Source organism: Streptomyces smyrnaeus (genome assembly GCF_017676345.1).
GTDB classification, from domain to species: domain Bacteria; phylum Actinomycetota; class Actinomycetes; order Streptomycetales; family Streptomycetaceae; genus Streptomyces; species Streptomyces smyrnaeus.
On record NZ_JAFFZM010000007.1, the window covers coordinates 56,212 to 170,064 of the forward strand.

The 113,853-nt window shown below is 69.8% G+C and carries 95 protein-coding genes and 1 pseudogene (2 of these 96 cut by a window edge); 32 read left to right on the forward strand and 64 right to left on the reverse strand.

Going from position 1 to position 113,853, the window contains the following annotated elements:
* Window positions 1-985 carry the 3' portion of an MFS transporter gene (locus JW613_RS13330; protein ID WP_209211017.1) on the forward strand. Its footprint begins 167 nt before the window's first position, so the window shows 985 of its 1,152 coding nt (coding positions 168-1,152); its start codon lies beyond the left edge, outside the window; its stop codon occupies window positions 983-985.
* A 114-nt stretch (window positions 986-1,099) separates the two neighbouring features.
* Window positions 1,100-1,330, forward strand: a complete 231-nt coding sequence (locus JW613_RS13335; RefSeq protein WP_209211018.1) for a hypothetical protein — start codon at window positions 1,100-1,102, stop codon at window positions 1,328-1,330.
* 42 nt (window positions 1,331-1,372) lie between these two features.
* On the opposite strand, the gene JW613_RS13340 is transcribed toward JW613_RS13335, so the two are convergent.
* The gene (locus tag JW613_RS13340; RefSeq protein WP_307865880.1) at window positions 1,373-2,770 is read right to left on the reverse strand and encodes a serine hydrolase domain-containing protein; all 1,398 of its coding nucleotides are present in this window, start codon (window positions 2,768-2,770) and stop codon (window positions 1,373-1,375) included.
* Between the two features lie 295 nt (window positions 2,771-3,065).
* On the opposite strand from JW613_RS13340, the gene JW613_RS36575 reads away from it, so the two are divergent.
* The gene (locus tag JW613_RS36575) at window positions 3,066-3,722 is read left to right on the forward strand and encodes a TetR/AcrR family transcriptional regulator (RefSeq protein ID WP_209211019.1); all 657 of its coding nucleotides are present in this window, start codon (window positions 3,066-3,068) and stop codon (window positions 3,720-3,722) included.
* Between the two features lie 618 nt (window positions 3,723-4,340).
* Here the strand turns inward: JW613_RS36575 and cydC are convergent.
* Genes cydC through JW613_RS13365 form a run of 4 tightly spaced genes read right to left on the reverse strand, consistent with a single transcriptional unit; the run spans window position 4,341 to window position 10,357 of the window.
* Window positions 4,341-6,209 (reverse strand): thiol reductant ABC exporter subunit CydC, encoded by a 1,869-nt coding sequence (gene cydC / locus JW613_RS13350; RefSeq protein ID WP_209211020.1) that lies wholly within the window; start codon window positions 6,207-6,209, stop codon window positions 4,341-4,343.
* Window positions 6,206-7,894: a thiol reductant ABC exporter subunit CydD gene (gene cydD, locus JW613_RS13355; protein WP_209211021.1), complete on the reverse strand. Its 1,689-nt coding sequence runs from the start codon at window positions 7,892-7,894 to the stop codon at window positions 6,206-6,208. Before cydD ends, cydC begins: the two co-directional genes overlap by 4 nt.
* Before the next feature lie 59 nt (window positions 7,895-7,953).
* Entirely contained in the window at window positions 7,954-9,039 is a 1,086-nt protein-coding gene (locus JW613_RS13360; RefSeq protein ID WP_209211022.1) for a cytochrome d ubiquinol oxidase subunit II, read from the reverse strand.
* A gap of 16 nt (window positions 9,040-9,055) precedes the next feature.
* Window positions 9,056-10,357, reverse strand: coding sequence for a cytochrome ubiquinol oxidase subunit I (locus tag JW613_RS13365; protein ID WP_209211023.1), 1,302 nt, complete (start codon window positions 10,355-10,357; stop codon window positions 9,056-9,058).
* Between the two features lie 294 nt (window positions 10,358-10,651).
* On the opposite strand from JW613_RS13365, the gene JW613_RS13370 reads away from it, so the two are divergent.
* Window positions 10,652-11,581, forward strand: a complete 930-nt coding sequence (locus JW613_RS13370) for a LysR family transcriptional regulator (RefSeq protein WP_209211024.1) — start codon at window positions 10,652-10,654, stop codon at window positions 11,579-11,581.
* Window positions 11,582-11,945: 364 nt separating this feature from the next.
* Here JW613_RS13370 and JW613_RS13375 read toward each other — a convergent pair whose 3' ends face one another.
* The 5 genes from JW613_RS13375 to JW613_RS13395 all read right to left on the reverse strand — a co-directional run bounded on the left by JW613_RS13375 (window position 11,946) and on the right by JW613_RS13395 (window position 15,631).
* Window positions 11,946-12,122 carry a hypothetical protein gene (locus JW613_RS13375; RefSeq protein WP_209211025.1) on the reverse strand — a complete coding sequence of 59 codons (177 nt, stop codon included), beginning with the start codon at window positions 12,120-12,122 and terminating at the stop codon, window positions 11,946-11,948.
* A 287-nt stretch (window positions 12,123-12,409) separates the two neighbouring features.
* Window positions 12,410-12,856 (reverse strand): hypothetical protein, encoded by a 447-nt coding sequence (locus JW613_RS13380; RefSeq protein ID WP_209211026.1) that lies wholly within the window; start codon window positions 12,854-12,856, stop codon window positions 12,410-12,412.
* Between the two features lie 59 nt (window positions 12,857-12,915).
* A complete protein-coding gene (locus JW613_RS13385) occupies window positions 12,916-14,505 on the reverse strand; it encodes an endonuclease/exonuclease/phosphatase family protein (RefSeq protein WP_209211027.1) in 1,590 nt (529 codons plus the stop codon).
* 13 nt (window positions 14,506-14,518) lie between these two features.
* Window positions 14,519-14,671, reverse strand: a complete 153-nt coding sequence (locus JW613_RS13390) for a hypothetical protein (RefSeq protein ID WP_209211028.1) — start codon at window positions 14,669-14,671, stop codon at window positions 14,519-14,521.
* Between the two features lie 102 nt (window positions 14,672-14,773).
* Complete coding sequence (locus JW613_RS13395) at window positions 14,774-15,631, reverse strand: hypothetical protein (protein WP_209211029.1); 858 nt, start codon at window positions 15,629-15,631, stop codon at window positions 14,774-14,776.
* Window positions 15,632-16,143: 512 nt separating this feature from the next.
* On the opposite strand from JW613_RS13395, the gene JW613_RS36360 reads away from it, so the two are divergent.
* Window positions 16,144-16,275 (forward strand): hypothetical protein, encoded by a 132-nt coding sequence (locus JW613_RS36360; protein WP_280635157.1) that lies wholly within the window; start codon window positions 16,144-16,146, stop codon window positions 16,273-16,275.
* 474 nt (window positions 16,276-16,749) lie between these two features.
* On the opposite strand, the gene JW613_RS13400 is transcribed toward JW613_RS36360, so the two are convergent.
* Both JW613_RS13400 and JW613_RS13405 read right to left on the reverse strand, forming a co-directional pair.
* On the reverse strand, window positions 16,750-18,072 hold the full coding sequence (locus JW613_RS13400; protein WP_209211030.1) for an MFS transporter: 1,323 nt from the start codon (window positions 18,070-18,072) through the stop codon (window positions 16,750-16,752).
* On the reverse strand, window positions 18,069-19,766 hold the full coding sequence (locus tag JW613_RS13405; protein WP_209211031.1) for an amidohydrolase: 1,698 nt from the start codon (window positions 19,764-19,766) through the stop codon (window positions 18,069-18,071). Before JW613_RS13405 ends, JW613_RS13400 begins: the two co-directional genes overlap by 4 nt.
* 225 nt (window positions 19,767-19,991) lie before the next feature.
* Between JW613_RS13405 and JW613_RS13410 the strand changes: the two genes are divergently transcribed.
* The gene (locus JW613_RS13410; protein WP_209211032.1) at window positions 19,992-20,897 is read left to right on the forward strand and encodes an Lrp/AsnC family transcriptional regulator; all 906 of its coding nucleotides are present in this window, start codon (window positions 19,992-19,994) and stop codon (window positions 20,895-20,897) included.
* A gap of 123 nt (window positions 20,898-21,020) precedes the next feature.
* Here the strand turns inward: JW613_RS13410 and JW613_RS13415 are convergent, their stop codons facing one another.
* The 4 genes from JW613_RS13415 to JW613_RS13430 all read right to left on the reverse strand — a co-directional run bounded on the left by JW613_RS13415 (window position 21,021) and on the right by JW613_RS13430 (window position 25,988).
* Window positions 21,021-21,854 (reverse strand): PIG-L family deacetylase, encoded by an 834-nt coding sequence (locus JW613_RS13415; RefSeq protein ID WP_209211033.1) that lies wholly within the window; start codon window positions 21,852-21,854, stop codon window positions 21,021-21,023.
* Between the two features lie 336 nt (window positions 21,855-22,190).
* The gene (locus JW613_RS13420) at window positions 22,191-24,641 is read right to left on the reverse strand and encodes an FtsX-like permease family protein (RefSeq protein ID WP_209211034.1); all 2,451 of its coding nucleotides are present in this window, start codon (window positions 24,639-24,641) and stop codon (window positions 22,191-22,193) included.
* A 13-nt stretch (window positions 24,642-24,654) separates the two neighbouring features.
* Window positions 24,655-25,467 carry an ABC transporter ATP-binding protein gene (locus tag JW613_RS13425; protein ID WP_209211035.1) on the reverse strand — a complete coding sequence of 271 codons (813 nt, stop codon included), beginning with the start codon at window positions 25,465-25,467 and terminating at the stop codon, window positions 24,655-24,657.
* Window positions 25,464-25,988 (reverse strand): PadR family transcriptional regulator, encoded by a 525-nt coding sequence (locus JW613_RS13430; RefSeq protein ID WP_209211036.1) that lies wholly within the window; start codon window positions 25,986-25,988, stop codon window positions 25,464-25,466. Before JW613_RS13430 ends, JW613_RS13425 begins: the two co-directional genes overlap by 4 nt.
* A gap of 175 nt (window positions 25,989-26,163) precedes the next feature.
* Between JW613_RS13430 and JW613_RS13435 the strand changes: the two genes are divergently transcribed.
* From JW613_RS13435 to JW613_RS13455, 5 genes are all read left to right on the forward strand, one after another.
* A complete protein-coding gene (locus JW613_RS13435) occupies window positions 26,164-27,459 on the forward strand; it encodes an ABC transporter substrate-binding protein (protein WP_209211037.1) in 1,296 nt (431 codons plus the stop codon).
* A 210-nt stretch (window positions 27,460-27,669) separates the two neighbouring features.
* Window positions 27,670-29,328 (forward strand): glycoside hydrolase family 13 protein, encoded by a 1,659-nt coding sequence (locus JW613_RS13440; RefSeq protein ID WP_245225574.1) that lies wholly within the window; start codon window positions 27,670-27,672, stop codon window positions 29,326-29,328.
* Entirely contained in the window at window positions 29,325-30,662 is a 1,338-nt protein-coding gene (locus JW613_RS13445) for an ABC transporter substrate-binding protein (RefSeq protein ID WP_209211039.1), read from the forward strand. Before JW613_RS13440 ends, JW613_RS13445 begins: the two co-directional genes overlap by 4 nt.
* Before the next feature lie 11 nt (window positions 30,663-30,673).
* A complete protein-coding gene (locus tag JW613_RS13450) occupies window positions 30,674-32,068 on the forward strand; it encodes an ABC transporter permease (RefSeq protein WP_209211040.1) in 1,395 nt (464 codons plus the stop codon).
* Window positions 32,069-32,115: 47 nt separating this feature from the next.
* A complete protein-coding gene (locus tag JW613_RS13455) occupies window positions 32,116-32,955 on the forward strand; it encodes a carbohydrate ABC transporter permease (RefSeq protein ID WP_099877049.1) in 840 nt (279 codons plus the stop codon).
* 308 nt (window positions 32,956-33,263) lie between these two features.
* On the opposite strand, the gene JW613_RS13460 is transcribed toward JW613_RS13455, so the two are convergent.
* Window positions 33,264-34,544, reverse strand: coding sequence for a glycoside hydrolase family 18 protein (locus tag JW613_RS13460; protein WP_209211041.1), 1,281 nt, complete (start codon window positions 34,542-34,544; stop codon window positions 33,264-33,266).
* Between the two features lie 308 nt (window positions 34,545-34,852).
* Entirely contained in the window at window positions 34,853-35,719 is an 867-nt protein-coding gene (locus JW613_RS13465; RefSeq protein WP_209211042.1) for a helix-turn-helix transcriptional regulator, read from the reverse strand.
* Window positions 35,720-35,867: 148 nt separating this feature from the next.
* Between JW613_RS13465 and JW613_RS13470 the strand changes: the two genes are divergently transcribed.
* Both JW613_RS13470 and JW613_RS13475 read left to right on the forward strand, forming a co-directional pair.
* Window positions 35,868-36,833 carry an SDR family NAD(P)-dependent oxidoreductase gene (locus JW613_RS13470; protein WP_209211043.1) on the forward strand — a complete coding sequence of 322 codons (966 nt, stop codon included), beginning with the start codon at window positions 35,868-35,870 and terminating at the stop codon, window positions 36,831-36,833.
* Window positions 36,834-36,941: 108 nt separating this feature from the next.
* On the forward strand, window positions 36,942-37,223 hold the full coding sequence (locus JW613_RS13475; RefSeq protein ID WP_209211044.1) for a hypothetical protein: 282 nt from the start codon (window positions 36,942-36,944) through the stop codon (window positions 37,221-37,223).
* Window positions 37,224-37,610: 387 nt separating this feature from the next.
* Here JW613_RS13475 and JW613_RS13480 read toward each other — a convergent pair whose 3' ends face one another.
* Entirely contained in the window at window positions 37,611-38,057 is a 447-nt protein-coding gene (locus JW613_RS13480) for a TIGR03618 family F420-dependent PPOX class oxidoreductase (protein ID WP_099877055.1), read from the reverse strand.
* A gap of 162 nt (window positions 38,058-38,219) precedes the next feature.
* Window positions 38,220-39,329 carry a TetR family transcriptional regulator gene (locus JW613_RS13485; RefSeq protein ID WP_209211045.1) on the reverse strand — a complete coding sequence of 370 codons (1,110 nt, stop codon included), beginning with the start codon at window positions 39,327-39,329 and terminating at the stop codon, window positions 38,220-38,222.
* An 86-nt stretch (window positions 39,330-39,415) separates the two neighbouring features.
* On the opposite strand from JW613_RS13485, the gene JW613_RS13490 reads away from it, so the two are divergent.
* Genes JW613_RS13490 through JW613_RS13505 form a run of 4 tightly spaced genes read left to right on the forward strand, consistent with a single transcriptional unit; the run spans window position 39,416 to window position 43,420 of the window.
* Complete coding sequence (locus JW613_RS13490; RefSeq protein ID WP_307865881.1) at window positions 39,416-40,378, forward strand: ATP-binding cassette domain-containing protein; 963 nt, start codon at window positions 39,416-39,418, stop codon at window positions 40,376-40,378.
* Window positions 40,375-41,172 (forward strand): ABC transporter permease, encoded by a 798-nt coding sequence (locus tag JW613_RS13495; protein ID WP_209211047.1) that lies wholly within the window; start codon window positions 40,375-40,377, stop codon window positions 41,170-41,172. Before JW613_RS13490 ends, JW613_RS13495 begins: the two co-directional genes overlap by 4 nt.
* A 26-nt stretch (window positions 41,173-41,198) precedes the next feature.
* A complete protein-coding gene (locus JW613_RS13500; RefSeq protein WP_209211048.1) occupies window positions 41,199-41,825 on the forward strand; it encodes a transcriptional regulator in 627 nt (208 codons plus the stop codon).
* Entirely contained in the window at window positions 41,822-43,420 is a 1,599-nt protein-coding gene (locus JW613_RS13505) for a pyruvate, phosphate dikinase (protein WP_209211049.1), read from the forward strand. Before JW613_RS13500 ends, JW613_RS13505 begins: the two co-directional genes overlap by 4 nt.
* A gap of 188 nt (window positions 43,421-43,608) precedes the next feature.
* Here the strand turns inward: JW613_RS13505 and JW613_RS13510 are convergent, their stop codons facing one another.
* The gene (locus tag JW613_RS13510) at window positions 43,609-43,908 is read right to left on the reverse strand and encodes a hypothetical protein (RefSeq protein ID WP_209211050.1); all 300 of its coding nucleotides are present in this window, start codon (window positions 43,906-43,908) and stop codon (window positions 43,609-43,611) included.
* Window positions 43,909-44,200: 292 nt separating this feature from the next.
* The gene (locus JW613_RS13515; protein ID WP_209211051.1) at window positions 44,201-44,923 is read right to left on the reverse strand and encodes a YqeB family protein; all 723 of its coding nucleotides are present in this window, start codon (window positions 44,921-44,923) and stop codon (window positions 44,201-44,203) included.
* A gap of 424 nt (window positions 44,924-45,347) precedes the next feature.
* Between JW613_RS13515 and JW613_RS13520 the strand changes: the two genes are divergently transcribed.
* Window positions 45,348-46,625, forward strand: coding sequence for a glycoside hydrolase family 10 protein (locus JW613_RS13520; protein WP_245225575.1), 1,278 nt, complete (start codon window positions 45,348-45,350; stop codon window positions 46,623-46,625).
* Window positions 46,626-46,715: 90 nt separating this feature from the next.
* Here the strand turns inward: JW613_RS13520 and JW613_RS13525 are convergent, their stop codons facing one another.
* The 4 genes from JW613_RS13525 to JW613_RS13540 are packed head-to-tail and all read right to left on the reverse strand — an operon-like array spanning window position 46,716 to window position 52,268.
* Window positions 46,716-49,100, reverse strand: coding sequence for a beta-xylosidase/alpha-l-arabinosidase (locus JW613_RS13525; RefSeq protein WP_443742841.1), 2,385 nt, complete (start codon window positions 49,098-49,100; stop codon window positions 46,716-46,718).
* A 50-nt stretch (window positions 49,101-49,150) separates the two neighbouring features.
* A complete protein-coding gene (locus tag JW613_RS13530; RefSeq protein WP_209211229.1) occupies window positions 49,151-49,978 on the reverse strand; it encodes a carbohydrate ABC transporter permease in 828 nt (275 codons plus the stop codon).
* Complete coding sequence (locus JW613_RS13535; RefSeq protein ID WP_209211053.1) at window positions 49,978-50,931, reverse strand: carbohydrate ABC transporter permease; 954 nt, start codon at window positions 50,929-50,931, stop codon at window positions 49,978-49,980. The genes JW613_RS13530 and JW613_RS13535 overlap by 1 nt, the downstream gene beginning before the upstream one ends.
* Before the next feature lie 32 nt (window positions 50,932-50,963).
* Complete coding sequence (locus JW613_RS13540) at window positions 50,964-52,268, reverse strand: ABC transporter substrate-binding protein (protein ID WP_209211054.1); 1,305 nt, start codon at window positions 52,266-52,268, stop codon at window positions 50,964-50,966.
* Between the two features lie 139 nt (window positions 52,269-52,407).
* Between JW613_RS13540 and JW613_RS13545 the strand changes: the two genes are divergently transcribed.
* Complete coding sequence (locus tag JW613_RS13545; protein ID WP_209211055.1) at window positions 52,408-53,436, forward strand: LacI family DNA-binding transcriptional regulator; 1,029 nt, start codon at window positions 52,408-52,410, stop codon at window positions 53,434-53,436.
* A gap of 159 nt (window positions 53,437-53,595) precedes the next feature.
* On the opposite strand, the gene JW613_RS13550 is transcribed toward JW613_RS13545, so the two are convergent.
* Together JW613_RS13550 and JW613_RS13555 are read right to left on the reverse strand one after the other, a co-directional pair.
* Window positions 53,596-54,345: an SDR family oxidoreductase gene (locus JW613_RS13550; protein WP_209211230.1), complete on the reverse strand. Its 750-nt coding sequence runs from the start codon at window positions 54,343-54,345 to the stop codon at window positions 53,596-53,598.
* Window positions 54,346-54,445: 100 nt separating this feature from the next.
* Window positions 54,446-55,195, reverse strand: coding sequence for an SDR family NAD(P)-dependent oxidoreductase (locus JW613_RS13555; RefSeq protein ID WP_209211231.1), 750 nt, complete (start codon window positions 55,193-55,195; stop codon window positions 54,446-54,448).
* A gap of 119 nt (window positions 55,196-55,314) precedes the next feature.
* On the opposite strand from JW613_RS13555, the gene JW613_RS13560 reads away from it, so the two are divergent.
* A complete protein-coding gene (locus tag JW613_RS13560) occupies window positions 55,315-55,914 on the forward strand; it encodes a TetR/AcrR family transcriptional regulator (protein ID WP_185015959.1) in 600 nt (199 codons plus the stop codon).
* Between the two features lie 107 nt (window positions 55,915-56,021).
* On the opposite strand, the gene JW613_RS13565 is transcribed toward JW613_RS13560, so the two are convergent.
* Together JW613_RS13565 and JW613_RS13570 are read right to left on the reverse strand one after the other, a co-directional pair.
* Window positions 56,022-57,275, reverse strand: coding sequence for an amidohydrolase family protein (locus JW613_RS13565; protein ID WP_209211056.1), 1,254 nt, complete (start codon window positions 57,273-57,275; stop codon window positions 56,022-56,024).
* 200 nt (window positions 57,276-57,475) lie between these two features.
* Window positions 57,476-57,919, reverse strand: a complete 444-nt coding sequence (locus tag JW613_RS13570) for an RrF2 family transcriptional regulator (protein ID WP_209211057.1) — start codon at window positions 57,917-57,919, stop codon at window positions 57,476-57,478.
* A gap of 726 nt (window positions 57,920-58,645) precedes the next feature.
* On the opposite strand from JW613_RS13570, the gene JW613_RS13575 reads away from it, so the two are divergent.
* The gene (locus JW613_RS13575; protein WP_209211058.1) at window positions 58,646-59,050 is read left to right on the forward strand and encodes a RidA family protein; all 405 of its coding nucleotides are present in this window, start codon (window positions 58,646-58,648) and stop codon (window positions 59,048-59,050) included.
* A 92-nt stretch (window positions 59,051-59,142) separates the two neighbouring features.
* Here the strand turns inward: JW613_RS13575 and betT are convergent, their stop codons facing one another.
* From betT to JW613_RS13625, 10 genes are all read right to left on the reverse strand, one after another.
* A complete protein-coding gene (betT, locus tag JW613_RS13580) occupies window positions 59,143-61,290 on the reverse strand; it encodes a choline BCCT transporter BetT (protein ID WP_280635158.1) in 2,148 nt (715 codons plus the stop codon).
* 4 nt (window positions 61,291-61,294) lie between these two features.
* On the reverse strand, window positions 61,295-61,480 hold the full coding sequence (locus JW613_RS13585) for a hypothetical protein (protein WP_209211059.1): 186 nt from the start codon (window positions 61,478-61,480) through the stop codon (window positions 61,295-61,297).
* Window positions 61,481-61,732: 252 nt separating this feature from the next.
* On the reverse strand, window positions 61,733-63,049 hold the full coding sequence (locus JW613_RS13590; RefSeq protein WP_209211060.1) for a toxin glutamine deamidase domain-containing protein: 1,317 nt from the start codon (window positions 63,047-63,049) through the stop codon (window positions 61,733-61,735).
* 20 nt (window positions 63,050-63,069) lie between these two features.
* Window positions 63,070-63,369, reverse strand: a complete 300-nt coding sequence (locus JW613_RS13595; RefSeq protein WP_209211061.1) for a YrhB domain-containing protein — start codon at window positions 63,367-63,369, stop codon at window positions 63,070-63,072.
* A gap of 65 nt (window positions 63,370-63,434) precedes the next feature.
* On the reverse strand, window positions 63,435-65,123 hold the full coding sequence (locus JW613_RS13600; RefSeq protein WP_209211062.1) for a putative T7SS-secreted protein: 1,689 nt from the start codon (window positions 65,121-65,123) through the stop codon (window positions 63,435-63,437).
* Window positions 65,123-65,794 (reverse strand): hypothetical protein, encoded by a 672-nt coding sequence (locus JW613_RS13605; protein WP_209211063.1) that lies wholly within the window; start codon window positions 65,792-65,794, stop codon window positions 65,123-65,125. The genes JW613_RS13600 and JW613_RS13605 overlap by 1 nt, the downstream gene beginning before the upstream one ends.
* Entirely contained in the window at window positions 65,791-66,228 is a 438-nt protein-coding gene (locus tag JW613_RS13610; RefSeq protein ID WP_209211064.1) for an SseB family protein, read from the reverse strand. The genes JW613_RS13605 and JW613_RS13610 overlap by 4 nt, the downstream gene beginning before the upstream one ends.
* A gap of 555 nt (window positions 66,229-66,783) precedes the next feature.
* The gene (locus JW613_RS13615; protein ID WP_209211065.1) at window positions 66,784-67,539 is read right to left on the reverse strand and encodes an ATP-binding cassette domain-containing protein; all 756 of its coding nucleotides are present in this window, start codon (window positions 67,537-67,539) and stop codon (window positions 66,784-66,786) included.
* Between the two features lie 45 nt (window positions 67,540-67,584).
* A complete protein-coding gene (locus tag JW613_RS13620) occupies window positions 67,585-68,178 on the reverse strand; it encodes a hypothetical protein (RefSeq protein ID WP_209211066.1) in 594 nt (197 codons plus the stop codon).
* Window positions 68,175-69,527: a hypothetical protein gene (locus JW613_RS13625; protein ID WP_209211067.1), complete on the reverse strand. Its 1,353-nt coding sequence runs from the start codon at window positions 69,525-69,527 to the stop codon at window positions 68,175-68,177. Before JW613_RS13625 ends, JW613_RS13620 begins: the two co-directional genes overlap by 4 nt.
* 262 nt (window positions 69,528-69,789) lie before the next feature.
* Here JW613_RS13625 and JW613_RS13630 point away from each other — a divergent pair, with 262 nt between their 5' ends.
* Entirely contained in the window at window positions 69,790-70,197 is a 408-nt protein-coding gene (locus JW613_RS13630) for a hypothetical protein (protein WP_209211068.1), read from the forward strand.
* Between the two features lie 206 nt (window positions 70,198-70,403).
* Here JW613_RS13630 and JW613_RS13635 read toward each other — a convergent pair whose 3' ends face one another.
* Window positions 70,404-71,129 (reverse strand): SDR family oxidoreductase, encoded by a 726-nt coding sequence (locus tag JW613_RS13635; RefSeq protein WP_209211069.1) that lies wholly within the window; start codon window positions 71,127-71,129, stop codon window positions 70,404-70,406.
* A 77-nt stretch (window positions 71,130-71,206) separates the two neighbouring features.
* Between JW613_RS13635 and JW613_RS13640 the strand changes: the two genes are divergently transcribed.
* Window positions 71,207-71,572, forward strand: coding sequence for a MerR family transcriptional regulator (locus tag JW613_RS13640; protein ID WP_209211233.1), 366 nt, complete (start codon window positions 71,207-71,209; stop codon window positions 71,570-71,572).
* A gap of 205 nt (window positions 71,573-71,777) precedes the next feature.
* Window positions 71,778-72,296 carry a GNAT family N-acetyltransferase gene (locus JW613_RS13645; RefSeq protein WP_209211070.1) on the forward strand — a complete coding sequence of 173 codons (519 nt, stop codon included), beginning with the start codon at window positions 71,778-71,780 and terminating at the stop codon, window positions 72,294-72,296.
* A gap of 136 nt (window positions 72,297-72,432) precedes the next feature.
* Here JW613_RS13645 and JW613_RS13650 read toward each other — a convergent pair whose 3' ends face one another.
* Window positions 72,433-73,293, reverse strand: a complete 861-nt coding sequence (locus tag JW613_RS13650; RefSeq protein ID WP_209211071.1) for a helix-turn-helix transcriptional regulator — start codon at window positions 73,291-73,293, stop codon at window positions 72,433-72,435.
* 127 nt (window positions 73,294-73,420) lie between these two features.
* Between JW613_RS13650 and JW613_RS13655 the strand changes: the two genes are divergently transcribed.
* Together JW613_RS13655 and JW613_RS13660 are read left to right on the forward strand one after the other, a co-directional pair.
* The gene (locus JW613_RS13655) at window positions 73,421-74,416 is read left to right on the forward strand and encodes an aldo/keto reductase (protein WP_209211072.1); all 996 of its coding nucleotides are present in this window, start codon (window positions 73,421-73,423) and stop codon (window positions 74,414-74,416) included.
* A gap of 353 nt (window positions 74,417-74,769) precedes the next feature.
* Window positions 74,770-75,306 carry a hypothetical protein gene (locus JW613_RS13660; RefSeq protein ID WP_307865883.1) on the forward strand — a complete coding sequence of 179 codons (537 nt, stop codon included), beginning with the start codon at window positions 74,770-74,772 and terminating at the stop codon, window positions 75,304-75,306.
* A gap of 71 nt (window positions 75,307-75,377) precedes the next feature.
* On the opposite strand, the gene JW613_RS13665 is transcribed toward JW613_RS13660, so the two are convergent.
* The 4 genes from JW613_RS13665 to JW613_RS13680 form a co-directional block, all read right to left on the reverse strand.
* On the reverse strand, window positions 75,378-76,265 hold the full coding sequence (locus JW613_RS13665) for a gamma carbonic anhydrase family protein (protein ID WP_245225579.1): 888 nt from the start codon (window positions 76,263-76,265) through the stop codon (window positions 75,378-75,380).
* 158 nt (window positions 76,266-76,423) lie between these two features.
* Window positions 76,424-77,659: a cytochrome P450 family protein gene (locus tag JW613_RS13670; RefSeq protein WP_209211236.1), complete on the reverse strand. Its 1,236-nt coding sequence runs from the start codon at window positions 77,657-77,659 to the stop codon at window positions 76,424-76,426.
* A gap of 137 nt (window positions 77,660-77,796) precedes the next feature.
* Window positions 77,797-79,245: a flavin monoamine oxidase family protein gene (locus JW613_RS13675; RefSeq protein ID WP_209211073.1), complete on the reverse strand. Its 1,449-nt coding sequence runs from the start codon at window positions 79,243-79,245 to the stop codon at window positions 77,797-77,799.
* Window positions 79,246-79,419: 174 nt separating this feature from the next.
* Entirely contained in the window at window positions 79,420-81,711 is a 2,292-nt protein-coding gene (locus tag JW613_RS13680) for an excinuclease ABC subunit UvrA (RefSeq protein WP_209211074.1), read from the reverse strand.
* A 129-nt stretch (window positions 81,712-81,840) separates the two neighbouring features.
* Between JW613_RS13680 and JW613_RS13685 the strand changes: the two genes are divergently transcribed.
* Window positions 81,841-82,257 (forward strand): SRPBCC family protein, encoded by a 417-nt coding sequence (locus JW613_RS13685; protein WP_209211075.1) that lies wholly within the window; start codon window positions 81,841-81,843, stop codon window positions 82,255-82,257.
* A gap of 209 nt (window positions 82,258-82,466) precedes the next feature.
* Window positions 82,467-83,135, forward strand: coding sequence for an O-methyltransferase (locus tag JW613_RS13690; protein ID WP_209211076.1), 669 nt, complete (start codon window positions 82,467-82,469; stop codon window positions 83,133-83,135).
* A 75-nt stretch (window positions 83,136-83,210) separates the two neighbouring features.
* Here JW613_RS13690 and JW613_RS13695 read toward each other — a convergent pair whose 3' ends face one another.
* The 5 genes from JW613_RS13695 to JW613_RS13715 all read right to left on the reverse strand — a co-directional run bounded on the left by JW613_RS13695 (window position 83,211) and on the right by JW613_RS13715 (window position 89,954).
* The gene (locus JW613_RS13695) at window positions 83,211-84,521 is read right to left on the reverse strand and encodes an MFS transporter (RefSeq protein WP_209211077.1); all 1,311 of its coding nucleotides are present in this window, start codon (window positions 84,519-84,521) and stop codon (window positions 83,211-83,213) included.
* A gap of 93 nt (window positions 84,522-84,614) precedes the next feature.
* Window positions 84,615-86,168, reverse strand: a complete 1,554-nt coding sequence (locus tag JW613_RS13700; RefSeq protein ID WP_209211078.1) for a 4-hydroxyphenylacetate 3-hydroxylase family protein — start codon at window positions 86,166-86,168, stop codon at window positions 84,615-84,617.
* Window positions 86,165-86,728, reverse strand: coding sequence for a flavin reductase family protein (locus JW613_RS13705; RefSeq protein WP_307865884.1), 564 nt, complete (start codon window positions 86,726-86,728; stop codon window positions 86,165-86,167). The genes JW613_RS13700 and JW613_RS13705 overlap by 4 nt, the downstream gene beginning before the upstream one ends.
* Before the next feature lie 139 nt (window positions 86,729-86,867).
* On the reverse strand, window positions 86,868-88,670 hold the full coding sequence (locus tag JW613_RS13710) for a non-ribosomal peptide synthetase (RefSeq protein WP_209211080.1): 1,803 nt from the start codon (window positions 88,668-88,670) through the stop codon (window positions 86,868-86,870).
* A 129-nt stretch (window positions 88,671-88,799) separates the two neighbouring features.
* The gene (locus tag JW613_RS13715; RefSeq protein ID WP_209211081.1) at window positions 88,800-89,954 is read right to left on the reverse strand and encodes an FAD-dependent monooxygenase; all 1,155 of its coding nucleotides are present in this window, start codon (window positions 89,952-89,954) and stop codon (window positions 88,800-88,802) included.
* 240 nt (window positions 89,955-90,194) lie between these two features.
* Here JW613_RS13715 and JW613_RS13720 point away from each other — a divergent pair, with 240 nt between their 5' ends.
* The gene (locus tag JW613_RS13720) at window positions 90,195-92,240 is read left to right on the forward strand and encodes an anthranilate synthase family protein (RefSeq protein ID WP_209211082.1); all 2,046 of its coding nucleotides are present in this window, start codon (window positions 90,195-90,197) and stop codon (window positions 92,238-92,240) included.
* Window positions 92,241-92,351: 111 nt separating this feature from the next.
* Window positions 92,352-92,879 (forward strand): MarR family winged helix-turn-helix transcriptional regulator, encoded by a 528-nt coding sequence (locus tag JW613_RS13725; protein WP_209211083.1) that lies wholly within the window; start codon window positions 92,352-92,354, stop codon window positions 92,877-92,879.
* Window positions 92,880-92,881: 2 nt separating this feature from the next.
* Here JW613_RS13725 and JW613_RS13730 read toward each other — a convergent pair whose 3' ends face one another.
* The 8 genes and pseudogenes from JW613_RS13730 to JW613_RS13765 form a co-directional block, all read right to left on the reverse strand.
* Complete coding sequence (locus JW613_RS13730) at window positions 92,882-94,117, reverse strand: 3-deoxy-7-phosphoheptulonate synthase (RefSeq protein WP_209211084.1); 1,236 nt, start codon at window positions 94,115-94,117, stop codon at window positions 92,882-92,884.
* The gene (locus JW613_RS13735) at window positions 94,110-98,843 is read right to left on the reverse strand and encodes a non-ribosomal peptide synthetase family protein (protein WP_209211085.1); all 4,734 of its coding nucleotides are present in this window, start codon (window positions 98,841-98,843) and stop codon (window positions 94,110-94,112) included. The genes JW613_RS13730 and JW613_RS13735 overlap by 8 nt, the downstream gene beginning before the upstream one ends.
* Window positions 98,844-99,851: 1,008 nt before the next feature.
* Complete coding sequence (gene mgtE, locus JW613_RS13740) at window positions 99,852-101,219, reverse strand: magnesium transporter (RefSeq protein ID WP_209211086.1); 1,368 nt, start codon at window positions 101,217-101,219, stop codon at window positions 99,852-99,854.
* A 536-nt stretch (window positions 101,220-101,755) separates the two neighbouring features.
* A complete protein-coding gene (locus JW613_RS13745) occupies window positions 101,756-102,397 on the reverse strand; it encodes an NADPH-dependent F420 reductase (RefSeq protein ID WP_209211087.1) in 642 nt (213 codons plus the stop codon).
* 184 nt (window positions 102,398-102,581) lie between these two features.
* Complete coding sequence (gene wrbA, locus JW613_RS13750) at window positions 102,582-103,202, reverse strand: NAD(P)H:quinone oxidoreductase (protein WP_209211088.1); 621 nt, start codon at window positions 103,200-103,202, stop codon at window positions 102,582-102,584.
* A gap of 113 nt (window positions 103,203-103,315) precedes the next feature.
* Complete coding sequence (locus tag JW613_RS13755; protein ID WP_307865885.1) at window positions 103,316-103,852, reverse strand: cupin domain-containing protein; 537 nt, start codon at window positions 103,850-103,852, stop codon at window positions 103,316-103,318.
* A gap of 601 nt (window positions 103,853-104,453) precedes the next feature.
* A pseudogene (locus tag JW613_RS13760) lies at window positions 104,454-104,926 on the reverse strand (MerR family transcriptional regulator); the annotation flags it as partial.
* A 267-nt stretch (window positions 104,927-105,193) separates the two neighbouring features.
* Window positions 105,194-106,072: an alpha/beta fold hydrolase gene (locus JW613_RS13765; RefSeq protein ID WP_209211090.1), complete on the reverse strand. Its 879-nt coding sequence runs from the start codon at window positions 106,070-106,072 to the stop codon at window positions 105,194-105,196.
* Between the two features lie 110 nt (window positions 106,073-106,182).
* Between JW613_RS13765 and JW613_RS13770 the strand changes: the two genes are divergently transcribed.
* Window positions 106,183-108,120 (forward strand): AfsR/SARP family transcriptional regulator, encoded by a 1,938-nt coding sequence (locus tag JW613_RS13770; RefSeq protein WP_209211091.1) that lies wholly within the window; start codon window positions 106,183-106,185, stop codon window positions 108,118-108,120.
* Between the two features lie 248 nt (window positions 108,121-108,368).
* On the opposite strand, the gene JW613_RS13775 is transcribed toward JW613_RS13770, so the two are convergent.
* The gene (locus JW613_RS13775; protein ID WP_307865886.1) at window positions 108,369-109,568 is read right to left on the reverse strand and encodes an alpha/beta hydrolase; all 1,200 of its coding nucleotides are present in this window, start codon (window positions 109,566-109,568) and stop codon (window positions 108,369-108,371) included.
* A 64-nt stretch (window positions 109,569-109,632) separates the two neighbouring features.
* Entirely contained in the window at window positions 109,633-110,544 is a 912-nt protein-coding gene (locus tag JW613_RS13780; protein WP_209211092.1) for an alpha/beta hydrolase family protein, read from the reverse strand.
* A 450-nt stretch (window positions 110,545-110,994) separates the two neighbouring features.
* Between JW613_RS13780 and JW613_RS13785 the strand changes: the two genes are divergently transcribed.
* On the forward strand, window positions 110,995-111,606 hold the full coding sequence (locus tag JW613_RS13785; protein WP_209211093.1) for a SigE family RNA polymerase sigma factor: 612 nt from the start codon (window positions 110,995-110,997) through the stop codon (window positions 111,604-111,606).
* 790 nt (window positions 111,607-112,396) lie between these two features.
* On the opposite strand, the gene JW613_RS13790 is transcribed toward JW613_RS13785, so the two are convergent.
* The 3 genes from JW613_RS13790 to JW613_RS13800 all read right to left on the reverse strand — a co-directional run.
* Complete coding sequence (locus tag JW613_RS13790; protein ID WP_209211094.1) at window positions 112,397-112,540, reverse strand: hypothetical protein; 144 nt, start codon at window positions 112,538-112,540, stop codon at window positions 112,397-112,399.
* Window positions 112,541-112,665: 125 nt separating this feature from the next.
* Window positions 112,666-112,926 carry a hypothetical protein gene (locus JW613_RS13795; protein WP_209211095.1) on the reverse strand — a complete coding sequence of 87 codons (261 nt, stop codon included), beginning with the start codon at window positions 112,924-112,926 and terminating at the stop codon, window positions 112,666-112,668.
* 608 nt (window positions 112,927-113,534) lie between these two features.
* Window positions 113,535-113,853 carry the 3' portion of a GTP-binding protein gene (locus JW613_RS13800; RefSeq protein ID WP_209211096.1) on the reverse strand. 272 nt of this gene lie beyond the right edge of the window, so 319 of the gene's 591 nt are visible here — the last part of the coding sequence; its start codon lies off the right edge, out of view — the gene reads right to left on this strand; the stop codon is at window positions 113,535-113,537.

Sequence of the window (113,853 nt, forward strand, 5' to 3'; positions counted from 1 at the left end):
GGGCCGCCGCGCCGTACTCATCACCGGGCTCGTCGTCTTCGGCTTCGCCAACGCCCTGACCGGGCTCTCCCCCGACTTCGCCGTGCTCTTGGCCGCCCGCGTGCTGGCCGGTCTCGCAGCCTCCGCCGTCACTCCGTCGGTACAGGCGCTGGTCGGCCAGACCGCACCCGCCGAACGGCGCGGCTCCTGGATGGCCGTGGCCACAGCCGGCTTCCTCGTCTCTCTCGCCACCGGGGCACCGACCGGGACAGCGGTGGCATCCCTGTTCAGTTGGCGCGAGACGTTCGTCGGACTGGGCGTTCTGGCAGCCCTGCTGGGCGCGCTCAACGGCTTTGCCTGGCCCAAGGGAGCCGGCTCCGTTCCGCCGGCCGCCGCCGACGGAACCTTGCAGCCGGCCGGTCCCAGTCTTCTCGAGAAGGTACGGGCGGTCTCCGTCACCGGTCTGTGGGCGTTCGCCGTCTACAGCCTCTACACCTACATCGGCACCGGACTCAGCGAGGTCGCGGAGCTGTCCACCGGGTGGGTCGCCACCGCGCTCGTCCTGTACGGCGTCGGCGCGGTGGTCGGCAGCCTCAGCGGCGGACGACTGGCCGACAGGTTCGGCACCTCCAAGGTCGTCATCAGCAGCCTGGTGCTGCTCTCCGCGCTGGAACTCCTCCTCGATCTGGCCTTCCACGCCCCGGACTGGGTGCTCCTCGTGGTCCTCGGTCTCTTCGCGCTGGCCGCCTACCCGTGCCTGCCCGCCTACCAGTCCCGACTCGTCGGGACCTTTCCCCGGCACACCGGCTCGGTGATGGCGTGGAACAGCTGCTTCATGTACCTGGGCACCTCGGCCGGTGCCGCGGCAGGCGGAGCCCTGCTCTCCTCGGCGGGTTTCTCCTGGATCGCACCCGCCGGTGCCGTCGTCGGGCTGATCGGGGCGCTGGTCCACGCCCGCTGGGCGCTGCCCCGCGGTTCGGCCGCGCCCGTCACCGGCACCGCCTGACGCCCTCGGCACCGGCCCGGCGCCGACGGGTCTTGAGGGAAAACCCCGATGTCCTGTGGCTGTCCCGCTTCTAGCGTTGGCCCCACCCAGCAGCCGACGCACGAGGGATACGTGGTGACGCACTCCAGCGCCCAGCGCAACCAGCACGGCATCACCCTTCGGGTCAACGGCGACGAGCACGCCATCGTCGTCACGCCCAGGACAACACTGCTCGACGCGTTGAGGGAGAACATCGGGCACCTCTGCAGGGACGGGAAACCGTTCCGGGGCGTTGGTGATTACCTGTCAGGCAGTGCCGCATCGAGCGCATTCTTCCTGCTGGCTTTTGAGCTGTGTCACTCCTGACGGTGGCCGCCGGTTGACGGGCGTCCAGCCAGTGCCTGGCTGTCATTCAGCAGTCGTGTCCGGGCCCCGTTCCGCTCGTCCCCGCACGATGTCCCGTAGTGCGAGAGCGAGCCGCACGAAAACTGTCAGGGCGCCGGCAGCGGCTGCGGCGCACAGGGCGAGGAAGGAGTCGGGCACCCAGTTCAGGAGTTGGCGGGCGCTCATCGAGCGGGCCAGGGCCAACAGTGCGACGCCCGGCAACGCGCCGGCCGTACACCAGGCCGTGGTCATGACGGCGAGGCGTGTCCGGGATGAGTACACGCGCTGTCGCCGCAGCAGGGCGAGGGAGCGGATCGTGGCTGCGAGCAGTAGCAGGGCCGAGCCTGTGGTGGTCCACACGGCGGTGTGGTAAGGGAGCGCCGTGGCGGCTTCGGCTGGTTCGCTGCCGGCGAGGATTCTGGTGGCTCCGAAGCCGACCTCCATGACTGCCGGGTCGTGGAGGAGTCCGTGCAGGTTCTGTTGGACGACGAGGGCGGTGTTCTGTTCGGGTAGGAGGAACAGCATCGCCGAGTAGCCGGGTGTGGCGCCCGTGTGCCAGATGGCTTTGTCGAGGGGCGCGTCCAGTCCGCCGATGCGCCAGCCGAGGCCGTATCCCGTGCCCTTTCCGCTCGGCCGCAGTCTGCCCTCTTCGCGCATGAGGCGTACGGACTCGGGGGTCAGGACGGCCTTGCCGTCGGCGGTCTTGCCGGCGCGGAGTTGGAACGAGGCGAAGGCCGCCAGATCGTGCAGATCGCCGCCGAGATATCCGTAGCCGGCGCCGTCGTTGTCGATGCCGTCCGCGATCGCGGAGGGGATGCCCCACAGGAGTTGGTGTCCGGGAGGCAGTGCGCGCTCGCGGGCCGAGACGGCGTCGGTGATCGCGCTTTTCATGCCGGCCGGTTGGAGTACGGCACGCCGTAGGTATTGGGCGTAGGGGCGTTTGGTGACTGCTTCGACGAGTGCGGTCAGGACGAGGTAGTTGGCGCTGGCGTACTGGTAGCGCGCGCCGGGTGGGCCGAGTGGCTTGATGCCTTTGAGGTCGGCTATGCGTTGCGCTGGATCGGGGCAGTGGGTGTCGAGGCAGTCGGTGATCTTGGAGGTTTTCGTCTCCGGGAGTCCAGCGGTCTGGTTCAGCAAGTGTTGGACGGTGACCTGTGAGGCGTGTTTTGTGCCGCCGAAGCGGAAGCTTGGGAGGTGGTCGATGACCCGGTCGTCGAGGCGGAGTCGGCCGGATTGGGCGAGTGTCATGACGGCGGTGGCTGTGGCGGGTTTGGCGACCGAGCCCCATAGGAACGGGGTCTTTGCGGTGACGCGTCGGCCGTTTCCGTCGGTGCCCCATGACCGTTGGTGGAGCGGTCCGTCGGGCCCCACGACGGCGTAGGAGAGTCCCGGGGTGTCGGTGGCCATCATGCGGGTGCGCACGAAGTTGTCGAGTTTGTCGTATGTGGCGTGTGCAGCTGGCCGGTCGGCATGGGCTGGTTGTGCTGAGGCTGTTTGTGGGGTGGCGGTCAGCGATGCGAGTAGCAACACGGTGGTGCTGATGGCGGTGGTGCGCAGGTGCAGGGGCTTGGGGCCGGAGGGGGGTGGAGGGGTGGGTCTGAGGTGGAAGAGGGCTCTGGAGAAGGGGGTGGGCATGGGCACGGGTGCTCCTCGCGATAACCGTACGGCTATACCGTATAGCCATACGGTTTTTACCGTACCCTGATACGGTTATCAAGTGCCGAGGACAGCGGATCATGAAGAACGCAGACGTCAGATCGCCGTGGCGGTGTGCGAACTCATCTCCAACAACGGCTTCGACGCGGTGACCGTCGCCCGCACGGCTGCGACGGCGGGCATCTCAGTGGGCTTGGTACAGCACTACTTCCGCACCAAGGACGAGATGCTGTTGCACGCCTTCCACCACGTCAGCACCCACGTCCGGCACCGGATCGACAAACGCATCCAGGCGGGCATCGAGCACCGTCGGCCCATCGCCAGGGTGCTCGCAGCGGGGATGGCCGAACTGCTTCCGCTCGACGCGACCCGGCGCACCGAGTTCCGCGTGATGCGTGCCTTCGCCGGGCGCGCCCTGGATGTTCCTGCGCTCGCTGAGGTCGACATCGAGACTGCCAGGGCGCTGCGCGCGGATATCGCCCGGGCGGTGCGCAACGGCAAGGAGTGTGGCGAAGTCGAACCCGACCTGGACCCATGGCCTGCGGCCGTGCGTCTCGCCGCGGTCACGGACGGGCTGGCGCTCCAGGTGTACCGGGACCCGGATGGCGTGCAGGGCATTCCCGCGAAGGAACTCACCTCCTCGATCCTCGATGCCGAACTCGGCGCCACGTTCACCGGGCAATGCCGGCAGTACGACTCCCGGAAGGACCGCCCGTAGCGGCTGCGCGTTTGCGTACGGCGATGGCCGAGGGCCCTGATGGTGGCAAGGTGTCCGACGACCTCGACACCGATGACGCGCCGCTGAGCTGATGTTGGCCACGGCTCTGGGGCTTACGGGGTGCGGGGACGAGCCGCCCCTGGGGCCTTGCCTCGAGCGTCTGACCGCTGCGATCGAACCCGCGGCCCAGGCCCTGGTAGGCGCGCCCGCGGAAGAGGTCAGCTTCTCCGACCGTCCGCTGGAGCATCCGGGTAGGAGCCTCCGCACCGCGTCCTGCGTGGTCTGCGCGTCGGTGTTTCGGCGCGCCGTCCTATGAGGTTGTGCAGCTGCAGGGCGCGGACATCCCGGCGCTCGTTCAGCGGGCCGGGCTCGATGCGGAGGGGTTCGGTGGGCAGTTGCACACGCTGAAGCTGCGCGTACGGATGGACGTTCTGTGGGCGTCCGGCTGGGAGAGGTACAAGCGCCTGGGGCTACGACAGCGGCCCGAGCCGGACAGGGGCACCTGCAACACCTGCTACACCTGCTCCATGCGGTTGCTCGCCGGTCAGGACGGGCCGGAGGCCCGGCCGCGTGTCCGGATGCCACCGCAGCAGGGGTCGGCGAAGGTGCCGTCGGCTGTCAGGCAAGTGGGGGGTCGGCGGGGCGGATGCGGCCGTCGTCGAGTGTCACGATCCGGTCAGCGGCGGACAGGCCCGCTTGCTCGTGGGTGACCAGCAAGGTGGTGCGGCCCCGGGTGGCGTCGAGGAGGTCGGAGAGCACGGCGGAGGCGGTGTGCGGGTCGAGTCCCTCGGTGGGTTCGTCCAGGACGAGGACGGGCGGGTCGGCCAGCAGCGCGCGGGCCAGCAGCAGCCGACGGCGCTGACCGCCGGACATCGCGGCGCCGTCCTCGCCCAGGACGGTCTCCCAGCCGTCGGGCAGCGACTCGATCCACTCCAGCAGCCGGGCCCTGCGGGCGGCCTCGCACAGGTCGGTGTCGCGGGCGTCGGGGCGGGCGAGGAGGAGGTTGGCGCGGATGGTGGTGTGGAAGACGTGGGCGTCCTGGGTCATACCGGTGATCACCCGACGGACGTCGGTGCCCGCGGCCTCGCGCAGTTCGCGTCCGGCGACCCGCACGCTGCCGGCCTCGTAGTCGACGAACCGCATCAGCGCCGCGATCAGCGTCGACTTGCCGGAACCGCTGGCGCCGAGCAGGACGGTGCGGCGGCCGGGCAGCAGGCGCAGCGTCACCCCGTCCAGCACCGGCGGGACGCCGGGGTGGTGGCGCACCCGCAGGCCGGTGATGTCGACGCCCAGCTGTCCGTCGGCGGGCAGTTGGGCGGGCGCGGCCGGCTCGGTGACCGGCGGGGGCGTGTCGAAGAGGCAGGCCAGCCGCCCGGCGCGGGCCCGGATGTCGGCGTACCGGCGGGCGGCGGCCGGCAGTGCCGTGAGGGTCTCGAAGGACACCAGCGCCAGTACCGCGAGGACGGTGATGTGTACGGCGGGCAGGGTGCCCGCGGCGTGGGCCCGCAGCGCGAGCCAGGTGACGCCGAGGGTGGCCGCACCCTGCAGCAGCAGCACCGCGGCTCCGGCCAGCGAAGTGGTCAGGGCGCCGCGCCGTTCCAGCACGGCGATCCGGCCGGCGGCGTGGTGGGCCCGCGTGGCGGCGGCGTGGCCGGCACCGTAGGCGGCGAGGTCCGCCGCGCCCTGGGTCAGGTCGAGGGTCAGGTCGGCGAGTTCGGCCCGGGCCGCTTTGTGGGCGTGGCCCGCCTGGCGGGAGACGGTGAGCACCAGAAAGGGCACGAGCAGGCCGGCCACCACGAGCAGCGTTCCTTGCAGCAGGCCCGCCTGCGGCAGCAGGGCCGCGGTGACACCGGTGGTGGCGGCGGCGACCGCGGCGGCGGACGCGAGGGGGAACAAGACACGCAGCAGCAGGTCCTGGACGGCGTCGACGTCGTCGAGGAGGCGGGTGAGCAGATCGCCGCTGCGGAAGGCCGGGCTGCCCGCCGGGGCCAGCGGCACCAATGCCTCGTACACCCGGGCGCGGAAGTGGGCGACGGCCCGCAGTACGCCGTCGTGGCCCAGCAGCCGGTCGCTGTAGCGCAGTGCTCCGCGTCCGAGGGCCAGGGCGCGTACGGCGACGATCGCGAGGCTCACCGCAGTGATGGGGGGCTGTTGCGCGGCCCGGGTGATCAGCCAGGCCGCAGTGGCCATCAGCGCGGCTGAGGCCAATTCGCTGCCGGCCGCGGCGAGCGCGGCGGGCAACAACCTGCGCCAGTGCGGCAGCAGGTGCCCAAGGAGGCGAGCCGTGGGGTGTTGCGTACGGGCACCGGCGGCGTACTGGGTACGGGCATCGCCGGGGTGCGGAACACCGGCATCGCCGGGAGCCGCCGGGGCGACGTCGCCGGGAGCAGGAGCGCCAGCATCACCGGCACGCGGAGCGAGGGCATCGCCGCGACGCGGCGGCGGGGCGGATGCGGGTGCCGGACGGGGCGTGGGGGTGGCGGTCATGACCTCACCGGTCCCTCGGCCGGTGCCGGTTGCTGCGGGGCCGGCCGACCGGCCGCGATCGTGATGACGCGGTCTGCGTGCGGCAGCAGGCTGGTGCGGTGGGCGACCACGATCGCGGTACGGCCGTGCATCAGGCGGACCGTGGCGCGGGTGACGGCGGCCTCGCTGTCGGCGTCGAGGTGGGCGGTCGGCTCGTCCAGGAGCAGCACAGGAGCGTCCTTGCAGAAGGCGCGGGCCAGGGCGAGGCGTTGGCGCTGGCCCGCGGAGAGCCCCGTGCCCCGCTCGCCGAGCCGGGTGTCGTAGCCCTGGGGCAGTGCGTCGATGAAGCCGTCGGCGAAGGCGGCGCGGGCGGCGCGGCGCACCTCGGTGTCACTTGCGGCGGGCCGGCCGAGGCGGATGTTGTCGGCGACGGACGCGGCGAACAGATGGGGGTGCTGCGGCACCCACGCCACCTGGGCGCGCCAGGCGTCGGGGTCGAGGAGGGCCAGGTCGGTGCCGCCGACGGTGACCCGGCCCGACTCGGGGGTGACGAAGCCGAGGAGCAGGGCGAGCAGCGTGGACTTGCCCGCGCCACTGGGACCGGTCAAGGCGATGTGCTCGCCGGGGCGCACGTCGAGGCTGAAGCGGTCCACGGCGGGGGCGGCGCGCCCCGGGTGGCGGACGGTGACCTGCGCCAGGCGCAGCGGCGCCGTGCGGGCGTCGGGCGGTGTGCGGCGGTCGGCGGCGCGGAGCGCGGGGGGTGCCTCGTCCAGCAGGGCGAAGACCTTCTCGGCCACTGTGACGCCCTCCGCGCCGTCGTGGAAGGCGGCGCCCGCCGCGCGCAGCGGCAGATACGCCTCGGGGGCGAGGAACAGCACGGTCAGTGCCGTGTGCAGGTCCGTGTGGCCGCCGAGCAGGCGCAGCCCGACCGGCACAGCCACCAGGGCCACGGAAAGGGTGGCGACCGTTTCCAGGACGAAGGAGGAGAGGAACGCCACGCGCAGGGTGCGCATCGTGGCGCGGCGGTGGGCGTCGGCCATCTCGCGGACCACCCGCGTCTGGTGCTCCGCGCGGCCGAAGGCGCGCAGCGTCGGCAGCCCGGCGATCACGTCCGTGAAGTGGCCGCCCAGGCGGGAGAGCAGGGTCCACTGCCGTGCGGTGCGCTGGGCGGTGTGCATGCCGACCAGCGCGCCGAAGACCGGGATCAGCGGCAGCGTCAGCATGATGACCAGGGCCGAGGACCAGTCGGTTCCCAGCAGCCAGGCGACGATGGTCGCGGGTACCACCACAGCGGCCGTCATCGTCGGCAGATAACCGGTGACGTACGGGTCCAGGGCGTCCAGGCCGCGGGTGAGCAGTGTCGCCGTCTCACCGCGCGGACGGCTCGCCAGCTTCAGCGGGCCCGTGTCGCGCAGCCTGCCGGTGATCCGCTCACGCAGCGCGCGCTTGGCATCGGCGGCGGCGCGCTGCGCCAGCATCCCGCGGGCCCAGGCCAGCGCCGCGCGCAAGGCCAGCACTCCGCCCAGCGCGGCCAGTGCCGTGCCGGGCGCAAGATGGCCGTCGAAGCCGTCCGCCAGTAGCGCCGCCAGCAGGCTCGCCTGGGCGACGACGAGCACGGCGCCGAGCAGTGCCAGCACCCCGGAGGAGGCCATATGGCGGCGGAGCGTGGGCAGTTCTTGCAGCAGGCGTCGTTCGGCGGGCTTCATCCCAGTGTCCTTGAGGTGATTCGCAGGCGTTCAGTAACAGCCGGGTAGTTCGCGGACGTTCAGAAGTAGCTGGGGTGGCGGCGTCCCGTGCGTCCGCGGAACGCCCACCAGTTCCACGCCTGGTAGGCGAGGATCATGGGCACCACCAGGACGCCGAACACGCTGAGGATCTTCAGCGTGGCCTCGTCCGTGACGGCGTGTTCGATGTCGAGGCCCTGTCCCGCAGAGCTGGCCAGCAGGTACGGATAGTGGCCCGCCCCCAGCAGCAGCACGGGCAGCGCGGTCGCACAGCAGGTGGCCACGAACGCTCGCACGAGATGTCCTGTTGTGAAGGACCACCAGGCGGCACCGAGCGAGGCGGCCACGGCGGTGGCGACGATCGCCGCCGCCTCCCGGTTGGTCATCGAGGCGCCCGCGCCCAAGAGCGTGAGAAGCAGCGCGAGCAGCGCCGCGGCCGAGGCCGCACGCAGCAGCCTCGCGCCCAGCTCTCCCGCCCTGGCCGCCGTCGCGGGCCGGGCCCGCAGCGCGACGAAGCCCGCGCCGTGTCCTGCGAACAGCAGGGTGGTGGTGAGGCCGCAGGCCATCACGAACGGTGTGAACACATCCCCCGGCCCGATGTGGAAGCTGCCGTCCGCCCGGCGGGGCACACCGTGCAGCAGCAGACCCACGACGAGCCCCCAGCACAGGGCGGGCAGCGCGCCGCCGAACGCGATCAAGGCGCCCCATACCCGGCGGGCGCGGGCGCCCCGGCTGCGGCGGCGCAGCTGCACGGCCGCGTTGCCCAGCACCAGACCGGTGAGGATCGCCACGAACAGCGGGTAGAGGCCGGACAGCAGGGAGCCTTCCAGATGCGGGAAAGCGCCGAACATCACGCCCGCGAAGGCGACCAGCCACACCTCGTTGCCGAGGAAGAACGGCGCGATGGCGTCGAGTGCGGCGTTGCGGTCCGCGGCCCTCCCCGGCCGTACGTCCTCGCCCTCCGGTGGGCCACCGCCCTGCGGCTCGTGGCCCTGTGGTGGATTGCGGTCGTGCCGGTCCCCGAGGAAGGGGTGCAGCATCTGCGCGCCGTAGTCGTATCCGCCGAGCACGAAGTACCCGGCGAGCATCAGGCCCAGAAGGGCCAGCCAGGCGGTCTGGAGACTCATCTCGCTCCACTCTCCTTCAAAGGGCCAAGGCCGGCTGCGTGTCGCCGGCGCCGGCGGAGGGGCCCTCGGGCAGGTCCTCGGCGAGCGGCTCGGTCGCGCCGAGCTGGGTGGCAGCCGGGCCGCGGACGGCGAATCGGGTGATCAGGGTCCAGTTCGTCACCGCCAAAGCGACGAAGACGGTGATGAAGACGGTGCAGGATGTGATCAGCGAGGCCCTGCTGACGTGGGACAGCGCGTCCTCGACCTTCAGTTGGCCGTAGACCATCCAGGGCTGGCGTCCCATCTCGCGCACCACCCAGCCGCCCACCGAGGCCAGGAAGGCGAACGGGATCATCGCGGTCATCAGATACGCCAGCGGGCGCCAACGCACCAGCCGGTCCTTCAGCAGCAGGAACACCGCGACCAGGGTGATGGAAGAGATCGTGTTGCCGATGACCGTCATGCTGGTCATCGAGAGATGGATCCAGCCCTGTGGCGGTACGTAGTCGCCGGGGCCGTACTGCTCGACGAGCTGCCGCTGCAGCTCGGCAACGCCGGAATCTTCCAGCACCGCGTGCTTCATCGGCTGCGTCCGCTCGATCACCGGGCGCTGCATCTCGCCCACGATGACGACGAAGAAGGAGGCGACCATGGCCACCCACGTCCCGAGACGCAAGGAGGAGCGGAACAGCTCCTTCTCCTTGGTGCCGCGGGCGAAGTGCCAGGCGCTGACCCCCGCCACCAGGACACCGCCCGTGGTCAGGGCGGCGAGCGTGATGTGACCGAGGGCGGTCAGCGCGCTGGAGTTGGTGAGCAGTGCCCCGAAATCGGTCAGGTAGGCGACACCGTCGCGGACCTCGTAGCCGACCGGGTGCTGCATGAAGCCGTTGGCAATCATGATCCAGTACCCGGAGGCGTATGCCGTCAGGGCGACCAGCCAGATCAGCGTGACGTGCACGCCCTTGCGCAGCCGCCCCCAGCCGAAGATCCACATGCCGAGGAAGGTTGACTCGGCGAAGAAGGCGATGAGCGTCTCCAGCGCCAGCGGGGCGCCGAAGACGTTGCCCGCGAACGCGCTCAGCCCGCTCCAGCTGAGCCCGAACTGGAACTCCATGACCAGGCCGGTGACGATACCGACCGCGTAGTTGATGACATAGAGCTGTCCCCAAAAGCGGGTCATACGCTCCCGGAGGGCTCTGGTGGCGGGATCACGGGTGCAGACGGCACGGGTGTGCATGAACGCCACGAGAGGGACGAGCCCCATGGTGAGGATCACGAACAGCCAGTGGATGCCGGTAGTGGCCGCGAATTGGAGCCGGGCCAGCTCCGTTGCGCTCATGTGCGACCTTCCTGGGAAACGGGTGGGCAGACGGGACGAGTCGAACCGTTCCGAACGGGGTTCGAGCGGGTCCGAAGGGATCGGAGCAGGTTCGAGCGGATTCGAGCGGGTTCGATGAGACGCGAGGGAAAACGGTGCCGGGGCCCTCGCCTCGCGTATGCAGGTGCCGACGGCGTTGTTGCCCGTCACCTGTGCGATGGCCCTGCCAAGCACCGTAGAGACAACCGCTTATCCAGTTCCAAGACCGTTTTCGCTATGTGTTGATACCTGCGCAGGCATAAGCGAAGGTGAGGTATGGATCTTCAGCAGTTGCGCTACTTCCAGACCGTCGCACGGTACGAGCACATCAGCCGTGCCGCACAGGAACTGCACGTCGCCCAGCCCTCACTCAGCCGCACCGTCGCGCGCCTGGAGGCCGAGATCGGCACCCCGCTCTTCGACCGACGCGGCCGCCGCATCCGGCTCAACCCGTACGGCACGCTGTTCCTGCGCCACGTCGAGCGCGCCCTGAGCGAACTCGACGACGGTCGCAGGGCCGTGCGTGAGGCCCGGGGCCTGGGACTGGGCCGGGTCTGCCTCGCCTCCGAGACGCTACTGACCGTCACCCCGCTCCTGGGCGGCTTCCGCCTCGCCTACCCACGCGCCGACATCCGCCTCTTCCAGGCCAACGCAGAGGAGATGACCCGCCTGCTACGGGCCGGCGAGGTCGACTTCTGCCTCGCCTCGCAGCCGCTGCCAGACACGGAGACGGAGTCGGTCGAACTCGCCCGCGAGGAAGTACTGCTCGCGGTGCCGCCCGGGCATTGGCTCGACGGGCGGGAGAGCGTGACGATCCGCGAGATCGCCGACGAACCCTTCGTCACCACCCGGCGGGGTCACTGGCAACGCACCCTGCTGGAGCGGCTGTTCGCCTCCGAAGGGCTCACCCCGCTGCTGTCCTGCGAGGGCAATGAACCAGGCGCCAGCCAGGACATGATCAGCGTCGGTCTGGGCATCGGCCTGATCCCGGCCGTCTCCCGCCAGGCCGGCACCGAGACGCGTGTCCCGGTCGCCTGGGTGCACCTGGACGCACCCGACTGCCACCGCGTGCTGACACTGGTGTGGAACCGCGACGCCCACCTGTCCGACGCAGCCGTACGCCTGCGGGAGTACGCCACCGAGCGCCCCTTCATGACACACCGTCTACCCGAGCAGCACCCGTCCCGCCCCCAGGAGCACGTCTGAAGCCCCTCGGCGCGGCGCGTTCACCTCCGGTGCGTTCCGACGCCCTGCCACCCAGTCAGCCGAGGATGCCGCGTATCCGAACGGCCCGAGCGCGGCAACGAGCCGGCAAGGGTGCCCGCCTGCCCACCAGCCAACGAACAACGGCTGACTTCGCCCTGGCTCTCCTTCCAGCGGAGCCGCCCCATGCAGCAGTATTCGCATACCGGCCGGAGCAAGAGCCCCCCAGGCGCCCCGCCCGAGGGGGCCGTTCCGGCGCAAGCGGGCGAACATCCAGACCGGTGCGCCGCACACGGCCGGTCATGCCGGGCGGCCTGATCGCCGAGCTCGGTATGCAACGGGCTGCGGCGCCCAGCCGCAGCAGCTTCTACCACTCATCCTTTTTCTTGGTGAACTTCACGCTGTAGAACGTCGATCCGGTACCCAGGGGGGTGTAGTCGTCGTCTTCCATCGTGAGGAAGTACGTCGACGCTTTACACCGTGAGCCGGTGTAGAGGTGCGCGTACAGTCCGGACTGGTTGTTGGCCCAGTTTCCGTTGTTCACAGCAGTGCACTGTCCCGCCTCCGGACTGCCGATCTTTTTCTGGTTTGTCCCGTCCTTGGATGTTGAGAACGCGAAGTAGGAGGAGGGCCCGGCCTGAGCTGCGGGCGGAGCGGCTGCTGTCAGCGTGGCTGAAATGGTCACAGCGCACAGGAGGGGTGTCACTCGACGCACTGTGGGGGCTCCTTTCGACATCGGCGCGACAAAGACAGACGGGAACGGGACCCTCCTGCGTTGCGCATCCCACCAGCGTCACGCAGCCGGTGGCCACATTGAGAAGGGTCACTCATCTAATACCCTCGGTGCATCTTTCCCCGATATTCTTTGCCGTTCTTCTTGACTTTCACGTAGCCGCCGGCGGAAGCCACCAGGCCCTTTTCATTGCAGCTGGGCATACTCATTTCCCATTTCGCCTGTTCATTTTCTCCCCTCACTTCGGGGAAGAGAGTCTTGTCGAGAGTGACGCCTGTCTCCCCCCAGGAGGAGGCGAAGACGCGGATCTCCGCCTTGTCTCCTTTATCGTTGATCACGATGTTGACTTTGATGAGGGAGCCTTCTTTTGGTTTCAGGTTTCCGGTGTAGGCGCTGCCCTTCCAGGGATCGATGGTGTCTGCGCACCAGGCGGCGCGGGAGCCTGTCGGTTGGGCGTCTGCGGGCTGTGCCACGGTGACGGGGGCGGCCAGCAGGAGGGCGGCTGTGATCCCTCGGACCAGATTCTTGACGGGTGTGTGCACCAAGCCGGTCTCCCTTGGGGGTGGTTGCATTCTTCTTCCTCTCGCTCGACCTTTTCTGTTGCTCAGTCATTCCGTCCGTCGATGCTGCTGTCTTGAGGGTGCAGCGAGGGGTGTTGAATTTCGTAGGTGGTGATGAGGGCGGCGTGGTCGGAGGGCCAGGTGTTGTAGCGGTAGCGGGGGTGGTCTTCCCAGGCGGGGTGTTCCTCGGCCGGCGCGGGGTTGCCCGTCACAAGGGTGTGGGAGTCCAGCGGGCGGAGCCGGCTGCCCTTGTGGAAGATGAAGTCGATGCGGTCGAGGGGTTCGACGCGTTGCAGTTCTTGTCGCCACAGGGTGACCGGTGACCAGGTCAGGCCCAGGTTGGCTGAGGGGGCGGGGTGGACGGCGCGGTAGGAGTCGGTGAATGCGGCGTCTTCGAGCAGCTGGGTGGCCGGCCAGTTGAAGGGGGGTGTGGAGACTTCGCTGGTCCAGTCGAGGTGGGAGGGACTGTTGAAGTCTCCGAGGATGAGCACCGGCTGCTCGTCCGCGCGGTCGGTGAAGGGGGTGAGTGGGGCAAGGATGTGGTCTTTCATCTCCTCGGCCCGATCGGAGGCGTCTTCCTGAGCCTGGACGGCGGGTGTGAAGCGGCGGGTGCCGGGTGGGGCCTTGTCGGGGCCGTAGCTGGTGTGGTCGAGGTGGACGGTGCACACCTGGAGGGTGAGTGCGCCGATGGTCACGGCGGTGCGCAGGTAGTGCTCGCCGAGCCCGCTGGCGTCGTGGTCGATCGGGTACCGGGAGAGGAGGCCGACGTCCTTGTCGTCGATCGGGTCGTCGTTCAGGCGGGGGTATTGGTGGTAGTACCAGCCCAGCCGTTCGGCGAGGCGTCGCACCGTTCCGGGCTCCTGGTAGCGGTGGACCTCCTGGAGGGCGACCAGGTCGATGTCTTCTTCCAGCAGGGCGCGGATGACCTTGTCGTCGCCGTTGAGGACGCGGGTGGCGTCGTACCACATGTTCCAGGTGGCCACCCGCAGCCGGTCGGCCACCGGATCGGTCTCGGCCCGCAGGGGGACGGTGACGGCGACGGTGGCCACAGCGGCGTTCAGATCGTCGGCGTCGTGCGCGGTGACCACGATGTGTCCATATCCGCCGTGCGTTGCGCCCGGCGCGACACCTGTCACTTCACCCGCGGGTGAGACGGACAGCCACTCGTCCCCGCTGTCCTTTGCGAAGAGGACCGGCCGGCCGAAGGAGGTCAGCAGCCCGGCCAGCGGAACGCAGACCGGCTGCCCGGTGATCGCATTGGCGGTGGTGAAAGAGCTGGTGACGAAGTACGGGTCACTGGTCAGGTCGAAGGGGAGGGGTTCGGTCAGGTCGGTGACGCTCTCGCGCACCGAGTCGCCCCGGGCCTGGCCGGGCGCGACGGTCCCTTGCAGTTTGAGGAGGTAAGGACCCGGTGAGATGGCGTCGTCCTGGTCGGGATCGGTGGACAGACCGGAGAACCACACGAGGCCGGCCTTGCCCGGCGCGTGCTCGAAGGTGACGCACTCTGCGTCCGCGCCGTCGCCGCGGTAGAGGGCGACACGGTTGTCGCCCTCTGCTTCCACCTCGTAGAAGACGGGAATGTCCGCCCCGGGCCGCAGCGGCTCGCTCGTGTACAGGCTGATCCTGTTCGCCATCATCGGCTCCCTTCTACGTGTCGGTCGGGCAGCCGTTGGCCTTCAGCCCGTCGTTGCGCTGACGTGTCGGCCGGGGCGGCCAGGGCCGGAAGCGGGGCAGTACGAGAGCCAGCGCTGGGGCCGTGCCCAGGGCCGCCACGGCGCGGCATCGCGTGAGGGAGGACATGCGGAGATTCCTTCCGGCACGAACAAGAGGGAGTCGTCGGCCTGCCACTCAGGCGGGTCGGCTGCGCACGGTCGGGCAGTGGCGGAGGGGGCGCAGAAGGGGCTACCAGTCGGTGCAGGCATAGGCCATGCCGAGCCAGGCGCCGGCAATGGCGCCGATACGGCCGCTCTTCCACATCGTCTCCAGCTTCTGGCGTTTGGTCCCGTACGAGCGGGCGAGACGGCGGTAGTTGTCGCAGGCTTCTTGCTTCTTGCTGGGCCGGGAGCCCAGCGCGGGGTAGGTGGTGGTCTCGTATGGCTCGGTGAAGACCATGCCGATGATCGGGGCCATTCCCTTGCCGAAGGTGTCGGCGTTCCAGTGCTTTTCTTTCTGGTTGGTGGACACCGTCTTGCCCTCGTCGTTGATCAGGCCGATGTTCAGCTTGGGCCCGTCGGGAGTACTGTGCCCGGGGCGCTTTTGCTGCCAGGTGACCAGCTTGACCGTGTAGTTGTTCTTCTTCCCGACCCAGTTGTCGAAGTCGAGGCTGGCGAAGTAGGTGTGGTTCTTGTCGTTGTTGACCGCGTAGTAGGTCACGCCGCCGCCGACACCGCCGAGCTTTTTGTTGATCATCTGGATGCGTCCGCCGGCACCCGGCTCGATCTGGACCGGCGGCACCCCGTAGGGGAACTCACCGTCGACGCCATTGCCCGTCGACCACTGCGGCGCCTCCCCCGTCTTGTAACTGGTCGACAGCTTCAGCGTGTGGGAGGTGTTGTTGTAGAGCACCACCGTGGTCGTCGGTGACAGATCCAGACCCCCGGCGATCCCCCCGGCCTCCAACAGCGGAGTGTAGTTGTAGGCACTCCCCCACGACGAGATCGGCGGCGGATCCGCTGCCCGGTCCCGCCCCTCCCCCGCATCGGCCCCCGCCGCGGCAGAACCGCTACCGGCCGCCAGCGGCACCACCATCAACACCGCCAACGCCGCCGCCCACCTACCACGACGGCACCGGACCACCCCCACCACGACCACTCCCCCCGGGATCCGACATCAATGAAATGGGCATGCCCCACTACCCGGGACCTGGTGTGAGCAGGCCGAAAGCTTCCACCGATCGAAGGACGATCTGTGGCGCCAGGACACGCCAGAGGGGGAACCGGACGGGTTCATGACGGAGCTCGTGATGGGACCCGGAAGCGGTGGCCCCACAAACCGCCGCCCCCTGTGGTGGCATCCCACGCTGTGGGGTGTCTGCCAGGAGCGGTGGCGCCAGTGAGACAAGAGCCCGGGCGTGCCAGGGGCTGACCGCAGCGGCCGAGTGAGCTACCGCGGGAGCTCGTCGGACGGGGTTCAACGCCCTGACCCGCCCCTGGCCGGCTCGACGGCACATTGCCTCCTCGCACAGGTGGGCACACCCGAGCATGAAGGCGTCTTCGCAGTTACTGCAGGGCGGTGCATCCCCGCACGGCGCCCCTGCAAAAGAGGACACCCGCATGCCCGAGACCATGGAACAGCTCGACATCGACACTCTGATCGGCAAGCTCGATGTCCCGGAGGCGCGCGGCGAGCTTCCCGCCATGGCAATGGCCAGTGAGCTCTGCAGCCTCATCTGCCCCGACGGCTGACACCCTCGCGATGAGCGACAGGCCCCAGACAAGTGAGGCCTCGTGTGCTCCCTGCGACGGAACACGGCGGGCACGGGAGACCGGTGCACCCGGCTCCGCACGTGTGCGCTGACACGATGGGGCACACGTTCCGACGGTACGGTGGCCGGACCGTCTGCGGCCACAGCCAGGCCCGGCACTCGCAGACCAGAGCGCGCCGCAGGCGCTCCGACACGCACGCCACGATTGCGATCGTGCGCGGACAAGAGAGGGGCTCGCCGGCCGGCGAGCCCCTCTCCTCCGCGTCGGGGCGATGTCGGTGCTGACGCGCGTGGTCGGCGGACACTCGGCTGCCCGGGCTTCAACGGTCTTCTTCCCGTCCTGGTCGACAGCCGGCCTCCGGCAGCTCTTCGTGGCGCCCCGATCGACCAGATAGGAATAGGAGACGTCCTCCGGCTCCGCGAACCCACCCAAGATCGTTTGCCGACCGAAGACCTAAGACGCCGTGCCGGCCGGTGCGGTCGGCGCCGGGGTGTCCGCTGTCGTGGCATCGTCGGTGTGCTGCGGTGCCTTCAGCAGGCATGCGATGCTCAGCGCGCACATGGCGACAAGGAGCACGATGACCGGCACGATGCTGTCGGTCGCCTGGAACATCAGCGTCGAGGCCACGGGTGAGAGCCCGCCGAACAGCGCGCCCGCCACCTGGTACGTCAGCGAGATGCTGGTGTAACGCGCCTGGGGCCGGAACATCTGGGCCAGCACCGTGGCCACGGGTCCGTAGGTCGCTGCCATGACCAGCCGCATCGCGGCGAAGACCAGGAAGATCAGTACAGTGGAGTCCGAGGAGACCACGAGGAACTGAGGGGTGGCAAGGACGGCCACCGCGGCGAGGCCCCAGATGACGACACGGATGCGTCCGACCTTGTCGCCCAGCCACGCGACGCCCAGCGTGGCGACGAGTTCGACGACGGCCGCGACGCTGAGCGCGTTGAGCACCACCGTTTCGGAGAGCCCCACGGAGGGGTCGGTGGCGTACGCGGTGATGAACGTGGTCACCAGGTAGTAGCCGCCCACCGCGATCGGGAGCGTGCCGATGCCCAGCAGGATGGGCTTCCAGTTCGTCTTCAGGGCGTACGTGAGCGGCAGGCCCTCGTCCGGTTCGGGCTCCGCCTCGAACACCGGCGACTCCTCGACCTTGAGCCGGATGAGGACGCCGATGACGATGAGCAGCGCCGACAGCAGGAACGGCACGCGCCACGCCCACTCCTTGAGGGCGTTGTCGCCGAGGGTGGACAGCAGGCTGAACAGGCCGGTGGACAGCAGGGCCCCGGCCGGGTTGCCGAGCTGGGCGAAGCCGCCGTAGAAGGTCTTCTTCCCCTCAGGGGCGTGCTCCACGGCCATCAGGACGGCGCCGCCCCACTCACCGCCGACCGCGATGCCCTGCACGAAGCGGAGCAGGACGAGCAGGATCGGGGCGAGCACGCCGACGCCGGCATACGTGGGCAGCAGGCCGACGAGGAACGTCGCGGCGCCCATCATGGTCAGGGTGATCACAAGGGCGCTGCGCCGGCCGAACCGGTCGCCGATGTGCCCGAAGACGATGCCACCGAGTGGCCGCGCGAAGAACCCGACCGCGTATGTGGCGAAGGCCGCGGCGATGCCGGTGAGCCGGTCGGTCCCCTCAGGGAAGAAGACGCTGCCGAAGACGAGGGACGCGGCGGTGGCGTAGACGTAGAAGTCGTACCACTCGATGGTGGTGCCGACGAACGCGGCGATGCCCGCCTTGCGTGCCTTGCGGGATTGAGCGTGATCGGTCACTGCTGCCCCTCGGTCGATGTGGCGGTGGTGGAGTGCTCGAGGGCGCCGTCGACCCACGTGTGGAGGACGTCGATCGCGGCGATGGACCCGGGGTCGACGGCGAGCGGGTCGGCGCCCAGGACGGTGAAGTCGGCCAGCTTGCCGGGGGTGATGCTGCCGAGTTCGTGTTCGCGGCCCAGGGTGCGGGCCCCGCCGAGCGTGTGCGCGGCGAGCGCGTCGGCCGCCGGGATGCGCAGGGAGGTGTCGCCCAGCCGGTGCCCTCGCCGGGTGACGCGGGTGACGGCCGCCTGGATGGCCTCCAGCGGCTTCGGCTCGGCGACCGGCGCGTCCGAACTGAGCGTCACGGGCACCTGGGCCTCCAGGAACTCGCCGAGCGGGTTGAACCGCTCCCCCGGGGTGCCGATCGCCTCGGTGACGCCTTCCCCCCAGTTGTAGTAGTGCTGGGTCTGATTGACCGGGTGGATGCCCAACTGGTGCATGCGCTTGATCTGCTCGGGGGTCGGCAGCCCGCAGTGCTCGATCCGGTGCCGGGCATCGGGTCGGGGGTGGCGCTCCTGTGCGGCCTCGACGGCGTCGAGCACCATCTCTATCGCGTCGGGCGACTGGGCGTGGGTGGCTGTCTGGAGCCCCACGGCATGGGCCCTGGCGATCAGCTCCCGGTACGCCTCCGGCTCGTGGTAGAGCTGCCCGGTACGGCAAGGGTCGCCGACGTAGCCGTCAGGGAAGTAGGCCGTCCAGCCGCCCAGGGTGCCGTCGGCGTAGAACTTGATGCCCGTGAAGGAGAGCCGGGCGTTGCCGAACGCGCCGTGCATACCCGTGTCGATCACATGGTCCAGCAGGTGGCTCAGCAGATACATGCCGACGCGGGTGCGCAGTCCGCCGCCGTCGGCCAGCCGCAGGTAGGTGTCGAACTCGCGGCGGGTCACCTGGCAGTCACCGATCGTCGTCACGCCGCCGGCGAGGAAACGCTCCTGGGCGGCGCGCAGTTGCCGCAAGTGCTCCTCGGGCTCGTCCCCGAGGTGGAAGTTCGGCCCGTGGCGGCCGATCTTGACGCCGCCGACGCCGGTGAGGATGTTGCAGGCGGCGTCGGAGACCTCGCCGGTCAGCTCCCCGTCGGCGTCACGGAAGAACGTGCCGCCCTCCGGGTCCGGTGTGTCGCGGGTGACGCCGTGCCGGGCCAGCGTGGCGCTGTTGACGACTCCTCCGTGGCCGCTGGCGTTCATCAGGTACACGTCGCGGTCGGTGCTGACCTGGTCGAGCTCCTCCTTGGTGGGATGGCGGCGCTCGGCGAGGTTGCGGTGCTCGTAGCCGTAACCCCGCACCGGCCGCCCGGGCGGCAGGGAGTCGGCCGCCGCGCGCAGCAGGGCGACGATGCCGGGGATGTCGGCCGCCTTGTCGGGACCGCAGTCGACCCAGCTCATCATCTGGCCGTACATCAGCGGGTGGGCGTGCGGGTCGACGAAGCCGGGCACCACAACGGTGCCGCCGAGGTCCACTTCCTCGGCCGTGTGGCCGAGCCGCGCCGCTGCGGCGCGGCACTCCTCGACCGTGCCGACGGCGCCGAACCGGTTGCCGTGTACGAGGAACGCCTCGGCGCCGTCGGTGTGCGGGTCCACGGTCCGCAAAGCGGCGCCGGTGAACAAAGTGGTGGTCGCGTCCAGGACTGACGTCTCCTGGTGGCGCAGTGCGCGCATGTGGTTCCTCGTGCGGTGTGTCGGTGGCGTATCGGTGATCGGCACCGTAGGTCCGCCCACTCTCCGCAGCAATGCCATGTACGCTGCCCCACTGACGTATCGCCGCGTTTTTGTCGCCCCTCTACTCTGATCTGCGGCTGATCAGCTTCCAGAGTTCGCGTCGACCGTGGTCTTGTTCCTTCGGAAGCACGGAATCACTCTGTAAAGATTGGGTCTCGGACGCTCATGAGTGAGGATCTGGACGCAAGGCTCATCGCCGCGCTCCAACAGGACGGCAGGGCGAGCTACAGCGACCTGGCCGCCCGGGTGGGCGCGCCGAGGGCGGCGGTCTCGACCCGGGTGCAGGCACTGCTGGACACGGGCTCCGTGGAGATTGTGGCCGTGGCACATCCCCAGCTGTTCGGGCTCACCTCGCTCGCGCACGTCTCCCTCGCCGTGTCGGGGCCCGCCGACGACGTGGTCGCCGCCCTGTGCGCGACGGACGCGTCGGTCTTCGTCTCCGCGGTCAGCGGCGCCTACGACCTCGTCGCGGAGCTGAGGGTCTCGAGCGACCGGGAGCTGTACGACGCCCTCGCCCACCTCCGTGCGCAGCGCCGGGTGCGGGCGGTCAACACACTCCTCTACACCGACGTCGTCACATCGGTGTTCATGCCGCAGGGTCCGCTCCGCGGCGACGTGCACGTCAACGACACCGATCTACGGCTGATCGAGCTGCTCGAGCGCGACGGTCGCATGTCGTTCGTCGAGCTGGCCCGTCGCGTCGGCATGTCACCGAGCGCGGCCCGCGCCCGGGTCGGTCGCCTCGTCGGCAGTCGCGCCCTGCACATCGCCGCCGTGGTGCGGCGCGGCACGGGCAGCGGAAGGCCGGCGCTCGGCGCGGGGTTGAACCTCGGCGGGGACGACGAGCGTGTCACCGGGTTCCTCGCCGCGCTGCCCGGCGTCGAGTTCGTCGCCCGTACCGTGGGCCGTTTCGACCTGGTCTTCACCCTCGGCGCCGACTCGACCACACGCCTGCACCGCGTCACGGAGCAGATCAAGGCGCTCGACGAGGTGCGCGGCCTGACCACGTGGGCACATCTGGAGGTGTTCAAGGAGCACTATTCGCGGGGCATCGCGAGGACAGGGAGGTAGGGGCGCACCAAGTGTTGAGCCCCTCCACCCCTGCCCTCGCCGACCCGCTTCGTCGCGTCGCGAAGTCGCCTGACCTGGCGGAGACCGCCGTCAGATCGCCATCGGCTCCGCGGAACGGGCGGATCAGCGCAGTCCGGCGAAGAGATCGTTCTCAGGTACGGCCGCGCCCGTGGCGTCCTTGACACGTACGAACGTCTCCATGCCCATCAACTCACCGAACCGCTCCTTGCCCATCTTGAGGAAGAAGATGTTCTCGCCCTGACTGGCGTGTGCGGCCAGCGCATCGAACTTCTGACCGCTGAATGCGGTGGTGTCCACCCAGGTGGTGATCTCGTCGTCGGGGAGGCCGATCTCGGCCATCGCGGCGGTCTCGGCAGGATCCGGCTCCGGCATGTCCTCGCTGAACTCGCGCATGATCTCGCCGAACCGCTGCATCCCCGAGCGGGGCATCGTCGTCCAGTACACCTTCGGTGTCAGCGCGGTCATCTCCAGCGCCGCCATCGTGATGCGGTGGGCCTGGATGTGGTCGGGGTGGCCGTAGAAGCCGTTCTCGTCGTAGGTGACGACCACATCGGGCTGGTAGTGCCGCATGAGTTCGGCGAGTCGGGCGGCGCCTTCCTCCACGGACGTCTGCCAGAACGATCCGGGAGCGTCGTTGCTCGGCCAGCCCATCATCCCGGAGTCGGCGTAGTCCAGCATCTCCAGATCACTGATCTTCAGAGCTTCACAGCTGGCCTCGAGTTCTTGGCGACGCATCAACGCGACGGCCGCCGGATCGTGCCCCGGGTCGCCCGGCTTGACGCCCCCGGGTCCGTCACCGCAACCGCCGTCGGTACACGTCACAAGAACCGTACGGATGCCTTCCGCCGCGTACCGCGCGAGGACCCCTCCGGTTCCGGTGGCCTCGTCGTCGGGGTGGGCGTGCACTGCCATGAGCGTCAAAGGTCGGTCAGTCATGGAAACGTCCTCCTGCAAAAATGGTCTTGATCCGAGTGCGCGGCGGGCGTACCGCGATCCCGAGGTCCGGATTCCGGCAGGCGGACGATCTTGTGGTCTCCATGTTCCCCGCCCGTGCGGCGCCGGTGCCTCGGCAGATGCAACAGCGCCGACCGGACCTGCTGTTCCCGGCGCGGCCGGTGCCCTTCCAGATGTCGGCGTTTCACACGGTGTCGTCCTGCAGCGCCCGGGCCTGCTCCACTCGGAGGCCCACATGCGGCGGCGTGTTCTCGGGGCCGCCGGCCGGCCCGTCCCGCACGGACCCGGCCGCCCGATGATCACCGCAAGCCGCAGGGTTCAGAGCGAGTCGCCGAGTGTGTCCGCGAGCCGCTGCCGTACCGCGCGCGAGGCCGGGAGCATGGAAACGGCGACCGCGCCCACCACCACTGCGGCGACCAGGAGAAGCAGCGCCGCGAGCGGGGGCTGCTGGGCGATCCCGGCGCCGATACCGCTGGACCGGCCCTGCAGGTCGATCAGCCACTGCGATACGAGGGTGCCGACCGCTGTTCCGACGAGGGCGGCGGCCAGGGCGGTGAAGCCGGTCCCGGCCACGATCACCGCCATGATCTGCCGCGGCGTCAGTCCGATGGCTCTGAGGGCGAGCAGATCCCGGCGGCGGTCCCGTACGCCCGCAGCGATCGTCGTCGACAGCTCGGCCAGAGCGATCAGTGCCAGCACGGTGACCAGCCCGCCGAGCACTCCGTGCACGGCGGACAGTTCGCGTACCGGGTTGGGGATCTCCCGTACGTCCGCCCGTCCCCCGATTGCCGAGGAGAGCCCGGCGGCGACGGCAGCTGGGTCGGAGTCCTCGTCCAGGACGAGGTGGTAGAAGCCGGGGCGCGGGGCGATGCCGCCCTCGCGGAGCGTGTCGAGCGTCGTCGAGATCACCCGGCCGTCGTCCTCCGGCTCGATGCTGCGCCCGACTATGTGCAGCACCTGCGGGTTGCCGCCGACCGTGACCCGCACCCAGTCGCCGACCCGCACGTCCAGCAGATCGAGCAGTCCCTGTCCGGCGACCGCCTCGTGGGATCTGTAGGGGGCGCGTCCGTCAGCGATGGTGAGGGGGTAGGGATCCCGGTGCCTACCGAGGCCGCGGAGCGTGATCGTGCCCGTCTGGCCGGGCACCAGCGCCTTGGCCTCGGCCCCTGGGTAGGCCGCGGTCACCTCCGGACGGCCGACGAGCATCCGCCGTACCGCGGCGTCGTCGAGCCCGTCGCCGCGCACGGTGAGCGCGGCGGGGATGCCCACCTTCTCCGGGTGGTGCTCCAGCCGGTCGAGGGTGGTCCATGCGCCGAGGACAACGGTGATCAGCAGCAGGGGCACGGCCAGCCGTGCGACCGCGGCGGAGGATCGCGCACGGGAGTGGAAGGCCCCCCGCCAGCCGAGTACGAGAGCGGGCGGCAGCCGCAGCCCGAGGGCGCGCCGTACCGTGCCGGGCATCCGGCGGACGGCGGGGGTCGCGGGGCGAGCGACCGGTACCGGCGATACGCGGCCCACCCGCCAGGCCGCCAGCGCGGTCGTGCCGGTGATCAGGAGCAGCGCGGCGAGCGGGATCGCGAACGGTACCCAGGCGTGGGCGGGGAGTGCCTGCCACAGCCGCATCGCCTCGCCGAGCCGACCGGGCAGCCGTGGACCGAGTATCTCGGTGAGCAGGGCGCCGCAGGCTACGCCGAGCAGGCCCAGGGCGGCGTGTTCGACGAGGAAGGTGCGGATGAGCTGGGCCGGGGTGAAGCCGACGGCCTTGAGGATGGCGATGTCCCGAAGGTGGCCCCGGATGCGGGTGCTGATGGCTCCGGCCACGGCGAGCGAGGCGGCGAGCAGTGCGCTGAGACCGAAGAGGCCGAGCAGCAGCCCGAGGAGCCGGCCGCCGCCCTCGGCGTCGTCGCGCGCCTGCTGCCAGGTGGAGACGGCGACGATCTGGTCGTCGCCGAGTTCGGTGACCGCCCGCTGGACCGCGAAGTCGGTGTCGTCCCGGTCGTCGAGCCGCAGCCCGATCGCCTGCCCGAGCTGATCGGCCTCTTGTTCGACCTGATGCAGGGCATTCGGCAGCACCCAGCCGACGCCGGGGGTGCGGCCCGGGCTGTACCGCTCCTCGGCTGTTTCGGCGACGCCGATGACGCGGAGGGCGTGGTCGGTGCCGTCGGAGCCGCGGACGTGCAGCAAGTCGCCCGGCTCGGCCCACAGGGCCCGGGCGAGCGAACTCTCCAGCACGACACTGCCGGCGGCTTCCGCCCGGCTCCGGGCGGACGGGGCGGTGCCGGTCGCGTTCGCGGGGCGGGCGGCCGTCCGCCCGGAGCCGCTCTTCCCTCCCGACCGGTGTTCGCCGGAGGCGGCGGTGTAGGCCCGTGCCTGGGGAGCGGCAGCGACTGCCGCGTCGTCCTTGTTCAGCCACCGGCCCTCGGTCATCAGGGGGCGGGCCACCTTCGGGGGCTCGGGGTCCGCGGCGCGGAGTTGGATCTTCGCCCTGGTGCCGCCCAGTTCCGCGGTGGCGGAGGCGGTGCGGTACGGGCGGGAGGCGGACTCGACCCCGTCGAGTCCGGCCAGTGCCCCGGCATCGGCCTTCGCCGTGGTCTGGATCCACACGTGGGCGCCGTTGGACTCGGTGAACACCCGCTGCCAGGGGCTCGCCCCGTACGCGAGGAAAGCACCGGACAGCAGCAGCGAGACGATGATCCCGGCCGTGGCGAGGACCAGGAACAGCGCCTCGCCACGGTGCGCCCGCAGATCGGCCCGCACCCAGCGCGCCATGGCCCGCACTACATCAGCCCTTCAACTCGAGCGTGCCGGACACGCCACCCGCACGCCGGCTCGGCGAGGTTCCGCCGCCGAGTACCGCGTCGTCGACGATGCGGCCGTCGAACAGGCTGATCACCCGGTCCGCTGCGCTGGCCACCCGGGCGTCGTGGGTGACCAGCACAATGGTCTGGCCGCGCTCGTGGTAGCGGGACAGCAGCTTCAGCACCTCGCGTGTGCCCTTGCTGTCCAGGCTGCCGGCGGGCTCGTCGGCCAGCAGCAGGCTGGAGCGGTTGACCAGCGCGCGGGCCAGCGCGACGCGCTGCTGCTCACCGCCCGAGAGTTCACCGGGGGTGCTGTTCTCCTTGCCCTCCAGGCCCAGGTCGGCGAGCAGTTCGGCGCGTCTGGCGCGGGCCTGGCGCGGAGTGCTCCCCGCGAGCAGTGCGGGCAGCTCGACGTTGTCGGCCACGGTCAGGTGGGAGATGAGGTTGAAGAACTGGAAGACGATGCCGATGCGGCGGCGGCGCAGTACGGCCCAGCGTGCCTCGCTGTAGGTGTCGACCCGCTCGCCTTCCAGCCAGATGCGCCCGCTGTCCGGCGGGTGCAGCCCGCCCAGCAGATGCAGCAGGGTGGATTTACCGGCCCCGGACGGGCCGGTGATCGCGACGAACTCTCCGCGCTCGATGCGCAGATCCACCCCTCGTACGGCCTTGACGGGGGTACCGGCCTCGGTGCGGTGCATCTTGACCAGGGCCTCGGCCAGGACAACGGGGTCGGCGGCATCGGCTGATATGCCCCCGCCGCCGTCGGCGGCACGCACCTCACGTACCTCGCGGCTCATTCCAGCTCCTCCAGCTTTTCCAGCTCCTCCTGGCAGCGCTCGAGCCAGTCGAGATCCGCCTGGAGGTGCAGCATTGCTCCCTCGATGAGCAACTGTGCGACCCGGTTGTCCCGGTCCTCGGCCGCGGCCAGCCTGGACAGGTCGCGCATGGCGTTGAGGTAGTGACGACGCTGCTTGTTGATGAGGGCGACCTGGTCGGCCATCCCGGTGCCGGGGGCGACGGCGAGCTTCATGAAGAACTCGTCCCGCACCCGGGGCTCATCTGTCGGCTCGTCGAACCACGCGGCCACCGCTTCCCGACCCGCGTCCGTGAGCTGGTAGGTGCGCTTGTTCGGCCGACTCGACTGTGCGATGTCCTCGCCTTCGATGAGTCCGGCCTTTTCGAGCCTGCCGAGGGTGACGTAGACCTGCCCGATGTTGGGCTGAGGGTACGCGGCGCCCAGGAGCTTCTCAAGAGCCTGCTTGAGTTCGTATCCGTGGGCCGGGCCCCTGGCGAGCAGCGCCAGTAGGGGCAGACGCACGCTCGCCCTCCTCCCTGCTCGCCGTTACCTTCTCGTTAGCTGTCCGCCCCCTGATTGTGAGCCGGATCGCCCCCGTACATGCCCGCAAGATCTAGTATCGCGCATGCCTAACAGGTATACAGGGGCCCGGACGCCGGCGAGGGCAAGCTGGCGCTGGTGTGCCTGGGAGGAACCTATGCGGTGGACGCGGGCCGCGGGTAGGGGGCTCCTGGCGGCGGCGCTGATCCTCGTGGGCTATACGGGTGCGGGCGCCCGGGCCGGCGACCCGGCGGTCGGCACCTCCCGGGCCGGCTCCGGGGAGGGCCGCGGCCCGCTGACCCTGGTGACGGGCGGTGATCTGACCGGCTATCTGCGCGGGGTACTGCGCGACTGGAACCGCGAACGCCCGGCCGAGAAGGTCACCTTGGTCGAGCTGCCGGAGGCCGCGGACGAGGTCCGCGCGCAACTGGCGACCAGTCTGCGATCGGGCAGCGACCGCTACGACGTGCTCAACATCGACGTCGCCTGGACCTCCGAGTTCGCCGCTGCGGGCTGGACAGCCCCGCTCGACTCCGACCGCTTCCCCATCAAACGTTTTCTGTCGCCCGTGGTGGACACCGCCACCTTCGGCGGTCGGCTGCACGCGCTGCCGTACGTCACCAACGCGGGCCTGCTCTACTACCGCAAGGACATACTGGACCGGGAGGGCGAGGCGCCGCCGCGCACCTGGGCCGAACTGGAGCGGCTCGCGAAGACGGTCGCCCCGAAGTACGGACTGGACGGCTACGCGGGGCAGTTCCTTCCGTACGAGGGGCTGACGGTCAACGCGGTGGAGGCCGTGCAGTCCGCGGGCGGCACCTTCCTCGCGGACGAGGGGGCGCGGGTCACTGTGGACTCCCGCGCCGCCCGGGTGGGCATCGGTTTCCTGGCCCGGGGAGTGCGGGAGGGCTGGATCCCGAAGGAAGCGCTCACCTACAAGGAAGAGGAATCCCGCCGGGCCTTCCAGGACGGGAAGCTGCTGTTTCTGCGCAACTGGCCGTATGTGCACGGGACGGCGAGCGGAAGCGACTCGAAGGTCGCGGGGAAGTTCGGAGTGGTGCCGCTGCCCGGACCCGACGGGCCGGCGGCCGGGGTGCTGGGCGGCTCCAACCTCGCCGTCAACGCGCGGTCCAGGCACAAGGAGTCGGCCGCTGACCTGCTCGCCTATCTGACCAGCGAACGGGTGCAGCGCCGAGTGCTCACCAAGGGGGCACTGCCGCCGGTGCGGGCTGATATCTACGCCGATCCGGCGCTGGTGCGCCGGTATCCGTATCTGCCGACGCTCCGGGAGAGTGTGCTCGCGGCCCAGCCGCGGCCCAAGAGCCCCCGGTACGAGCAGGTGAACCTCGCCGTGCAGGCCGTCGTGTACGACGCGCTGGCGCAGCGGGTGACACCGAAGCAGGCGGTGGCTCGGCTGACACGAGAGCTCGAGGCGATCGTCCACCGCGACTGAGCCCTCGCGCGCCGGCGGTCACGCCATCCCTCTCAGGCTACTTACTCGTTAAGTAGCGCACTGCTTCAGTAATCCATGGCAAACCCGGACAAAGGCCCGGGGCTGCTCTGTCATCTCGCGCAAACTCATTGACACTTGTTCGTCACCCGTACATAACATGCATGCATAACGAGTGATCGACGAGAACAGGCACCACGCATGCACATAGCCATGGCCACCACCACCCAGCGTTGGTGGCGCGATGCGGTGATCTACCAGGTCTACGTCCGCAGCTTCCTCGACAGCACCGGGGACGGCGTCGGCGATCTGGCCGGGGTCCGCGCCGGACTGCCGTACCTCAAGAAGCTGGGCGTGGACGGGATCTGGCTCAGCCCCTTCTACCCCTCGCCGCACCACGACCACGGCTACGACGTCGCCGACTACTGCGACGTGGACCCGCTCTTCGGCGACCTGCAGGAGTTCGACCGCCTGGTGGCCGACGCCCACCGGCTCGGCGTGAAGGTCGTCATCGACATCGTCCCGAACCACTGTTCCAGCCAGCACCCGTGGTTCCGCGCCGCGCTGGCGGACCGGCCCGGCGGCCCGGCCCGCTCCCGTTTCCACTTCGCCGACGGGCGCGGGCCGGACGGCGAACTGCCGCCCAACAACTGGCGGGCCATGTTCGGCGGCCCCGCCTGGTCCCGGGTCACCGAGCCGGACGGCAGGCCCGGCCAGTGGTATCTGCACCTGTTCACCCCCGACCAGCCCGACCTCAACTGGCGCGCCCCGGAGGTCGGCCGGGACTTCATCGACGTGCTGCGCTTCTGGCTCGACCGAGGCGTCGACGGCTTCCGCATCGATGTCGCCGCCGGCCTGTTCAAACACCCCGCACTCCCCGACTCCCCCGACCCCGAGGCCGACGAGCGTGCCCGGGACTCGGTCAACCCGCTGGCCTGGAACCAGCCCGAGGTGCACCAGGTGTGGCGCGACTGGCGGGCGGTGTGCGACGAGTACGCCGCCCGCGACGGGATCGAACGGCTGCTGGTCGGCGAGGTGTCCGTGCCCACCGCCCGCGAGCACGCCGAGTACGTACGCGCCGACGAACTGCACCAGGCGTTCTTCTTCGACCTGCTGAGCGCCGAGTGGGACGTGGACGCCTTCCGGAAGACCATCTCCGAGGCGCTCACCGACATCGCAGGCACCGGCTCCACCGTCACCTGGGTGCTCAACAACCACGACCAGGTCAGGACGGTCACCCGGTACGCCGGGGAGAGCACCACCGTGGGGCCCGCCCGTGCCCGGGCCGCAGCGCTGCTGATGCTGGCGCTGCCCGGTGCCGCGTACATCTACCAGGGTGAGGAGCTGGGCCTGCCCGAGGTGGTCGACCTGCCCGACGAGGTACTCACCGACCCCATCTTCCGCAGGACCGGCAGCCGCAAGCGCGTCCGGGACGGCTGCCGGGTGCCGCTGCCCTGGTCCGGGCACGCCTCTCCGTTCGGCTTCACCTCCGCCGACAGCACGGCCCGGCCGTGGCTGCCGCAGCCCGAGTGGTTCGCCGAGCACGCCACCGAGCGGGCGCTGGCCGACACCCGCTCGTTCTGGCACCTCTACCGCGACGGACTGCAACTGCGTCGCAGTCTGCCGCAGCTGGGCGAGGGAGACCTGCGCTGGCTGGAGACCCCGCCCCAGATCCTGGCGTTCGTACGCGGCGACGGTCTGGTCTGTGCGGTCAACTTCGGCCTCGACCCGGCACCGGCACCGGTCGCCGGGACCCCGCTCCTCGCCAGCCGGGACTGCCCGCCGGGCGTCCTCCCCGGATCCACCGCCGCGTGGTGGATCAGCGATCTGCCCATCCACTCCGCCAACTCCCCGAAGGGAAACACACCATGAGCCGCACCCACATCAGACGCCGGACAGCGACGGCCACCACCGCTGTGACGCTCGGTCTCGCCCTCACCGCGACCGCCTGCGGTTCCGGCGACGACACCGCGAGCGCCGGCTCTCAGGAGCTGAAGGGGCAAACGGTCACGGTCGCCGGAGTGTGGACCGGCGTCGAGCAGAAGAACTTCAAGAAGGTGCTGGACGCGTTCTCCGAGAAGACCGGCGCCACCACCAAGTTCATCTCCACCGGCGACAACGTCTCCACCGTCGTCGGCAGCAAGATCGAGGGCGGCAACGCACCCGATGTGGTGATGGTGCCGCAGCCCGGTGTGCTCAAGCAGTTCGCCGACAAGGGCTGGCTGCAGCCGCTGTCCGCCAAGACCAAGGCCGAGGCCAAGAGCAACTTCGCACCGGTGTGGCAGGACTACGGCACCATCGACGGCAAGTACTACGGCCTGTACTTCAAGGCCTCCAACAAGTCGACCGTCTGGTACAGCCCGGATGCCCTCTCCCAGGCCGGGGTCGAGACCCCGCAGAGCTGGGACGCGATGCTGAAGGCCGGCAAGACGGTCTCCGACTCCGGGCTGCCCGCCTTCTCGGTCGCGGGCGAGGACGGCTGGACCCTCACCGACTGGTTCGAGAACATCTACCTGTCGCAGGCCGGGCCCGAGAACTACGACAAGCTCGCCGCACACAAGATCCCCTGGACGCACCCGAGTGTCGTCAAGGCCCTGACCACGCTCTCCGAGCTGTTCAAGGACAAGAAGCTGGTCGCCGGCGGCGGTAAGGGCGCGCTGCGCACCACCTTCCCCGAGTCCGTCGAGCAGGTCTTCGGCAACGACCCCAAGGCCGGAATGGTCTACGAGGGCGACTTCGTGGGCGCCACCATCTCCGGCGACCTGAAGAAGAAGGTCGGCGTGGACGCGAAGTTCTTCCCCTTCCCCGCCGTCGGGGACGGGAAGAAGCCGGTCGTCGGTGGCGGTGACGCGGCCACTGTCCTCAAGGCCGGCAAGCAGCGCAAGGCCGGCATGAAACTGGTCGAGTTCCTCGCGACGCCGGAGGCGGCCGAGATCTGGGCCGGAGCCGGAGGCTTCCTCTCCCCCAACAAGGGCGTGAAGCCGGAGGCGTACCAGGACGACGTCACCCGTAAGACGGCCAAGTCGCTGATCGAGGCCGGTAATTCGGTCCGCTTCGACATGTCCGACCAGGCCCCGGCCGCCTTCGGCGGCACCCAGGGCGCCGGCGAGTGGAAGCTTCTGCAGGACTTCCTGCGTGACCCGTCCGACCCCAAGGCCACGGCCCGCAAGCTCGAGGCCGCCGCCGCCAAGGCGTACAAGGACTGAGGAACGTACGGATGCCAGCCACTTCTGTGCAGGCCCCCGCCCGCCCGGCACCGCTGCCGGGCGGGGCGGGTCCGGGCACCGGCGACCCCGAGCACAGCCCGCGCCGCCGGGCCCTACGCCGCCGACGCCTGATCGCCCTGCTGTTCATGCTGCCCGCGCTGCTGCTGCTCGGCGCGCTCGTCGCTTATCCCATCCTCTTCACCGTCGGGCGAAGCCTCTTCGACGCCTCGGGCACTCGCTTCGTCGGCGTCGAGAACTACGCGGAGATGTTCCGCGACCCGGCGACGCTGAAGGCGATCCGCAACACCACCATCTGGGTGGTGGTCGCGCCGCTGCTGCTGACCGGCCTCGGGCTGATCCTGGCCGTACTGACCGAGAAGATCCGCTGGGCCACCGCGTTCAAGCTGGTGCTGTTCATGCCGATGGCGATCTCCTTTCTCGCCGCGGGCATCATCTTCCGCGTCGTCTACGAGCAGGACCCCGAGCGGGGCGTACTGAACGCGGTCGCCGTCGGAGTGCACGACGCCTTCGAAGAAGGCGCCAGCTACCCGACAGCGCGCCCCAAGGACAGCACTGTGCTGGCCAAGGGCAAGGACGGCTCGTACACGACGAAGGACAAGGCCTCCCCCGGCAACACGGTCAACCTCGGCCTGGTCGGCGTCCCGCCCAAGGATCTGCCGAAGGACGCCGAGCCCGCCCGCGACGCCTCGGCCGCCACCCCCGGCGGCGCCGAGCTGCGCGGTGTGGCCTGGGTGGACTTCACCCTCGGCGGTGGCGGAAAACCCGGACAGGTGGACCCGAAGGAGAGCGGGCTGCCGCGCCTGGCGGTGGAGGCGGTCGACGCGGACGGAAAGGTCGTGGCCGAGACGACCACCGCGTCCGACGGCTCGTACCGCTTCGACAAGCTGGCGGCCGGCGACTACTCCGTACGCCTGCCCGCGCGGAACTTCGCCGAGCCCTACGGTGGTGTGGAGTGGCTCGGTCCCGCCCTCATCACCCCGGCGATCATCGGCGCCTACCTGTGGATCTGGACCGGCTTCGCGCTGGTACTGATCGGAGCCGGGCTCTCGGCCATGCCACGGGATGTGATCGAGGCCGCCCGGATAGACGGCGCGAACGAGTGGCAGATCTTCCGCAGGATCACCGTGCCACTACTGGCTCCAGTGCTCGTGGTGGTCTTCGTGACCCAGGTGATCAATGTGATGAAGGTCTTCGACCTCGTCTTCGTCATCGCACCCGGCCCCGTGCAACAGGACGCCAACGTCCTCGCCCTGCAGATGTGGCTGGTGTCCTTCGGCGGTGGCAACAACCAGGGCCTGGGCAGTGCGCTGGGTGTCCTGCTGCTGCTCTTGGTGGTACCGGCGATGATCTTCAACATCCGACGCTTCCGCAGGAGCCAGTCATGACCGCCCTCCCCACCACGGCTTCCTCCAAGACCGGGAGGCCGCGGCCCATGGCCTGGCTGCTGCGGCAACTGAGCCGCAGCCTGGTGCAGCTCGGTCTCGTGATCGTCGGGCTGCTGTGGCTCACCCCGGCCTTCGGGCTGTTCATCGGCTCCCTGCGGCCGGACGAGGACAACGCGGCCACCGGCTGGTGGAACGCCCTCACCAACCCCGGCAGTCTGTCCTTGGACGGCTACTCGGCACTGCTGGACAACTCGGGCATCGTCGATGCCTTCTGGAACACGGTGCTGATCTCGGTGCCCACCACGGTGACCGTTGTGGTGGTCGCGGCCCTGGCCGGATATGCCTTCGCCTGGCTGGAGTTCCCCGGCCGCGACTGGATCTTCCTGATCGTGGTGGGCATGCTCGTGGTGCCCATCCAGGTCGGCCTGCTGCCCGTGGCCAAGATGTTCGGCGCGGTCGGGCTCTTCGGCACGATCCCCGGAGTGGTCCTCTTCCACGTTGCGTACGGACTGCCGTTCGCCGTCTTCCTGCTGCGGAACTACTTCGCGGAAATCCCCCGCGAAATGCTGGAGGCCGCCCGGATGGACGGCGGCAGCGAGTGGCGGATCTTCCTCCGGCTGGTACTCCCGCTGGGACGTCCGGCGATCGCGTCCCTTGCGATCTTCCAGTTCCTGTGGGTGTGGAACGACATGCTGGTGTCGCTGATCTTCGCAGACAGCCAGTCGCAGCCGCTGACGGTGGCCCTGCAGTCGGAGATGCGGCAGTTCGGCAGCAACATCGGCGTACTGGCGCCCGGAGCCTTCCTGTCCCTGATCGTGCCAGTGGCGATCTTCTTCGCCTTCCAGCGGCACTTCGTCCAAGGCGTGATGGCGGGGTCGGTGAAATGACTCGTAGATGCTCGTAGAGGGAAATGCTCTGTAGGCGAAGTGACCTCGCCGACCGAACAGCAGAGCCATGAGGCGGGGCGCCACCCATACGGTGGCGCCCCGCTTCGGCGACGTAACAGTGACTGCGCCGCTGCCGGTTGGGGCCTGACCAGTCGACAGAGTCACGCCTTGCGGGCGCGGCAGCCCTCCTGCAGTGCTTTTCGCCACCGGGCGCCGACGGGGGCCGCTCGTCTGCCTCACCCCGGTGTCGCTCGGCTTCGCTGTCGAGGTGGAGAGGTCGGGGACGACGCCGTCCAACTGCGCGGCCCCTACCGGATGGACTTGATCAGCTCTCCGTCCCGGGTGTCACCGCTCAACTCCCACAGGAACGTGCCGCCCAGCTTCTGCTTCTTGGCCCAGTCGGTCTTCCCTCCGATGGTCTGCGGAGTGTCGTAGCTCCACCACTCGTTGCCGCAGTGTGCATAGGCCGTACCGCCGACCGTGCCGTTGGCCGGGCAGCGGGTCTTGAGGACCTTGTAGTCCTCGATGCCCTGCTCGTATTTGCCCGGAGCCGGTCCGGTCGCCGTTCCGCCGGGTTCCTTCTGCGTCACACCCGTCCAGCCACGGCCGTAGAAGCCGAGCCCCATCAGGATCTTCTCAGGAGGGACTCCGTTCCATATGAGTGCCGCGATGGACGACTTGGTGTCGAACAGCTTCTTGGGGATCCCGTCGTAGTCTTCCAGTGGCGAGTGCGGCGCTGTCGGTCCCTGTTTGTCGAAAGCGCCGAAGTAGTCGTATGTCATGGGCAGGTACCAGTCGACATACTGTGCGGCCGACTTGTAGTAGTCGGAGGCCTCCATCTTGCCGCCCTTGGTGGCGTCGGCGGAGATGGCCGCTGTCACCAGCTTGTCGCCGAACTTGCCACGCAGCGCCTTCATCACCTCCGTGAAGGCGTGTCGGCCGCTGGTGTCGCAGCTCAGACCGCAGGCGTTCGGGTACTCCCAGTCGATGTCGATGCCGTCGAAGAGCCCCTTCCAGCGGGAGTCGTTGAGCAGGTTGTAGCAGGACTCGGCGAAGGCCTCGGGATTCTTGGCCGCCTCACCGAAGCCGCCGGACCAGGTCCAGCCGCCGAAGGACCACAGCACCTTCAGGTCCGGGTGCTTCTGCTTGAGCTTGAGCAGCTGGTTGAAGTTGCCGCGCAGCGGCTGGTCCCAGGTGTCCGCCTTGCCGTCCACGCTCTGGGCGGCGGTGTAGGCCTTCTCGTAGTCGGCGTAGCTGTCGCCGACCGTGCACTTGCCGCCCTGGACGTTGCCGAAGGCGTAGTTGATGTGGCTGAGTTTGTCGGCCGAGCCCGAGGTCTCGATGTTCTTGACGTGGTAATTGCGCTGGTAGACGCCCCAGTTGGTGAAATACCCAACCGTCTTGTCCGTGGCCTGCGATCTCGCGGCCGAGGTCAGTTCCGGCCGGTCGTCGCTTCCGCCAGAGGTGTTGACCGCGAGCAGGGCCGCGGCCACAGCTGCCGCGCACAACGCGCTTACGACGGCGAAGAGGCCGCGGCGGCGTTGGCCTTTGGCGGGGCCGAGATCCTGTCTTCTGTCCGATCCGAGCATGGTCACCTCGCGAGTAGGGTGCGGGGAGGGGTGCCTGTCATCCGCCCTGGGAACGCTGGAGGGCGTGATCAGTCCGTCGATCGTTCGGACCGATAGCAGCTGTCGGCACCGCCCCCAGCAACGGCCGTGATCACCGTTCGGTTCAGTCCGCCGTCTGGAGTGGCCCGTACGGCGGTGACGGGCGGCGCCCGATCAGGCGCGGCTCAGGCACAACTCGACTCGGCCGCAGTCGCTACCGCTGTTCCCCGACTCTGCCCAGCTGTTCATCACCGGCCGCGGCCCCCTGGCTGATGCCCGGGCAGCCCGGGTCAAGGGAGCGGGGTGGCAGTACGGCTGCCTGTGACGCGAAGAAGGTCCAGCTTCCCCGCCTCGATGCTGCCGCTCGCTGCCGTGTAGGTGACCATGCGCAGGTCTGCGCCGGGGACGACGAGGACGTCGCAGTCGAGCAGGATGTCGCCGATCTGAGGATGCCGGATCGTCTTGCGGTCCGTCGTGTGCTGGGCGGCGGCCGTCTGTGCGGTCCAGAGACGGGCGAAGGCATCGGAGACTTCCCGCAGCTCCTGCACGAGACGACCGAGCTGGGCATCCCTGGGATAGCGGGAAACGGCGTCCTTGAGGTCGGCGACGATCGACTCCGCGAAAGCGTCCGGTCCTCGCTCGGATTGGACGGGAAGCATCGAGGCATGCGCGGCGCCGTTGCCGAAGAGTGCGCGGGCGAGGTTCCGTTCGGCGGTCGGGAGGGTGGCGGGGTCCCCGTGCAGGGCGCTCCATGTGGTGTTCCACCACACCAGGGTCCAGTCGGCGGTGAACACCCCGATCGGTATGTCGCCCAGGCGCGCGGCGAGCCGTTGAATGCCTGGGGGCACATGAGTGCTGACCTTCCCGTCCTGGGGTGGAAGGAGCTCAGCGCTCCGGTACAGCTGGTCGCGCTCCGCGCGGGAGAGCTGAAGTGCCCGGGCGAGGGCGCCGACGACCTGGGCCGAGGGGTTTGTCGCACGCCCTTGTTCCAGGCGCAGGACGTAGTCGACGGAGAGTCCTGCCAGCTGTGCGAGCTCCTCCCGGCGCAGCCCCGGGACACGGCGGCCGTCGGCCATCGAGAAGCCGGCGTCGGCCGGGGACAGTCGGTCACGCCAGGTGCGCAGGAGTGCGGCGAAATCGGAGCGGGAGGAAACCATGGGTTCATTCTCGCTGGTCGGCGCAGGATGAGCCTGGGTACTGCCAGTCCTAGTGACGGGCACGGCACTGGTTGGCGGTGGCGCCACCGTCGAACGTGGAGATGCGCCCGAGCCGGGCGCCATCGGTTGACCAGTTGAGGAGCCTTCCATGAAGCACACCATCGTGATGACGGGCGCGAGCCGCGGGATCGGCCGCGCCGCCGCGGAGCACATCCTGCGCCAGTCGCCGGACGCCCACCTTGTCCTCGTGGCCCGTGGCTCCTCCGGGGCGCAGCTCGCTGCGGAGCTCGGCGCAGGCGGGCACCCGGTCTCGCATGTCTCGGCGGACCTCGGCTCGCTGTCCGGCGTCGGCTCGGCAGCCGACAAGATCCGCGACCGGCTCGACCGCGGTGACCTGCCGCCGCTGCGCGGCTTCGTGGGCAACGCGGGCGTGCAGTACACGAACGCGCTGGCCGAGGGACCCGACGGGTTCGAGGCCACTTTCGCCGTCAACGTGCTCGCCAACCACCTGTTCGTCCGACGGCTCCAGGACCGCTTCGCCGCTCCCGCCCGGATCGTGCTCACCACCAGCGACACCCACTTCGGCGACTTCAAGCACAACATGGGCATGGTGCCCGGTCCGGTCTGGAAGTCCCCGGAGGTCCTCGCCCGCACGGGCGCCTTCCCCAAGCCGGACACCGCGGCGGGCGGGCGCACCGCGTACTCGACGAGCAAGCTGGCCGTGATCTACCTGGTTCACGAGTACGCGCGCCGGCTGCCGGCCGGGATCGACGCCGTCGCCTACAACCCGGGGTTCGTCCCCGGCACCGGCCTCGCCCGCAACGCGGGACCGGTCGCCCGGTTCGCGATGCGCCGCATCATGCCGGTGATGGCCCTCACTCCCTTCGCCACCGGCCCCGGTGTTGCGGGCCGCTACCTCGCCGACGTCGTCCTCGGCACGACCCATGCGCCGACCGGCTCCTACGTCGACCGCAGCCGTGCGGCCCACTCGTCGCAGGAGTCCTACGACCCGCAGCGCGAAGGCGAGCTGTGGGAGGCCGCCGAACGGTTCACCGCGACGTACGCAGCCAAAGCGGAAACGTTCTCAGGCGACGTGACGGGCACGCCCCGATAGCTCGACCAGCGACTGAACGGCCCGGGCGTCCAGCTCCTTGGCAGCCGGGTTTCCGTCGAGGGCGCACCGAACGTCGCTGCGTTCGATCGTGATCGTTAGGCTGTGGACGTGGCGGATGCAGAGGACACTACGGAGACTGTCTGCCGGGTCTGCGGTTTCGAGGGTGAGGTGTTCTGGGAGGGTGGCTGGCCGAATGAGGCTGCTATCTGTCCCTGCTGCGGCAATGAGCCCGATGTCGGGGACGCCAGCGTCACGGGTCTGCGCAGCTACCGCGGATATTGGGTGGGACGCGGTGCCCCGTGGAACAGTTCGCTGGAGGAGCGCAAGCACCGGCGCGAGGGTTGGGACCTGCTGAAACAGATGGAGAACATCCCCCCGCAGTGGCGTTGATCGAGGTGACCGGCAGAGTCACGGCATGAGTCGCCGGTGGCAGATCAGGATGGTTGCGACCCTGAAAAGCCGCCGTCCTCGGGGTGTTCGAGCGCGTCGTCGAAGGCGACGAGGCCGACGACGACCGCCGCGATGATCATCGAGGTGAGCGCCACCGCTGCCCAGAGGAGGACGGTCTTCAGCCAGTGACGGCCCGAACGTGCGCCGGCAGCCGCCCCGGGGTGCGCCTGACCGGCGATCGTCCCCGACGGCGTCTCAGCCGCGACGTTTCCCAGCCGCGCCTCAGCCGGTTCTCTCCGCTCGCCCCCACAGGGTCTGTCCGAGCGCCTCCGACCATCGCCCGCGGCCGAATGGCGGCCCCTCACCACCTCGCCTCCGCTGCCCGAATCAGGGGGCCGGTACGGGACCGCCGGGCCGGAACCGCTCCACCCCGACGATGTGCCGCACCTTGACCGGGCGCACGATGACCGCGACCCGTTCCTCTCCCGGCATGAGCCACTCGAACCGTTCGCTGCCCAGGTACTTCCGGGCCAGCCGGTCCATCCGCTCGTGGGCCTCCTCGCCCTCGATGAAGCGGGTCACCTCGCCGCTGATCTGCACCCGGTCGAAGGGGTCGGCGGCGTCCGCATGCGAGAGGTAGACGCGAGGGTCCCGGCGCAGGTTCTCCTCCTTCACCCGCCCCACCGAGGTGTTGAACGTCAGCTCGCTCTCGCCTTCCAGATCCACCCACATCGGGCTGACCTGCGGTGCTCCGTCGGCGAACACCGTCCCGACATACCAGATGTGGGGGGCGCGCAGTCGGGCGCGGACGGCTTCGGTGAAGGTCGTACTCATGCTCGGAGGCTACCAAGCACCATGATCGACGGGGCGGCTCGGGGCGCTGCGGCATCGTGCGGCACCCGGCGCCCACCGCGGCGCGCCGCCACGCCCCCACCGCACCTTCCGCGGCACCTCCCCGTCCCTGACTGACGGGGTCTCAGGTGGCCTTGGGTCGCTTCAGGTGGTCTTCGGCCGCTTCCGTCGGCCGCGGTCGACGGCGCGGTGGTCGGCCGCGGCATGGCCTGCGCCGCGTCCCTCCGCGCGGGCCACGATCAGTTTGTCGGCCACCCGGACCGCGAACTCGGCGCCGTCGTCGACCGAGTCCCGCCCGAGGGCTGCGGAAACCGCGCCGTTGTCGTCGAACACGACGCGCGTCCGCGGCAGTTCCCCGGCCGCGAACACCCGGCGCAGGCAGCCGATGAGATCGAGGAGTCGGAGTCGGGCCAGTCGGCCGGTCTCGGCCGGGTCGTCGGTCACTACGACGATGGTCACCTCGTCGCCGGGGCGGGCCGCGCGCACCGCCTCCTCGGTCGCGGACAGCCGGGCCACGCCCAGCGTGACGATCACGCCGTCGTCGCCGAGGTCGATCGGGCGGCCGGTGATCTCGTCACGCAGGCCGCCGGGTGCCGCCCACTGGTCCTCCGTCGACCGCGCCGGAGCGACGAAGGGCAGGTGGGGCGGCTCCGCGTCATCCGTGAGGGCGATGTCGGCCAGGTGCTCGGCGGCACCGGCCAGATCGAAGGGGTCACCGACCCCGGGGGCGTTCTCCGCGAGGCCGGCCGCGCCGTGCAGCAGGGTCAGTGCCAGCGCGGCACGGCGCACCATCCGGGCGTGGGCCCCGGGGAGCGATTCCAGGGCCAGGGCGAGCAAGAGGGCTTCGAATCGCACGAGTTCGGCCAGCGCGGCCCTGGTCGGCGCGGTGTCGAGCACGCCGGACAGCGAGCTCAGCTGGAGGTGCCCGCTGCCGGGGGTGTCGCCGGCGAGTGGCAGGCGTTCGAGCCAGACCCGGGCGAATGCGCCGAGCGCCTGCCCGGCGGAGTCGGGTGATTCCATCGGCGGCTCGGCGGCGGCCCTGGCCCGCTCGGCGGTCTCGGTGAGCACCGCGAGGTAGAGCGCGCGCTTGCCGGTGAAGTTGGAGTAGACCGCGCCCCTGGTCAGTTCGGCCCGTTCGGCGATGCGGTCGATCTTGGCGTCCGCGTAGCCGTGCTCGGCGAACTCCTCGCGCGCCGCGACCAGCACCGCGGCCCTTGTCCGCTCCTGCTGTTGGGCCCGGGTCAGCCTCGCCATCGTGTCCCCTTCCGCTCCCGTGGCATGATACAACGGGCATCCAGATGCCAGCATCATCGGAAAACAGCGAGCATTGGAGATCGGGTGTGGATGACGTGGGGCTCGAAGTCGACGGTCTGGTCAGGAGATTCGGACGGACGACGGCGGTCGACGGGGTGAGCCTCGCAGCTCACCGCGGCCACGTGCTGGGACTGCTGGGACCCAACGGCGCCGGCAAGACGACCGTCGTCCGCGTCCTGGCGACCCTGCTGCGCCCGGACGCCGGCCGGGTGCGGGTGGCCGGTCTCGACGTGCTGCGGGATCCCGCCGGGGTCCGCCGACGCATCGCGCTTTCGGGGCAGCACACGAGTGTCGACGAGGAGCTGACCGGGCGGTCCAACCTGGTCATGATCGGCCGACTCCTCGACCTCGGCCGGCAGGACGCCCGCCGACGGGCCGGCGAGCTGCTGTCCCGCTTCGGCCTCGAGGAGGCGGCCGATCGTCCGGTCGCCACCTACTCGGGCGGGATGCGACGCCGCCTGGACCTCGCTGCCGGCCTGGTCGGGCGGCCCGAGGTGCTGCTCCTCGACGAGCCCTCGGCCGGGTTGGACCCCGCAAAGCGCGACCAACTGTGGCGGACGATCCGCGAGCTCGCCGAGGACGGCGTCACGGTCCTGCTCACCACGCAGTACCTGGAGGAGGCCGACGCCCTCGCCGACGAGATCACCGTCGTCGACCACGGGCGGGTGATCGCCTCCGGCATATCCGCCGACCTCAAGCGCCAGGTCGGCGGGCACACCGTCGTCCTGAGACCGGCCGACGTCGGCGATCTCGATGCCGCGGCGGCCGTCGTCGCCCAGGTCACCGGGCGGGAGCCCGGCCGGTCGCACCGCCACGAACTCGTCGCGCCGGTCGCCGACGACGCGGAGTTCTTCCACATCGCGGCGCGACTTCGGGAGCTCGACCTCGACATCAGTGAGTTCGCGTTCCGGCTGCCCAGCCTCGACGAGGTCTTCCTCCACCTGACAGGGGCCACCGCCACCGACCACGCCGCCGAGGAGGCAGCATGACCACGCCCCTCACCCGGGCCACCGGGCCGCGCCCCCTCGCCACCCTCCGGCACAGCGTGGTCCTCGCCCGGCGCAGCCTCGCCAAAACCACCCGCAACCCGGGGCCGGTCGTGAACGGCGTCATCACCCCCGCGCTCTTCATGGTCCTCTTCCTCTATCTCTTCGGCCGCCCGGTCGCCGGCTCCACCGCCGAGTACGCGCAGTATCTCTTCCCCGGGATCCTCGTCATGGGCGCCGGTCTCGCCGGCATGGTCTCCACCGGAACGGCCATCAACCTGGACCTGAGGAACGGCGTCACCGACCGGTTCCGCAGCCTCCCGATCAGCCGCACCGCACCGCTGCTCGGCTCCGTGCTGGCCGACGTCCTCCGCTATCTGATCGCCGTGGTGATCCTCTTCGCCATCGGCACACTGCTGGGCTTCCGGGTCCAGGGCGGCGCCCCCGCCGCGCTGGGCGCGGCAGGTCTCGCGATCCTGTTCGGGTTCTGCCTCAGCTGGCTCACGGTCCTCATCGGCGTCCTCGTCAGGAGCGCCGAGGCCGTCACGGCGTTCAGCTTCATCGCCTTTCTGCCGCTCCAACTGGGCAGCAGCCTGACCGGCCCGACCGACACCCTGCCCGGCTGGCTGCGGGCCTGGGCCGACATCAATCCCGTCACCCACGTCATGGACGCCTGCCGCGCCCTGCTGAACGGGACCCCGGAGGCGGGCAGCGTCGGCCGCGCCCTGCTCTGGTCGGCCGTCCTGTTCGCCACCTGCTGCCCGCTCGCCGTCCGCGCCTACGGGCGCCAGGAGTGAACCTCCCACCGGAGGAAGGAACCAACATGGACACACCGGAGACCAAGGCGCCGGACGCGGTCCTGCCGGCTCTGCACGCCCTGCGCTGTGTCGGCGCCGCCGGCACCGCCCGGCTCCACGAGGTCACGGGCCTCGACGAGTCCGACCTGACATCCGAGCTCATCGACCTCGGGGCCGCCGGCCTCGTCACCCGGTTCCCCGGCAACCCGCCCTGCTGGCTGCTCACCGACGCCGGCCGCGCCGCGGACGCCGAACAGATCGCCCACGAGCTCGACTCGGCCGGCGCCCGCGGTGCCGTCGAGGTGGCGTTCGGCCGGTTCCTCGTCCTCAACCCGGAACTGCTCGACCTCTGTGGAGCCTGGCAACTCCGCGACGTCGGCGGCGTCGTGAGTGCCAACGACCACCGCGACCCCGCCTACGACGCCCGCATCCTCGACCGGTTCGCCGACCTCGACCGGCGCCTCGCCCCCGTCTGCGCCGAACTCTCCGCCGCCCTGTCCCGCTTCGGCCGCTACCGGATCCGGCTCGCCGGCGCCCTCGACCGCGCCGCGGCCGGCGAGCTGGAGTACGTGACCGACGACCTCGCCTCCTATCACACCGTGTGGGCGGAGCTGCACGAAGACCTGCTCGCCACCTTGGGAAAGCAGCGATGAGATGGATCCGCGCGCTCTCCGCCGAGCTCGACGAGGGAGCGGACATGGACGCACTGGGCGGCAAGGCGCTCGGCCTCGCCCTCCTGCACCGCCTCGGGCTTCGGGTGCCGGCCGGTTTCGTCGTCACCACGGAGGCGTGCCGCGCCTTTCTGCGGGACGGCTGCCTGCCCGACGGGCTCCGCGACGAGCTCGCGGCCGCCGTCTCCGGCCTCGAACTCGCCACCGGCCGCTCCTTCGGCGGGCCGCGGCAGCCGCTCGCGGTGTCCGTGCGCTCCGGAGCCGGGGTGTCCATGCCCGGCATGATGAGCACGATCCTCAACCTCGGCCTCACCACAGGGGCCACCGCCGGTCTGGCCGCCGAGACAGGTGACCGGGCGTTCGCCGAGGACTCGCGGCAGCGTCTCCTGTCGAGCCTCGCCGCCACGACCACCGACGACGCGCCGGTCCCGGACGACGCCGACCGACAGCTGGTGCTGGCGATCGAGGCCGTGTTCTCGTCCTGGGACGCGCCGCGCGCCCGCACCTATCGCGCCGTGCACGACATTCCACACGACCTCGGTACGGCCGCGATCGTCCAGTCGATGGTGTTCGGGAACCGGGACGCCCACAGTGGCACCGGGGTCGCGTTCAGCCGCGACCCCAACACCGGCGCGAACATCCCGTACGGCGAGGTCCTGTTCGGACACCAGGGGGAGGATGTCGTCTCCGGCGCCTCGGCGACCAGTCCGCTGCGCGCTCTCGCCGACCGGGAGCCGGCGGTGTGGACGGAGCTGCACGGCGCCCTGCGCCGGATCGAGGGGCACTACCGGGACGCCTGCTACGTCGAGTTCACCTACCAGTCCGGCGAACTGTGGCTCCTCCAGGTCAGGCCCGGCCGGTTCGTCGGCGGCGCAGCCGTCCGCCTCGCCACCGAACTCGTCGACGAGCGGGTCATCAGCCGCCATGAGGCGCTGCGCAGGGTCTCGACCGAGCACCTCAGGCACGTCCGCACGCCGCGCATCGCCTCGTACGAGGAGACCCGCGTCCTCGCCCGGGGGGTCGGCGCCTGCCCGGGCGTCGCGACCGGCCGGGTGGCGACCACCCCCGATCGGGCGGTGCGCATGGCCAGGGACGCCCCGGTCGTCCTGGTGCGCCCGGAGACCTCCCCGCACGACATGCACGGCCTCGCAACCGCCGCCGGAATCGTCACCGCGCGCGGCGGACCGGCCAGCCACGCCGCGGTCGTCGCCCGCGCCATGGGTAAGCCCGCGGTCGTGGGCGCCGCCGGTCTCACCTTCGACCCCGGTACCGGCGCCGTGACGGCCGACGGTCTCTCCCTCGACGACGGCACCTTCGTCACCGTCGACGGGTCCAGCGGTGAGGTCGCCCTCGGCCGCCCCCGCATCGTCGCCGACCCGGCCGGCGACCACCTGAACCGACTGCTCGCCTGGGCCGACGAGGTCTCGGGCGACCACTCGGAACGCAGCGAGTCCCAGCGCCTCGCCGCAGCCCACGCCGCGCTGGCGTCCCGCGGCACGGCGCCGCCGACGCGTGGGGCGAACCGACCGTGGTCCGGGACGCACTCGAAGCGCCGCCGGCCCGCCGGCTCGGCGTGAACTGCGGTAACACGGCGCTGACCGCGATCGAGTACCGCTTCAACGGTGGCTTTCGGAGTACGGGTCCAGTCGTCCGGCGCTGTCGCGTGGGCGGCCGGACCCTGCTCCCGACCTGGCGGAGGAGAACAGTTCCTCCCCGGCTACCGCATCTGTGCTAAGCGGGAGAGAAGGTCCGCACTCCGCACGGATCAGCTGACCTGGGCTCCGATACCTGTGATGGCCTGCGGGAATTTGCAGGAGGCGATCGACCATCCGGAGGTTCGCCATACGCCGTAGTGCGTGGTCCCGTCCGAGCACTTGATCTGGACCCGATAGCTGTCGACTCCGGAGCACTTCGTCGAGCCGGTCACCTTGTTGCTGGAGATCTGGAACTCACATGTGCCCTGTATGGCTTGTCTCTGTTCAGACGCCGCTGTGGCGGTGCCACTTGTGGCGAACACCGCCCCCGCCGCCAGCGCGCAGAACGTCAGGGCCTTGGTCAACTTCATGTCACTCCTCGGTTCGCTGTCCCCCCGTGAGACCGTCAAGGCTGCCCTTGTGCTGCGTGGCGGACAGCTCGACAAGCCACAACGAGAATTCCGAAGAGGGCCGGCCACACGTGGTGCACGTATGGCTGCCCCCGTCGAAGAGCATGACAGCTTGTGCGGTTAACTGTCCGATTCTTTTCGGACAAGAGTGATTGATGTTGAATTCTGATCTCTGCGTCAGTCGTGGCGGCGGCTTTCAAGGCATTTGTGACACTGGGCGCACATCAGTCGCGGGACCGGGCTCGACGGCGCACTACCGCTCGTCCGACGCCGGACCTTCGTCGGTCCCATCCGGCGCGTGGCCTGCGACGGCTCGCCACCACTGCCGCTTGTTCTCGACCCGTACGACGATTCCGAGGGCCGCCAGCTCCTCCCGCAGCTCCCGCAGGTCGTCCTCCTCACCGCCCTTGCGCAGCAGCTGGGCACGGGCCCGGAGCACGGCATCCGCACCCGGGGGCAGGCCGGTGGCGCCGGGTACCCAGCGGCGGAAGTCGCTGTGGAAGGGGTCCGTGTCCAGCCAGGTGTATCCGTGCCGGGTGAAGGCGGCGGACACCCGGTCGGCGTCGAGGTCGCACTTCTCCCGGGCCAGTTCCGTGCCGTCGGTGCTCAGTACGACGAGTTCCTTACCGTCCAGGAAGGCCGCCCGGACCCGGTCCCGCCCCAACTCCCACGTAGCGTCCTTGACGCTCAGCTCCACCCGGGACCCTGACACCCGCAGGGCGAGCGACTCGTGCAGACCGATCAGTCCGACGACCAGTCCTGCGACCGTCCCGACTGCCACGGCACACAGGCTCTGCCAGGGTTCGGGGGTTCCCACGAGCATCCTCAGCGGTCCTTCGAAAGGCACCCAGGGCCATTCCACGACCCACCCGGCGGCCAACTTCGCCAGGAATCCGGCGATCATGCCCGCCGCGGCGAATCCGGGCACCAGCCAGCGCGGTTGGGCGACCGTGGTCTCCTTCTCCTGTACTTCCATGCTTTTGAGCCTCCCGGCCGGCGGGCACCGCGTCGTCAGCCGAAGGTCTATGGCTCCTCGACGGAAGTAGCCGAATCCGGGCCGCAAGTCAGCGGGACAAGGAACCGTGCAGCGCGTATCACCCGTCACTCCCGAACCGAAAACTTTTCGGCTGTATCTCGCCATTGTTTCGGCGGCGCGTCATGCACCAGGATCTGTCCCACCATCGCGAACCCGGGCCCATGCGGTCCGGCGTGGGCGAGTTGGCAGGTACATGTCCGAGGCATGGATCCACCACGCCCGTCCCCTCACTGACGAAGAGAGGCAGCCGATGATCAGTACAGCCTCAGGCGCGAGAAGCAGATCGCGCCTCTCCCCACGCGCCACGGTCCGCCGCAACAGCTTCCGCCGCCTTCTGGCCCTGGGCGTCGGCGGGCTCCTCAGCATGACGGGGGTCGTTGCGCTCTCCGGTCCCGCTCAGGCCGCGAGCACCCTGGGTGGCTCCGCCGCCGCGCAGGGCCGTTACTTCGGCGCCGCGGTCGCCGCCAACCATCTCGGCGAAACACCGTATGTGAACACGCTCAACACCGAGTTCACATCGGTGACCCCGGAGAACGAGATGAAGTGGGACGCACTCGAAAGTTCTCGGGGAACGTTCACCTTCGGCGCAGCCGACCGGATCGTCTCGCACGCCCAGCAGCAGGGCATGCAAGTCCGTGGGCACACGCTCGTATGGCACTCCCAGTTACCCGGCTGGGTGGGCACCCTGGGCGCCGCCGACCTGCGTGCGGCCATGAACACGCACATCACCGAGGTAATGCGGCACTACAAGGGCGAGATCCACTCCTGGGACGTCGTCAACGAGGCATTCCAGGACGGCGGCAGCGGCGAGCGGCGCAGCTCGCCGTTCCAGAACAAGCTGGGTGACGGCTACATCGAGGAGGCCTTCCGCACTGCCCGCGCGGCCGACCCCGCAGCGAAGCTCTGCTACAACGACTACAACACGGACGGGGTGAACGCGAAGTCCAACGCCGTCTACAACATGGTCAAGGACTTCAAACAGCGCGGCGTCCCCATCGACTGTGTGGGGTTCCAGAGCCACTTCAACAGCAACTCCCCCGTACCGGGCGACTACCGGCAGAATCTGCAGCGCTTCGCTGACCTCGGCGTCGATGTCCAGATCACCGAGCTGGACATCGAGGGATCGGGCTCGGCCCAGGCCACCAGCTACGGCAACGTGGTCAGGGCGTGTCTCGCGGTCTCCCGCTGCACCGGGATCACCACCTGGGGCGTCACCGACAAGTACTCCTGGCGCAGCAGCGGCACCCCCCTGCTCTTCGACGACAACTACAACAAGAAGCCCGCGTACCACGCCGTGCTCACCGCGCTCGGTGGAAGCGACGACGGTGGAGGTACACGCAGCTGCACCGTCTCGTTCGCGAAGCAGGAGCAGTGGGGCGACCGCTACAACGGCAAAGTGACCGTGACGGCGGGGTCCTCCGCGATCAGCGCGTGGAGCGTGCCGGTGACCGTCGGCTCGGGGCAGCGGATCTCTGCGACGTGGAACGGTACGCCCAGCTGGGACAGCAGTGGCATGGTCATGACGATGCGGCCGAACGGCAACGGCAGTCTCGCTGCGGGAGCCTCGACCAGCTTCGGGTTCACCGTGATGACGGGCGGCAACACCGCACCGCCCGCCCTCGGTGGCTGCACCGCGTCGTGAACTGTGGGGGCCCTGGTGGACGGTGTCACCACCGCCTGCCAGGGCCCCGGTGCGGCGCCGCACGGATACCACCCGGCCGCATGGGGGCGGTCATGGCAGTGGCAGGTGCTCCACTCGGAACTCCGGGTGCAGCCGCCGCCCGTGGTCCACCGTGCGCGCCTCACCGGTGAGCCGGAGCCTGGCCGTCAGTCGCGGGTCGGTGCTGGAGGCGCTGAGCCGCAGGTGCAGTTCGCCGGGTTCGACGATGCGACGCCCGTCGCGACCCGTGAACGACGCGAGGTCGGCCGGTACGGTCACCCGCACCCGCGCCGCGGCACCGGGCGCCAGCTCGAGGCGTACATACCCGATGAGGCGCTGCTCGGGCTGGACGACCGAGGCGACCGGATCGTGCAGATAGAGCTGGACGATCTCGGTGCCGGTGCGTGTGCCGGTGTTGCGTACGGTGCAGGCCAGCGCGAACTCACCGTCCGTACCGGCCTCTTCCGCTGCCACGTCGAGCTCTGACCAGGTGAAGGTGGTGTAGGTCAGTCCGTGTCCGAAGCCGAAGGCCGGTGCCGGGTCGACGCTGGAGACGTCACTGGTGTGGCCGAGCCGGGCTGCGAGATAGGTGGCGGGCTGCGCGTCGGGGAGTTTCGGCACGCTGATGGGCAGCCGTCCCGAGGGGGCGACCCGTCCGCTGAGGACGGAGGCGAGCGCCCGCGTTCCCTCCTCGCCGGGGAAGAAGGTCTGTACGACGGCGGCGGCGCGTGTTGCCGCACTACCCAGGGCGTAGGGGCGGCCGGCCAGGAGTGTGACGATGACCGGTGTGCCCGTGTCCAGGAGTGTGTCGAGCAGTTCTTGCTGTGCCCCAGGCAGGGCCAGGGAACCGGCGTCGCAGCCCTCGCCGCTGGTGCCCCGGCCGAAGAGCCCCGCCCGGTCCCCCAGCGCGGCGATCACCAGGTCGGCTCCGCGAGCCAGCTGCGCGGCAGCGGCGAAGCCGTCCGTGTCGCGGCAGTCGACACTCGTGCCCGGCGCGCTGACGATCTCGCTGCCGGTGAACTCGGCCGCCAGGGCCTCGCGCACGGTCGGCAGCTCGATGCCGAGCGGTTTGTGCGGGTGCTGGGTGCCGACGTGGACGGGGAAGGAGTAGCAGCCGAGCACCGCTGTCGGCACGTCGGCGTTGGGGCCGATGAGCGCGATGCGGGCCGGCGCGGCATCCGCCGTGAGGGGCAGGGTGCCGTCGTTGTGGAGCAGGACGACGGCACGCTCTGCGACGCGGCGTGCCAGCGCGCGGTTGGCGCGGGTGTCGAGGTCCACGGTGCCGCGCGGGTCCGCGGCGTCCGTGCCCGCTTCCGGCCTGTCCGCATCCCCCTCCGCTTCTTCGGCCCTCCCGGCGAGCGCGGGCGGCACCGGGTCCCAGTCCGCGTCGAGGAGGCCCAACTGGGCTTTCTGGGTGAGGACCCGGCGCACGGCTCTGTCCACGAGGGCTTCGGGCACGAGGCCGTCTCGGACGGCGCGGCGCAGCGGCTCGCCGAAGGCCTTCACGGTGGGGAGTTCCACATCGACCCCGGCCATGAGTGCCCGCGCTGCGGCTTCGTCGAGGCTGCCCGCGACGCCGTGCAGCGTCTTGAGGAACGCGATCCCGAAGTAGTCGGCGACGACGGTCCCGTCGAACCCCCAGGTCTCGCGGAGCAGCCCGGTCAACAGACGTTCGTCGGCCGCCGAGGGGATGCCGTCGGTGTCGGTGTAGGCGTGCATCACCGACCGTGCGCCGCTCTCGCGTACGGCCATCTCGAACGGCGGCAGGATGACGTCGGCGCGCTCGCGGGGCCCCATGGCGACGGGCGCGAGGTTGCGCCCCGCGCGGGAGGCGGAGTATCCGGCGAAGTGTTTGAGGGTGGCGACGATGCCCGCGGACTCCAGTCCGCGCACATAGGACGTGCCGATGGTGCCGACGAGGTAGGGGTCCTCGCCGATGGTCTCCTCGACGCGGCCCCAGCGGGCGTCGCGCACGACGTCGAGGACCGGGGCGAGACCCTGGTGAACGCCGACCGCACGCAGGTCGCGGCCGATCGCCGCTGCCATGTCCTGGATCAGCGCGGGGTCGAAGGTGGCGCCCCAGGAGAGCGGTATGGGGTAGGCGGTCGCGCCCCAGGTGGCGAAGCCGGCGAGACATTCCTCGTGGGCCAGGGCCGGGATGCCGAACCGGTTGGCGCCGGCGATCCTGCGCTGGGCACGCAGCAGCGCGAGGGCGCCCAGCGCGGCGTCGACGGGGGCTGTCCCGAAGGGCCGGGTCAACTGTCCCAGTCCGTACGGCAGCAGGTCGCCGAGCTGGACGGGGTCTTCCATGTCGTGCTGGTGCGGGGCGACCTCGGCTCCTTCGTCGGTGGTGCCGACCCACACCCCGACGAGTTGGGCGGTCTTCTCCTCCAGGGTCATCTCGGCGAGCAGGGCGTCGGCCCGCTCCTGCGGAGTGCGGTCCTTGTCCCTCCACAGCGGGACATGGGACTCCTCGGGGCGTGTGGTCTCTACGGTCACGTGGCCGGTCACTTTCCTCCGACGCCCATCAGCCCCTGGACCAGGGCGCGGCGGGCGAACAGATAGACGAGCAGGATGGGAAGCATGGACAGGACGACCGCGGCGAACAGGCCCGGGGTGTCTACTCCGTGTTCGGTCTGGAAGTCGTAGAGCCCCATCGTGATCACCTTCGTCTCCGCCGACTGGGTGAGCACCAGGGGAAAGAGAAACCCGTTCCACGCCTGGAGCGCGGAGAAGACGACGATCGTCGAAAGGCCGCCGCGGGACAGCGGCAGCACCAGACGGAAGAAGATCCGCCGGGACGAGGCACCGTCCACGGTCATCGCCTCGTACAGATCGGGGGTGATGTCGCGCATCGCTCCTGTGAGGACCAGCGCGCACACCGGCATGGCGAAGGCGGCGGTCGGCAGAATGACGCCGACGAGGTTGTCGTAGAGCCCCGCCTGGCTGATGACGTAGAACATGGGCACGATCACGGCCTGCGACGGGATGGCGAGGCCGAGCAGGAAGAGCCGGAAGACGGTGTTCGTCAGCCGGCTGCGGCTGCGGACGATGGCGTAGGAGAGCGGAGGCACCAGGAGCAGGACGATGCCCACTACGCACACGGTGACGATCAGCGTGTTGAGGAAGTACTGCCCGAAGCCGCTCTCGGTGTTGTCGAGGTTCTTGAGGTAATTGTCGAGCGTGAAGCTGTCCGGCAGCGCCAGTGGACCGTTTTCGGCATAGTCGGAGCGGGACTGGAACGTGGCGGTCAGCATCACGTACAGCGGCAGCCCGACCAGGAAGAGCCAGACCAGGGACCCGAAACCGGCGAGGTAGTTGGGACGGCGCTTGATCACAGGCCCTCCATCGTGCTGCGCATCTTGCCGTAGCCCGACAGTCGCACCATGATCAGCGAGATGACCGTGGCGACGAGGACCAGCAGCACGCCGATCGCCGAGGCGGTCCCGTAGTCGTAGCTCTTGAAGGCCTTCTGGTACATGTAGAAGGCGCTGATGGTGGTGTCGGTGCCCGGGCCGCCCTGGGTGAGGATGAGGACGGTCTCGAAGGTCGTCAGGCCGCCCACCACCATCAGGATCATCGAGGTGATGATGCTGTTGCGCAGTTGGGGCAGCGTGATGTGGAAGAACTGCCGCACGGTGCCCGCGCCGTCGATCCGTGCCGCCTGGTAGAGCACCTGCGGCACGGCGCGCGCCGCTCCCTGGTAGATGAGCGTGTGCAGCGGGGTGAACTGCCAGGCGCTGACGAAGACGAGAACACCGATGGCGCTGCTTTGCACGCCGAACAGGTTGCCGTCGCCGAACAGCCAGGACACCTGCGCCGGCACCCCGAAGTTGGGGTCGAGTACGGCGCGCCACAGTACGGAGACGGCGGTGGCCGACAGCAGCAGCGGCACGAAGTAGATCGCCGACAGGACGGCCCTGTTGCGCTGGTGGCCCGCGGCCCAGACGCCGAGCAGGATGCTCAGCGGGGTCTGGATGGCGACCCCCAGCACCGTGAGCAGAACACTGAGCCAGAGGCTTTTGAGCATGACGGGGTCGTCCAACAACTTCTTCCAGTTGCCGAGTCCCACGAACTCCGGTCCGCTCAGCCCGTCCCAGCTGCTGAGGGAGAGCGCAGCGACCAGGACGAGCGGGACGAGCGCGAACAGGGCGAAGAAGACGGCGGCGGGTGCCGCCCAGGCGGACCCCGGGCGGCTGGTACCGGTGCCGGAGCGGCCTGGTGGCCGTCCGCCCGATGCTGCCCGGCGGCGCTGCGTGGCTGGTGGGGTGAGGCTGGTGGTCGTCATGACGTGATCCAAGTCAGGGGGCCGGCGCACGGTCAGGAGGTGGGCAGGGCCTGCATCGCCTTGATGAAGCCGTCCTCGTCGAGCCCTCCGTTGAGGAACCGCTGTACGGCCTGGTACATGGATGTCGTCGCCTTCTGCGGGTACGCCTGGTCCCAGGAGAGCTGGAAGTCCGGGGCCTTCTTGACCAGGTCGTACTGGAAGTGCGCGAAGTGGGGGCTGGCGGCGGTGTCCAGGAACTTCTCGGTGTTCGTCGTGGTGGGCAGGTTGCCGACACCCAGCTGTGCCTTGACGAACTTGTCCGAGTACTGGAGCTTCAGGAACTCCGCGACGGCCTCGGGGTGCTTCGTCTTCTTCAGGACGGAGTAGAAATTGTTGGTGTTCCCGACGAGGTTCCGGGGGTCGCCCTTGCCGCCTTCGACGGTGGGGAAAGCGCTGTAGCCGAGGTTCTTCTCGGCGAATTCCGGATGGGAGTCCTGCTGGGTGGCGTACTCCCAGGAACCCATCAGCTCGAAGCCCGCCTTGCCGTTGGCCAGGAGAGTGGGTGAGCCCTGGTCGGTGAACTTCACCGAGTCGTAGTTCGTGCCGAACGCTCCGGCATCGGCCAGGTCCCGGAGCATGCCGAGGGCTTTCCTGCTCCCGGCGCCCGCCCAGGCCTCCTTGTCCCCGTCCAGGGCCTTTTGGAACAGCCCCGGTCCTGCCACCCGGTCGTAGAGGTACTCGAACCACATGAGGGTGGGCCACTTGTCCCCGCCGCCCAGGGCGATCGGTGTGACACCTTCGGCCTTGAGCTTTTTGACGGCGGCCAGCAGGTCCTGCCAGGTCTCCGGCTGCCGGACGCCGGCGTCCTTGAGTACCTTCTTGTTGCTGAAGAGCAGCACGGGCTGGGTGCCGCGCATGGGGATGCCGTACGCCTTGCCGTCCACCACGGCGCTGTTGAACACCGAGGGCAGGAACTTCTTCTTCAGGCCGGGGTCCTTGGCGATGAAGTCGTCCAGCGGCAGCAGCAGCCCCGCCTCGACGAACGGTTTGATGCTGCCGCCGCCCCAGTTGAAGAAGATGTCGGGTGCCTGCTTGCTGTTGATGATCGTCTGAAGCTTGGCCTGGTAGTCGGCGCCGGGGATGGTGTCCAGCACCGCCTTGACGTCCGAGGTCTTGTTGAAGTCGGCGATGAGCTGCTTCTCCACCTTGTTCGTGGCGTCGCCGTAGACCAGGACGTGGATCCTGCCGTCGTCCCCGCCCGCCGAGCCGGTGCCTCCCCCGCACGCGGACAGGGAAAGCGCCAGGGCCAGGGCTGCGGCACCGGCGGAGGACCTCGGGAACCGTGCGCATTGCCTCATCGCATCGCCTCTCGAAAATGTTTCGATACTGACACCGAAACTTCTTGCGTCGGGACGCTAGAGCGCGGCCCCCAGGGGGTCAACCCTCGCTCACCCAGTTACTAACTCGTTATGCTGCGGCGGGAGTTGAGTGTGGCCTATGCTCCTCACCATGCGCGATGACGAGGAGTTGGGCCGCATCACCCTGGCTCAGGTGGCCGAGAAGGCCGGTGTCTCCATTTCGACAGTTTCGAAGGTGCTCAACGGGCGCCAGGATGTCGCCGCCCCCACACGGGTCAAGGTTGAGCGTCTGCTGGAGACCCATGCCTATCGGCGCACCACACGTGCGGCCCGGGAGGCCCCCCTCATCGAGCTCGTCTTCCACGAACTCGACAGCAACTGGGCCATGGAGCTGATCCGCGGCGTGGAGAACGTCGCCAAGGCCCATCAGGCCAGCGTGGTTCTCACCGAGAGCGGCACCCGGCACGCTCCCGGCCCCGAGTGGATCGAGGGGGTGCTGCAACGCAGACCGCTCGGCGTGGTGCTCGTCTTCTCAGCCCTCCCGGCCGAGGTCAAGCAGCAGCTGCACTCACGTGCCATCCCGTTCGTCATCATCGACCCGGCCGGGGATCCCGACCCCGACGTACCCTCGGTCGGCTCCGCGAACTGGAGCGGAGGGGTCGCAGCGACACGGCACCTCATCGAATCCGGGCACCGCCGCATCGGCATCATCACCGGACCCGACGACATGCTCTGCTCCCTGGCCCGCCTCGACGGATACCGCTCGGCGATGAGCATGGCGGGACTGGAGACCGACCCGGCCCTGGTCCAGTACGGGGACTTCCATGTCGAGGGCGGCTACGACCGGGCCATGAAGCTGCTCGCCCTCCCCGAGCGGCCGACCGCCGTCTTCGCGGGCAGCGATCTTCAGGCGCTGGGCACCCTGGAGGCCGCACGGGTCAGCGGCCTGCGCGTCCCGCACGATCTCTCCGTGGTCGGCTACGACGACGTCCCCGTCGCCCGGTGGTCCAGCCCGGCACTCACGACCGTGCACCAGCCGCTGCGGCAGATGGCCGAGGAGGCGGTCCATATGCTGCTGCGCCTGCGCGCACAGGAACTGGTGACCACCAGACTCGAACTGGCCACCAGCCTGATCGTCAGAAAGAGCACGGCGCCGCCGCCTGAGTGAGCTCAGCGTGCACAGCTACCCGCCTGGGTCCAGCACGGACAGCCAACGGGCCAGGCCCCGCCCGTCAGGCGCGGCCTGGCCCCGGTGTGAGCGGTGGCCGGACACCGATACCAGCGAGCCGGCAGCTCGCCCCCGGCCCCCGGCCTTTCCCCACACGCTTCAGTAGGCGAGCTCCCCGATGCCGCCATCGACACGCAGCACGGTGCCGGCGGTGTAGGCGGACTCGTCCGAGGCGAGATACACAGCTGCCTTCGCCATCTCCGTGGCGGTCCCCAGCCGGTGAAGCGGCACGGTCCGCCGGAGTTCCTCGTAAACGGCGGCTTGCCGTTCCGCACCGAGCGGCGAGAACGCATTGGTGACAGTCGGCCCCGGGCTCAGTCCGTTGACGCGAACGCCCCGCTCCTTCAGCTCGTGGGTCAGCCCGCGGGCATAGGACAGCAGACCCGCCTTGGCCGCACCGTACACCGTCGCGTTCTCGTGTCCGACGAATGCGGAGACCGAACCGACGAGGATGACCGAGGACTGCTGCGAGAAGAGCGGCAACAGGGCCTTGACCAGGAAGAACGGCGCTTTGAGATTGGTGGCGAGGAGTCTGTCGAACGCCTCCTCGGTCCATTCCTCGATCGGGAGATGGGTGATGTCGGCGGCGTTGCTCATCAGGATGTCGAGCTTCGGCCATTCCGCCTGAAGCCGCGCTGCGAGCGCCGCCTGGCCGGGTACGTCGCCGGCGTCGCTGACGATGGACAGCAGTGGTCCGTCCAATTGCCGGGCCGCCTCTTTCAGTCTTTCCTGCGAGCGGCCGGTGATCGCGACGGTCGCTCCTTCGGCGAGGAACTCACGCGCGGTCTCCAGTCCTATGCCGCTCGTCCCTCCTGTGATCAGTGCGTACTTTCCCGCAAGACGACCCATGATTTCCTTTTCTTCGCTCGGCGCCGTGGCGCGTGAATCAACGCGACGACGGGCTGTCACCGTCGACAGCGGCATTGGTGAGGCGGCAGTCGGCCTCGGCTCAGATCGCGGTTCGGCCGCCGTCGGCGGCCACGACCGCTCCGGTCATATAGCTGGCTCGGTCACCGGCGAGAAAGGCGACCACGTGCGCCACTTCGGTCGGATCGGCGGTGCGCTTGAGCGCGGTGGTCAGGCCCATGCCGCCCATGTCCGGGCCCATCGCCGCGACCACCTTCGAGGTGTGCATCGGGCCGGGAGCGACAGCGTTGACCCGCACGTTCGACGGGGCGAACTCCGCCGCCCAGGTGCGGGTCAACGACTCGACCGCCGCCTTGGTGGCGCCGTACACGGCCATTCCCGGCATGCCGAGGCCCGCCGCGGTGGAGCTGACGTTGACGATGCTGCCGCCGCCATTGGCGGCCATCTTCGGCGCGAGCAGCGCGGTGAGCAGGAACGGTGCACGCACGTTGACCGCGAAGGCGGCGTCATGGCCGGCCAGGTCCTGCTCGGTGGTCGGACCGAACGTCATGACGCTCGCGTTGTTGATCAATATGTCCACAGCTCCGGCGTCCTCGGCCAGCTGCTGCACGGCTGACGGATCGGTCAGGTCGGCCGCGACGAATCGCACCGCTCCGGTGGCTGCGCCACCGGCCGCGCGAAGGTCCTCGACGACCCGGGCTCCGCGCTCCGGATCGGTGCCGGTGAGGATCAGGTCGGCTCCCCCGGCGGCCAGTACGCCGGCCGTCGTGTGTCCGAGTCCGCCGATCGCACCGGACCCGGTGACGAGTGCTGTCTTTCCTGCGAATTCCATTGCTGCGCCCTTCGCGGCCGGCAGGTGGTCGGCCGACTTCTGTGCGGCCGTTCCAAAAGTCATGCGAGGGAAGCTATGACTTCTTGAACGCCCTGTCAAGAAGTTGTAGTGTCGGACACGTGGCACGAACCGGACGGCCCCGCGGATTCGACAAGGACCAGACGCTGACGCGGGCACTCGAACTGTTCTGGTCCCGGGGATACGGGGCGACATCGATCCAGGACCTGGTCGACGCGCTGGCCGTCGAGCGCGGCAGCCTCTACGGAACGTTCGGGGACAAACGCCGTTTCTACCTCGACGCCGTCAGGCTCTACTGGGAGGTCTACGAGCGACACCTGATCGCCGCGCTCGACACCACCCCGCTCCTGCCGGCGCTGCGCGAGATCCTGACCCACCCGGCACGCCTGGACGAACTGATCTCCGACATGGGCGTACCGCAGGGCTGCCTGGTCGGCAACACCACCGCGGAGCTCGTCCCCCACGACAGCGAAGCCACAGAAGTCGTCACCCGCTCGTATCGCCGGTTCACGGACATCCTCACCGACGCCCTGCGCCGCGCACAGGCCGCCGGTGAAGTCACCGACACCGCCCGCCCCGAGGCCCAAGCGCAACTACTGCTCTACGTCGTCCAAGGACTCTCGCTCGTATCGAGGGCAGGTCTCGACAGAACCGCGGCCCTGGCCGCGATCGACACCGCGATCGACGCACTGCGGGCCTGACCGAAAGCCGCACCGGCCCGCAGGAACGAAACAGACAGCAACGGAGTCCTCCCCCCACCCCCAGCCCCCCGGGCCGGGTGCAGTTCCGACGGCGATCGGAGGACCCGTCACCCGCGCGGCCAGCGCTTGTCGACGGCGAGTTCGCCGTTCAGGATCACCATGCTGAGGTCGCGCAGACTGCCGATGTCCGCGGTGGGATCGGCGTTCAGCACGAGCAGGTCGGCGCGCCTGCCGGAAGCCACCGCGCCGAGGTCGGAGCGGACGCACTGCCGTGCCGCGCCGCTGGTGCCGGCGGCCAGCACCTGGGTGGGCGTCATCCCGGCCGCCACCATGAGTTCGGCCTCTTCCAGGGTATTGGCTCCGAACAGACCCCGGCCGCTGAAGGTGTCGCTGCCCAGCGCGATGTGCACGCCGGCCTCGGCGACCTTCTGGAGATTGCCACGGGCGTCCGGGTGGGCGTCGTCGATCCAGAGCGTCGGTGTGTAGGTGATGCCGCGTTCGAGCATCAGGTCGATGAGCGAGTGGTCGGTGAGGGGTTCCACGGTGACACCGTGCTCCAGGCCGTCCGCCCCGGCCTCGATCGCCTCGCGTGCCGCAGCTTGCTGGGTGGTATGGACGGTGACGCGAAGGCCCCGCTCGTGCCCCGTCTCGATACCTGCCCGAAGCAGATCGAGCGGAAGCCGTTCCAACTCGACACCATCCGGAAAGGCAGGGTTCTGCCAGAGATACTTCGGCCCACCGGAGTGTGCGCACGCGCCTTCCGACAGGAGCTTGATCGCGTCCACCTTGCGGTCAGCGAGGTGGTGCACCAGGTCGCGGATCTGCTGGACGCTGTCGACCTCTCCCGTGAAGCGCTCGCGCGCCCAGGGGTTGTCGCTGAAGACGGTGGCGGCGGGGTGCCCGTCACGTCCGGTGATACCGCAACCGGTCGCCAGCAGTCGCGGGCCCCGCAGCGTGCCTTCGGCGATTTTGGCCCGAGTCTCCAGGATTCCGCCGGTCGGATCGCCCACCGACTTGATGGTGGTGACTCCGTGGTCGAGGAACAGCCCGAGCCGCCCGGGAAGCTCGTTCTCCTCGAAGGCCCGCATCGAATCGGGATCGGAGACCGCACGCACGTCGTAGAAGTGGATATGAGTGTCGATCAGGCCCGGCATGACCCATCCTTCGGCCGCGTCCACCTCCCGTCTGCCCCTGAGCGGCTCTGCCGATACGGATGCGATCTCTCCCCCGTCGATGGCGACGTCGTACAGACCGGCGAGCGTCCGGCGGCCGTCGAAGACATGCACGCGGCTGATCACGAGGTCGTAGGTCGCAGGGCCATGAGCCTCGGTATCGGCAATTGCTTCGGATTCCTGGGGCACCGCTCTCACTCCTGGTACGTCTGTGTCTGAGTAGGTGTTCGGGCTGTGGGGCGCCCGGATGGATCGTGCGGCCGCTGACATCGGGAGCCGAGAGAGCCGCGCCGGGAGCGCCCACCCCGGAACGAACGAAAAACTGCAACTACATTGGTTACAGTTAGGGCGTGCGTCATGACGCGGGGCGTGTATGCGTCACTTTTGAATCAGTGGCTCTTTGCCTCGTTGTCGGAGGCCAGTATCCGCTGCAGCAGATCGGCGATCGTCGTCCTGCCGAGCTGTTCCTCCAAAGCTCGTTCCGCGCTCTGGAACTCGACGTCGAGCAGGTCGCCGATGTTGCGTCCGACCTCGCACGCCCCGCTGGGCGGATGGGTGTGCCGCGAGAAGATCTGCCCCTCCTCGACGGCGGCATACGCGTCATGGAGCGTGATGTCCCGCGGGGCACGCGCAAGGGACCAGCCACCCCCTCGCCCCTCGGTGGACCACACCAGGTCAGCGTCTCGCAAGCGGCCGAGGATGCGCCGCACGAGGACAGGGTTGCTTTCAAGGCTGTCCGCGATCTCCGCGGACGTCAACGAACCCCCACGCCGGTGCGCCAGCATCGCAAGCGCGTGAATCGCGACCGCGCTCCTGCTGCTGAGCCCCGCCATCTGCTGCTCCTGCCGTCTCCACCGATCAACTGGAACCAACCTAGTTGCAGTTAGAGCCATGGTCAACCGAGCTGTCTCAGTCCTTACCGCTCCGGCAGGTCAGGCCACCGCGCCCGGACCTGGACCTGGGGCCTGGGCACCATCGATCACCTGGCGGTGGCCACTCCGGCGAACTCCACGGCCCTCGTCGGCTCGCCGCCGTACCGGCCACTGAGACGACCCCTGACTGGCGAACGGCACGAAGACGCATAAGAAACTGCGCCACCCTTTCGCTCGCGAAGCGGCGCCGCACCAGATTCGACAGCCGGCAGTGCGTTCCTGAGCGAACCACCGATGAGTTCTCCGGACAGCAGCGAGCAGTCGGCCACGGTCAGCGCCGCCTCCCAGCAGACGATGGACGGTGCGGATGGCCGACGAAACGGCTTGCGGGACACCGCCGGACAGTTCCCTGCTCGATCAGATCGTGGCCACCACCGGCCGCACGCCGTGATCCCGGAGTCGCTCCCCCTCCGCTGCAAACGGGATGGCACTACCCGCCGGGACCCACCCCGCTGACGCCCGTTCGGAAACGGTGGCGGCTGCGCGGTCCGCCCCTGGCCGTGACGGGGCAGTTCCGACCGCGGGCCCCTCTTCCTGCACACGTTGGAGGGGCAGCGGGATTCAGCTCGATACGCGGAGGGCCTGCGGCGTGGAATGGGAGGACCCGTGCGGATGTTCGACACAGGTATGACGACTGATCAGCGCGCTATCACCAACCCGCCCACCCTCCACGACCCGACGTCCTTCGGCTACAGCCATGCGGTCTCAGCCCCCGGTGAGCTTGTCTTCATCGGCGGCCAGTACGCCTCCGACTCCACCGGCGCTCCCGTGCCCGGAGACTTCGCGACCCAGGTCGACCTGGCCTTCGACCGACTGCGGTCGGCGCTGGAGGGGGTCGGTCTCCGGTTCGAGCACGTGGTCCGCCTCGGCACCTTCATCGTCGACCACGACCTGGACAAGCTGGAAATCCTCGGCAAGGCGCTGCACGCCCGCTTCGGCGACAGGCTTCCCGCCCAGACGTTGAGCGGTGTGGCGTCGCTCGCGCTGCCGGGAATGCTGTTCGAGGTGGACGCGGTGGCAGTACGTCCGTAGCTGGTCTGCGCCCACCGGGCTGATACCCGTTCTTGCGTGTCGGTGACGCGGCCCAATGCGGTCACGCCAGTGGAGGGGAGGGGGGTGTCGGCTCAGTACCCCTCCTCCGGGGGTGCCTCCGCCTCCGGTGTGTCGGGCCGGTGGCCGGGGATGGTCGAGCGGGCGGCCGCCTCCCGGTGCAGGCGCAGGAACTCCATGTGCCGCTCGTACTGGTCGAGGATGTCCCCGATGAGCTGTTCCCGGCTGTACCCCATGACGTTGTAGCCCTGGCTGCCCTGCGGCAGATGGACCTCGTACCGCACGTAGGTGTCGTGTTCGGTGACCGTGCGGGTGGCGAAGGCGGGGGCCGGCACCTCGACCGGCCGGAGCCAGTAGCTGAATTCCTCCTGCTCGCCGATCGGCACCCGCAACCCCAGGTTCGGGAGGGTGATCTCCTCGTCGCGCTCCTCCTCCACCGTGGCTTCGGCACCCTGGACCCGCAGTTCCCCGGCGACCTCTTCCAGGGCCGGGCGGGCCACCTCGTCCGTGAACCGCGAGGCCGTACGGCGGCTGGGGAAGCTCATCGCCCGGGCGAGCCGCTGCCGCCAGTGCCGTTCGGCGACCGCGCCGTGGTGCGTGGTCCGCCCGGAGAGCGACGACGGCATTGCGGTGAGCTGTGCGGTCTCCCGCATATGTTCGAACCGCAGTGCCTTGTAGAGGCCCGCGATGATCAGGAACATCACGAAGGAGAACGGCAGGCCCATCACGATGGTGGCGTTGGTCAGCGCGTCCACACCGCCGACGATCAGCATGGCGAGGGTGAGCAGGCCTGTCGCCGCAGCCCAGAAGATCCGCAGCCACGCCTTGGTATCGGTGATCGGGGTGGGCAGATGCGAGCTGAGATTGCCCATCACCAGCGCCCCGGAGTCCGCTGAGGTGACATAGAGCAGCAGCCCGACGAAGGTGGCCAGCCCGGCGCTGAAGGTCGCCCCGGGGTACTGCGTGAGCAGCCCGTAGAAGCCCTGCTCGGGAGCGGCCATGGCGGTCTCGCCGAACTTGGTGTTGCCGTCCCGGATGATACCCAGCGCGCTGTTGCCGAAGACGGAGAGGAAGATCAGGGTGAACAGCAGCGGGATCACCAGCGTGGCCGCCACGAACTGCCGGATGGTCCGGCCGCGGGAGATCCGCGCCAGGAAGAGCCCGACGAACGGCGCCCAGGCGATCCACCAGGCCCAGAAGAAGAGCGTCCAGGAGTTGAGCCAGTCGGTCGGCTGGTCCCAGGCGAAGGTGTTGAGCGTCATCGAGGGGAAGCGGCTGACGTAGTCGCCGATGTTGAGGATCAGCGCGTTCAGCAGCCGGATGGGGCTGTCCACGAAGAGGATGTAGAGCATCAGCAGGATGGCGAGCAGCACGTTGAGCTGAGACAGCCGCCGGATGCCCTTGTCCACGCCCGCCACGGCGGACACCGTGGCCATCGCCACGGCCACGATGATCAGGCCGATCTGCGCCGGCAGCCCCTCGTCCACCCCGAAGAGGTAGTCCAGGCCGTAGTTGAGCTGGACCACGCCGATGCCCAGGGACACCGAGATGCCGAAGACCGTGCCGATGATCGCGGCGAGGTCGACCGTGTCGCCGATCCGGCCGTGGATGCGCCGGCCGATGATGGGGTAGAGCGCGGACCGGATGGCCAGGGGCAGCCGGTAGCGGAAGGCGAAGTAGCCGAGGACCATGCCCATCAGGGCATACATGGCCCAGCCGGTGACGCCGTAGTGGAAGAGCGTCCACACCACGGCCTGCCGGGCCGCCTCGATGGTCTGGGCCTCTCCCTCCGGAGGAGCGAGATAGTGGGTGACCGGCCCGGCCACGGAGAAGAACATCAGGTCGATGCCGATCCCCGCGGCGAACAGCATGGCCGCCCAGGCGAACACCCCGTAGTCCGGGGTGGACTGCTGGGGCCCCAGCTTGATGCCGCCGTACCGGGACAAGCCCACGACCACCACGAAGACCAGATACAGCGTGGCGGCGAGGAAGTAGTACCAGCCGAACCAGGACGAGATCTTCTCGACCGTCACGCCCAGGGCGTTCTCGGCGCCGGACGGCGTGATGATCGCCCAGGCCGAGATGGCGAGGATCAGCAGGGACGCCCCGAAGAAGACGGTCGGCTTCAGCCGGATGCCGTCGCCGGGCTCGGTGACCGCGGTCGGCAGCTTCGTCCGGGGGGTGTCTTCGCCGCTTGGGCCGTTGTCTCCGTCTGTCGACAAAGTCTCACACCTCCGCTGCGCGGTTCCGGTGGCAGGCGGCGGTGGACGGCGGCAGCCGAGCGTCGCCGAGGGCCACCTCGGTGGACTCCTCGACCGGCCTCGTCAAGGCGCCCGCGCTCAACCGGTTCGCCGGGGCACGCCTCGCGGAGCCACCGCCGACGATGGTGAAGTGGTATGCCGCCCGGCCCATGCACGCTCCTCGGATCGCGTTGCAGCACAGTGTGACGGGGTCCAACACAGGAGTGGCCATTCCCGAGCATCACCATACGGGCACATTCAGCCCAATCCGGGGAAGGACCCGCCACTCCGCACTCTTCATCGGCGGAGGCGGCGGTCGCCGCAGCGTGCCCCGCCCCCGCGGAGGGTGAGTGGCCTCGTGGACGCCCCGGCAGCGACCGTACTGCTGCACAGGTGGTCCACCTCCTCCAGTGAGAGCGGGCGGTCAGCGGTATCGCAGCAGTCGGAAACCGCAGGCGTCCAAGGCGTTGAGGTCCGTCACCGGTTCCGACGAGCTGTCGACGAGAGCCGTGCGGCCCTCCGCTGTGCGGAAGGCGTTCAGCAGGAGCCCCACGCTCTCCCGGCCCCGCGCATCGAGGCGGCGGACCCACACGAGTGCGCGGGCGCCGGGCGGCAGGGTGGCCAGTTCGTCCAGCACGGCTGCGAGATCGGTGTGCGTGGAGACCGAGCGCAGTTCGCCGAGTTGCTCCAGCGTGGGCGGCAGCCATGCAGCGGTGGTCGGGCTCGGGGGCACCGGCAGGCCGTCCTCGCCGGGTTCGGCGCCCCGGTCCCAGGCGTCGAACCATCGCCATGGGTTGGCGTTCGGCAGGCTGAAGGGAGGTGATCCGTCCTTGGGCACGACGAGCGCGGCGTCGAGCATGGCCCGCTTCCAGTCGCCGCCGTCCAGGAATGCCGTCGTGTTGCAGGCGAACAGCCAGCCGCGCCGCTGTTCGTCGTCAGGGGACGGCTCGATGAGTTCGACCGGTTCACCGTAGGTGTGCGCCAGCCACGTCTCGGCCTTGACCACGGCTGTGGTGAAGCTGTCGGCGGGGCGCTGCCACGCAGGTGTGGGCGGGGCGGGAGGGAGGTCGGGCGAGGGGGATCGGCGGGCGTACTTCAGGAACCGGACGCCCGCCGTCTCCAGCTGTGCGAGACGGCCGGTCATACCGTCGAGGAAGAGGACCTTCCCGTCGTCGTTGTGGACGTGCACAAGGTGCCCGGAGACCTCCACTCCGGCCGCCTGTCGCCGGATCCACACCACGCCGCGGGTGCCCGGTCCCGACTCCTGCGTCGCGCGGATCACCTCGTCCCAGTCACCGCAGGTCAGCCGGTCGGCGTCAGGGAAGTACCGGCGAAGCAGCAGGTCCCACCAGCCCGGTGCCTCGTGCGCGGGCGACCAGGGCAACGGCACTGCCGGGGTGCCGGCGAGGCCGCACTCCACAGCGACGACGCAGCCCCGCGCGTTGAGCCGACGCCCCTGCTCCTCGACCGGACGCGGCTTACGCGTACGGGCGAACTCGGCCAGGTCGCCCCACAGGTCGTGCGAAGCGGGATGGAAGGGGCTGCCACCGTCCTTGGGCACGGCGACCGAGGCGGCCAGCATCGGCCTGCCGGGATAGCCGGGCTGGGGCACCGCCCGGCAGGCGAAGAGCCGGCTCGCTTCGTCCTCGGCGACCGGTTCGTCCGTTCGCAGCTCGACCAGCCCCCCGTAGGTGGCGCGCAGCCAGTCGAGGGCGGCCTCTCGTGCGTTGTCCTGGTCCACGTGTCTGTCCTGGCGCTGGGTCAGGCACCGGCCGGAGGCTGTGCGGGGTCGAGATTCCGGACGTACTCGGCCACCGGCAGGTGTGTCGGCGGCAGGTGGGGCGCGGCGCCGTCCTTGGGCACGATGACGACGCGGACGAACGGCGCCCGCGTCTCGTCCCCCGTCTCCAGGTGCTCCTGGGAGTCGAACCGGATCGCCCAGGCCCTCTCGTACTCACGTGACAGATCCGGTTGCAGGACCAGGGTGAACTGGTTCGCGTACGGAGAGGTACGGAGAAAGGCGCGAGCAGCCTCGAGAGCGTCGTCGTGGGAGATCATCATGTGCTTCCGGGTGATGGGGCGAACAGGTCGGCGGCTGGTGACGGGAGCCAGGTGAAGGGGCCGGGTCAACTTCTGTAGGGCATGTATCCGATGCGTATCACGTCCTGTTCGAGTCTGGCGAGCGTGCCGGTCTGGCCGTCGAGGAAGGCCACACCGTGCGGTGTGTTGATGACGTTGAACAAGTGTCCGGTGCCGTCGTCGCGGCGGATGCTCACGGCACCGCGCGCGTCGGGCCCGCGCTGCTCCATGTCCCGGATGATGTCGTCGTAACTGTTCATGTAGTACTTGAAGCCGTCCGGATGTCCGCTGCCCAACGCGGAGTTGGGCATGTCGCCCCCGCCGTGCAGCGGAGCCGCGGACACCTCGTGGCCGTCCAGCCGCCGGTCGACCGTGACCACGTTGTTGGGGCAATTGTGGGTGTAGCCCGGCTCCCAGCGGTTGTTCAGGTCCCGCATCCATGGGAACTGGTCGTCCAGGAACTCCTGCGCCTTGGCGGGATCGACCGAGTCGTAGTGGATGGCCCGCTCCTGGACCCGTTCGGTGGACTGCGCCAGGTCGCCCCAGTCCCGACCCGCCCCGGAAGCCTCCCGGGCTCCGGTGCGGGCGGCGGCCTCGGCGCCCTCCGCGCCGGCAGGAGCCCCGTAGCGGGCTGCCTCCGCCCCCTCCTTGGCGGCCACCCGCGCTCCGGTGCGAGCTGCGCCGAGTCCTTTGGTACCGAGCAGTTCCGGGATGAGACGCCCCACCCCTTCGCTGGGGTCCTTCTTGAAGCTGTCCACCAGCGCCTGCGGGATGCGCTCCGGGTGGGCCGCCGTGGAGACCAGACCGGCGAGGGTGGTGTTCACGTTCTGTGCGTAGGCGGCCGGATGCGTCAGGTTGTAGACGTCCAGCGGGTTGAGTCCGCGGGCGAAGTTGACGAGGCCCGCACCGCCTTTGATGACCCCGCCCGCGACATGGGTCAACTCGATGGCACCAGCCTGCATGCCGTCCACGTAGGTGGCGGTGGCCCTGCTCAGTGGAGGCGGCTCCTTCGGCGCGTGGACGAGTGCCTCGCGCACCGACTTCGCCGCGCTGCGTGCCGCCTCGTTGCGCTGGTCACGCGCCCGCGCCAGGATCTCCTCGGCGGCCTCCCGGTGGGTGTCACCCGGGTCCTTGTCGGGCGGCGGGTCCTCACCCCGCGCCTTCTTCGACGCCGCCTCCCCCTTCTTGTACTCCGTTACCGCGCGCTTGGCCTCCCGCTGCGCCCAGCCGACCGTGTCGGCGAAGGATTCCAGGGCCGCCGCGGCCTTCTCGCAGGCGTCGCTCGCGCGCATCCACTTCACCGGATGCATCGGGAAGGTGTCCCGGAACGCTTCGGCTGCCTCGCCCTTCCAGTGCGAGGAGTCGAGCTTGCGCATGCCCTTGCCGACGAGGTCGAAGGCCTTCTGGAAGTCCCGCAGGTGCTTCGCCGAGGACCGGATGTCGGAGGGTGAGCCGTGCACCAGCTCGTTCGCCTCCTCGGTCTGCCCGAGCTGTTGCTCACCGACCGTCGCGCCCAGTGAGGCAGCCGCGTCGTCGCCCCAGTCCTCCACCGCGTCGGCCGCGCCCTCCGCGCCGACCGCGTCCAGGGCGCGCCCGGTATGGTTCGTCCCCCAGTCGACGAACTCGCCGACGCCGCGCTTGCCCTTCTCCCAACCTTCCTCAAGAGCACCGAGACCGTCGTTGGCGAGTGACTTCCCGCCGTCGACGATGTCGCCGAGGGTGTCGGTGAACCCCATCAGCCCGCACCCGCCGACGAAGGCTTGTCCGTGGTGGCTGCCTGCTGCTGAGTGGTTTGCTCAGCAGGCGGGGGGCCGATCGTCTCGCGCAGCTTCGCGTCGACGTCGTCGCGCAGCCCGGCCGCGTCGATGACGTCCGTCACGGGAGAGGCGGTCGCCGTGCTGGCGTCCCAGGCCGCGGTCTTCCACGCCTGGAGGCTGGTCTCGCGGGCCTTTTGGAAGGACTCGGAGCTGTAGTCGGCGTCGCGGATCTGCGTGTAGGCGTTGTTGGACAGCACCTCGCCCCAGTCCTTGCCGGTGATCTCCTCCTCGGTCGCGTACGGGTTGCCCATCCCGGCGTTCACCGCGACCTTGAAGGCGCCCTGGATGTACTGGTCCTGCTGGTGCAACGTCCCCGCGGAGAGGCCGACCCCCTCGGCGAAGGAGTTCCCTTCCTGTACCAAGGCGCGTACGCCCCACTCCCAACGGTCACAGAAGTCACCGAAGGCCGAAGTCAGCCCGCCGTGCCCCAGCTGGAGGCTGTTGAGCGCCACTTCGGAGAAGCCCCTGCCCACCCCGGCCTCCCCGACCATGCCGAGCTCTTCCAACTCCGCGAGGGCGTCGTTGATCCCCTTGGTGATGAGCTTCAGCGCGGGCTTCGGCGCCGCCAGCTCCGGTTCCTTGCCGCTCATGCGCTCCCCCCTCGCGATCCGTTCACCTTCGAGCGCAGGCGCTGCTCCACCGTCGCCTGCTCCGGTACGACACCCGCCACCGGCGGCAGTACGGAGCCGTCCTCACTTCCGGCGTCCAGCGCGATGCCGCACGGGCCGGGTACGGCTGGGGCGACGGCATCCAGCAGCCGCGCACCGAGAACAGCTCGGTAGCCGCGCTCCCCGTACAGGTTCTGCATCAGCAGGAAGCGGGACAGCGTTTCCTCGTTGGAGAACGCCATGATCCAGCGGATGCCACCCAACCGGGTCGAGAACAGTCCTCCGCTGTCGTCGATGGGCACCAGCACCACGGACGCTCGGAACTCGGCGAGGAAGTCCTGGAAGCGTTGTCGGGACGTTGTGGACACCTCGGCAGCCACGTGCTCGGAAGCCACCAAGTCCGCCAGTCGCACCATCGTGCCTCTCCCGAACTCCTGATCCCTCTCGACGAACGCTCGCATCCTGACACCGCAGCACCCTGAAAGACAACATCGTCCCTGCTCAGGCAGCCATGGGGAGCAGTCCCGTAACAATGAATGCAGTCCTGTGACATCACCGCACCGCCCTGACGATCTGGCTCGACGGGGTCATCTCCGGGTGCGATCGGAACCGTCTTCCCCCAGCCCGCCCGTGGCCGGAACACGCGGCCGGCGCATGCCGCCTGCAACCGGCCGAAGCAATACACCTGGGCACACAGCCGGGAAGTCACGCCACCTGGGCGACGGAGTTGCTGATCGTCTCGGTACGCAGAGCAGCCGAGCAGTTTCCCGTCGGGCGCCGTCCTCATCGATCCGCTCTGCGGCACTCTGCTCCCGGCCCGAACCGTCAAGTGCCCGGCACCAAGCCCGGGCGCGCGGAAGGTACTTTTCTCGCCCTGCTCTCCACGCAGCCGGTGTAGCTCCGGTACGTGCACGTTGTGGAGCGCCGGGGCGTCACACGTTCACCCTCCGAGCCCGGCTCGATCGACGCCCTCACTGCTGCTGGGGCCCGTTGCGTGCCGAGTGGGTGCCGAGTGCGGTGTAGGCCGCTTCCGCTACCCGGCCGGGGGCGGCGTCTGCGGGAGCGTGGGCGAGGAAGCCCGCGGTGCTGCCGGTGTAGGTGATGTGTCCGGAGTGCAGGACGGTGACGTGTTGGGACTCCTCGGCCAGGTCGGCGATGTCGTGGGTGGACAGCAGTACGCGTACGTCGTCGGTGAGAGCGGCGAGGACGTCGCGGAAGACGCGACGCTGCTGGGGGTCCATGCCGGCAGTTGGTTCGTCGAGCAGCAGGACGCGGGCGTTGTGGACGAGGGCCGAGGCGACACCGACGCGGCGCAGCTGGCCGCCGGAGAGCTGTTTGGTCTTCGTAGCAGCGCGGTCGGTCAGATCGACGCGCGCCAGGGCGCGGGCAGCGGCGTCCCAGGCGTCGCGCTTGCTCATGCCTTTGAGCCAGCCGGTATAGGCGACTTGTTCGCGGGCGGTCAGTCCAGTCATGGCGGTGATCTGCTGGGGCATCCAGGCGACGGCGGCTCGGAAGGCCTTGCGCCGGGAGTCGGTTCCGTCGAGTTCGACGCTGCCGTGGCGAGGTTGTGTCACGCCGGCGGCGAGGCGTAGGAGGGTGGTCTTCCCGGCACCGTTGGGGCCGAGCAGGACTGTGAGGCCGTCGGGGAGGGTGTAGTCGAGGTTGTCGAGCACGGGGCGAGCACGTAGTCCGTAGGCGTAGGTGCAGCGGGTCAGTGTCAACGTCATGGAGGCTTCCGAAGGTGAGTCGCGGCTGTGGGAGGCCGGCGTCGGTCAGTCAGGGTCGGATTCGGTGGCAGGTCGGATCAGCAGCGCTGCCAGACCGCCGGCGAAGGCAAGTAGGGCAGCTGTGGCGGCGACGGGATCGGTGCTGGGCCGCAGGAGGACGGTCCAGAAGTAGACGTGGCCGCCCGGGCCGCGGCCCAGAAACAGCACGACGAATCCCCACGCAACAGGTGCCAGGACAGCCCGTGAGCCGGCCAGGGACCGCACCAGCAGCATCAGCCCCACCAGAAATGCGGTGTCGCGTCCGAGGTTGAGTCCGGCGTCGGCGCCGCCCAGTTTCCACGCCAGGAGCGCGGTCGCGCAGGCAGCCAGGACCGTGCCTGCGGCCAGCGCGGTGTCCATCCAGGCCACGGGCCGGGTCGCGGTCGCCTCTGCTGCCGGCAGGCGGGAGTCGAGGCACAGCGCCAGCGCGGCGCACAGCAGGATGGGGAGCAGGGCGATGACCGGCGCGGACACTGCTCCGGCCAGGAATGAGGGCAGGTCGAGCACCGTGTCCCGCCACAGCAGGGCCAGGAGGCAGAACGGTAGGAACAGCGCGGGCAGGACTGTGTGGGCACGTCGTGCTTTGATCCACCACGTCATCGTGTGCCGCCTCGGGTCGGGCAGACGTCGGCGAGTGTGGCGCGGTACCAGGAGCGCTGCCGGGCATTCGACTGTTTCAGTACCGCGTTCACGCGGGCTTTCACGCGTGCCACGCGTGCGTCTTCGGCTCGCTGGATCCGGGCCAGGTCTTTGTCGTCCCCCGGGTCGAGGACGTCGCCCCGGAGCGCCTTGAGGTAGCGCTTGTCCTCCTCGACCTGGTGTGCCTGCCAGAGGCGGAGTGCGGAAGCGTCGGCCGGGCGTGGGTCGGCGCAAGGCAGGGTGCCTGCGGCGCGCAGAACGCGGTACCGCAGCGCGCCGTCACGCTCTGCCTGCGTGAGTGGCAGGTGCCACTCGGTACCGGTGGTGCGGTACCTGCCCTCCAGGAGGGAGTCGGTCACCTTGCGGGGCATGTCGACCGGAACGCCGGCGGTGCGCAGGGTGGTGGTGACGTCGATGATCGTGTGCCGGGTTCGGTCGAGGATCTGGTCCGACTGGCGCGGAACGCACACTTGTGGCTGCTTGCCGACGCAGGCCACGGGCAGCTGGGCGCGGGTGGTGGGCGGTGTCTCTTCCCAGTCGGAGGCGATCCGGTAGGCGACGGCGGAGGTGCCAACGGTCACGAGGCAGGCTGCCACCACGGCGCCCGCACGCGTGACCGTTGATCTGCTGACGCACCACAGCAGCCCGATCCCGACGGCGAGACCGACCGTGGGCAGGACATGAGCGGCCAGGGAAGACCACGTTGCCAGTTCGCCGAATGCCAAGAACCCTGAGTAGGAACCTGACAGGTGACGGGACCAGTTCGCGCCGGTGTCGCTGAACTGCCCGGCCCCGGCGAAAGCGACGAGGTAGAAGACGCCTACGGCCAGCAGAGGTGCGGCGAGCAGACGGGGAGCGAGGCGTCCCACGGCGAAGCCGATGACACAGTGCCCGAGCGCCAGAACGGCTGCCATGGCGGGGAGCTGGAGCGACCCGAGAGTGGGAGCCACCCCCTCCTGGACCAGGGCCAGACCGGCCGCCAGTACCAACATCAGCCAGCCGAGCGCCAGCACCGGCCACAGCACACCGGCCGCAATCCGGAATCGGGTGCGCACCGGGGCGAGTCGCCATACCCCGTCCTGCTTGAGACGGCCCGCTTCCCACGCGCTCAGGGCTGAGACGACGGCGTAGGTAAGACCGTAGAAGGGTCCCAACGCGAAGGAGACAACTTCCGGCGCATACGGCAGAACGCTCCGCGAGGCGGGGTAGTCGATGCCGAAGACGTGCACCGCGTAGAAGAGGGCGAATGCGACCACCAGCGGGGAGGCCCACAAAGCGCTGCTCGTGCGTATGCGTGTGCGTAGTTTCATGATGCTCCGAGGCGATGCTGGACGTGGCCGGACCGGGGGAAGCGTGCGCTTCCCCCGGTCCGAGTATGGGAGGGAGAAGAGGGTCAGCAGCCGCCAGAAGAGAAGTGATACCCCGGCGATGACATGCCGTCCAGCCGACGCCACGCCTCCCCCAACTCGCGGGCCTCGCCGAGGAGGGCGGGGGCGGCAGGGGTTGCGGCCGCATGATGTTGAATGTCGCGAGCCGATGCGGCACGAAGGATTTCGTACAAAGGGAGAGCACATGAAGAAGCTGAGACGCGCGCTGCTGGTGGTTCCTGCGGCAGCCGTTCTCCTCACCGCCGGGACGGCAACCGTCGCGTCTGCTGCGACCGGTGCCCCCAGTGGCGCACCCCCGTCCGGTGCCACGTGCGTGTCGACGTCCGGCGCGAAGGCGTGCTTCGCCGCGTATGGAGACCGTGTCTGGGTCAAGGACACGGCAGCGAACGGGCAGTCCGTCGCGGGAACGATCAAGTCCACGCTTCCGGAGCGCTGGGGCCGCGAGTGCTTCAACAGCCGCGGCAAGGCCGGCGGCTGGGTCATGTGCGACTTCGACGTGCCGGAGTACCAGGACGGCCGGCTCTGGGCTGTCAACAACCCCTTCATCGGCAGTCAGTCGTACACGAAGATCTACACCAGCGGCATCATCTGAGTCCCGAACTCTTGGCTGACCTGCTGACCGGCCGCCCCTGGACAGGGACGTCCATGTCAGTACAGGCGGACAGCCCCTCAGGACAGCTGGTCGCGCTGAGTGGTTGGCCTTGGTGGGCCAAAGCCTGTCTCATAGAGCGCTGTTGAGAAGCGGTGCTTGGGCCCGGGACGGTGGGGGATTCCATTCCGTCCCGGGCGGTGCCGGGTCTACGCCTCGACGATTTCCTGCGCGGACAAGTGCGGATACAAGAGGGCCGGGTCCTCGCCGAGCCGGGACTTCCACTGGGCCGTCCGCCGGTCGGCCAGCACTTCGAGGGAGTCGGCCTCAAGACCGTCCAGTGCCGCCCTGGCGATCACGTCGGGGTCCGACTTCTCGTCCTCGATGCCGGCCATCATCTCGGTGTCGACACTCGCCATGGCCAGCGCCGTCACCTGGGTTCCCTGACCGGCGAGTTCGTACCGGATGCCGTTGGTCAGCGCCCAGGCAGCAGCCTTGGACGCCCCGTAGCTGTTGGAGTGCTCGTACGCCATCCAGGCCATGACGGACAGCACGTTCAGCACGGCACCGCCGCCGTTGGTGCGCAGGGCCGGCGCGAAGGCACGCACCATGCGCAGCGGGCCGAAGTAGTTGGTCTCCATCTCCAGCCGGATGTCCTCCTCCGCGCCATCGGTGAGCCGGGCGAAGGTCGACACCCCGGCGTTGTTGACGAGCAGTGTCGTATCGCCGGCCACTGCCGCAGCCTGGTGCACGGAGGCGTCGTCGGTGACGTCCAGCGTCAGCGGGACGACACCGGGCAGCTGGGGGACGGTCTCCGGTCGGCGAGCGGCCGCGTAGATCTTCTTTGCACCCCGGCGCCGCAACTCGGTGACGAAGCTGTGCCCGATACCCCGGTTCGCCCCTGTGACCAGGGCAATCTCATTTCGAATGTCCATGCCCGCTACGCTAAAACCTCACGTCGACGTGAGAGTCAAGTGCAGGAAGGGGCACCGAGGCGGTGAAGAACGAGGCCATGAAGATCGGAGAGCTCGCGCAGCGGGCCGGTGTGAGCGTGCGCGCGTTGCGCTACTACGAGGAACAAGGCTTGCTGAGCCCGGAGCGCACGCTCTCGGGACAGCGCCGCTACACCGAGGACACCGTCGAGGTGGTACGCCTGTTCCAGCAGTTCTACGCGGCCGGCCTCAGCAGCCGCGCCATTGCGGCACTGCTGCCCTGCGTGAACAACGGTCGCACCACCGCCGCACAGCGCCGCATGCTGCGTGCCGAACGCGACCGCCTCGCGGCCAAGGTCGAGGAAATGACCCGCACTCTCCTCCGACTCGACCAGCTCATCGCCTCGGCCGACCACCACGGCGCGCCGGCTCACGCCCCTCGTTGAGGACCGCGGCCAGCACCGTCGTGAGGAAATGGTGTTGCGTCGGCTGAGGAGCAGCTTCTACCTTCACGCCAGCGCGACAGACGCGTGATCACGGGATGGGGAGGTTGATGAATATGGCCGCCGTCGGCCCTCATCGGCATGCCCTCATCCGGCCCGCGCGACAGCAGAGCGCGGCCCGGGTCGCTCCAACGACCAGGAGAGACACGTGTCTTCCTCTACTTCACCCGCTCACGCCGACCTGACCACCCAGCGCCTCATCCTGCGGCCCTGGACGACGAGCGAGATCACCGCGATCCTCACTGACACCAGGTCCGCGCACTGGGCGGACGACTTCCCCGCCGACGGCGATCGGGTGGTCGCGGGCCTCTTCGACCAGAACCCCGCCTGGCTCGGTGCCTACGGTCACCGTCTGATCATCGAGCGCGAGAGCGGCCTGCTGGTGGGCTCGATCGGCCTGTTCTGGCCGCCCGCCGAGGGGATCATCGAGATCGGCTACGGCATCGTGGCTTCCCGCCGTGGCAAGGGCTATGCCCCCGAAGCCACCCGGGCTCTGACTGAGTTCGCCCTCACGGCGCCGGATGTCCACACGGTGTCCGCCGACGTGGAGCTGTCGAACCCGTCCTCGGTCCGAGTACTGGAGAAGGCAGGCTTCCACCGGTGGGCCAGCACCGAGGAGAACGCAGCCCGGTTCACGGTCACACGTATGCACCTCGACCGGAGCTGATTTCCCGGGGTCCTGGAGGCGATACCTCTGGGGCCCCGGCCCGTGGGCTGAACCGCCGGGCGACCCGCATGCCGCCGTAGCGCTCCCGTCGACCGGGCCGCCGAAGATCCAGCCGGTTCCCCGCCCGCCTGCTGCTTCACCGTGTAGGCGTGCCCGCCCTCCCCGTGGGGAACTCCTCGATGCCGAGTACCTGCAGCAGCTCCAGCCGCTCGCGGGTCTCGGCGTCCGCCGGGGTGAGCACCAGCAGCTGCTGCCCCTGGTCGGGGGTGACCAAGGTCTCGCATTCCATTCGCAGGCGGCCCACCCGTGGATGCAGGAAGGTCTTCCGGTCGGCGCGCCGGACCGCCACCTCATGCTCGTCCCAGAGCCGGCGGAAGTCGGCGCTCGCGGTCTGCAACCGGTCGACGAGCCCGGCGACCTCCGGGTCGCCGGACCGGCGGCCGGCGACCGCACGCAGATCGGCCACGAGCTGGCGGGCGTGGCGCTCCTGCTCCTCGGGCGGGGCGGCGGCGCGGGCCGCCGGGTCGGTGAACCAGCGGTATGCGGCGTAGCGGCGGTCGCCGGAGAAGCCGGTGTGGTCGCCCGTGAGCAGGAGGGCGGCCCGGTTCTGGGCGAGGATCTCCCCCAGGTCGGACAGCACCAGGGCCGGGGTGTCGCCGAGCAGGTCGAGCATGCGGATCAGACCGGCGCGGGCGAGGCGAGCCACCCCGTCGGACAGTGGAGGCCGGTGGCCGGCCAAGTGGAACAGATGGTCCCGCTCGTCGTCGGACAGACGCAGCGCCCGGGCCAGCGCGCCGAGCAGCTGGACCGATGGGCGACTGCTGCGGCCCTGCTCTAGGCGTATGACGTAATCCACCGACACGCCGGCGAGCGTGGCCACCTCTTCCCGGCGCAGGCCGGCGGTGCGACGGCGGGGGCCGTCGGCGATGCCGACCTCGGCCGGGCGCATCGCCTCACGGCGGCGGCGCAGGAAATCGGCGAGCTGGTCACGTTGCATGCCCCCATCGTCCCTGGCGGTGGCGGCCGGATCCAGGGAGCGGCTCTCCCAGGATGAACGCTCCGCTCCCGTGCGTCGCAGCGCAGGGGCACAGTGAGTGCCCGGATCGACGACGAAGGAGAACGCGATGCAAAGGCGAACCCTGGGCAGCACCGGCCCGGCTGTTTCCGCACTGGGCCTGGGTGCGATGAGCATGTCGGGCGCTTACGGCGCGGCTGATCGCACGGAGAGCATCGCCACCGTGCACGCCGCGCTGGAGGCCGGCGTCACGCTGATCGACACCGGCGACTTCTACGCCATGGGCCACAACGAACTCCTGCTCGCCGAGGCGCTGCGGGGCCGGGACCGCGACAGCTACCAGTTGAGCGTCAAGTTCGGCATGCTGCGGGGGCCGGGGCCCGATTTCGGAGGGTATGACGGCCGCCCCGAGGCGGTGAAGAACTTCCTGGCCTACTCGCTGACCCGGCTGGGCACCGACCACATCGACATCTACCGTCCCGCCCGACTCGACCCGGCGGTGCCGATCGAGGAGACCGTGGGCGCGATCAAGGAAATGGTCGATGCCGGGTACGTGCGGCACATCGGCCTCTCGGAGGTCGATGCGGCGACAGTCCGCCGGGCACACGCCGTGCACCCGATCGCCGACCTGCAGATCGAGTACTCGCTGATCTCCCGCGCGGTGGAAGCGGACGTCCTGCCCACGCTGCGGGAGCTCGGCATCGGCCTGACCGCCTACGGTGTCCTCAGCCGCGGCCTCATCTCCGGGCACTGGACGGCCGAGCGCAGCGCCGACCCCGACGACAGTCGCAGCCGCAGTCCCCGATTCTCCGGCGAGAACGTCGAACACAACCTCACCCTCGTGGAGGCGTTGCGACGGGTCGCCGAGGCGAAGGGCTGCACCGTCGCCCAGTTGGCCATCGCCTGGGTGGCTGCACAGGGCGCGGACATCGTGCCGCTGGTCGGCGCTCGCACCCGCGAACGGCTGGCCGAGGCGCTGCCCGCGATGGAGCTGGACCTCACCGCGGACGACTTCGCCGAGATCGACAAGGCGGTGCCGCCGGGCGCGGCGCGCGGCGACCGGTACCCGTCCGCGTTCATGTCCGGTCTCGGCGTGGGGAACTGAGCGCAGCTCACCGACGCCCGGCCGCTTGGCGGACAGGTGCATGCAATTTCCTGACGGCCTCAGCGCCGCCATCCGGAGGCCAGAGACCGGAGGCGGACCGCCGGCCCCGGGTCGTCGGCCATCCGGCCGCCGGGTGAGCGGTGATCAGCAAGCTGTGAGCCGGACGGTGATGCGACGGGTGGGTGCCGGTCGGGGCCGTATCGTTCCGCGGCTCTATGCCGCAACCACGCCTGACGGCGGGTGCGTCATCCGGGCCGTTGCCGTTTGGAGCAGCGTCCGGACCGCAGGAGGATGCCCGCGGTGTGGAGTCCGGCCCTGCGAGAAGAGATGAAGCGATGACATTGCATTCCGATGTGGCCGAGTTGCTGGCGGGGGCCGACATCCTCGATGTGGACGTCGAGGATGCCGTCGCGGACGAGCACGTGCGATCGTCCGCGTACCGACGCGTCGTCTCGGTGGCCGCTTCCTCGCGGAGCCGCGACCGAGACCGCGCGATCGTGGCCACGATTCTGCGGGACCCCAACGAGATGGGGTCCAAGACGGCTGTGGTCACCCTCGTGGACAGGATCGCGATGAAGGTGTCCGGTCCTGGCGAGTTCCGGCAGTGGTCGGCCGAACTTTTGCCAGAAATCGACCAGCTCAAGACGGACGGGTACCGCGAGTTCATCCGCCGCCGCATCCACGACTGGCTGTTCTACCTGTCCATCGAGGAGGGTCACGTGCCGGCACCGGCCGAGTTGGCGCAGGTCACGGACTGGATGCAGCGCGTCCTCGCCCAGGAGTCGACGTCGCCGACGGTACTCGCCCTGCTCGCAGAGTCAGGCAACAGGAAGAAGACACGAAACATCGCGAAGAACCGAGCCGCAAGCCGCAAGCCGAGAACGAAATGAGTGGGGAGTGGCAATTGGCAGGGTGCCCGCTGCGACAGGGTGAGCACTGCTTGATGCGGCACTAGCCGGAATCACTGGCCCGGGTTCAGCACCTCATCGTCCGCGTGCGTGCCGAACTCGGCGACGCGCACCTCCGCGACGTGCTCGTACCGGCTGATCCGGTCGGTCCACTCCGCGTCGACACCGAACGCCACCTGGGCGAAGCCCACCCGCCCGACGGCCTCGGCCAGGCCTGGATCGCCGGGGGCCAGCAGCCGCACCGGCGCGTCAAGCGCCACGGTGTGCGGCGGCACGAAGTACTCGTCCGGCAGCACGGTGCGCGCGTGGACGAGCGCGCCGACAGCGACAACCGAGCCGGCCCCCAACCGTGCGCACTGCAGGACCGTCGCCGCGGTCGCCACATAGACGCACCTGCCGACCTCGCAGCCCAGCAGCGTGGCATGCGGCCCCACGAAGACGTGGTCGTCGACAAGTACCGGCTGATCGCCGGCGACCGCAGACCCGCGCAACACCGCGTTCTCGCAGATCACCGCCGCCTCCCCGACCTCGATCCGAGACCCCTCGGCATCGAGCACCGCACCGTACATCACCCGCGACCTCGGCCCCACCCGGACATCACCGACGAGCGTGGCCGTCGGGGCGACGTAGGCGGTGGGATGGACCTGCGGTACATGCCCGCGATGCCGGATGCGGATTCCCTGCGCTTCAGCGATCATGAACGGATTCTCAGCCGACCGACCGCGAGCATGCTGGCGGATTTCAGACGTCGCGTTCGCAGCAACCCTGCGCCATCCGCAGCAGTCCTGTGGTGTCCGGTCGCGATGCCGGGACAGTACTTCCGCGCGTAGAAGCAGTGCTCGACGGCATTGCGACGACGGTAGGTTTCGCGGCGAATCCGGGTGGCCGCCCGCCGCGGCGGCCTCTGTTGCGGCGGTGCGGTGCTGTTGCTGGTTGGTCATTTACGGAATGGTGTGGCCGAGCCCGGGCGTCGGCCCTCGGAACGGCACCGGACCCGGGGGGGGGCACCCCGGGGCACGCGGGGGCCCCGGGACGTGGCGGATCTTCCCGTTCGCCCCGTCCGCGGTCCGGCCCTTGCCACGGCCCCGGCCGCGGGCCGTCAACCGGCACGCACGGGGTGCTTGCGGAGGTGGACGGGGACCTCCAGGAAGTCGTTGCCGATGAAGGATGCCTGGGGCCGGAGGTCGGCGTGGTCGACGGCGAGGTCGAGGTCGGGGAACCGGTCGAAGAGCGCGGGCAGCGCGATGGTCGCTTCGAGCCTGGCGAGGGGTGCGCCGATGCAGTAGTGGATTCCGTGCCCGAAGGCGAGGTGGGCCTTGTCCTCCCGGTCGAGGTGGAACGTCGAGGGAGCGTCATGGAGCCCGGGGTCCCGCCCGTGGGCACCGAAGTTGATGACGATCGTCTCCCCCTTGCGGATGACGACGCCGTCCCCGAGGTCGATGTCGGCGGTGGCGTAGCGCAGCGGCAGGTGCATGATCGGGGCGTGCAGCCGCAGCGTCTCCTGGACCACCTCCTCCCACAGCTCGGGCTGCCGACGTACGGCCTCCAACTGGTCGGGGTGGGTGAGCAGTTCGCATACGGCGTGGTCGACGAGGGAGGCGGTGGTCTCCGACCCCGCTCCGATCATGTTGATCAGCGTGGAGATCAGTTCGTCCTCGCTGAGCCGGTCGCCGTCGTCCTGGTGAGTGGTCACCAGCAGGCTGGTCATGTCCTCACCCGGTTGCCGGCGCTTGGACTCCACGAGGGTCTGCATGGCCTCGTACAGGCTGTCGCGCGTCGCCGCGGCCTGTTCCTCGGTGACATCGGTGTCGAGCGAGTCCTCGATCGCGCGCAGCATCCGCGGCCGCTGCTCGTCCGGTACCCCGAAGAGGTCGCATATCAGGCGCGTCGGCAGCGGATGGGCGAAACAGGCACGCAGATCGACCGGCTCCTCGTCGTTCTCGTGGGCGGCCAAATCGTCCAGGAGGTCCGCCACGATCTTCTCGATCGCAGGGCGGAGGTCGTTGATACGGCGCGGTGTGAAGGCCTTGCCCACCAGCCGCCGCAGCCGGTCGTGGTCCTCCCCGTCGGTGGTGAACATGGAGATGACGTCCACCCAGGGGTTGAGCCAGGGGATGGCACCCGGCCGGTAGCCGGGCCACGACTTGCGGGCGTCCTTGGAGACGTGCCGGTGGGCGAGCAGTCGTTTGGCCAGTTCGCCGCGGGTGACGGACCAGGCGACGACTCCCTCCGGGAGCCGGATGCGTACGGCCGGACCCGCGGCCCTCAGCTGATCGGTCTGGGCGTGTACTCGCTGCCCGCCGGTGCTGACGAGTTCGACGAGGGCGTCCTTCATCACGCTGTTCCTCCTGCGAGTGTGTCGGAAGCGAGGGGCCGGGGGGACCCGTGCCGGTGGAGGGAGGGCCGTCGGGACGGCGAGGCCCACGAGAGGGAGAGGCCGCCGGGTGGCAGTAGCCCGTCGGCAGGAGGCCCTCAGGCGGGGTCTGCGCCGTGGCCGAGTTCGACGAGGGTGCGTACGGCGGATTCCAGGGCGAAGGTCATCGCGCCGCCGTTGGGTTCGAAGGCCGCGTGTTCGCCGGCGAAGTGGATCCGGCCCTCGGGCTTGCGGATCGCGGGCATCAGCGTGCTGTGGTGCCTCTCGGGCAAGATGTAGGCCCCTTCGGCGTAGGGGCGCTGGTCCCAGACGACCGAGGTGCCGGTCTCGAAGTGTTCCGCGGCTCCCGGCAGCGGCTCTTCGAGCTGGTCGAGGGTGAAACGCAGCCGCTCCTCGTCGGTCATCGCCGCGACGGCGCGGGCCCGACGGCCCGTCATCATGCACTCGATGATCTTGCGGGGGCCGGGCATGTGCGGTGTGGCGTCGCGGACCCACCGGATGGGCAGGTCGGTGGAGTAGCTGAGGTTGGCCTCGTGCCAGAACTTCCGCCGCATCTGGAGGTAGACGCGGACGACGGAGGAGTACCGCAGGCGTCGCATGGCGTCCTGTTTGGCCTCCGAGAGGCCCGCCTCGGAGAAGTCGACGTGTCGTATCGCGCTGAAGGGCACCGTCATGACGACGTGGTCGGCCGCGAGTGTCTGCAAGGTGCCGTGGTCGACGAACGTGACGCGGCTCTCGGTGGCGTCCTGGGTGACCCGCACGACGGGATTCCGGTAGCGGATGCGGTCCTTGAGGCGCTCGGCGAAGGCCCGTGGGAACCGGTCCGTGCCCCCTGCGATCTTCGACCAGCGCCCGTCGGCCCTGACCATGGAATGCGGACTCGCCTCGTGGCGCAGCCAGGAGAGGGCAGAGGCCGCCTTGAGGTCGCCGCCCCGCATCTCCAGGAAGAAGGGGTCCATCAGGTCGATCGCGGCCTCGGAGGCGCCTGCCGTGCGCAGGGCCTCGTGGACGGACTGCCGGTCGTACGGAGCCAGGCGCTCGGTCACGGACCATTCAGGTGCGTCGATGCCCGGCTGCAGTTTCCGGCAGACGGACTGGACATAGGTGTCGATCATCTCCGGGACGTCCATGCCCCGCTCCTCGTCGGTGAGGGGCAGGCCGAGCCGGGCGAGTGACGCCCGGTCGGTGGTGGCGAACTTGCCGTCGATGAAGTACGCGAAGTCGGGGTCCAGCAGGTCGGAGCGCTCCAGGCCGACGCCGAGTTCCCGCAGGTAGTGCATCGAGTAGTGGCAGTAGGGCGTGACGGTCATGGCTCCGGCCTCGGCGTAGAGCCCGTCGGCGAAGGGTTCGCGGAGGGTGTACGCCCGTCCGCCGGGCCGGTCCGTGGCCTCGAGCACTGTCACCTGGCTGCCGTGCCGGGCGAGTTCGTAGGCGATGGCCAGTCCGGCGAGGCCGGCGCCCACCACGATGACCTTCCGGGGAAAGGTGAGGCCCGTCAGCCCTGTTTCCAGCGCGCGCCGGGTGTCGGATTGCGTGGGTTCTGTCATGACCGTCCTTACTGCGGCGAAGCCGTGACACGGACACGCGCGGCCGGCCACGGACACCGGCCGGTTGCCGCTGCCGCTCCGGCTGCGGGTACGGGGTGCTGGTGCTGCGTGCGTCTGCGTGCGTCAGGTGCTGCGTGCTGCGTGCTGCGTGCTGCGTGCTGCGAGTACGGAGGCTCAGCGCGGTGCGGCGCCCTGTGCGAGGTCTTTCCTGAGGTGGTCGGCGGTGATCGAGTCCGGTGCCGACAGCAGCGCGGCCGGGGTCCCTTCGAAGAGGATCCGGCCCCCGTGGTGGCCTGCTTCGGGGCCGAGATCGATGACCCAGTCGGCCCGCTTGACCACGTCGAGATCGTGCTCCACCACGACGACGCTGTTCCCGCTGTCCACCAGGCGGTCGAGGAGCGTGAGGAGGTCGGCCACGTCGGCCATGTGGAGCCCGGTGGTGGGTTCGTCGAACAGATAGAGCCCGCCCGACTCGTGGAGCCGGTCGGCCAGTTTCAGCCGCTGCCGCTCGCCGCCGGAGAGGGTGGAAAGCGGCTGGCCGAGTGTGAGGTAGCCGAGCCCCACTTCCTGGAGCCTGCGCAGCTTGCGCAGCACGCCCGGCTCGGCGAAGAACTCCAGTGCTTCTTCGACGGTGAGCTCCAGGACCTCGACGATGTTCCTGCCGTCGAGGCGATGGCGCAGGGTCTGCTCGCGGTAGCGGCGCCCCTCGCAGGTCTCGCAGGTGAGGGTGACCGGCTCCAGGAAGGCCAGATCGGTCTGGATGACGCCGCGGCCCCGGCAGGTGGGGCAGCCGCCTGTCGAGTTGAAACTGAACATACCCGCTTCGACGCCGCTGGCCGCGGCGAACAGTTTGCGGATCGTGTCCATGATGTCGACGTAGGTGGCGGGGGTGGAGCGGGGCGAGATGCCGATGGCCGACTGGTCGACGCAGATGGCGTGCGGCTGCTGGGCGGCGAGGGCCTTGGTGACGAGCGTGGACTTGCCGGATCCGGCCACCCCGGTGACCGCGGTCAGAACACCGGAGGGCACCTCGACGGTGAGGTTCTTGAGGTTGTGGAGATTCACCTCCCGCAGGACGTAGGCACCCTTCGGTGTGCGGTGGTTGCGCGTGAGGCCCGGCACCTGCCGCAGCCATCGCCCGGTGAGCGTGTCCGACCGGCGCAGCCCTTCGACGGTGCCTTCATAGACGACCTCACCGCCGTGCGCTCCCGCGCCGGGGCCGATGTCGACGACGTGGTCGGCCACCGCGATCACATCGCGGTCGTGCTCGACCACGAGGACGGTGTTCCCCTTGTCCCGGAGGGCGAGCAGCAGTGCGTTGAGGCGTTCGACATCGCGCGGGTGCAGGCCCACGCTCGGCTCGTCGAAGATGTACGTCACATCGGTGAGGCTGCTGCCGAGGTGGCGGACGGTCTTGAGGCGCTGCCCCTCCCCGCCGGAGACGGTGGAGGTCTCGCGGTCCAGGCTCAGGTAGCCGAGGCCCACTGCCTGGATGCGGCGCAGGGCCGCGAGGGCGGCTTGGGCGACGGGTTTGGCCACCGGGTCGTGGAGCGCCTCCAGGACGGGGATGAGGTCGTTGACCTCCATGGCGCAGTAGTCCGCGATGTTGTGTGCGCCGATCCGGGATTCGAGCGCCGCGCTGTTGAGCCTGCCGCCCGCGCACTCGGGGCAGATGCCTTCCTCGGTGACTTCCGCGACGGCCTTGCGGTCCCGTTGGCTGAGGGAGTCCGCGTCCCGGTTGAGGTAGCGGCGGGTGAAGCGGACGAGCACGCCTTCGTACTCGTTCTTGTAGACGCTGTCCCTGCTGCGCCGGTCCACCTTGAATCCGCCGCCGTACAGCAGCAGTTCCCGCTCCTGTTCCGTGAAGCTGCTGATCGGCTTGTCGGGGTCGAACAGGCCGGACTCGGCGTAGAGCTGCCACTGGGCCGTGCCGGGCGCGAAGGAGGGGTAGGTGATGGCGCCCTCGTTCAGCGTCCTGGTCTCGTCGAGCAGGCGCTCGAGTGCGACGGTGACGGTCCGGCCGAGTCCGTGGCACGTCTCGCACATGCCGTGCGGGTCGTTGAACGAGTAGTGGTTGGACGGTCCCGCGCTGGGCTGCCCGTGCCGGGAGAACAGGACTCGCAGCATGGGCTGGATCTCCGTCATGGTGCCGACCGTGGAGCGGGAGTTGCCGCCCAACGGCTTCTGGTCCACCACGATGGCCGTGGACAGGTTCTCCATGACCTCGGCCCGGGGGCGGGCGTGCCGGGCCAGCCGGTTGCGCACGTAGGCGGGGAAGGTCTCGTTGAGCTGACGCTGGGATTCCACCGCGATGGTGTCGAAGACGATCGAGGACTTGCCGGAGCCGGAGACTCCGGTGAAGACGGTGAGCGTGCCCTTCGGGATCGTCAGGGAGACGTTCTTGAGGTTGTTCTCGCGGGCGCCCGAGAGAACGATGTCTCCGCTGAAGTGCCCCCGTCCTTCCATGCTGCTCCCCCAACGTCCGCCCGGCACAACGGCCCTGTCGCGATCCACCTTAGCAATGTGATTTCCTGGCGGCAATCACTAACTGTCCTCACGAGGACCCTCGACACCGACAGACCGGAGCCGCCGCACATGTGGACCTACGAACACTCCCGCACCACCACCGCCACCCCGGCGGCGGTGTGGAACTGCTACGCCGATCCGGCGCAGTGGCCCCGATGGGACAGCGAGGTGGCCCGGTTGACCCTCTCCGGCCCGCCGGCCGCCGGAACCCGCGGCACCCTGACCCTGCACGGCCGGCCGCCCGCCCCGATCACCATCGTCGAGGCAGTCCCCGAGTGCTGCCTGAGCACCGAGACGCGCACCCCGGACGGCACCCTCCTGCGGTTCACCCACCGGATCGAGGCGCTGGCCGAGGGCGCCCGCCTCACCCACCGGGTGGACATCGACGGACCCTCCGCTCACGACGCGGACTTCACCGCAGCGGTCACGGCCCCGGTCCCGGACACCATGCGGAGACTGGCCGAGGTGGCGGCCCGCCGGCGATAACCGCCACCGGCCACCCTCGCCCGTGCGCCCTTCCGAGGCGTCGCGAGCCGCCCTCTTCCCTGCCCGGCTCCCGCGGCATATGCTCGGCATGATTTCCGAATCGCAATCTTCACCTCTCTATGCGAAGCCGTGCCCTTCCCAGCGCGGCGGCCGCCCCGCGGTGCGCACGTCGTCTTCGTCCCTTCCCCCTTCTCGAAGAGGCAGGAGCCATGAGCCAGGAGCAGTGGACAGCCGTCGACTCCTACACCGGCAAGCTGCTGATACCGCAGGACACCACCCTGGAGCGGGCCTCCCGGGCGAGCCGGGAAGCCGGCCTGCCGGATGTCGAGGTCTCCCCCCACCAGGGCAAGCTGCTGCACCTGCTGGCCCGTGTCCACGGTGCGCGCACCGTCCTGGAGATCGGCACCTTCAGCGGGTACAGCACCATTTGGCTGGCCCGGGCCCTCCCCGCGGACGGGAAGCTGATCACGATCGAGTCCGGCATCCTGTTCGCCAAGGCAGCCGCGGCCCACATCGAGGAGGCCGGGCTCGCCCATCTGGTCGACCAGCGGGTCGGCAAGGCGCTCGACGTACTGCCGCAGCTCGCCGCGGAAGGGGCCGGGCCGTTCGACCTGTGCTTCATCGACGCCGACAAACCCGGCATGCCCGAGTACTTTCGCTGGGCGCTCGCGCTGTCCCGGCCCGGCAGCGTCATCGTCGTCGACAACGTGGTCCTCGGCGGATCCCTCGTCGAATCGGCCGGCACGGACCCGGCGGTGGACGGCGCCAGGGCTCTCCACGACATGCTCGCCGCCGAGCCGCGGGTGAGCGCCACGACGGTACAGACCGTGGGCGCCAAGGGCTACGACGGGTTCACGCTCGCAGTCGTGGGGGAATGACCGTCCACTCCTCCCCGTGGACGGGCAGCGCAGGCGGCCGGGGCCGGACACCGCTGTGGCCCCGGCCGCCGGGCGTCACGGCCGCGTCCGTGCCCCGTCGCCATGGGAGGGCGCCCGGTGGTCCTCGGCCGCTGCACCCCCGGTCCCCTCCGTCCGGGCGGCTGCGGCCCCGGCGTCTTCGGCGCCCGCCCTTTCCGGGCCGGTCGGCGAGACCGGACCGCCACGCCGTGCGCGGCGGTCGCGGCGGGCGCGGCGGGCGGCGAGAGCCGCCGGGACCATCGCGAGCAGCCCCGTCGCGGCCATGGCCGCACCGATCCACAGCGGCGAGAGAAGTCCCAGCCCCAGGCTGATGGCCACTCCCCCGGCCCACGGGCCCACGACGACACCCACATTGATGGCTGACGCGTTCACCGTGTTGACCAGCGGACCGTCGTTGGAGACCCGAAGGACCCGCGCACCCATGACGGGGCTGAGCGGCAGCCCGGTCAGCCCGAGCACGGCCACCGCCGCCACCGTGAGGACCCGGTGGTGCGCCACCAGCGCGAAGACGACCAGGACGAGGGTGACGACCGCGAAGCCGTACACCAGCAGCGGCAGCATGTACCGGTCGGCCAGACGGCCGGTGACGACGTTGCCGACGATGGTGCCGGCGCCGAACACGGCGAACAGCCAGGGAACCGCACCGGATCCGAATCCGCTGATCTCGGTGAAGATCGGGGAGAAGTAGCTGTTGGCCGCCATGATGGCCCCGATCACCAGGGCGTTGGTGCCGTAGACCCCCCACAGCTTCGCGTTGCGGAAGGCGGAGATCTCCCCTCGCAGCCGCATCCGCTCCGGCATCGGGGTGGTGGGCACCCTCCGCCACACGGCCAGCGCGTTCAGGGCCGCGAGCGCACCGACGGCCCAGAAACTGGCCCGCCAGCCGAAGTGCTGGTCGATCAGGGTGGCGGCCGGCAGCCCTACGACCTGGGCGACCATCAGCCCGCCGAAGAGCACCGAGAGAGCGCGGCCCCGCTGGTCCTTGTCCACCAGCTGCGCGCACACCGCGACGGCGATACCGAAGAACGCTGAGGCGGCGAGCGCCGTGATCACCCGGGCGGCCACCAGCACCCAGAACTCCTGCGCCGCGGCACCGAGCAGCTGGCCGGCGACAAAGGTGGCCAGCAGCCACAGCAGCGCCTTCTTCCGCGGTACCCGCAGCAGGGCGACCGTCAGCACCGGGCCGCCGACGACCATGCCCATCGCGTAGACGGAGATGAGGTACCCGACGGTGGAGACCGACACGTCGAACTCGGACGACAGGCTGGGCAGGAGCCCGGCGACCATGATCTCCGTCGTGTTCAGACAGAAGACGCCGATCCCCAGGACCACGATGGCGTAAGGCATGTGACTCCGTTTCACTGCGACCGGCCGAGGCGGCTCGCCACGCCTCGGCCGGTTGATCCCCCCGGGGCCGTTGCCCCGGGCTCGCCCCGCTCGCTAGGCGAGGCTGGGGTTGACGAGGTCGGGAGCGGTCCATCCGTCGAGGTCGTACTCGGCCATGCACTCCTCCGCGAACCCCTTGTAGGCGTCGACGAGACCGGAGTTCTGCTGCGCCAGCAGCAGTTCGATGCGGACGTTCTCGTGGTTGCCCGAGTAGTTGCGTTCGTAGAGTTCGTGCCGGCCTCCGAACTCCGTCCCGATGGAGTCCCAGACCAGCTTCATCAGCTTCACCCGCTCCACCGAGTCGTAGCCGTGGGAGCCGCGCACGTACTTGTCCAGCAGGCGGCGGAGTTCGGGCTGCCGGAAGTCCTTGGCGTGCGAGGTGAAGTAGACCAGCGCGCTGCCCAGGTCCTGGAGCAGGATCTCGCGTATGCGGGGGTAGCCGATGGTCATGAACCAGCGGTAGGCCATGCCGTAGTCCAGGTTCGGCAGCAGGGCACCGTTGTGCCAGGTGTCCGGGTTCTGCGCCATCGCGTCACCCAGGCCCCAGAACATGTTGCGCCAAGCGAGGACCTCGCCGACCCGGGTCTGGATGCCGCGGAAGTCCTTGGTGCCGGTGGCTTCGACGCCCTTGAGCAGCAGGCCGGCCAGGAAGTCCAGCTTGACGCCGAGCCGGGTGATGCCGTGGAACGTCAGCCGGTGGGTGAACCCGGAGGAGGTGAGGAAGGTGCCCGCCTTGGCCGTGTCGCCGTAGATGAAGACGTTCTCCCAGGGGACCTTCACCCGGTCGAGGATGAAGATCGTGTCGTTCTCGTCCATCCGGCTGGAGAGCGGGTAGTCGAAGGGGCTGCCCACCGCGTCCGCCATCACGCCGTACGAGGGGCGGCAGATCAGCTTCACCCCCGGGGTGCCCATCGGCAGGGTGCACACCAGCGCGTACTCCCGCTTTTGGACCGGCAGCCCGTAGTGCGCGATGAAGTTGCAGTGGGTGATCGCCGAGCCGGTGGCGACGACCTTGGCGCCGCTGACGATCAGGCCGTCGTCCCGCTCCTCCTCCACGTGCACGAAGACGTCGTTGCTGTCCGCGGGACGATGCCGGTCCACCGGGGGATTGATGACGGCGTGGTTCCAGTAGAGGACCTGTTCCTGCGCTTCGCGGTACCAGCGGGCGGCGTTGTCCGCGTACTCGCCGTAGTACTCGGGGTTGACGCCGAGGCTCACCAGGAAGCTGGCCTTGTAGTCAGGGCTGCGCCCCAGCCACCCGTAACTCATACGGGCCCACTGCGCGATGGCCTCACGGTCGCCGACGAGGTCCTCGACGCTGCGCGGGATACGGAAGAACTTGTGGGTGAAGCCCTGGCTCCCGGTGTCCGTCGGGGCGGTCAGCACTCCTGCCCGTTCGGGGTCGTGCAGCGAGTCGTAGAGACGGGCGGTCATACGCGCGGTGTTGCGGAAGGCGGGGTGCTTGGTCACGTCGTCGACCCGCTCCCCGTAGGCCCAGATCTCCCGGCCGTCGCGCAGACTCTCCAGGTACTCGTCGCCCGTCAGCGGCCGTGTGACACGTGGCTGCGCGCTCTGATCGGCGGTGGGTCCGCGGCCGTGTTCCGTCATGTCCGACCTTCCGTGGTCATGGGGTGGGCAGGTTGGTGACGCTGCGCATTGGCCGGGTCGTCGAGCGATCCGGACCAGGGTTCGGTACGGCTGTCCGCGGCGAGCCGGGGGAACCCGCCGCGGAAGAAGGCGAGCGGCGGGCCCCCGGTGACGTGGAAGCCCACCACGCTGCCCACCAGAAGCTCGTGGTCCCCGCCGTCGTACCGGCGCCACGGCCGGCACACGAGGTGCCCGACCGTGTCGGCGAGCAGGGGCACTTCGTCCGGTCCCGGAGCGGCCCAGCGGACGGGCTCGGCCATCGGCCGGCCCGCGAAGTGCAGGGCCACGCCGCGCTGCCCCTCGGTGAGCACGTTGATGGCGTATGGACAGGAGCCGAGCAGCGCGGCGGCCCGGCTGCCGCGGTCGAGACCGACCAGCACCAGTGGCGGGTCCAGCGAGACGGAGGTGAAGGAGTTCACCGTGATGCCGTGCACCTGGGTGCCGCTCCGGAAGGTGACGACGGTGACGCCGGTCAGGAAGCTGCCCAGGCAGGCGCGCAGTTCCCGGTGGTCGACGGCCACCGGCCCGGGACCGCCCGTATCCGGGCCGCGCGTCTCCGGTGCACCCGTCTCCGGTGCGCCCGTCTCCGGGCCGCCCGTCTCCGGGGCGCCCGCTGCTCGGTCCGCACTCCTTCCCGCGCCCGCGCCGGGTGACGGCGGTTCAGCCGGCGGCGCGCAGGTCCTCGATGTGCCGCGCAAGCTTCTCGGCGTTGTCATGCCGGAAGATTTCTTCGACACTGATGTCAATACCGAGCACCTTCTTCAGGTTGGAGGCCAGCTGCACGAAGTGCAGCGAGTTCCCGCCGTTCTCCAGGAAACCGTCGGAGGCCGTGACGTCGTCGACGCCGATGATGTCCTTCCAGGTGTGCAGAACCGCGGCTTCCAGTGGGCTGCTCATGCGTTCACCGCTTTCCGGTCGTTCGGTCTGGGTCCCGGGGTCCGTGAGAGAGGTCCGGTCGATCTTTCCGTTGACGTTGAGGGGCATGGCGTCGAGGTGCCGGAAGTCGGAGGGGATCATGTAGTCCTGCACCAGCTCCCGCAGGTGGTCCACGAGGTGTGAGGGCCGCAGGGCCGCGTCGTCGCGGGTGGTGTAGAAGGCCACCAGTCGGCGCTGGGTGACCTCGTCTCCGAACGCGCGGACCACCGCCTGGTCGACGGCCTCGTGCGCGCGCAGGGCGAGCTCCACCGCGCTGGTTTCGACGCGGTAGCCGCGGATCTTGACCATGCCGTCGGACCGGCCCAGCAGCAGGAGGTTGCCGTCCGGTGTCTTCAGGGCCCGGTCACCGGTCCGGTAGAGCACCCGGCCGGGGTCGGCGGGGTGGGGCACGAACTTCTCGTCAGTCGCCGCAGAGTCGTTGAGGTAGCCCCGGGCGACCCCGGCCCCACCGATGCACAGCTCGCCGGGCTCGTCCGGTGCGCACGGCCTCAGCCGGGCGTCGAGGACGTCGGCTGTCATCAGTGGCATCGCACGCCCCACCGGCACCCGCTCCCCGGCCCGTGGCGGGTCGTCCGCGCGGACGCGGTAGACGGCCACCAGGGAGGAACCCTCCGTGCAGCCGTAGCAGTTGTAGACCTTCGCGGAGGTGGTCGCGGCCGCCTTCGCCAGGTGGGCGGCGGAGGGGAAGTCCCCACTGACCGTGATGACGCGCACGTTCCGCAGGCTCCGGGGCTCCTGGTCGACCAGCAGGTTGAACAGGCCGCACGGCAGGCTCAGGAACGTCACACCGTGCTGCTCGATCGCCTCCACCAGATCCGTGAGTGTCGGGGTCCGCGGGGGCAGGACGACGAGCCGGGCGCCGTGCAGCAGGCTCTGCCAGATCTCGATGGTGGACGCCGCGAAGGAGTGCGCCGCCTGCTGTACGAAACAGTCGTTCTCGGTGATCTCGAATTCGTCGCTGTGCACGGCCAGCCGGGTCAGCCCACGATGCGGCACCAGCACCCCCTTCGGCCTCCCGGTGGAGCCGGAGGTGAACATCACGAACGCGGGGCCCTCCGGGTCCGACCCGGCCTCCAGGGCGCCGCCGTCGCAGTCGCGGGCGCGCTCGATCAGGGCGGTGGTGGTCACCCGGCGCGGGCCGTCCCCGGATTCGGGCGCGGGCCACCGGCCCTGGTGCACTAGCAGCCGAACATCCGCTTCCTCGACGATGCGCCGGACGACTGCGTCAGGGTGGGCGGGGTTCAGCGGGACGACGCAGCCGCCGGCTTTGAGTACGGCCAGCGTGATCACATAGAGCTCAAGGGAACGGGTGAGGTGGAGGCCGATGAAGGTGCCGGGCGCCACGCCGCACTCCCGCAGGGCGTGGGCGACCTTGTCGGCGCGTGCGTCGAGTTCCGCGTAGGTGAGCCGCTCCGGCCCGTGCACCAGGGCGGTCCTTTCCGGGTACCGGCGCGCCACTTCCCCGAAGAGTTCCGGAAGCGTGCTGTTCTCCGGTCCTGACCCCGGTCCCCCTGTGACGCTGCGCATTCCCCGCGCTCCTTTCCCCTGCCGGTGGCAGTGGTCGATCCGGAACCTTTCGAGAACGAGAGCCGGCGCATGGCGGCGAACGCGGTGTGCATTCCCCGGGTCCGCAGGCGTTCGGCTGCGACGGAACAGTTACTTGATTTCTGTTTGGCAATCACTATTGGATGTGTGAGCTGCCGCTGTCAAGTCGCTGTAGGTCAACCGGCCGCTGCGGGTGAGCAGTTCGAGGGCGAAGCGCGAGGGGCTCAGTCCGATCACCCGGCCGATGTCCTCGAACCACTCCAGGCTCACCTGCGCGGCGCGCTGCGTCGCCGCCACCGCCGGGCGGCGCTCCGCCTCGTACAGGGCCAGCGCCTCCGGTACCGAACCGCACTGCTGCAGGCAGGTCGCCAGCGACAGGGCGTCCTCCAGCGCGAGCTTGGTGCCCGAGCCGACGGAGAAGTGGGTTGTGTGTGCCGCGTCCCCCAGCAGTACGACGTTCTCGTGCCACCACTTCCGGTTGCGGACCACTGTGAACCGGCGCCACCGGGACCGGTTCCCCCTCAGCCGATGCCCCTGCAGGGCGGCGGAAAAGATCTCCTCCAGTCTGCCGATCGCCCACCGGTCGCTGCCGTCCGCCGTCGGCGGGGCCTCGTCGCCGGAGGGGAAGCCCGCCGCCCGCCAGGTGCGTTCGTCGGCCTCGGCGATGAACGTGCTGCGACCGGTGTCGAACGGATAGGCGTGCCCGTGCAGTGGCCCGTACGGCGTCTCCGCGATGAGGAAGGTGAGCGCGTCGAAGGGCTTGTCCGTCGCCAGCCAGATGTAGCGCGAAGTGCGGGGATCGAGTTCGGTACCGAACACCTCCCGGTGCCGGGCACGGGTCTGGGAGTGCGCACCGTCGGCGCAGACCACCAGGTCGAACTCGGCCACGAGCCGGTCCAGCGGCGGGGCCTGGGCCCCGAAGAGCACTGAGGCACCGGCCTTCCGGCAGCGCTCCCGCAGCAGCCCGAGCAACTCCTTGCGGCCGATGGCGGCGAACCCGTGGCCGCTGGAGGTGACGATCTCGTCCCGGTAGTGCACGGCGATGTCCGGCCAGTGCACGAAGTGCGCGGCGAGGTCCTCGTGCAGTTCGGGGTCCGCCTCCCGGATGCCGTTCAGGGCCGCCTGGGAGAAGACCACGCCGAACCCGAAGGTGTCCCCCGGGTGGTTGCGCTCCCAGACGGTCACCTCGCTGTCCGCGATCAGATGTCTGACCCGCGCCGCGAGGTAGAGCCCCCCGGGCCCGCCCCCGGCAATCGCGATCCGCACGCTCGCCTCCTCCTTCACCTCGGGTGGCACGACCGGCCCCGTACCGGACGGCCCCGTACCGGACGGAGCATCGGTCGGGCGCGTCCGCGTCCTCGGGGCGCAGCTCCACCCGTGCGGACATGGGCATCGACGGGGACCGATGCTAGCATCTGATTTCCATCGAGAAACTACCCATTGAGAAACTACCCAGTGCACGAAACCGCCGGGAACCTCATTCCGCTTGTTTTCGAGAGGTGCGCCATGCCCAGGCCCCACCCGCACGACGCGACCGCCTCCGCCACCACGGCCGCCGAACTCGTCGACCGGCTTCTCAACTCTCACGAAGCGCCGCCGTTCGCACTTCTGCGGCGAACAGCACCCGACAGTCGGGAACCCGGCCCGGTGGAACTCCTGCTCGGATCGGTACGGGAAGTCGACCAGATCTCCGACATTCCGCTCGCCGACCCTCTCCCCCGATCCGGCGGCGGCCCCCAGGCGCTGGCACTCGTCCCCTTCCGTCAGATCCGGGAGCGCGGTTTCGCCTGTCATGACGACTGCACCCCGCTGCGGGTCCTGGTGGTCGAGGAGAGCCACGTACTGGAGACGGAGGAAGTGCTGGCCGCCCTCCCGAACGAGCCCATCACGCTGCGGAACGCGGCGTTCGACCTGGACGACGACGCGTACGCCTCCGTCGTCGAACGCATCCTGCGCGAGGAGATCGGACCCGGCATGGGGGCCAACTTCGTCATCCGCCGCGACTTCACCGCCCGGCTGGACAGCTACGGCACCTCCACAGCGCTGGCGCTGTTCCGGCGCCTGGTGTCCGCCGAGGCCGGTGCCTACTGGACGTTCTGCGTGCACACCGGGCCGGCAGCCGCCGGGGGCGACGGGCGCACCCTGGTCGGCGCCAGCCCGGAGGCCCACGTCGTGGTCCGGGACGGGGACGTGGTGATGAACCCGATCAGCGGGACCTACCGGTACCCGCCCACCGGACCGGACAGCGCCGGCCTGCTGACCTTTCTGGAGGACCGCAAGGAGATCGACGAGCTGCACATGGTGCTCGACGAGGAGCTGAAGATGCTCTGCGCGGTCGCCGACAGCCAGGTGCGGGTGCACGGCCCCTACCTGCGGGAGATGGCCCATCTGGCCCACACCGAGTTCGAGTTGCGCGGGCGCAGCTCCCTGGACGCCCGCGACGTGCTGCACCGCACCATGTTCGCCGCCACCGTGACCGGCAGTCCGCTGGAGAACGCCTGCCGGGTCATCAGGCGGTACGAGGGCAGCGGGCGGGGCTACTACGCGGGGGCGCTGGCGCTGTTCGGACATGACCGGCAGGGCCGCTGGATGGACTCCCCCATCCTCATCCGTACCGCCGACATCTCCCCCGACGGCACGCTGCGGATACCGGTCGGCGCCACCCTGGTCCGCGATTCCGACCCGCGCTCCGAAGTGGCCGAGACACACGCGAAGCTGGCCGGTGTACTCAGCGCCCTCGGACTCCGGGAGGGACCGGGAGAGCGGCCCGGCGCCCCGGCCGGACGGCCCCGCCACACGCCGTCGCTGTGCTCGCCCCGGGTACTGGCGTCCTTGGCCCGGCGGCGCCACAGCCTCGCCGGCCACTGGCTCGACCCCGCCCAGCTGCGGTCCTTGCGGGGCCGGGCGGACGAGATCGGGGTGCCGGACGAGGTGCTCATCGTCGACGCCGAGGACGACTTCACCGCGATGCTGGCGGCCCTGCTCCGGTCCACGGGTGCGCGGACCCTGGTGTGCGCCTACGACGACCCCCGGATACGGTCCGCACTCGACGAACATCGAGGGCCCGTCATCCTCGGGCCCGGCCCCGGCGATCCGAACAGCGTCATGGACCCGCGGATCGTCGCCCTGCGCGAGTTGGCCGCCGGGCTGCTGGACCACGCACGTGACTGCGGGAACCCGGTCCTCGGCATCTGCCTGGGCTTCCAGCTCCTGGCGGCCACCCTGGGGCTGCCCGTGGTGCGCGGGGACCGCCCCTACCAAGGGATGCAGCAGACGGTCGAGTTGTTCGGCCGCCCGGTGACCGCCGGCTTCTACAACTCCTTCCGGGTCCGCGCCGACGGTGCACAGACCGCGGCGCTCGCCGCGGACGGGGTGGAGCTCTCCCGCTGCCCGGAGACGGACGAGGTGGTGGCCTTGCGTGCGGCGCGGGTGGCCGGAGTGCAGTTCCACCCCGAATCCGTCCTCAGCCCGTCCGGCGCGGAGGCCCTGCTCCGGCTGCTCCGGACCGCCTGCCGACCGGCGGCCGCCCCCGCACCCCACCGGACGCCATAAGGGCTTCCTGCGGTAACATATTTTCTTTAGGGAAACGAAATGGGGTAGGAGAGACCGACGGCCCGGCCTGCCGGGCCGGCCCCGCTCATACCCCGAAGTGGAGTAGTACACATGACCGACCCGCAGGTCGCCACCCCGGACCAGCCGGTGGATCCGCCGCCCGCGCTGCAGGACGCGCTGTCCTTCCTGCAGTGCGTGCTGGTCGCCCGCCGTACCCGCACCAACCCCGATGTCATCAACTGGCAGCAGTACGACGTCCTGGAAACGCTGCGCATCCGCGGGGCGATGGTCCCCTCGCTGCTGAGCGAGTCCCTGGGGATCTCCCGGCAGACCACCTCCAAGGCGCTGCGCGTCCTCAAGGATCTGGAACTGGTCGAGCAGGCCTCGCTGGGAGAGGACAAGCGGGAGCAGACGACGTCGCTGACCTCCAAGGGGCATGCTTTCCTCGCGCGCACAGCTCGTAGCCATCGGGAAAACGTCCACGCCGCCGCCTCGGTGCTCTCCCCGGGAGAGCAGGCCCTCTTCGCCGAGATGTGCCAGAAGGTCGCCGACTCCATCAACGACCTGCTGCACGAGCGGCCGGAGGAGCACGGTTCACGGGCCGCCCAGGACGTACAGCAACCGGTCCACCCGTCCTGACCTCACGTCGCCGAGGGCTGGACACCGGGCCGGGTGATCGGCTGCCAGTGGGCTACGACGGCGACGGCCTGCATCAGGTTCAGCCGCGGATCGCACAGTGTCCGGTAGCGCGGTCCCCGTATCGGGGTGACACCCGCGCCCGCGCACTCGCTGATGTCCAGCGGCGAGGACTCGATGTGCAGGCCCGCGCACCTGCCCCCGGCGTCCGCCACCACGGACAGGAACCCGCGGAGCTCGTTCATGACGGCGTCGAGGTGCCGGATCTTCAAACCGGTGCCGTCCGCGACGGTGTTCCCGTGCATCGGGTCGCACATCCACAGCACCGGATGACCGGCCCCGCGCACGGCACGCACCAGCGGCGCCAGCCGGCCGATCGCCCCCGCGCCGAAGCGCGCGATCAAAGTGAGCCGGCCGGGGATGCGGCGCGGGTCGAGGAGGGTGCACAGCTCCAGCACCTCCTCGGCCGTCGCCTCCGGGCCCACCTTGCACGCCACCGGGTTCCCGAGTCGCGCCAGCAGCCGCACATGCGCGTTGCCGGGCTGCCGGGTCCGCTCGCCGATCCACGGCCAGTGGGCCGACGACAGATAGTGGCCGCCCTCCCCCGTCGGGCGCACCTGCGGGCCCTCGTAGTCGAGGAGCAAGGCCTCATGGCTGGTCCACACCCGCTCCCGCGGGTGGCAGCCGGCGCCCCTGCCGAGGGCCTCCAGCGCGCGGAGGCTGCGCTCGGCGGAGGCGCGGCAGTCCAGCAGCCGCGCGGGGTTCGGGCGGCGAGCCTCCGGCGTGGGCTCCGGCCCGTTGACCATGGGCCCCCGGAAGACCGGGAGCCGGACACCGTCGACCGTCTCGTGCGCCCGGGAACGCGGCTTGGCGAACTGCCCGGCGAGCCGCCCCACCCGCACCACGGGCCGTCCGGCGCCCACCCGCATGATGTCGCCCAGCACGTCGAGCATCTCGGTCTTGAGTGCGACGTCGGCGGCGCCGCACTCGGCGGGGTCCTCGGCGCAGTCCCCTGCCTGAAGTACACACAACTCTCCCTCGGCGACCCGCGCGAGGAGCGTCCCGAGTTCCCGCACCTCCTCCCAGCGGACCAGGGGCGGGCTCGTCGCGAGAGCTGATCTGACCGACCCGGCCCGGTCCCGGTCCGGCCACTCGGGCTGCTGGGCCGCCGGCCGGGTGAGGGCTGTGAGGGGTTCGAGGCCGGACTGATGGCGGACGCCGAGGGAAGCGCTGTCACTCACCGTCTGGTCCCCTCATCTTCTGTCGGTGCCGCGCAGGCCGCGGACTGCGGGACGTACAGCACGGACGGCTCATGGCAGCTCCCCCGCCCCGTCGGAAGTAGTCGATCATCCGGGACACTGCCTCGACGTCGATCGGTGGGAACGCCATGCCCAGGCGCTGGAGCGCGTGGCGCGTCGTGTCGTTGCCGTAGACGTTCTCCCCGAGTTCCAGTGCGCCTTCCTGGAAGAGGGGCACCGCAGCGGCCAGCGCGTTGTCCCCGGCGCGGGCCGCGGCGGCCTCCAGGGAGGCGAACCACTGCTCGGAGGAGACCACCTCCAGCGGATATCCGGCCTCCCGGATGGCGGTGTGCACCACGTCGAAGGTGGCGGGGCTCGGGTGGAAGAGGTGGAAGGTCTCGTTGCCCTCGCTGTGCCGCGACAGCAGAACGAAGGCACGGCTGACGAAGTCGACCGGCAGCAGGTCGGTCGTCAACTGCTCGGGCGGAGGCGCCGTACCGAGCTGGATGAAGCTCTTGATCTGCCGCCAGAGGAAGTCGTCGGCCTGACAGGCGCCGGTGGCCGCGTCCCCGGATATCCGGCCCATCCGGTAGACGCTCACCGGGAGTCCCCTCTCCCGTGCCGCCTGCGCCAGGTGTTCGGCCACCCATTTGCTCTGTGTGTACCCGATGCCCAGTTGCCGGTGGTCCTCGGGGACGCAGCTCTCGGTGATCACTTCGCGGTCCTCCGCCGGGGAGAAGACGGCGATGGTGGACGCGTAGTGCAACGGCGTGGGCTGCCCCTCGGCACAGAACTGCAGGACCGCGGCCATCCCGTCCACGTTCGTGGGCTTCACCGAGGCGTACGGCGCCACGAAGTTGATGTGCGCTGCGGCGTGGTAGACCGCGTCGATGCAACGGGACAGCTCCCGGTACGTCCCGCGGTCGAGCCCCAGATGTTCCTGGGACAGGTCGCCCAGCACCGGGACGACCCGGTCGGTGTCCAGGTCGTGCCGCAGGTCGTAGCCGAGGGCGGCGTCCTTGAGCCGCTGCCGGGCCTGCGCATGGTTCGCGGCCCGGACCAGGCAGTGGACACGCACATCGGTGTGGGCGAGCAGATCCCGCAGCAGATAGGTGCCCAGGAAACCGGTGGCCCCGGTCAGCAGCACGTCCCGCGCCTCGCGTGTCCTGCGCCCCCCTTCCTCGGCAGGCCGGTACCCGGCGGGCACCCGGACGCTCTCCGGCAGCCGGATCTGTGCACGCAGGTCCTGCCGACACCGCGCGGTGGGAGCCGGGCCGGCCTGGGCCGGGGCGGCGCGGAGCGCGTCGATGCAGGCGGCCATGCCCGCCACGGTGGGACGGTCCAGCAGCTCGCGCAGCGGGACGTCGACGCCGAAGTGGTCGCGCAGCTGGTAGACGAGCTGGGTGGCCAGGATCGAGTGGCCTCCCCGGGCGAAGAAGTCGTCGTGCGCCCCGATGTCCTCGGTCTTCAGCAGCGCGCTCCACCGGTTCGCGATCTCCCGTTCGGTCGGTGTGGTGGGCGGCGCGGAGGCCACGGGAGAGGTCGGTTCGAACAGCTCCGGAAGCTTCTTGCGGTCGATCTTCCCGCTCGGTGTCGTCGGGATGCGGTCGAGGTGCACGAAGTGCGAGGGCATCATGTAGTCGGGCAGCAGACCGGCCAGCAGCTCTCGGAGCGTTCCGTCGTCCATCCGCTCGCGGGCGTCCAGATAGGCCACGAGTCGGGTGTCGCCGCTGTCGAGCCGTACCGTGCCGACGGCCGAGGCGTCCACGACGTGGAGGCTGTTGAGTGCCGCCTCCACTTCGGCCGGCTCGACGCGGTAGCCGCGGATCTTGACCTGGTCGTCGACCCTGCCCAGGTACTCGAAGTTGCCCTCGGCATCGACCCTCACCAGGTCGCCGGTCCGGTAGATGCGCCCCTTCGGCCGGTCGGGGGAGGCGAGCAGCGGATGGACGGCGAACCGTCGGGCGGTCTCCTCCGGCAGCCGGTTGTATCCCGGGGAGATCAGCTCGCCGCCCAGATACAGCTCCCCCGGGATGCCGGGCGGCACCAGGTTCCCGCCCGCGTCCAGCACGAGCATGCTGAACCCCGGCAGCGGCCGGCCGATGGAGGCGGTCTCCCCCCAGCTTGCGGGGTCGTCGGGCAGCCGGTGTGCGGAGACCACGTGCGTTTCCGACGGCCCGTACATGTTCCACAGCCGGGCGCGGGGGTGAGCGGCGAAGAACTCCCTGATCTGCGGGGAGACGACGAGCTGTTCGCCGGTGGAGACGACCTCCCGCAGCGCGTCGAGCCGCAGGCCGGCGCCGGTGGCGACCGCCGCCAGGTGCTGGAGGGCGATATAGGGGAAGTAGGCCCTGGCGATCCGCTCGCGCCGCATGAACTCCGCCAGCCGGTGCAGGTCCTTGCGCAGCTCGTCCGGGATCAGCACCAGGGTCCCGCCCCCGCACAAGGTGCCCAGGATCTCCTGGAGGGAGACGTCGAAGGACAGGCTCATGTACTGGAGAGTGCGGGCGCCCCGCCCCACCGCGGTGACGTCGAGCTGGTACTCGACGAGGTTGGCGATCGTGGCGTCGTTGAGAACGACGCCCTTGGGCAGCCCTGTCGAGCCCGAGGTGTAGATCACATAGATCTCGTCCTGCGGCCTCTTCACCGGCCCGGGGTCGGTGCTCGGGAACGCGGCGACGGCGTCCCGCGCCTCATCCAGGTTGAGCAGTTCCTGACCGGCCGGCAGCCGGTGGCCGAGGTCCTTCTGGGTGAGGACGAGCCGGGCGTCGGAATCCCCGAGGGCGTAGCCGATGCGGTCCTGCGGATAGGAGGGGTCGATCGGCACATAGGCGGCCCCCGACTTGAGCACGCCCAGCAGGCCGACCACCAGCTCCTCGGAGCGCTCCAGGAAGATCCCGACCCGGCAGCCCGCGGCGACGCCCCGGCTGCGCAGGTAGTGCGCCAGCCGGTTGGAGCGCTCGTCGAGCTGCCGGTAGGTCAGCCGCCGTCCGCCGTACTCGACGGCGATGTCGTCCGGTGTCCGCAGCGCCTGCTCGCGGAAGAGGTCCATGACCGGTCGGATGTCCGCCGACCCGCGTTCGCGGCTGCAGCAGCGTACCGCTGCCGCCTCCTGCTCCTGGTCGAGCAGCCGCAGTTGATCGAGTCGGGCCTCGGAGGTGTCCGCGAACTGCTGGAGCAGATGCACGAAGTGCCGCCCCATGGCCTCGACGGTGCTGCGGTGGAACAGTCCGGTGTCGTACTCGAAGATGCCGCTGAGGCCGCCGTCGCTGTCGCGGTCCTCGACGATCAGGGACAGGTCGTACTTGGCGCTGTGGCTGCCGTACAGCTCGACCTGGACGTCCACTCCGAGCCGGTCGAGGGTCGTCGCGTCGCTGTTCGGCATCACGAACATGGTCTGGAAGAGTGGCGAGTGGCCGGTGCTCCGCTCGGGCTGCACCCGCTCGATGATCTTGTCCAACGGGGCGTGCTTGTGCTGGAGCGAGCAGATGACGTCTTCCCGCACGGCCCGGTGCAGTTGGGCCAGCGTCATGTCCGCGGTCATCCGCTGGCGCAGGACGATCATGTTGACCAGGTAGCCGAGCATCTGCTGCGTCTGCGGTGTGTCCCGCAGCGAGGCCGGGCTGCCGATCAGCACTTCCGACTGGCGCGTGTACTTGTGGAGGAAGACCGCGTAGGCCGACAGCAGCAGCATGTACAGGGTGACGCCCTCCTGGGCGGCCCGCTTGCGGAGCTTGTCGGCCAGCTCGGGCGGAACCTGGAAACGGCTGACGTCGCCCTCGCGGGTGCGGGAAGAGGGACGCGGCTTGTCCAGCGGCAGGTCGAGCAGGGGAAGCGGCCCGGAAAGCTTCTTCTGCCAGTAGTCCAGGATGCGGTCGAGCGAGGCGGAATCCAGGCGTTCGCGCTGCCAGCGCACGAAATCCCGGTACTGGGCCGCCGGTGGCTCCGCAGTGTCCGGAAGGCCGTCGCGAAGCTTCACGAATGCGGAGAACCAGTCCTCGAGGAAGAGTCCGACCGATGTGGCGTCGAAGACGATGTGGTGCACATTGCACATCACGTGGATGCGCTCTTCCCGGTCGATCGCGCACACCACTCGCAGCAGCGGGCCTTTTTCCAGATCGAACGGCGTATCCATGACGCGTCGGAGAATCTCGTGGTATTCCGCGTCGTCGACATACCTCGCCACCGAGAAATCGACCTGCGGTTCCGGAGAGATGCGCTGGACCACCTCACCGTCCACCATCGTGAAGGTGGTGCGCAGCACTTCGTGCCGTGCGACCACGCGGCGCAGACTCTTCTCCAGCAGAGCCGGATCGGCCGCGAAACCCAGCTTCAGAAGGAGGGGGGCGTTGTAGATCGCGGGGTTCACGGCGGACTGGTCGATGTACCACAGTCCGGCCTGCCCGTAGGAGGCCGGCGGTGAGTCCTCGGCCGCGTCGGTGTGCGAGGCGGCGGGGGTGGGCGCGGATGCGGGTGCCTCACCCCGTTGCTGTTGCTCACCCTCTCGGAGCCGCTCGAGGCAGCTTGCCAGCCCTGTCAGGCTGTCGTGAGCAGAGATAGTTGCTGCAGCGATATCAAAACCAAAGACCTGTCGCAGGACCGAGCCGTACTCGGCAACCAGGTCCGACTGCCCCTCTTGCCGGTCAACGGCCACTGCGGTGGCGAAATCGACCGGCCCGGCGAGGTTTCTCCATGCCTGCTCCAGCACCGATTCGAGAGGACTTCGCACGTTCAACGCTCCCCCCATCAAGACACAGGTCAATCACCTGATTGCCATGCGGCAACGAGTCTGATCGCTCTCGACCGCATATGTCAAGGAAAACTCTTCTCACCGACTCGCAGGGCACTCCCGGACCACGAGGGCTGCCGCTACGGACGACCGGCACTTCGGACAACGGGGCCAACAATCGGCGGACCGGCGGGGTGCGCTCCGACCGGCGGGAAGCGGCGGACCTCCGGGCGCCCCCGGCGCAGCCACGGCCGGAGCCGCAACCGCAACCGCAACCACGTCGGACAGCAACCGGAACGAGGGAGTTCGCCCCACCGCGGCACCCTCAGGCGGCACACCCCGGCGCCGGATCACTCATGGCGCAGCAGAAGACAGCGAGTGCGGAAATGTGGTCGCTTCATCGATTCTTCGGCTCCGCTCGGCGCCCACTGTCCGCGCCGGGCCTCTCATCCGGGGACGACGCGGAGAATGCCTCTCGACAGACAGAAATGCGTTGCCGTTCACGTTCCCCGTCACGCCCCCTACGCGGCTCTCCCCGCAGTGCGACCGACCCGGGCGTTACCCGCGAGGCGGGTGCGGAAACCCGCCCCATCTCGGCCGGCGAGTTTCCGTGCATGGTGATGTCTGGAGCAGTGCGAGTTTCGCACCGTCGCCGACGGAGGGTCAAGACACCCGCCGAGCCGAACGATCCCCCGCCGAGGCTCAATTCCTCTGAAAATTCAACCACTTATACCGTCGAAGCGTTTCCGACCGGCGCGTTCCGACCGGCGCCCTTGGGCCATGTTCACCGTCGCGCGGAAGAGCCGGCGGCGCACCGGCCCTGTCAGGCAGAGCGGAGCCCCGTATCGACATCTGGACCCGCACACCTCTGCGGGGGCCGACCACTGCTGTGGCAGTTCGCACAGCAGGCATGCCGACCGGTGCGGTCCGCTCCGTCCGCCCGCCTGACACCGTGTCCCCGCGGTGGGGGGGCTGCGCAAGGTTCGACGAGGTCGACCGGTGGGCGGGTCAGACGCCCAGCACGGCTTTGGCCGTCAGGAAGTAGAGGATCAGACCGGTGGCGTCCACCAGGGTCGTGACCATCGGGGCGGAGACGACTGCCGGGTCGATCCGCAGCCGCTTGGCCAGCAGGGGCATGGTGCCACCGATGGTCGCCGCCCATCCGCAGATGAGCACCAGCGTGATGCCGACCACGAGAGCGATCTTCGCGCTGACGAACATCGTGCCCACCACCAGGCCGAGCGCGGCCAGCAGCGAACCCAGCACCAGGCCCACCCGGCACTCGCGCCAGATCACCTTCAGCAGGTCCGAGCCGCGCACCTCGCCGACCGCCAGAGCGCGTACACATGCGGTGGCGGCCTGGGCACCGGCATTGCCGCCCGCCCCGATGAGCATGGGGATGAACAGGGCGAGCGAGGCGACCTGTTCCAACGTGGCCTCGAACGCCCGGGTCACGCCGACCGTGAAGGTCGCCGCGACCAGCAGCAGGCTCAGCCACAGCGCCCGGTAGCGGGCGAGCTGCCAGACGGAGGCGGCCATGTAGTGGCCGGCCCAGGGGGCGGCACCGGCCTGACGGGCGACGTCCTCGGTGTCCGCCGCCTCGATGACCTCCACGGCGTCGTCGATGGTGAACAGCCCGACGAGCCGGTCCTCGCTGTCGACCACCGGAAGGTTCAGGTCGTTGGTCTCCCGCATCAGTCGGGCAGCGGCCTCGGCGGAGTCGGTGGCGTATCCGGAGGCCGGCTCGGTGACGACCAGCTTGGACACCAGTGTCTCCGGCGGATTGAGGACCAGCTCGCGCAGCTCCACGATGCCGGTCAGCCGGCGGCCGGAGTCCACAACGGGCAGCGTGTACACCGTCTCCGCGTCCGCTCCCTTCGCCCGTACGGTCCGCAGCGCCTGCTCGACGGTCAGATCCTGCGGCAGCGCCACCACCTCGGGCGTCATGTGGCGGCCGACCGAGCCCTCCGGATAGCCCAGCAGCGCGGAGGTCATCCGCCGTTCGTTGGGGCTCAACCCGGCCAGCACTCGCTTGACGACCTTGGCCGGGGCCTCCTTCAGCATCCTGGCCCGGTCGTCGGGATCCATTCCCTCCACAAGGTCCAGGAAGGACCGGTCCCGCAGCCCCTCCAGGATCTGCTGCTGGTCGACCGGCTCCAGCTCCTCGAACACCGTCAGCGCCCGGTCCTTGTCCAGCAACCGGAACGCCACCCCGGCGTCCACCGCGTCCATGCGTGCCAGCTCGTCGGCGGTCACATGTGGCGGGTAGGTCTCCAGCCACTCCTGGGCGGCATCCAGCCGATGACCCTGGACGAGGTCGCGCAACGACTCGGCCGGCTCCGCGCTCGGCTCTGGGGACAGGTGCGGCTGCGGCATGGCAAGGTCCTCAACACAGCAGTGGGATCGAACGTCGGGCATCGAGCGACCGCGCGCTAGCACCGATCGGCGCCGCCGCTTCTACAGCGGCGGCCGGGCGGTGCTACGCGGCATACGGACTAGGAGGTTCACTGAGCATCAAAGCTCCACCTCCTGCTCTCGCTTCCACTGCCGGCCGGTCACACCGGATTGACCACGCGATCGCAGGATATCCTGCGGCGTCCGGTCGGCACGTCCCGGCCGAACGGCACCTCCGCCTTCCCCGCCGTGACCGGGCTCCAGCGCTTCGAAACATCGCGTGGCCCTTCGGCGCTCGTGCCGGCCCTCGCCACCGCGACGGCTTCTGCCCCCGCCCCTCTCCCCGTCGGCGCAACCATCGTCCGCATCGGGAAGAGCACATTCATCCCCCAAGCCGGGAACCCCCGCGGGTTCGACCGCGGGGGTTCCAGGTCGTCGACCACGCCACGACGACCTGGCCGAGCAGTACTGGGACATGCGAGCCTTGCTCCTCCAGCTCGGGCCCGCCCCGGTGCTGGTCACATGGACGGGTGCTGGGCAGCGGAGCGCGGGACCACGTTGATGTTGAACGTGTGGGACCCGAGCCCGTTTGCGATGCCCATGAAGAGCAAGGCGAAGTGTTCCTGCCCGCGTGCGGTGGAGATACCGCCGATGTCCAGCTGGGACGAAGGGGGCCAGCCCAGGTCGGTGAGCAGTCGCCCGACCGTGCTCTTGGCTTCGGCGGCGTCGCCGGAGAGGAAGACCGTGCTCGGACCGTCCAGACTTCCCGGAGCGGTCATCGCGGTGGAGTCCATGGTGCACAGCGTCTTGACGACGGGGGTCCGGGGGAAAGCTTCCTGGATCTGCTCGGCGAGGCTGCTGTTGGGGTGCGAAAGCTCGGTGTAGTCGTCCGAGAGGCCGATCCCGATGTCGATCAGCAGGGTACCGGCCAACGCCGGTGCCCCGATGGAGCGCAGCAAGTCCACGGAAACCGTTCCCGGCGTGGCGTTGACCAGCACCTCGGCATGGGCGGCAGTCTCGTTCAGGCCCGCTACGGACAGACCGAGGTCGGTCCGCTCCCTGGGACTGCGCGAGCCCAGGAGGACGTCGTGTCCTGTGACGCGCCACCCATGGGCCAGTGCTCGGGCGACGTTGCCGGTGCCCAGGATTCCTATGCGCATGATGTGAGTCAGGCCTTCTTTGTTGTTCGGTGTATCCGGCTGCGTACGCCGGTGAGGTCAGCGCCGCCCAGGCCGGTCAGGCCGATGCGAACGGCTTGGTCCATGTCGGATGCAGTGCCGAACACATCGGGCGGCGCGGATCGGTGGCGAGGGCGGGGGTCGTCGGCCCTGCCTGGAGTGCTGTTCAGGCGGCGAGGCGTCCGCGCTTGAGTGCGGAGGCGGTCTCGACGGCGCGGCGGGCCTGGAATTCGACTGCGGCGAGATTGGCGGAGGCCACGTTGTCCGGGCTGTTGTCGGAGATGCTGCTGGCGCCGTAGGGGTTGCCGTTGGCCGGGTCGAACTGGACGGGGTCGGCGAAGCCGGGCGGGACGATGATCGAGCCCCAGTGGTAGAAGGTGTTGTTCAACGCCAGGAGGGTGCTTTCCTGACCGCCGTGAGCAGTCGAGGTGGAGGTGAAGGAGGAGACGACCTTGTTCACCAGCTTGCCCTCCGCCCACAGGCCGCCGGTGGTGTCGATGAACTGCTTGAGCTGTGCGGCGGGCAGGCCGAATCGGGTCGGAGTGCCGAGGAGCACGACGTCGGCCCACTCCAGGTCGGCCGGCGTCGCCTCGGCGATGTCGGCGGTGGCAGCGGCGTGCTGGGCCCAGGCCGGGTTGCTCTCGATGACTGCGGCGGGCGCCAATTCGGCTACCTTCAGCAGCCGGACCTCCTCAGCGCCGGCCTTCCCGGCCGCTTGGGCGGCGGCCGTCGCCATGGTGTGGATGTTGCCGGTGGAGGAGTAGTAGATGACCGCGACGTTGATCATGGGGAACCTCGTCCTTCGATAGATGGTTTCGGTGTGGTCGGTGGTAGGTGACCGGCCGTGGGTGGCGGGTGTGGGTGGCGGGTGTGAGACTCGCCGGGGCAGGCGGAGCGGCGTCAGACGAAATAGCTGTCGTGGCGGAGGAAGAACTCCGTGCGCTCTTCCTCGCTGAGGTCGGCCAGCTGGGTGACGCCTTCGAAGTACTCCTCGCGCGGTGCGCCGGGGGCGAAGAGCATGAGCATGGAGGCGGGTTCGCCGGATTCGTTACGGAAGGCGTGCAGTCCGCCGACGGGTACGTACAGATAGTCGCCGGAGGTGACGTCCACCCAGCGCCGACCGTCGAACAGGCGCATGGTGCCGGACAGGATGAAGAACGACTCCGACATGGCCTTGTGGAAGTGCGTACCGGGTCCGCCGGCTTCCGGGCCCATGTCGACCCGGTACAGGCCGTATTCACCGCCGGTGGAGACGGTGGTGGACAAGTAGTGGTAGGCGGTGCCCCGGGGAGCATCGCAGCTGCCGGGATCGCCGAGGTCGCCCGGATCGCAGGTGGTGGTGGGCATGGAGACGAAGTCGGGCGCGGTGGTCGCGGGCCGGAAGGTGGCACTGATCTCGCCGTGCTCGCCGAAGTAGCGCGGATCGGGATAGGACACGGTTCCTCCTCGGACGTGCGGCAGGTCGGGCACAGGAACCCGAGCGGTAGGTAGCCGGGGCGGGCGTCGGCTTGGCCGTGGACGCGGAGTCATGGACAGCCGTGAGTGGCACCCCCGACACTTAGGTGAGAGCCGATTAAGTGAGTACTAAGCTAACATCAGTTGCGTGAGTGTCAACTAAATGAGTGCTCAGCTACCTGTGCGGGAGGACTCATGGCCGACGCAACGGAGCCGGCGGACGCGAGGCACCGACGAGCGCGTTGGACGCGGAGGCTGCGCCAGCCGCGGTGGAGGGGTCCGGGCGTACGACCTCCTGCGGCTGCTCGGCCGCGAGGGACGGCCGCCCCCGCTGCGGTAGGCATTCGCGGCGGACGGGCAGACGCGGGGCAACTGCAACGGCAAGCTGGGACAGCAGATCATGCAGGCATACGCCGACGGCGGTCTGCGTCCGCTGCGCGATCCGGTCGCGGCCCGACCCGGTGACGAGGACGGGGAGGCGGAGGACTGGCGGGGTGGCAGTGGAGCATCGCGACCGGCAGGAGGAGCGCGCCACCGTTGAACTGACGGCTGCCGGGTCAGGAGTCGCGCGACCGGCGTCCAATCAGGAGATGAGCAGGCGGAGGCCGAGGCCTGCTGCGTCGAGGTGGACGAGGTCGCTGTTGCGCTCGGCCCACCGGCCGGAGTCGAGGTCGTCGCTGAGGCTGCGCACCGCCCGCTGCTCTGCCTCAGGACCGACCCTCGTCCACACCGACGACGCACGGCGCACGTGATCCCCCGGATGCGCTGCCGGTCGGCGCCAGTCGGCCATCCCGGCAAGCGAGGGATATCCTGCGAGGACGGCGGCGAACTCGGGCAGGTGGTCGCGGTTGAGCCGGAACCGGTTCTGCCGTCCGGGCTCGTCGGTGTCGAACGTGAGCACCACCACACGGCGGGCCACACGCCGCATCTCGCGCAGCCCCGCTATCGGGTCCCCCCAGTGGTGAACGGTGAAGCCGAGCCGGCAGGCCGCTGCTCCCGCATGCCCGCCGATGGCTCCACCACGATCACGTCCCGACCAGCAGGCTCGTAGGAGCCGATGGCCAGGGTCCAGTGATCTTCCACGGCACCGACTGTGCAGCCTGACGTCACGTGAGGGTCATGAGCCGCACTCGCGGCAGCAGGAGCCGAAGCGCAGGCCCCGGCCGTACGCCGCGTCACGCCGGAAACCAACCTCCCTGGAGCAGAACTAGGAAACGTTCGCATGGACGGGCCCGGACCGTCGGGCAGGCGTCCTTGGTCGCCCGCCGAGCCCCGGGCCCGGCGGGCGACCGTGGCCCGGCGGGCGGGTCGAGGGCAGGAGACTCAGCGGGTCAGCAGGTCGCGGATCACCGCGGCGATCTCGTCGGGGGCCTCCTCGGCCATGAAGTGCCCCGCTCGGGTCAGCCGGTGGTCCAGGTCGGGCGCCCACGCCTTCCACACCCCGGCGGCGTCGTAGCCCAGTTGCGCGCCCCAGTCCTGTTGGACGACCGTCACGGGCATGGCCAGCTGCGACCCGGCGTCCAGGTCCGCTTGGTCGTGGGTGACGTCGATGCCCGCCGAGGCGCGGTAGTCCGCGACGATCGAAGTCACCGCTGCGGCGCTCGCCCGCAGATATTCGGCACGCACCTGCGGCGGTACGGCGGTCGGGTCGTCGGCCCAGGCGTCGAGGAAGGAGCCGAAGAACGCGTCCGCGCTGTTGGCGATCATCAGCTCCGGCAGGCCCGGCGGCTGCGCCATGAGGAACAGGTGGTAGCCGACCGCCGCCGAGACGCCGTGCAGGACGTTCCACATGTCGAGCGTCGGCACGATGTCGAGGATGCCCAGGTGCGTGAGGGTCTCGGGGTGATCCAGCCCTGCTCGGAAGGCGACCAGGGCGCCTCGGTCGTGGCCGACGAGGGCGAAGCGCTCGTGGCCCAGCGCCGTCGCCAGGTTCACGACGTCGGCTGCCATGGTGCGCTTGGCGTACACGTCGGGGTCGGTGGCCGCCGGCTTGTCGCTGGCGCCGTATCCCCGCAGGTCAGGGCAGATCACCGTGTGCTCGTCGGCGAGCCGTTCGGCGACGTGGCGCCACATCAGATGGGTCTGGGGAAAACCGTGCAACAGTACGACCGGGCTGCCGCTGCCGCCGACAGCGGCAGCCAGCTCCACACCGTTCGCGCCGGGCAGGCGGACATGCTCGAAGCCGGGAATGGTGAGCGTCATGAAAGGCCATCTCTTCTGGTGGGGATTGACGGGATCAGCCTGGGCGACGGCGATCAGCAGCCGATCAGTACGGTTGGGCGCGGCCGGCCCCCGGCGCAGAAGATGGGGGTATGCGAATCGACGTGCTCGGTGCCGTGCGGGCCCTCCGCGACGACGGCACCCCGATTGACCTGGGCGGACCCCGCCATCGCGAGGTACTGGCCCGGCTCGTCGCCGCCGAGGGGCGGATGGTCACCACCGACAGCCTGGTCGACGACCTGTGGACCGACCCGCCGGTCCGCGCCGTGGGCGCTTTGCGTACGTTCGTCGCCGCGCTGCGCCGGGCTCTCGAACCCGACCGGCCGCCCCGCAAGCCGCCCCGCGTCTTGGTCACCGAGGGTCCCGGCTATGCGCTGCGCCTGCCGCGCGAGGATGTGGACGTCCATCGGTTCCAGGACGTTCTGGCCCGTGCCCGGCGCGACCCCGACGCGGTGACGGACCTCGGCGAAACACTCGCGGCCTGGCGCGGACCCGCCTACGCCGACGTACTCGACTCCGCGTGGGCACAGCGCGAGCGGACCCGGCTGGAGGAGCTGAGGTTGGAGGGGGTGGAACTGCGCGCCCGTATCCTCCTCGACTCCGGGGAAGGGGCCGAACTCATCGCCGAACTGGGTACCCACGTCGCCGAACATCCGTGGCGCGAGCCGGCCTGGGGGCTGCTCGCCCGCGCGCTCCACCGCGCGGGCCGCCAGGCCGACGCGCTGGCCACCCTTCGCCGGGCCCGCGCGATGCTCGTCGACCAACTCGGGCTCGACCCCGGTGCCGATCTGCAGCGCCTGGAGACGGACATTCTCAACGGGTCCACACCCCTGGAGGGCTCCCGCACCGCGTGGACCGGCCCTGGGGTCCGGCTCGGCCCGCGCACCACCGTGGATCTGGCCCGCACCCTCGCGCTGGCGGGTGGCGACGCCCTCGTCCACTCGCGGCGCGACCGCCTCGCCGCGATCGAGGCGGCAGAGCGCACCGGAGACTGCTCCCTGACCGCCCGGATCATCGGCGCCTACGATGTGCCCGCCATCTGGAGCCGGGCCGACGACCCCGAGCAGTCCCGCGCCGTCGTGGCGGCTGCCGAGCGCACGCTCACCGCGCTCGGCCCCGACGGTCCCGCCGACCTGCGTGCCCGCCTCCTGGCCACGGTCGCCGTCGAGAGCCGCAGCGCCGATCTGTCCGGGAGCCAGCTGCAACGCGCGCAGCAGGCGGCGCGACAGGCCGAGGCGCTGGCAAGGGACCTGGCCGATCCGGCCCTGCTGGTGTTCGCCCTCAACGGGGTGTTCCTGCAATCCTTCACCCGCCCCGGGCTCGCGGCAGTACGGGACACGATCGGCGCGGAGATGCTCGACGTGGCCACCCGGCACGAGTTGCCGAACTTCGCCGTACTCGGCCGACTCGTCCGCCTGCAGTCCGCCTCAGCTCTCGGCGACCTCGACGCCGCCGCCTCGCACGCCGAGGCCGCCGAACAGCTCGCCGCCACCACAGAGGCGCCACTCGTCTCCGTCCTCACCGAGTGGTTCCGGGCCCGGGTCACGGCCGCCCGCAGCACCGAACCCGGCGGACCGACCGCCGCCACGGCCGCAGCGCACTACCGCGCTGCCGAGGACGCCCTCCGGACGGCCGGAATGCCGGGGCTGCACCGTGGCCTGTTCCCGCTCGCCCTGCTGGGACTGCGCCTGCTGCACGACCGGCCCGCGCCCACCGACCCACACCTCGACTGGGGCCCGTACCGGCCCTGGGTACTGCCCCTTGTGCTGCTCGCCCAAGACCGGGTCGAGGAGGCCCGTGCCGCCCTCGCGGCAGCGTCCGAACCACCGTGTGACCACATGCAGGAGGCTCTGTGGAGTCTGACCGCGCACGCCGCCGTACGTCTGGGCGAGCGCGCGATCGCCGCACGCGCCGCGACCGCCCTGCGCGATGCCCGCGCAGAGCACGCCGGCGCCGCCAGCGGAACGCTGACCCTGGGCCCTGTGGCGCGGTACCTGGCGGAGGCGGAAGCGTGCGCCGGGGCGAAGTGAGAACGCGACCGCCTCACCCGAACCGCGCGGGGCACGGCCAAGCGCTCGGTACGCAGGGGGAACTGAACGCGGCCGAGGAAATCGACTGGTCGCGGGCCTGTGGGGACGGCTCCCACAAAGGTCATCACCACCGCGGCCAACGTCCCCGGCCCACGGCCGGGGACCACACCATGCACGGCGACGAAGCAGGTTCCTTCCCGGCCAGGACACGCTGGCCGGGGCTTCCGACGTCTCGAACCTTCGAGTGACTACCGCATCTGGAGACTGCGGCGCATGAACGCGTCGATGTAGCTGATGGCGACGCGGCGCTGCTGCGCCTCGGTGAGCCGGCGCGCGGCGGGAGCGCCGTCGCGGTCGGTACACCAGCCGGGCTGCTTGTCGACCTGCACGGCGTCATCGAATGCGGCGACCTGACCGCTTTGAGGGGACCACTGTGTGTTGAAGAAGTTGTGGTTCGCACCCTGGACGCGGAGCCGGCGGAAGCCGTACCGGTTCCCGGCTGCGGCTTCGGCTGCGAAGGTCAGCGCCTCCTCGCCGACCTGCCCGTCGCAGCTACCTCGCAGGACGGCCAGCGGAAGGCGGGTGACGGTGTACTCGGCCATGTTCTCGGTCATCACGTTGTAGGCGGGCGCCACCGCCACCGCCGCTGTGACGCGGACACCGGCGGGCCACCGGCTGCGGTGTCTGTCGGCTGCCTGCCAGGTGACCGCCGCTCCGGCCCTCGAATGCCCGACGATGCCGACGTTCTTCATGTCCAGATGGTGAGCGAAGGGGACGTTCTCCCGCTGGCCGGTCGCCGCATGCCTGAACGCGCCGGCCAGGGCTCCGGTTCCGGCGCGGTCGATTCGCTGCCACAGCTTCAGGTGCCGGTTGATGAGATCGGCTCGGGCAGCCGCGTTGTCGTCGCCCCAAACCGAGGAGGCGTTGATGCCGTTGGCGCTGAGGGACACCACCACGAACCCCCGGCTCGCCAGGCGTCGGCTCAGGTAGTCGTATCCCCGGAAACTGGGCAGGGCGGGAGTTCCGGCCGCGCACGGCCAGCTGAACAGCTTCTTGCTCGCTGCCGTGTAGGCGTCCGTGTCATCTGCTTGCTCCGCGGCCGTGCGCGCCGCTTCCGCCTCGGGGTCGGCGCACGTCTCGTGCCATCCATGGAGCAGGACGACCAGTGGGTGACGGCCATGGGCCAGGTCGGCGGGATAGCGCACCGCGCCCGCCATTTCGACCGGCTCGCCGGTTCCCGGGAGGCGGTAGACCTCGTCCCCCAGGTCGTAGGTGACCGACGCGGTGGGCTGGGCAGCGGCGCCTTTCGTCGTGCCGGGCGCCGTCTCCGGCTCGGCGTTCGCCGTCCCCGTACTGCCGACCGTGGCAGCCGCCAGGACGAGCGCGGACAGCCAGGTCCGAAAGCGAGCGGATCTGCGGTTGACCAGGGTGTGCGGACGGTGTTTCACGATGCTCTCCGGTGGAAGGGGACGCGCCACGCCCGGGGCGTGACCGGGGGCGGGTGTTCAGGGGTCAGCGGGACCGGGAGAAGGAAGCGACGACGAACTTCTCCACACGGGCGCGCAGCTTCGCCCCGGAGGCCCCCGCGCGCCGGATCATGTCCGTACCGTGATATCCGCTGGGATCGATCACCAGCTTCTTGTCCTTCGCGGCGGAAGCCGCGTACACCTTCCGGGCTTCCTCTTCGATATTGCCGTTCATGTCACCGGGGGAAGCCACCAGGAGGGTCGGCGCCTTGATCTTCTTCACCGCCGCCAGGGCATCGACGCCGCCGCACCGGGCCGGAGAGGACATCATCAACAGTCCCGTCACACGCAGCGGTGTGTCGAGGCCGGCGACGGCTGCGGTGGTACCGCCGCACGAGGCGCCGCCGAGAAAGACGCGTTCGGCGCCCACGCGCCGCAGTTCCGCCAGGGCCGCGCGGGCATCCCGGTCGATGTGCTCGTTGTCCGCGCTCTTCTGGGAGGCACCGTGGTTGCGGTACTCAGGTATCACGACGTGATAGCCCTCGGCTGCCAGTTTCTTCCCGATATCGAGGAACGAGCAGACGCTGTATCCCTGCTCATGGTCGAGGAGCACGCCGTCCGGTCCGCTCCCGAGCACCAGGGCGGACAGATGGACCCCGTCGCTGGTCGTGAGAGTCGTGGCCCTGTCCCTCAGGTCCTTGGGCACACAGCTGTTGGCGAGATGGCCGCGGGCCGTGCGGACCGTTCGGTCGGGCCAGCTGGGCGTGTAGCGGACCGGATCGTGGTCCGGCGGCGACTCGGGAGCCCGGCTGTGGGCGCCATCCTCCGTCCGGGCGGGGGAGCTTCTTCCCCCATGTGACGCCTTGTTGCCGCCGGACTCGGCGGCCGGGCTGGAACATCCGGTCACCACGCTCAGCCACGCCAACGCCGCCACGGCGACGACTCCTGGTTTCCTCACGGTCTTCCTCGGATCTCGCGGGTGCGTGGACGCCTTGCGGGCAGGGCCTCCACGTCACAGGCCGGTCTACGTTTTCCGCCTTACGCCCTGACAGACGTGCGGCTCCGCCCGAGGTTGCAGTAGGGCTGCCGACGAGGGCTGTCCCCCGGTGACCGCACCCGGGGCCGCCACGGGAAAAGGCGTCGAGAGCGACTGGTGGGCGACGCTCCTGCAACCTGCGGCGCCTTTGCACGTCTTTCATCGCGAGAGGGCCCGTTCCCAAGGCCCTGAACAGCACGATCCATCCGACAGGTTTGCCCTTATGCCAGAAATGATCTGCGGGAAGGTGCGCTACGACCGCGTCCCGCCAGCACCCGCCCATCCCCCCGACGAAGCGGCTCCTCGGCCTCCTGAGGAAGGACGAGTTGTTCAAAGACGGGGCCGGTGCCGTTTCCCGGCTGTGGGGGTCGGGTGCTGACCGCCGGTGCCGCCTTGCACGACGACGCCCTCCCCCGCGGCGGGTGGCGGTGGCTGCTGTCCCGCCTCTCCCAGGGCCGCGGCGGAACCGCCTCCCGGGGCCGGCCTCACAGCGCGGCTTCGGACGAGATCGTCATGCTGTACCGCCACCGCAGGCTCGACCTCGTGCGCCTGGCGGTACTCCTGGTCGACGACGTCCCCACGGCCGAGGACGTCGTCCAGGAGGCATTCGCCGCCCTCTACCGCCGCCACGGCGACGGACTGGACAGCGTCGCCGACCCCGAGGCGTACGTACGGCGCAGCGTGGTCAACGCCTCCCGGTCCGTGCTGCGCAGGCGCCGTACGGTGCGCGCGTATGTGCCCCCGCGTGTGCTGCCCACGCCGCCGCCGGAAGAAGAGGTCTTCCTCAAGGAAGAGCACCAGGAGGTGCTGGCGGCGCTGAGACTGCTCACCGTGCGACAGCGGGAGGTCCTTGTGCTCAGGTACTGGTCGAACATGTCGGAAGCGGACATCGCCGCGACGCTGGGGCTGTCCCGCGGTGCGGTGAAGTCCACAGCGAGCCGAGCGCTTGCCGCTCTGGCCAGAAGACTGGAGCAGACGCCGTGACAGCCGTCGAGGATCGCCTCCGTGCCGCACTCAGTGCCCGGGCCAACCAGGTCACGGAAGTCGGGCCGTCCCGTCGTCCACCGGTCGGGCGCCGGACGGGCGTGCGCACTGGGCTGCGAAAGGCCGCGGTAGTCGCCCTGGTCGCGGTGGTGGCGACCGTCGTGCTCGTCCTGCCGCATCTGCTGTCCCACGACGATCCGCCGAGGCCGGCGAACACGCCGCCGGCCTCACCCCCGAGCGTCAGCGGATCTCCCGCTCCTCCGACGGCGGAGACCCCGGCGCCGGTCGCCCCGCGGAGAGAGTAGCCCGCTCGGCACCGACGGCCCTGGCCGCTGTGCCGTACCTTGTCCCGCCCCCGCACCTTCCGCACCGCGCCTTCCGAAGAGGACCGAGAACCGGGGCGGCCCGAGCAGTGGCGGAGGCGCGCTCACCGCCTCCGGTCCCCAGCTGCGACCACCCGCACACGCCGTGCGCCCATGCGCCCGTGACATCGACCACGCGATAAGAGGGGCATGGGTCATGGTGCGCCAGGAGGCCCGAGACGACGTGCACGAGGCGCTCGTCCGAATCGCTCGGTGCGTGACCCTCACCCAGGGACTCCCTGCATTCCGGCAGGACTCCGTAGGCGAGCGACACGAGCCGCGTCCGTCTCTCCGTCGCCGCCACGGCGCGAACACACGCAGGTCACCGCACTCCTCCCTGCGAAAGACCGGCCATGATTTGTGGCTCCTGCCGGGGCGCGCAGAACATGGCTGGTCAGGGGCCCAGCCCCTAAGAAGCTGTCACGCGGTCACCTGGCTGGGCCGACCCCTTCTTCGGTCGCCGTCGCCGCCGACTGCTTCCGCTGTGCCACGCTGCGCAGTTCGGCCGGGTCGACCAACTGCGCGACCGGGGCGGTGGAGCTGAGGAACAGCACTTCCTCGCCGTCTTCCATCTGGTCCAGCAGCCGGTCGCGACCGAGAAGGCCGGGCCTCGGGGGCCCGGCCCGCTCGGCTCTCCCGGCTCTCCCGGCTCTTCAAAAGGGTGCCGGAAGCGCGTCCTACGTGTCGGCCGCAAGGATCACAGCATCAGGTCCAGGTACCACTGCCCATGCTCGTCCTGCCAACAGGCGTAGCCGACGTAGTCGTTCGAGTCCCACCGGACCATGTTCTCGCCCCACGACCTGCACTCGTCGATGCTTCCCACCTTGTAGGTCGCGTCGGCGATGCCGTCCCCGGGCTTGCCGGGGCCGTCGGCCGCGAGAGCGGGTCCGGCGGCCACGCCCGAGAAGGCGGCGACGCCGGCCACGACGAGGGCTGCCTTCGTGAGCTTCTTACGCATGTATCTCCTCGTGAGGTAATGCCTGACCGTACGAGGGGTTCGATGGCCGACCGGGGGCAAAAGTTCACGCCGGACGGAAACTTTTCTCGACCTGTGCGCATCTGCGCGAGCCACGAAGGCAGCAAGGCAGCCAGACAGCCAGGCGATGAGCGACCGGGCGACAACAAGGGATCGCAACCGCGACGTCGCCACCAGCGCGCTCCGCCACGGCAGGCGACCCGCTCCGTGGGAAAGGGCTTCCGCGCAGTCGCTTCCGATCCCCTCGCCGCCCCTGAGCCGGGAGTCGAGCGGGCGCGTCGACGTCGGGCCGGTGCTCGCCCTCCCCGGTGCCCCCGTCGGCCGCCGGGGCGCGTTCGGGATTGACGGCGTCCTCGTCGTCGCGGCCCGCCGTCTCCCCGCCGTGCTGCGCTCCCGAGGCCGTACGACTCCGACCGCGGAAGAGATCGCCCGGCCTGCCAAGGCCGCCGAACGGGTCCTCCTCCCGCGTAAGCGCTGTGCCCGCCCCTGCGCCGTACGCGCACGCTGTCCGGCTCGTGGCTCCACGGAGCCGGAGCGCGGCGGAGGTCCCGCTCCCTCGTGCCACCCCCACCTCGGACGCGGCGGGGTTGTCAGCCGGGCGCCACGACGTCCGCTTGGGCAATGAGCATGTCCAAAAGCGAGAGCAGCGCGCCACGCACGTCGTCCCGGGAGCGGGCATCGAGCATGAGGACGGGTGTGTTCGGCTCACGCAGATGCAGCGCCGCTCGGATCTCCTCGGCGGTGTACGGCTGTTCGCCGTGGAAGCAGTTCGCGCCGACCACGAACGGAAGTCCTCGGTTCTCGAAGAAGTCGACGGCCGGGAAGCTGCGGTCGAGGCGCCGTGTGTCGACCAGCACGATCGCCCCGAGGGCCCCGTTCAGAAGGTCGTCCCACATGAACCAGAAGCGC

What these genes read in the sequence shown, in the direction of transcription:
- JW613_RS13480 (WP_099877055.1), bottom strand. Translation starts at nt 38,057, where the DNA reads ATGAGTACGACCTTCACCGAAGCCGTCCGCGCCCGACTGCGCGCCCCC.
- JW613_RS13585 (WP_209211059.1), bottom strand. Translation starts at nt 61,480, where the DNA reads ATGGGCCGGGCGGCATACCACTTCACCATCGTCGGCGGTGGCTCCGCG.
- JW613_RS13690 (WP_209211076.1), top strand. Translation starts at nt 82,467, where the DNA reads ATGAGCCAGGAGCAGTGGACAGCCGTCGACTCCTACACCGGCAAGCTG.
- cydD (WP_209211021.1), bottom strand. Translation starts at nt 7,894, where the DNA reads ATGAAGCCCGCCGAACGACGCCTGCTGCAAGAACTGCCCACGCTCCGC.
- JW613_RS13495 (WP_209211047.1), top strand. Translation starts at nt 40,375, where the DNA reads ATGACCACGCCCCTCACCCGGGCCACCGGGCCGCGCCCCCTCGCCACC.
- JW613_RS13455 (WP_099877049.1), top strand. Translation starts at nt 32,116, where the DNA reads ATGGCCTGGCTGCTGCGGCAACTGAGCCGCAGCCTGGTGCAGCTCGGT.
- JW613_RS13630 (WP_209211068.1), top strand. Translation starts at nt 69,790, where the DNA reads ATGAAGAAGCTGAGACGCGCGCTGCTGGTGGTTCCTGCGGCAGCCGTT.
- JW613_RS13695 (WP_209211077.1), bottom strand. Translation starts at nt 84,521, where the DNA reads ATGCCTTACGCCATCGTGGTCCTGGGGATCGGCGTCTTCTGTCTGAAC.
- JW613_RS13790 (WP_209211094.1), bottom strand. Translation starts at nt 112,540, where the DNA reads ATGGAAGACGGCGAGGAAGTGCTGTTCCTCAGCTCCACCGCCCCGGTC.
- JW613_RS13605 (WP_209211063.1), bottom strand. Translation starts at nt 65,794, where the DNA reads ATGAGCGGCAAGGAACCGGAGCTGGCGGCGCCGAAGCCCGCGCTGAAG.
- JW613_RS13770 (WP_209211091.1), top strand. Translation starts at nt 106,183, where the DNA reads ATGCGAATCGACGTGCTCGGTGCCGTGCGGGCCCTCCGCGACGACGGC.
- JW613_RS13725 (WP_209211083.1), top strand. Translation starts at nt 92,352, where the DNA reads ATGACCGACCCGCAGGTCGCCACCCCGGACCAGCCGGTGGATCCGCCG.
- JW613_RS13545 (WP_209211055.1), top strand. Translation starts at nt 52,408, where the DNA reads ATGCTCCTCACCATGCGCGATGACGAGGAGTTGGGCCGCATCACCCTG.
- JW613_RS13575 (WP_209211058.1), top strand. Translation starts at nt 58,646, where the DNA reads ATGACGACTGATCAGCGCGCTATCACCAACCCGCCCACCCTCCACGAC.
- JW613_RS13650 (WP_209211071.1), bottom strand. Translation starts at nt 73,293, where the DNA reads ATGCAACGTGACCAGCTCGCCGATTTCCTGCGCCGCCGCCGTGAGGCG.
- JW613_RS13445 (WP_209211039.1), top strand. Translation starts at nt 29,325, where the DNA reads ATGAGCCGCACCCACATCAGACGCCGGACAGCGACGGCCACCACCGCT.
- JW613_RS13470 (WP_209211043.1), top strand. Translation starts at nt 35,868, where the DNA reads ATGAAGCACACCATCGTGATGACGGGCGCGAGCCGCGGGATCGGCCGC.
- JW613_RS13615 (WP_209211065.1), bottom strand. Translation starts at nt 67,539, where the DNA reads ATGACGTTGACACTGACCCGCTGCACCTACGCCTACGGACTACGTGCT.
- JW613_RS13720 (WP_209211082.1), top strand. Translation starts at nt 90,195, where the DNA reads ATGCCCAGGCCCCACCCGCACGACGCGACCGCCTCCGCCACCACGGCC.
- JW613_RS13685 (WP_209211075.1), top strand. Translation starts at nt 81,841, where the DNA reads ATGTGGACCTACGAACACTCCCGCACCACCACCGCCACCCCGGCGGCG.
- JW613_RS13555 (WP_209211231.1), bottom strand. Translation starts at nt 55,195, where the DNA reads ATGGAATTCGCAGGAAAGACAGCACTCGTCACCGGGTCCGGTGCGATC.
- JW613_RS13600 (WP_209211062.1), bottom strand. Translation starts at nt 65,123, where the DNA reads ATGGGGTTCACCGACACCCTCGGCGACATCGTCGACGGCGGGAAGTCA.
- JW613_RS13365 (WP_209211023.1), bottom strand. Translation starts at nt 10,357, where the DNA reads ATGAGCGCAACGGAGCTGGCCCGGCTCCAATTCGCGGCCACTACCGGC.
- JW613_RS13570 (WP_209211057.1), bottom strand. Translation starts at nt 57,919, where the DNA reads ATGGCGGGGCTCAGCAGCAGGAGCGCGGTCGCGATTCACGCGCTTGCG.
- JW613_RS13410 (WP_209211032.1), top strand. Translation starts at nt 19,992, where the DNA reads ATGAGTGAGGATCTGGACGCAAGGCTCATCGCCGCGCTCCAACAGGAC.
- JW613_RS36360 (WP_280635157.1), top strand. Translation starts at nt 16,144, where the DNA reads ATGCCCGAGACCATGGAACAGCTCGACATCGACACTCTGATCGGCAAG.
- JW613_RS13640 (WP_209211233.1), top strand. Translation starts at nt 71,207, where the DNA reads ATGAAGATCGGAGAGCTCGCGCAGCGGGCCGGTGTGAGCGTGCGCGCG.
- JW613_RS13415 (WP_209211033.1), bottom strand. Translation starts at nt 21,854, where the DNA reads ATGACTGACCGACCTTTGACGCTCATGGCAGTGCACGCCCACCCCGAC.
- JW613_RS13620 (WP_209211066.1), bottom strand. Translation starts at nt 68,178, where the DNA reads ATGACGTGGTGGATCAAAGCACGACGTGCCCACACAGTCCTGCCCGCG.
- JW613_RS13625 (WP_209211067.1), bottom strand. Translation starts at nt 69,527, where the DNA reads ATGAAACTACGCACACGCATACGCACGAGCAGCGCTTTGTGGGCCTCC.
- JW613_RS13595 (WP_209211061.1), bottom strand. Translation starts at nt 63,369, where the DNA reads ATGATGATCTCCCACGACGACGCTCTCGAGGCTGCTCGCGCCTTTCTC.
- JW613_RS13670 (WP_209211236.1), bottom strand. Translation starts at nt 77,659, where the DNA reads ATGAAGGACGCCCTCGTCGAACTCGTCAGCACCGGCGGGCAGCGAGTA.
- JW613_RS13680 (WP_209211074.1), bottom strand. Translation starts at nt 81,711, where the DNA reads ATGGAAGGACGGGGGCACTTCAGCGGAGACATCGTTCTCTCGGGCGCC.
- JW613_RS13360 (WP_209211022.1), bottom strand. Translation starts at nt 9,039, where the DNA reads ATGAGTCTCCAGACCGCCTGGCTGGCCCTTCTGGGCCTGATGCTCGCC.
- mgtE (WP_209211086.1), bottom strand. Translation starts at nt 101,219, where the DNA reads ATGCCGCAGCCGCACCTGTCCCCAGAGCCGAGCGCGGAGCCGGCCGAG.
- JW613_RS13635 (WP_209211069.1), bottom strand. Translation starts at nt 71,129, where the DNA reads ATGGACATTCGAAATGAGATTGCCCTGGTCACAGGGGCGAACCGGGGT.
- JW613_RS13710 (WP_209211080.1), bottom strand. Translation starts at nt 88,670, where the DNA reads ATGCGCAGCGTCACAGGGGGACCGGGGTCAGGACCGGAGAACAGCACG.
- JW613_RS13745 (WP_209211087.1), bottom strand. Translation starts at nt 102,397, where the DNA reads ATGCGCATAGGAATCCTGGGCACCGGCAACGTCGCCCGAGCACTGGCC.
- JW613_RS13440 (WP_245225574.1), top strand. Translation starts at nt 27,670, where the DNA reads ATGGCCACCACCACCCAGCGTTGGTGGCGCGATGCGGTGATCTACCAG.
- JW613_RS13425 (WP_209211035.1), bottom strand. Translation starts at nt 25,467, where the DNA reads ATGAGCCGCGAGGTACGTGAGGTGCGTGCCGCCGACGGCGGCGGGGGC.
- JW613_RS13500 (WP_209211048.1), top strand. Translation starts at nt 41,199, where the DNA reads ATGGACACACCGGAGACCAAGGCGCCGGACGCGGTCCTGCCGGCTCTG.
- cydC (WP_209211020.1), bottom strand. Translation starts at nt 6,209, where the DNA reads ATGACCGCCACCCCCACGCCCCGTCCGGCACCCGCATCCGCCCCGCCG.
- JW613_RS13370 (WP_209211024.1), top strand. Translation starts at nt 10,652, where the DNA reads ATGGATCTTCAGCAGTTGCGCTACTTCCAGACCGTCGCACGGTACGAG.
- JW613_RS13540 (WP_209211054.1), bottom strand. Translation starts at nt 52,268, where the DNA reads ATGAGGCAATGCGCACGGTTCCCGAGGTCCTCCGCCGGTGCCGCAGCC.
- JW613_RS13675 (WP_209211073.1), bottom strand. Translation starts at nt 79,245, where the DNA reads ATGACAGAACCCACGCAATCCGACACCCGGCGCGCGCTGGAAACAGGG.
- JW613_RS13385 (WP_209211027.1), bottom strand. Translation starts at nt 14,505, where the DNA reads ATGGCGAACAGGATCAGCCTGTACACGAGCGAGCCGCTGCGGCCCGGG.
- JW613_RS13550 (WP_209211230.1), bottom strand. Translation starts at nt 54,345, where the DNA reads ATGGGTCGTCTTGCGGGAAAGTACGCACTGATCACAGGAGGGACGAGC.
- JW613_RS13765 (WP_209211090.1), bottom strand. Translation starts at nt 106,072, where the DNA reads ATGACGCTCACCATTCCCGGCTTCGAGCATGTCCGCCTGCCCGGCGCG.
- JW613_RS13435 (WP_209211037.1), top strand. Translation starts at nt 26,164, where the DNA reads ATGCGGTGGACGCGGGCCGCGGGTAGGGGGCTCCTGGCGGCGGCGCTG.
- JW613_RS13535 (WP_209211053.1), bottom strand. Translation starts at nt 50,931, where the DNA reads ATGACGACCACCAGCCTCACCCCACCAGCCACGCAGCGCCGCCGGGCA.
- JW613_RS13520 (WP_245225575.1), top strand. Translation starts at nt 45,348, where the DNA reads ATGACGGGGGTCGTTGCGCTCTCCGGTCCCGCTCAGGCCGCGAGCACC.
- JW613_RS13390 (WP_209211028.1), bottom strand. Translation starts at nt 14,671, where the DNA reads ATGTCCTCCCTCACGCGATGCCGCGCCGTGGCGGCCCTGGGCACGGCC.
- JW613_RS13465 (WP_209211042.1), bottom strand. Translation starts at nt 35,719, where the DNA reads ATGGTTTCCTCCCGCTCCGATTTCGCCGCACTCCTGCGCACCTGGCGT.
- JW613_RS13510 (WP_209211050.1), bottom strand. Translation starts at nt 43,908, where the DNA reads ATGAAGTTGACCAAGGCCCTGACGTTCTGCGCGCTGGCGGCGGGGGCG.
- JW613_RS13700 (WP_209211078.1), bottom strand. Translation starts at nt 86,168, where the DNA reads ATGACGGAACACGGCCGCGGACCCACCGCCGATCAGAGCGCGCAGCCA.
- JW613_RS13655 (WP_209211072.1), top strand. Translation starts at nt 73,421, where the DNA reads ATGCAAAGGCGAACCCTGGGCAGCACCGGCCCGGCTGTTTCCGCACTG.
- JW613_RS13460 (WP_209211041.1), bottom strand. Translation starts at nt 34,544, where the DNA reads ATGCTCGGATCGGACAGAAGACAGGATCTCGGCCCCGCCAAAGGCCAA.
- JW613_RS13610 (WP_209211064.1), bottom strand. Translation starts at nt 66,228, where the DNA reads ATGGTGCGACTGGCGGACTTGGTGGCTTCCGAGCACGTGGCTGCCGAG.
- JW613_RS13665 (WP_245225579.1), bottom strand. Translation starts at nt 76,265, where the DNA reads ATGACCAACCAGCAACAGCACCGCACCGCCGCAACAGAGGCCGCCGCG.
- wrbA (WP_209211088.1), bottom strand. Translation starts at nt 103,202, where the DNA reads ATGATCAACGTCGCGGTCATCTACTACTCCTCCACCGGCAACATCCAC.
- JW613_RS13450 (WP_209211040.1), top strand. Translation starts at nt 30,674, where the DNA reads ATGCCAGCCACTTCTGTGCAGGCCCCCGCCCGCCCGGCACCGCTGCCG.
- JW613_RS13485 (WP_209211045.1), bottom strand. Translation starts at nt 39,329, where the DNA reads ATGGCGAGGCTGACCCGGGCCCAACAGCAGGAGCGGACAAGGGCCGCG.
- JW613_RS13515 (WP_209211051.1), bottom strand. Translation starts at nt 44,923, where the DNA reads ATGGAAGTACAGGAGAAGGAGACCACGGTCGCCCAACCGCGCTGGCTG.
- JW613_RS13795 (WP_209211095.1), bottom strand. Translation starts at nt 112,926, where the DNA reads ATGCGTAAGAAGCTCACGAAGGCAGCCCTCGTCGTGGCCGGCGTCGCC.
- JW613_RS13420 (WP_209211034.1), bottom strand. Translation starts at nt 24,641, where the DNA reads ATGGCGCGCTGGGTGCGGGCCGATCTGCGGGCGCACCGTGGCGAGGCG.
- JW613_RS13405 (WP_209211031.1), bottom strand. Translation starts at nt 19,766, where the DNA reads ATGCGCGCACTGCGCCACCAGGAGACGTCAGTCCTGGACGCGACCACC.
- JW613_RS13505 (WP_209211049.1), top strand. Translation starts at nt 41,822, where the DNA reads ATGAGATGGATCCGCGCGCTCTCCGCCGAGCTCGACGAGGGAGCGGAC.